The organism is Azohydromonas sp. (genome assembly GCF_035325925.1).
GTDB lineage: Bacteria > Pseudomonadota > Gammaproteobacteria > Burkholderiales > Burkholderiaceae_C > Calidifontimicrobium.
Map to the genome: position 1 here is coordinate 1 of NZ_DAOKZA010000007.1, position 104,441 is coordinate 104,441.

Below are 104,441 nucleotides of genomic sequence, written 5' to 3' on the forward strand. Positions count from 1 at the left end.
ACACCTTGCCGTAGCCGATCAGGCTCTCGACGTGCGGCTCGGCGAAGAAGTCGGCGCTCGGCGTGATCAGCAGCACCTCGGCGCCCTTCACGTCCATCGGGTAGCGCACGTCGACGCCGGTGTCGTCCTTGACGTCCTCCTCGAGGCCGGCGAGCGTGTCCTCGAGCGCCGGCCCCGGCAGGCCGAGGTTGTTGCCGATCTTGTGGACCTTGCCGATGATCTCGTTGCTGTACTTCTGCCCCAGGCCCACCGAGTCCATGATCTCGCGCGCGGCCATCGTGACCTCGGCGGTGTCGATGCCGTAGGGGCAGAACACGCTGCAGCGCCGGCACTCGGAGCACTGGTGGTAGTAGCTGTACCACTCGTCGAGCACTTCGCGCGTCAGGTCGGCCGCGCCCACCAGCTTGGGGAAGTGCTTGCCGGCGAACGTGAAGTAGCGCCGGTAGACCTTGCGCATCAGGTCCTGGCGCGCCACCGGCATGTTCTTCGGGTCGCCGGTGCCCAGGTAGTAGTGGCACTTGTCGGAGCAGGCGCCGCAGTGCACGCAGGCGTCCATGTAGACCTGCAGGCTGCGGTACTTGCCCAGCAGCTCGCCCATCTTCGCGATCGCGCGCTGCTCCCAGCCGTCGGCGAGCTCGCCGGGAAAGCCGATGTTGCCCTGGATCTGCGGCGACGCGACGAACGGCCGGCTGTGCGCCATCGCCCCCTCGGCGACCAGCGGGATCACCGGGTACGGCTTGAGCGCGGGCGTCTCGAACTTGGCGGTGGCCATGTCAGGTGCCGACGCCGCGCAGGCAGCGTCCACGGCGGATGAACCGAGAGGCGTCGAGCAGCCGCCGCGGATCCGGCTGCGCCGGTCCGCTGGCGGCGCCCCCCCGGGGGGGAGGCGACCGAAGGTCGCTTCGTGGCGAGGTCATTTGTCCAGCGCCGCCGCCCACGACGCGACGTGGCGCGCCTCGCGCGGGTTGTCGACCTGGTAGCGCGTCGGGCTGAACAGCAACCCCGGCGCGTGCAGCAGCTTGCTGATCGGGAACACGATCATCAGCAGCGCGACCAGCGTCAGGTGCACGAGCAGCAGCGGGTCGGCCGGCAGCGGCTGGATGTCGAAACGCATCAGCCCGAGCATGAAGGCCTTCAGCGCGACGATGTCGGTGTGCGCGACGAAGCGCATGCCCAGCCCCGAGACGCCGATCGCCGCCAGCAGCGCCAGGTGCAGGTGGTCCGACGGCGTGGAGATGTAGCGCACGCGGTCGACGAGGAAGCGCCGGGCCCACAGCCCGGCCAGCCCGGCGACCATCGCGAAGCCGGCGTAGGTGCCGATCGCCTGCACCCACAGCACCGGCTCCCACACCGGCTGCTGGAAGTAGCGCAGGTGGCGCAGCAGCACCAGCAGCAGCGCGGCGTGGAACAGCCAGCCGAAGGCCCAGGTCCACTTGTTGGACTTGAACAGGCTCTCGAAGAACACCACCTCGCGTGCCATGCGCAGCGCGGCGCCGCCGCCGGTGGTCGGCGCCGGCGTGGTCGGGATCTTCAGCGGCGCCGGCGTCGCCAGGTAACGCCGGATCTTCAGCGCCAGGCCGGCAACGAACAGCGCGGTCGCGACGTAGAACAGCGCGGCATACACCAGCGACAGCGCCGACATGGCCGTGCCTCCGCGGTCCGTGCCGTCGCCCGCCGCCTCAGACGCAGCCGGTGGGCTTGGGCAGGCCGGCGATCTTGCACGCCTGCTTCGCCGGGCCGTAGGGGAACAGCTCGTACAGGTACTTGCTGTTGCCCTTGTCGGGCCCGAGCTGCTTGCCGATGGCCTTGGTCAGCACGCGCACCGCGGGCGCGATCTGGTACTCGTTGTAGTAGTCGCGCAGGAAGTTGACGACCTCCCAGTGGTTGGGCGTCATCTCGACGTTCTCCTGCTGGGCGATGACGTTGGCGATGTCCTCGTTCCAGTCGGACAGGTTGACGAGATAGCCTTCCTCGTCGGTTTCGTAGGACTGTCCGTTGACTTCGATCGGCATCTCGTTCTCCTCGGGCGGGGGTGGGAAGGGGGCGGGCTGAGGTCAGCGGGCCATGGCGCCGCGGACGCGACGGGACTGGGCCATCTCAAAGCCAGGACTGGTTGGTGGGGTGCTCGGCGACCAGGTCGACGAAGCCGGCGTAGTCGACGGCGGTCACGCCGTCGATCAGGCGCGATGCGACGCCACGCGCCTCGAGGTCGGGCTGCAGCACGTAGACCTTCAGCCGTGACGCCGCCGCGGCGACGCCGCTGCTGGCGGCCATCGCGGTGGTCGCGGCATACACGCCGTCCTCGATCAGCAGCAGCGACTGCCCGTCCTTGGCCAGGCGCAGGCAGCTGGCCAGGGCGGTGGTCATCGCGGGCGACTTGTTGACGATGTGCAGCATCTCGGGGTTCCCGGGGTCAGAACGACAGCACCACGTCCTGTTCGGCCATCAGGTCGGCGAGCTCGGCGCTGGACAGCACCTCGACGTCGACGATCAGGTCGTCCTCGGACAGCCCGCGCGCGTCCATCGACTCGCGCTCGACGTACAGCTTCTCGATGTCGTAGCCCTCGAGCGCGCGGTAGGTCTTCGAGTGGTTCTTGATGCCGATGGCCTTGGTGTCCTGGCCCTTCACGAGTTCGTAGACGCCGTCGTCGACGAACACCAGGCTCACGTCCTGGTCGAACGTGGCGGTGATCAGCACGACCTCCAGACTCTCGAGCGCGTAGATCGTGCCGTACGGCGCCTTGCGGTTGACGAACATGAACTTCTTCATGGCTTCATGTTCCCTCAGTCGCCGAAGGTGACCGTGCGGTCGCTCTTGATGCCGCCGTCGACCAGCTGGCCGAGCCCGCTGATGCGGAACCCCGGCGCCAGCACCTCGTCCTTGATGCCGCGGCGCAGCGCCGCGGCGACGCACACGACGAGGTCCACCCCGTGCTGCTCGTTCAGCGCCGACCAGCGGTTGACGATGTGGCGGTCGTCCTGGGGCGGCTCGGTGAGCTTGGTCGCGTTGTAGACGCCGTCGTGGTAGAAGAACACGCGCATCACCTCGTGCCCCTGGCGAACAGCCGCGGCCGCGAACTGGTACGCGGTGTCGCTCGCCTGGTGCGTGTACGGCCCTTCGCTGACCAGCAGGGTGAACTTCATCTCAGAACCTGATGTGCGTCGACGCGTTCAGGTTGTGCCGCGAGCCGCGCCAGTCGTCGATCAGGTACTTCGTGAACGGCAGGTCGCACTTCTCGAAGAAGCGCGGCCAGCCGATGCGCTCGACCCAGTCGCTCAGGCGCTCCCACGGCCGCGCGTCGTGCTTGTAGGTGTAGAGGATCTTCTTGACGATCGCCGAGACCTCCGGCCAGCGCGGCGGGTTGTTCGGCAGCCCCGAGGCGACCATCTTCATGAAGGTCGGCTTGCCGCGTGCGTTGCTGTTCTTGCCGCCGACCCAGATCGCGAACTTCGAGTGCTCCGGGTCGTTGATCTGCATCGGCGGGCACGGCGGGTAGCAGGCGCCGCAGCAGATGCACTTCTTCTCGTCGACCTCGAGCGACGGCTTGCCGTTGACCAGCGCCGGTCGGATCGCCGCCACCGGGCAGCGCGCGACCACCGCCGGGCGCTCGCAGACGTTGGCCACCAGGTCGTGGTTGATCTTCGGCGGCTTGGTGTGCTGGATGACGATCGCGATGTCGGCCTGGCCGCCGCAGTTGATCTCGCAGCAGCTCGTGCTCAGGTGCACGCGGTTGGGCATCTCCTCCTTGACGAACTCCTCGTAGAGCTCGTCCATCAGCGCCTTCACGGCGCCCGAGGCGTCGGTGCCCGGGATGTCGCAGTGCAGCCAGCCCTGGGTGTGCGCGATCATCGACACCGAGTTGCCGGTGCCGCCGACCGGGAAGCCGCTCTCGGTCAGCGCGTTGATGAGCGGCGCGACCTTGTTCGGGTCGGCCACCATGAACTCGATGTTGCTGCGGATCGTGAAGCGCACGTGGCCGTCGGCGTAGGTGTCGGCGATGTCGCACAGCTTGCGCACCGTCCAGACGTCCATCTGCCGCTGCGTGCCGGCGCGCACGGTCCACACCTCGTCGCCGGTGTGCGACACGTGGTGCAGCACGCCGGGGCGCGGGCGGTCGTGGTACTTCCAGTTGCCGTAGTTCTTCAGCAGCGTCGGATGCATGAACTGCTTGTTGTCCGGCGCTCCGCTCTCGATCGGGGTGCGATGGGCCATCGTGGTCTCCTCGTCAGGCCGCCTTCTTCTTCGCGTTGATCTTCGCGACTTCCTCGTCCCAGCCGTCGGTGCGCACGTACGGGTTGGTGCGCGGGCTGGAGACCATGTTCGGGTCGATGTCGACGCCGACGCCCTCGAGGAAGTTCACGAGGCCGATGCGCTCGATCATCTCGCCGGTGCGCTCGTGCTCGAGCGCGTTCTCGGCGAAGAAGTCGATCACGCGCTGCCCCAGGTCGACGAGCGCGTCGTAGTCCTCGTCGGTCTTCAGCGGCATGAACGGCATCACGACGGTGCCCATCAGGTCGCCGATCTTCAGCGTGCGCTTGCCGCCGACGAGGATCGTCGCGCCGGTGTCGGTGCCGTGCGCCAGCGCGCCGGTCATCACGTTGATGCAGTGCATGCAGCGCACGCAGTCGCCGTTGTCGATCTCGAGCGCGTGCGTGTCGCTGACCTTGACGCTGGAGATCTTGTCGCCGCTGCGCAGGTCCTTGACTTCCTTGAGCTGGATCGCCTTGGTCGGGCAGCGCGCGACGACGTCGTTGACCAGCTCGTTCATGCCGTGCTTGTCGAACCACTTGCGCGCCAGCGCCTCGTCGGTGCGCATGTTGTCGCGCCAGGTGCCGATGACCGCCATGTCGGCGCGCTGGATCGAGTTCATGCAGTCGTTCGGGCAGCCGCTGAACTTGAACTTGAACTTGTACGGCAGCGCCGGGCGGTGGATGTCGTCGGTGAAGGTGTTGATCACCTGCCGGTGCGCGCGGCCCTCGTCGTAGCAGCTCTGCTCGCAGCGCGCCGCGCCGACGCAGCTCATCGAGGTGCGCACCGCCGGGCCGGCGCCGCCGAGGTCGAAGCCCAGCTCGTTGAGCTCGTCGAACGCCTCCTGCACCTTCGGCGTGGTGGCGCCCTGGAACATGATGTCGCCGGACTGGCCGTGGAACGCGATCAGCCCGGTGCCGTGCTTCTCCCAGATGTCGCACATCTTGCGCAGGATGTCGGTCGTGTAGTGCATGCCCGGCGGCGGCTGCACGCGCAGCGTGTGCAGCTCGGCCGCGTCGGGGAACACCGGCGTGCCGTCCTCGTTCTTCAGCTCGGTGAAGCGCGGGATCACGCCGCCGCCGTAGCCGAACACGCCGACCGTGCCGCCCTTCCAGTAGCCCTTCTTGGTGCGGTACGAGGTCTCGAGCGTGCCGAGCAGGTCGACGACGTAGTCCTTGTCCTGGGCCAGGCGCTTCAGTCCGCTGACGAAGCTGGGCCAGGGGCCGGTCTCGAGCTCGTCGAGCATCGGCGTGTCGTGCATCTTCTTGGCCATGCGTGGTCTCCTTGGGTGGCCAGCGTCGGTAGCTTGCGCGCCGCGGCGGCTGCGCGGCCGCCTCTGCGAGCGGCTCGTGGCGCGACGTCCGGGCATTCTGCGGGCGACCCGACGCGCGGCGCTATCACCCGCGTCGGGTAGCCAACGATAGACCGGATAGGGGGTGAGGACACTACCCGGATGGGTTATGCGCCGATCCCCCGTGCCGGGTATGGACGGCGACACGCGCGGCCGCGCTCAATGCCGCCTTCGGCCCCCTGTCCCGGGCCGCGCCGTCATGCCCCGCGTCACTCCCGTCACCCAGCTGCGCGTGCCCTTGGGCGGCCAGCACATCGAGCTGCAGCAGGTCGACCACGACGCCGGCGGCATGAGCCTGCTGCGCACGCGCATCCGCGAGGGCAGCCGTTTCACCGTGTTCGACGTCGACCCGCTGACCGCGCGCGCCTGGGGCGAGGCGCTGCTGGCGTGGGCGCGCAGCCAGCCCGGGCCCGCGCCGTGAACGGCACCTTCGACGACCCCGACGACGACACGCCGCCGACCGCGACGATGGTCGACGTCGCGTTCCCGCTCGAGGGGCGCAGCCTGCCGCGCGACCACCGGCTGGCGCTGGCCGACGCGCTCGACGCCGCGGCGCCGTGGCTGCGCGAGCTGCCCGGCGCCGGGCTGCACCCGGTGAACCTGGTGCACGGCAGCGGCGACCCGGCGCTGCTGTCGGGCCGTGCGCGGCTGCTGCTGCGCGTTGCGCGCCCGCACGCCGAGGCGCTGCAGCGCGCGCTGGCCGGGCGCGAGCTCGACGTCGGCGGCCACCGCGTGCGCCTGGGCGAGCCGCACCTGCGCGAACTGCTGCCGCACAATACGCTGTACGCGCACTTCGTGGCCAGCGACGCGGCCGACGGCCACGACGAGCGCGCGTTCCTCGCGGCGGTCGACGCCGAGCTCGACGCGCTGGGCGCCGCGTGCCGCCGCGTGTGCGGGCGGCGCCAGCTGATCCGCGGCGGCGTCGCGCCGCTCGGCGGGTTCAGCCTGATGCTGCACGGGCTGGCCGTCGCGGCGTCGCTGCGCGTGCTCGAGGCCGGCGTCGGCGGCCACCGCCGCCTCGGCTGCGGGCTGTTCGTGCCGCACCGCTCCGCTGCCGCGGTCGGCGGCTGAACGACTGCGTGCCGGTGCGACCGACCTTCACCCCCGCCACCAGGAGACCACCGACATGGGATACGTCGTCGACGGCCAGGAACTCGACACCGACGACCAGGGCTACCTGCTCGAGCCCGACTACGGCGAGGAGATCGTGCGCGTGATCGCCGCCGCCGAGGGCATCACGCTGACCGACGCGCACTGGAAGGTGATCGCGTTCCTGCGCGACGAGTACCGCGAGCACGGCCACACGCCGAACTTCCGCAACATGCTCAAGGGGGTGGCCGATGGCGTGCTGCCCGGCTGCGACAGCAAGACGCTGTACGACCTGTTCCCGCTGGGCCCGGCCAAGCAGGGCGCGAAGGTGGCCGGGCTGCCGCAGCCGTACGGCAAGGGGGGGTATTGATGGCCTCCCCCCGAAGCGCCTTCGGCGCGCCCCCCCAGGGGGACGCCGCCGGCGCACCGGCGAGGCCGGATCCGCGGCGGCCGCTGGCAGGGGGCTTCGCTGCGCTCGCGCAGGGCAGCCGGGCGACCCCGGCCGGAGGACGTGCCGCATGGCGATGCGCCTGAAGACGCACTGGTTCAAGCCGGAGCAACCGAAGACGCCCGAGCAGAACGCCGGGGCGATCGGATTCATCGTCTGGCGCGTCGCGCGCAACATGCTCGACCGCATGCGCAAGGCCGGCTTCGACATCGACGTCGGCGTGCCGTACTTCGCGTTCATGCGCGAGGTGCTGGCGTTCCTCGTGCAGGTCGCCGACCGCCTCGCCTACGCGCGGCTGGACGCCGCGTCGCGCGCCGCGTTCACCACCGCGCTGGTGCTGCGCTGCGCCGACTACCTCGAGGAGAACGAGGGCGACCTGCTCGGCCCGGTCGAGGCCGGCGCACCGTCGTACCGCGAGCGTTTCATCGACCTCTGCAACGAGCTGTCGGCCCACTACGCCGAGTTCGGCTTCGGCGACGACGGCCCCGACTTCGGCTTTCGCCGCTACCTGGGCAGCCGCGTCGAGCCGCTGCTGCCCGAGAAGGACCGGCGCTGGGTGCTCGACCAGGTGATGGACATCGAGGTGCCCGAGGCGGTGACGCTGGTCACGCGCGGCATGGACGGCGTGTTCTCGACCGAGCCGCGGCCGCGCCGCGCCTCGGCGCTCGGCGCGGACTGACCCCGACCGGCATGGACACGCTCGCCGCCCGCCAGCGCCCGACCGCCTCGGACGGTCCGTTCGACCTCGGCAACGCCAGCGCGTACCGCCGCTGGCGCGACTGGAAGCTCGCGGTGCACCCGCGCAGCGCCGACGACCTCGTCGTCGAGGTCGCCGACCCGTTCGCGCTGACGACGTCGGAGCGCGACGCGCTGCTCGAGCGCATCGCGCGCGCCAACATGGCGGTGTACCGCGCGCCCCCGGCCGCGGTCGACGCGTCGCTGCCGCGCGCGCTCGGCCGCCAGCTGGGGCTGCTGCGGCTGGACGCGAACTGGCTCGCCGAGGACGACGGCGTGTCGCACATCACCGTCTCGGAGCACGGCGGCACCCGCGGTGAGTTCATCCCCTACACCGACCGCGCGATCGGCTGGCACACCGACGGCTATTACCACCCGGCCGGCCGGCGCATCCACGGCATGCTGCTGCACTGCGTGCGCCCGGCGGCCGAGGGCGGCATCAACTCGCTGCTCGACCCCGAGATCGCCTACATCGCGCTGCGCGACGCCGACGCGCGTCACGTCGCGGCGCTGATGGCCGACGACGCGATGACGATCCCGGCACGCGAGGCCGACGACGGCGGCGTCGCGCGCCCGGCGCAGCCGGGGCCGGTGTTCTCCTTCGACGACGCCGGCGCGCTGCACATGCGCTACACGGCGCGCACGCGCAGCATCGCGTGGAAGGACGACGCCGCGACGCGCGCCGCGCTGGCCTGCCTCGAGGCGCTGCTGGCCGGTGGCGCGCCGCAGGTGCTGCGGCTGCGGCTCGACGCCGGCATGGGCATCGTCGGCCACAACGTGCTGCACGCGCGCAGCGCCTTCGTCGACGACCCGCGACGCCCGCGCCTGCTGTACCGCGCGCGTTTTCTCGACCGCGTGCACGCCGCCGGAGCCGACGCATGGCGCAGTGGGTGACGGTGTGGCGCGCCGCGCAGCTGGTGGGCGTGTCGCGCGGGGCGCTGCAGCAGCGCATCCGCGACGGCGAGCTGCAGGTCAGCGACGACGGCCGCGTGCCCACCGAGGCGTTGCTGCGCCTGTACCCGCAGGCCCAGCTCGAGGAGACCGGCATGCTCGAGCGGGTCGCGCGCATCAAGGAGGAGGCCTTCGGACGCCGCGTGCGCGAGCGCCTGCTGCCCAGCCAGGAGGTGCTGGCGCAGCGGCTGTTCGCGCAGACGCAGGAACTGGCCGACGTGCGGCGCCACCTCGAGCGTTACCACGCGCTGCTGATGGACTTGCGCGGGCGCATCCGCACCGAGGCCGAGGCGGCGCGCGATGATGTGCGCTGGCAGGCGCTGCAGCGCGAGGCCGACCGCGGCCTGGCGCGCGTGCTGGCCACCGAATCGGTCGACGTGCTCGACGTGATGGACGACATGCTCAAGGTGATGACCGCGCAGGTCACGCTGCGCCCCAGCGGACACGAGTTCAGCGTCGAGGGCCACGACACGCTGCTGCAGGCCGGGCTGCGCGCCGGGCTGAAGCTGAACTACGGCTGCGGCAACGGCAGCTGCGGCATGTGCAAGGTGCGCGTGATCAGTGGCGAGGTGGCCAAGGTCCAGCACTTCGACTACCCGCTGTCCGAGGCCGAGCGGCTCGCCGGCTACACGCTGATGTGCGCGCACACCGTGGCCAGCAGCGAGCTGGTGCTCGAGACGCTCGAGGCGCGCGGGCCGCAGGACATCGCGCCGCAGCAGATCACGACCACCGTGCGCGCGGTCACCGAGCTGGCGCCCGACACGCGGCTGCTGCACCTGCAGACGCCGCGCACGCACCGGCTGCGCTTCCTCGCCGGACAGTCGGTGACGCTCGGGATCGCCGCCGGCGGCGACGACGTGCACGCCACCTACCCGGTCGCGAGCTGCCCCTGCGACGACCGCAACCTGCACTTCTACGTCGCGCGCGACGACGACGACGCGTTCGCCCGCCACCTGTTCGCCGGCGCGCTGCGCCAGGGGCAGGCGGTGACCGTGTGGGGCCCGCTGGGCGAGTTCGTGCTCGCCGACAGCCCGCGCGCGCTGGTGTTCGCCGCCTGCGACACCGGCTTCGCGCCGGTGAAGAGCCTGATCGAGCACGCGCTGGCGCTCGACGCCGCGCCGTCGCTGGCGCTGTTTTGGCTGGCCACGCGGCCCGACGGGCACTTCCTGGCCAACCAGTGCCGCGCCTGGTCGGAGGCGCTCGACGCCTTCGAGGTCACGCTCAGCCGCCACGACGACCCCGCCGAGGGCGCTCGCCAGATGGCGCAGGCGATGCGCGCCGACCTGTTCGACATCGACTGCGACTTCTACGTCGCCGGCCCCGAGGCCTTCGTGGCCACGCTCGACGCGCAGCTCGCCGCCGCCGGGGTGCCGAAGATCCAGCGCTTCGCCGAGGTGGTGTGAACGCGCCGACGCCCCCGCGGTCCCTCGAGGCCGACTGCAGCGGCGGCGAGTCGTTCGCGCTGCGCGTGATCGGCCACAGCATGGCGCCCGAGTTCAACGACGGCGAGATCATCGTCGTCGAACCCGACGGCGCGGTGCGCGACGGGTCGTTCGTCCTCGCGCTGCACGACGGCGAGTGGATCTTCCGCCAGCTGTGCGACGACGGCGATGGCCGCTGGCGGCTGCACGCGCTCGACCCGGCCTGGCCGGACCTGCCGCTGGCCGACCTGTCGGCGGTGCGCGGCGTGGTCATCCAGAAGGCGCTGCCGGGGCGGCGGCGCGCGTCCAAACGTTACGTCTGACCCACGAGAGGCGCCTCGCGATGCCCTACTACGTCTACCGCGTCGGCACGCTCGGCGTGCTGACCAAGCTGGCCGAGTTCGCGTCGTTCCGCGACGCGTCGGCGCACGCCAAGGCGCTGCGCGCCGCCGACGCGCCGGGCACGCCCGGGCGCGTGAAGGTGATGTTCGCCGACAACGAGCTCGCGGCCGAGGACCTGCTCGGCCAGGCGCGCGAGCCCCGCCCGACGATCGGCGAGGACGACTGAGCGCGCACGGCGCGACCGCGGGCATGGGCGACACCGACGTCGGCGACGGCGCAGCACCCCCGGGCGGAGGGTGCTGCGGCGGGCCGGCGTCGTGCGTGTTCGCGAAGGCCGTCGTCGCGCGCAGCGTCGGCTGCGAGCTGGCGCGGCGCGGCACGGTGGGCGAGAGCGAGCTCGTGCGCTGCGCGTCGCCGGTGGCGCACACCAACTGCGGCACGCTGGCCGCGCTGCTGCGCGAGCGCGCCACCTTCGCGCTGAGACTGCCGCGCCACGGCACGCCGCTGGTGCACGCCAAGGCGCTGCAGCTGCAGTGCGGCGGGCTGCTCGCGCTGCAGCGCGTGCTCGACGCCGACGTGCCCGACGTGCACCGCATGGTGGCGCTGGCGCAGCAGCGCTGGGGCAGCCTGGTCGACGCGCCGTGGGGCGAGATCGTGCCCGCGCTCGCCGCGTGGCAGCCGCGGCGGCGCCACCGCCCGCAGCCGCGATGACGTCGACCGACCTCGCCGCGCTGGCCGCCGCGGTGCAGACCAACTGCCACATCGCCGACGCGCGCCACGCCGCCGACCTGACGCTGTGCACCTACCTGCTGCAGATGCGCGAGTTCTACCGCTGGGAGCAAGGCCTGCCGCTGGGCGCGCCGCTGCCGCGCGAGGCGGTGGGCGCGTGGATCGCGCAGCGCGAGCGCGAGTGGGAGCGGCTCGAGGGCAGCGACTTCGTCGCGCTGCCGCCGCCGGCACGGGACGACGCCGATGCGCCGGCGGCGCTCGACGCCTTCGACGTCGATGCGATCGGCCCGCCGCTGGCCGCCCGCGGGCTGGCCTACGGCGCCGCGCTGGCCGCACGCGAGCGGCCCGGCTTCTTCCTCGCCGAGCTCGAGACGCTGCAGCGCCTCGACGACGGGCTGACGCTGCAGGTGTGCGGCCGCGAGCTGGCGCGCGGGCTGTTCGCGCCGCCGGCGGCGCTGATCGGCAACACCGTCGTGCTGCGCCGCGAGTCGCTGGCACGCTGGGTGTGGGAGAAGTTCGAGGCCTTCGCGGTGCGCCGCGGCGACGGCGCGTTCAAGGCCGTCGTCGACGCCTACGGCCTCGAGCGCGACTTCCACGCCGCGCTGCCGCGCCTGCTCGACGAGCAGGGCGCCACGCTGGTGCTGCACGAGGTCGGCGAGCACCGCGCCGGCCGGCGGCTCGACCCGGGCTGGGCCGCGCTGCGCCTGGCCCCGGGCATCGACCGCCGCACCGACCTGCTGCTGCGCGCGGTGCGCGACCTGGTCGCCGACCTCGAGACGACGCTGCCGACGCTGCTCGAACGCGGCGAAGACCGCGCGCTGCACTTCTGGTTCGCCACCTTCGACGGGCTGCGCGCCGCGCTGTGCCCGGCGCTGCACGGCGCGTACGCCGCGTGGCGCGACGGCGACGCCGGGCGCGCGCTGACGCGTGTGTGCCGCGCAGGCGGCGCGCACTTCGCCGCGCTGGCCGACGACCTGGTCGCGCTGCACGCGCGCCACGGCGACGACGCCGCGGCCCCGGTGGCCGCGCGGCTGGGCGAAGCCGCCTCGGTGTTCACGCGCTGAGTGCCGGCGCGCATCGCCGCGCCCCGGGCCACGACATCGCCGCGAAGCGGCGACCCCGATCACGGGAAATTGCCCATACCGGGTCGGTGCCGCTCCGCCTTATGGTGCTCGGCACCCGGGCCTTCGAGATGACCGACGCTTCGCACCCTCCCGCGCGACGGCCCGCCGCGGCTGCGCTGCAGGTGCTGATCGTCGACGACCATGCGCTGTTCGCCGACGGGCTCGCGCTGCTGCTCGAGCAGCTGGCCGGCGACGTGCACGTGACGCGTTCGTCGAGCTGCGAGGCGGCGCTCGACGGGCCGCTGGCCGACGGCGCGCCCGACCTGCTGCTGTTCGACCTGATGCTGCCCGGCGTGCGCCACCTGCAGGCCCTGGCGATGCTGGCGGCACGCGCGCGCGGCGCGCCCATCGTCGCCGTCTCGGCGGACGAACGGCCGCAGGTGATCGCCGACGTGCTGCGCGCCGGCGCCAGCGGCTTCATCCCCAAGTCGACCGGCGCGCAGGTGATGCTGGGCGCGCTGCGCCTGGTGCTGGCCGGCGGCGTCTACGTGCCCGACGTCGTGCTGCACGACAGCGCACTGCGCCGCGGCCCCGAAGGGCTGACGCAGCGCGAGCGGCAGGTGCTCGACCTGGTCGTCGCCGGCCACGGCAACCAGGCCATCGCCGACCTGCTCGACATCGCCGAGTCGACGGTGCGCGTGCACGTCACGTCGATCTTCCGGCGCTACGGCGTGCGCTCGCGCGCGGCGCTGCTGGCCCGGCCGGACGTCGCCGGGCGCCCGCGCGGCGACGCCGCGTGAACGCCACGCCGCACGACGCGGTGCCCGATCCGGCGCTGCGTCGTGCGATCGACGGCGAGTGCATGCGCCTGTCGTTCGCGCACCTGCTGTACGTGACCGGGGCCACGACGCTGATGGTCGTCGTGCTGGCGGCCCTCATGACGCGGCACGTGCCGCCCGGGGCGCTGGCCTGGTGGGTGGCGGGCTACGTGCTCGTCTCGCTGGTGCGCCTGCACGTGGCCCTGTGGTATCGCCGGCGCCCGCGGTCGCACGACGAACTCCGGCGCCGGCTGCCGCTGCTGGCGCTGGGGCTGGTGCTGGCGCCGCTGGCCTGGTCGGTGCTGCCGCTGCTCACGCCGCGCGACGACACCGCGGCGCTGCTGATCCAGCTGCTGTTCGCCGGCGGCCTGATCGCCGGGGGCGCGCAGACGCTGATCGGCACGCCGCGCATCCTGCTCGTCAACACGGTGCTGACGATGGGGCCGCTGGTCGGCCTGCTGCTCGCGTCGGGCATCGACGAGCAGGTGACGATGGGCGGGCTGGCGGTCTTCTACTACCTGTCCACGCTGCACTTCGGCCGGCGCAACCTGGCGGTGATCCGCGAGTCGGTCGCGCTGCGCCTGAGCAACCAGCAGCTGGTCGAAGCGCTGACGCACGCGCGCGACCAGGCCGAGCGCGCGCGCGAAGCGGCCGAGCGCGCCCACGAGGCCAAGAACCGCTTCCTCGCCGCCGCGAGCCACGACATCCGCCAGCCCATGCACGCCGCGCTGCTGCTGCTCGGCGCGATCGGGCCGGGCACGCGCGCGCGCACCGAGCTGCCCCTCGATCGGCTGAAGGCCGCGCTCGGCGCGGCGCGACAGATGCTCGACACGCTGCTCGACGTCTCGCTGCTCGACGCCGGCGCCGTGCAGCGCGCCGACACGACGTTCCCGGCGCAGGCCGCCGGCCAGCCGCTGATCGAGATGTTCGAGCCGGTGGCGGCGCGCAAGGGCCTGGCGCTGGGGCTGCGCTGCCCGCCCGAGCTGTGGCTGCACTCGGATCCTGCGCTGGTGCAGCGCGTGCTGGTCAACCTCGTGGGCAACGCGGTCAAGTACACCGAGCGAGGCGCCGTGCTGATCGGCTTCCGCCGGCGCGGCGACGCCTGCCTGGTGCAGGTGTGGGACACCGGCATCGGCATCGCGCCCGAGCATCTGGCGTCGGTGTTCGACGAGTTCACGCAACTGGACAACGCCGAACGCGACCGCCTGCGCGGCACCGGCCTCGGGCTGGCCATCGTGCGCCGCCTGTGCCGCCTGCTCGGCACCGAGGTCACGGTGCGCTCGACGCCCGGGCGCGGCAGCGTGTTCGCCTTCTCGCTGCCGCTGGGTCAGCCGTCGCCGCGGCTCGCGCAGCGCGCCGGCGCGGTGCCGGCCGCGCCGCGCCGCGCGACGCTGCTGGTCGTCGACGACGACGCGCTGGTGCGCGACGCGCTGGCGCAGCTGCTGTGTGCGCACGGCCACGCGGTGCGGCTGGCCGGCGGCGTCGAAGAGGCCCGGCGCGTCGCCGGTGCGGGCCCGCCACCCGACCTGGCGCTGATCGACTACCGCCTGCCCGGGCAGAAGACGGCCCTCGATGCGATCGAGGCGATCGACGCCGCGACGCGGCGCCGCGTGCCGGCGATCGTCATCACCGGCGACACGCATCCGCATCGCATCCGCGAGGCGCAGGCGCTCGGTCTGCCGCTGCTGTTCAAGCCCGTGCCGGCACACCGGCTGCTCGAGGCGGTCGACGAGGCGCTTAGTCGCATTGCTTAGCCGCTCTCGTATTGGCAAGCGGCGCGCAGCGGCCGCAGACTGCAGCAGCCCCTCGCGCCGGAGAGCATCATGCACAGCCCACTGGCCCGCCGCCTCGCCGCCGGCACCGCGCTCACGACGCTGCTCGTCACCACGCCGGCGGCGTCGCAACTGCTGCTGCAGCCCGGCCAGGTGCACGAGAACGTCGCCGCGACGGGACGCGTGATCGCGCAGTCGCCACGGCCCGGCACCCAGGCGGGCCTCGAAGCGCGGGTCGACTTCGGCCGCGCGGATGCGCTGACACAGAACATGCACCTGTTCGCGCAGAGCGGGGGAGCACTGCTCCGCCTGAATGCGACCGCCACGGCGAGGGGCGCCCTCCACGTCGACCTCTGCGTGCCGCGACCCGGCGCCGGCCAATGCGATGCGGCCTCGGACCCGACCGCGCCCGACATCCTGGTGAACCTCACGTTCAAGTACGGCATGGTCGGTCAGGTCACGTCGACCCTGGGCAAGAAGGCCAGCTTCTCCGCCAGCGCCTCGCTGATCGACCTCGAGCGCAACAGCTATGTCGCGTACCAGGACCTGGGCGGCATCTCGGCCAGCGGCGCCAACATCAAGTCGATTGCCAGCGTGCCGGTCCCGATCCCCAACTTCGCCGCAGACAACGTCACGCAGCCGATCACCTTCAGCACGTTTCTTCGTCGAGGCAAGGTCTATCGCTTCCAGCTCGCCGGTGCGGCCACGGCGACCTCGACATCCACGGGGCAGCTGACCGATGCGATGCCGGCTTCGGCCAACTTCTACGACCTCGTTCCGCGCCATCCGACGCAGCACGGCCGCATCCAGCTGCACAACCTGACGATCCGCGTCGAGCACGAGCAACCCGACCACGCCGCACAGATCGCGGCGCTGCAGGCGGCTCTCGACTCCTTGTCGGGGCAGGTGGGCGCGCTCGGCGAGCGTGTCGACGCGCTCGGGCAGCAGTTCGACGAGGAGTTCGCCGCCTTCAGCCAGATGCACGCGGACCTCGCGCAGCGCACCGCCGGCCCCGGTGCCCTGCTGATGCGCGAGCAAGGCGCGCCGCCGCCCGAAGGCGCGGTCTTCGTCGGCACCATGCGTTTCCTGCCGGGAGCAGGACCTGGCCCCGCGCGAGGCCCGGCGAACACGACGGTGGACGTCTACCTGGTGCCCGCCGCCACGTCGACCGCAGCGCCCGCCGCGCGCCGCTGACGCGGACCGACGCGGCGCGCGCGCCCGGGGCTCAGGGCTGCGGCTTGCGGATCGTCATCGCGCCGCGGATCTGCCCCACCGAGTAGCCGACCGCGAGGTCGTTCGGGTAGCGCGACTGCAGCTGCGCGCGCACCGCGGCGCTGAGCTTGTCGGCCGGGCCGTGGCAGTTCAGGCACAGCTCCTGCGTCGGCAGCGCACGCATGTAGCGCCACACCGTCTGCCCGTCCACCGACACCGCCTCGGCGCGTTCCAGCGTCGCCGGGTTCTCGCCGGCGGCGGCGCGGCGGTCGAAGTCCTGCAGCGTCGCGCGCTCCCAGTCGTCGGGCACCGCCTTCGGGTTGCGCTGGCGCAGGCTGACGCGGCGGATCGCCCAACCGCTGGCCTGCGACGCCTCGCGCGCCAGCTGCGGCGCGACCTCGCTGCAAGTGGCGATCGCGCCTTCGGGGCCGCCCTTGTCGATCTCGGCGCGCAGCACCGCCAGCAGCTTCGGCGGCACCGACGTGGCCACCGTGCGTGCCTCGCCGATCCACGCGGGGTCGGCGGCCGAGGCCGCCAGCGGCAGGAGCATCAGCGCGACCGCCGTGCGCAGGTTTCGTCCGTCCATCGTCAGCCTCCTCGTCGTCCCGGGATCCGTCGCGCGGCAAGGCGCGGGCGCGTCACGCATCGCGTTCGGCGCGCCAGGTGATGTACTTCAGCGTCGCCGCCGACCCGGCGACGATGCCGGCCAGCGCGATGAACGAGCCGATCGCCAGCGTGGACACGCCGGTCAGCCCCTGGCCGACGGTGCAGCCCATCGCGGTGACGCCGCCGAAACCCATCAGCACCGCGCCGATCAGCTGGTTGCGCAGGTCGGCGAACGACGCGAAACCCTCCCAGCGGAAGGTCTTCGACCGCATCGCCCACGCGAACGAGCCGGCGATCACGCCCAGCGCGGTGGCGATGCCGAAGGTCACGCGCAGCGACTTGTCGGTCCACAGCATCAGCAGCTCGAGCGTGAACGCGGTCGGTGCGACGAAGCTCATCGACTCGAGCGTGCGCGTGTTCGTCGCGAAGTAGGTCATCTCGAGCGTGTCGGGGTTCTCGCCGAAGCCCAGGTGACCGGTGAGGTACCAGCCGGCGACGACGATCGCGCCGATCACCAGCCCGGCGACCCACTGCGTCGCGGTGGCGCGGAAGCGCCGGTCCTTGAACACGAAGGCCAGCAGCGCCAGGCCGACGACCCACAGCGTGACCATCAGCGCGGTCTTCGGCGCCATCCCGGTGGCGCCGGCGACGACGCTGGCCAGGCTCTGGTCGGCCAGGCCCATCGCCGCGAGGTCGACCGACACCGGGTCGAGCCAGCTGGCGCGCCACTGGCCGAACAGGCCCTTGAGCGTCATGTACGCCGAGATGCCGAGGAAGGTCAGCACCACCAGCGAGCGCAGGCTGCCGCCGCCGACGCGGATCAGGTTCTTGTTCGCGCAGCCGCCGGCCATCGACATGCCCACGCCGAACAGCACGCCGCCGAGCAGCAGCGACAGCCAGTTCAGCGTCGGGCGCTGGTAGATGCTCTTCGGCAGGTCGATCAGGCCGGCGTGGAACAGCAGGTTGGTGCCGACCACGGCCACGGCGATCGCCAGCAGCCACATGCGCATGCGGCCCCAGTGGCCCATGTTGACGATGTCCGACACCGCGCCCATGGTGCAGAAGTTGGCGCGGTTGGCGATGGCGCCGAACACGAACGCCAGCACGAAGCCGCCCCACACGACGACTCGGCCGGGGTCTGCCGCCGCTTGCTCCATGGCCTCGGCCTCCTCCTCGCGCGACGCCGCGCGCTCAGATGAACAGGCACACGTCGGTGTCGCCGGCGAACTTCAGGAAGGTCGCCGCGCCGCCGTACTCGATGCCGTCGATGAACTCGCTCTTGTCGAACTCGAACAGGTCGACGGTCATCTGGCAGGCGATGAACTTGACGTCGGACTCGAGGCAGATCGTGCGCAGTTCCTCGAGCGACGCGACGCCCTTGTCCTTCATCTTCTTCTTCATCATCATCGTCGCCATCGCCTCCATGCCGGGCAGCACCGAGACGATCACCGGCATCGGCACCGGCATCGGCATCGCCGGGTTCGCCAGCGGGCTGATCGCGATGCCGCTCAAGTCCTTGCGCAGCAACTGCAGGCCGTAGAAGGTGAAGAAGACCTGCACGTCCCAGCCCAGCGAGGCCGCCGTCGACCCGAGGATCAAAGGCGGGTAGGCCATGTCGAGCGTGCCCTTGGTGGCGATGATCGCCATTTTCTTGCCAGCCATCGTTGCTCCGGGTCAAGCTGAAAGGGGTGTGCGCACACGCGCGCCACCGCGCCGCGGCGGTCTCGACCGCGCGGCGTCACGGCACGTCACGGCGCTCGGCCGGCTCAGGCCTTGCGCAGGAAGAAGACGTACTTGCCGCCCTCTTCGCTGGACGACAGCAGCGCGTTGCCGGTCGACTCGGCGAACGCCGCCATGTCGCACACCGAACCGGGGTCGGTGGCGACGACGCGCAGCACCTGGCCCGAGGCCATGTCGGCGAGCGACTTCTTCGTCTTGACGATCGGCAGCGGGCACGACAGGCCCGATGCGTCGAATTCCTTGTCGAAGTTCATGCAGAGATCTCCATGCGTGAGCGTGCCGATCGCTTCGTTCGAGAGCCGACCGTGCACGTGGCCGCGGCGCCGGCGCGGCCGCGCCACACTGCGGCTATTACGGGCGATGGTCGCTGCCGCGTCTATTACCGCGATGGGTGACCGCTCATAGCCCACATGGGTAGGAGGGGCAAACGCCGATGCGGAGCCGTCGCCGGTGTCCTCAGAACGGGATGTCGTCGTCCATGTCGTCGAAGCCGGTCGACGACTTCGGCGCCGGCTTCGGCGTCGGGCGCGCGGCCGGCGCGCTGCGCGGCGCGGCGGCCGCAGCGCCGCCGGCGTCGTCGCCGCCCATGCCCTCGCGACCGCCGAGCAGCTGCATCGTCTCGGCGACGATCTCGGTGGTGTAGCGGTCGTTGCCGTCCTTGTCCTGCCACTTGCGCGTCTTCAAGCGGCCCTCGATGTACACCGGGCGGCCCTTGCGCAGGTACTCGCCGGCCACCTCGGCCTGGCGGTCGTACAGCACCACCGAGTGCCACTCGGTCTCCTCCTGGCGCTCGCCGCTGTCGCGGTTCTTCCAGTTGCGCGTGGTCGCGATGCGCAGGTTGCACACCGCCGCGCCGCTGGGCGTGTAGCGCACCTCGGGGTCCTTGCCGAGGTTGCCGATGAGGATCACTTTGTTGACGCTGGCCATGGGCGCCTCCGGCGCTGCTGAACGGGGAGCGCAGCATTGTGCCGCAGCGGCCCCCGCGCCCCCGGGCCGCGGCGGGCGCTGCTGCTATCGTCGCGCCATGCAGGAGCGCCCCCCCGGCGACGAGCACCCCGACTTCTGGCGCAACCTGCGCCAGGAGCTGGTCGGCGGCCACCAGTGGATCGACCGCGCGGTGGTGCTGGCGTACGCGGTGGCCACCGGACTGGTGGTGGTCGGCTGCACGCTGCTGTCCGAGTGGGCCTACGCGCTGTACATGCACGGCCGCGGCCTGCAGCCCGCCGGGCCCTGGCTGGCGCTGCTGTGGACGCCGGCGCTGACGGTGGCGATCCTGTGGGCGACGCGGCGCTTCGCGCCGGCGGCGACCGGCTCGGGCATCCCGCAGGTGATCGCCGCGCTCGACGCACGCAGCGACGACGCACGCGTGGGCTGGCTGGTGTCGATGAAGGTGTCGCTGCACAAGACCTGGCTGGTCGCCGCCGGCATGCTCGCCGGGCTGTCGATCGGGCGCGAGGGCCCGACGGTGCAGATCGGCGCCGGCGTGATGCTGCACGCCCGGCGCTGGCTGTCGCCGGGCGCCGGCGTCGACGCGCACGACCTGATGGTCGCCGGTGCGGCCGCCGGCATCGCCGCGGCGTTCAACACGCCGCTGGGCGGTGTGATGTTCGCGCTCGAGGAGCTGTCGCGCCGGCGCGGGCTGTCGCATAGCGCGCTGGTCATCGTGAGCATCGTCACCGCCGGTCTGGTCGCGGTCTCGGTGTTCGGCAACATCACCTACTTCGGGCGGCTGGCGGTGCAGCGCCTCGACTGGGGGCTGTTCGGCCCCGGGCTGCTGGTGGCGCTGATCGCCGGGCTGGCCGGCGGGCTGTTCTCGCGCCTGATCGTGGTGTCGATGCAGGGGCAGGGCGACCGCTTCAGCCGCTGGCGGCGCGAGCACCCGCTGCGCTTCGCCGCCGGCTGCGCCTTCGGCGTGGCGCTGATCGGGCTGGTCACGCACGGCGCCACCGCCGGCGCCGGCGCCACGGCGACGCGCGAACTGCTCGAGGGCGACGCGCAGTGGCCGGCGCTGTACACGGTGCTCAAGTTCTGCGCCACCTGGCTGTCGGCGTGGACCGGCGTGCCCGCCGGCGTGTTCGCGCCGTCGCTGTCGATCGGCGCGGGCATCGGGCACGACGTCGCGCTGTGGGCCGGCGTCGGCGCCGAACGCGCGATTCCGCTGATCGCGCTGGGCATGGTCGGCTTCCTCGCCGCGACCACGCAGGCACCGATCACCGCCTTCATCATCGTGATGGAGATGGTCGCCGGCCACGCGATGGTGCTCAGCCTGATGGCCACCGCGCTGCTGTCCAGCGGCGTGTCGCGCATGGTCGCGCGGCCGATGTACGGCGAGCTGGCGTCGTTGCTGATGCCGCGGCCGGCCCCCGCGGCCGAACCGGCACGCGGCGGCCCGTCGTCGTAGCGTCGCGACGTCGGCGCGCGGTCGCCCGCGACCGGCGGCGGCGCACCGCCCCGTAACATGGCGGCCGCCGCGCCTCGCCCCACCGTCTTGCCGCCCACCCCCGCCCCCGTCGCCGATGCCGCACTGCAGGTGCTGCACGAGGTTTTCGGGTACGCGGCGTTCCGCGGCGAGCAGGCGGCGATCGTCGCACACGTGGCCGGCGGTGGCGACGCGCTGGTGCTGATGCCCACCGGCGGCGGCAAGAGCCTGTGCTACCAGGTGCCGGCGATCGTTCGCCACCGCGCCGGCCACGGGGTCACGGTGGTCGTCAGCCCGCTGATCGCGCTGATGCACGACCAGGTCGGCGCGCTCGAGGAGGCCGGCGTGCACGCGGCGTTCCTCAACTCGACGCTCGGCGCCGACGAGGCGCTGGCCACCGAGCGCGAGTTGCGCAGCGGCGCGCTGGTGCTGCTGTACGCCGCGCCCGAGCGCGTGCTCACGCCGCGTTTCCTGGCCATGCTCGACGCGCTGCACGAACGCGGCCGGCTGTCGCTTTTCGCGATCGACGAAGCGCACTGCGTCAGCCAGTGGGGGCACGACTTCCGCGAGGAGTACCTTGGGCTGTCGATGCTGCCCGAGCGCTACCCCGCCGTGCCGCGCGTCGCGCTGACCGCCACCGCCGACGCGGTGACGCGCGCCGACATCGTCGCGCGGCTGCAGCTCGGCGGCGCGCGCACCTTCGTCGCCAGCTTCGATCGCCCGAACATCCGCTACACCATCGTCGAGAAGGACGACCCGCGCCGCCAGCTGCTGCGCTTCCTGCGCGACGAGCACGACGGCGACGCCGGCATCGTCTACTGCGCGAGCCGCAGGAAGGTCGACGACACCGCCGAGTGGCTGCGCGCCGAGGGCATCGACGCGCTGCCGTACCACGCCGGGCTAGACGCCGAGACGCGCCGCGCGCACCAGGACCGCTTCCTGCGCGAGGACGCGCTGGTGATGGTGGCGACGATCGCCTTCGGCATGGGCATCGACAAGCCCGACGTGCGTTTCGTCGCGCACCTCGACCTGCCGAAGAACATCGAGGCCTACTACCAGGAGACCGGCCGCGCCGGCCGCGACGGGCTGCCCGCCGACGCGTGGATGACCTACGGGCTGGCCGACGTCGTGAACCAGCGCCGCATGATCGACGACAGTGCCGCCGACGAGGAGTTCAAGCGGCTGCAGCGCGACAAGCTCGACGCGCTGCTTGCGCTGGCCGAAGCCACCGACTGCCGGCGCGTTCGACTGCTGGCCTACTTCGGCGAGGACTACCGCGGGCCCGACGCGGATCCGGGTCTTCCGGTGCACGGCGAACCCCCTCGTGGGGTGGCGAGCGAAGCGAGCCTGGGGGCCCGTTGCGGCAACTGCGACAACTGCCTGCAGCCGCCGCAGACCTGGGACGCGACCGACGCGGCGCGCAAGGCGCTGAGCTGCGTCTACCGCTTCGCCCGGCACGGCGGCGACTTCGCGCCCGGCGCGTTCGGCGCCGGCCACCTGATCGACGTGCTGCGCGGCAAGGCCACCGACAAGGTGCGCCAGCACGGCCACGAGGGGCTGTCGACGTTCGGCGTCGGCGCCGACCTGAGCGAAGCGCAGTGGCGCGCCGTGCTGCGCCAGCTGATCGCACTGGGCCACCTGCGCGCTGCGGGCGAGTACCACACGCTGGCGCTGACCGACAGCAGCCGCGCGGTGCTGCGCGGCGAGGTCGCGCTGCAGCTGCGCCGCGCCAGCGACGGCGCGCCGCGTGCCCGCGCCGCCCGACGTGGCGCGACGCGCAAGGACGCCGCGCCGCCGCTGCCGCTGGACGCCGACGCGCTGCAGCGCTTCGCGGCGCTGAAGGCCTGGCGCGCCGAGGTGGCGCGCGAGCACGGCCTGCCGGCCTACGTGATCTTCCACGACGCGACGCTGGCCGAGATGGCGCGCGAGGCCCCCGGCTCGCTCGACGCGCTGGCGGGCATCAGCGGCGTCGGCGCGAAGAAGCTCGACGCCTACGGGCGCGAGATCCTGCGCGTGCTCGGGCACTGACGCGTCGCGGCGCCCGCGTGTTCGCCCGCGTGCCACGACGGCCGGCTCGCGAGCGTCGGGCTCGCCACGGCCGGCGCCGCCCCGAGAAACCGGCAACCCCTGCGGGGTGCCCGGCGGGCGGCCGGACGCGACGGCGCGTCAGCCGACCACCAGCCGCGCGCCGTCGCCCGTGCCCGCCCGCACCTCGCCGACCGCCGCCGCCGCGTCGAAGCCGTGACGGCGGAACACCGCGATCACTTCGTCGAGCACCGACGGCGCGCACGACACCAGCAACCCGCCGCTGGTCTGCGGGTCGGTGAGCAGTGCGCGGTCGGCGGCGTCGAAGCCTTCGGGCAGCGCGACGTCGGCGTCGTAGCCGGCCCAGTTGCGTCCCGACGCGCCGGTCACGAGGCCCTGCAGCGCCAGGTCGCGCACGCCCGGCAGCAGCGGCACGCGCGCCCAGTCCAGCCTCACCTGCCCGCCCGAACCGCGCGCGACCTCGAGCGCGTGGCCGGCCAGGCCGAAGCCGGTGACGTCGGTGATCGCGTGCACGCCGTCGATTGCCGCCAGGTCGGGCCCCGGCGTGTTGAGCTGGGTCGTCGACGCGATCATCTGCGCGTAGCCGCCGTCGCCGAGCCGGTCCTTCTTCAGCGCCGCGCTCATCACGCCGACACCCAACGGCTTGCCGAGTACCAGCACGTCGCCGGGTCTGGCGTCGGCGTTGCGGCGCACGCGCTTCGGGTGCACCAGGCCGAGCGCGACCAGGCCGTAGATGGCCTCGACCGAGTCGATCGTGTGCCCGCCGGCGATCGGGATGCCGGCGGCGCGCGCGACGCTGGCGCCGCCCTCGAGGATGCGCCCGATCGTCGCCGTCGACAGCACGTCGATCGGCATGCCCACCAGCGCCAGCGCCATGATCGGCCGCCCGCCCATCGCGTAGACGTCGCTGATCGCGTTGGTGGCGGCGATGCGGCCGAAGTCGTACGGGTCGTCGACGATCGGCATGAAGAAGTCGGTGGTCGCCACCAGCGCCTGCTCGTCGTTGAGCCGGTAGACGGCGGCGTCGTCGGCGGTCTCGACGCCCACCAGCAATTCCGCGGGCACCGGCGTGGCCGCCGCGCCCTTCAGGATCTGCGCCAACACACCGGGCGCGATCTTGCAGCCGCAGCCGCCGCCGTGCGACAGCGTGGTCAGCCGGGGCTCGCCGGCGGGTCGTTCGGGGGCCTTCATGCGGGGTTCTCTCCGTTCAGCGGCGGCCGGCGAGCAAGTCGGCCACCAGCGCCAGCAGCGCCTCGCGTTCGCGCGCCGGCGCGAAACGCGGCGCGAGCGCGGCGCACTGCGCCTGCAGGGCCGGCAGCATAGCCGCGTCGTCGCGCGCGCGCTCGACGAGCGCCGCGAGCCCCGTCGCGTCGCCGGGCTCGAACAGGCCGCCGTAGCCGGCGCCGAGCAGGCCGACGTTGCCGTCGATGCGCGACGCGAGCACCGGCGTGCCGCTGGTGACCGCCTCGATGACGACCTGCGCGCCGCCCTCCATGCGGCTCGGGTGCACCAGCAGGTGCGCCGCGGCGATGCGCGCGCGGGCGGCGGCGTGCGGCAACGCGCCGAGCCAGCGGTAGGTCGGCAGCGTCGCGGCGAGCGCGCGCGCCTCGGAAGCCAGCGCCGCGTCGAGCGCGCCGCCGACGTGGTCGAACACGATGTCGCGCCGGTGCGCGAGGCGCCGCGCCGCGTCGAAGAAGGTGCGCGGCGACTTCTCGTCACGCAGGTGGCCGACCATCAGCGCGCGCAGCCGCCGCGCCGTCTTCGCCCGCGGCCGCCGCGACGGCGCCGACTGCACGATCACCGTCGTGCGCCCGCGCAGCGCCGCGGGCAGGCGCCGCGCGCCGAGGTCGTTGAGCACGACGAGGCGGTCGCCGAGTTGCAGCGAGCGCTGCGCCTGCGCGTCGGTGTCGACGTCTCGGTAAAGGTCGGTGCCGGTCAGCACGACGACCAGCGCGCGTGCCGGGTGCGCGGCGCGCCACGCGGCGATCGACGGCGCCGAGCGCCGCGCGTGCAGCGCGATCATCAGCGCCTCGTCGCCGCCGCGCCAGTCGTCGGTCAGGCGCACCCGATAATCGTCGCCGAGGAACCGCGCCCAGCGCCGCGCCGTCTGCCAGTTGCCGTTGTTGGCGGCGGCCAGGTAGGGCGTCACGACGACGACGGCGGGCTTCACCCGCACAGGTTACCGCGCATGGCCACGCCCCCTTCCGCCTGCGGCGAGTGCGCCCGCCGCGCCGGCCGCACGACGCTGGCCGCCGCGCTGCGCGCCAGCCGCGCCGACACACTGGCCACGTTCGACGCGTTCAGGCGCGCGCTGCCCGGCCTGACGGTGCCGATGCGCGCCGAGCTGAACCCGCCGCTGTGGGAGCTGGGCCACGTCGGCTGGTTCCAGGCGTACTGGATCGCGCGCAACCCGCAGCGCCGCCTCGGCGCCGCCGCCGACCCCGACGTGCCGCGCCCCGTCGGCGAGCGCGCCGACGCCGACGCGCTGTACGACTCGAGCCGCGTCGCGCACGACGCGCGCTGGTCGCTGCCGCTGCCCGACGCCGACGCGACGCTCGCCGACCTGGCCGAGCAGCTCGAGTCGACGCTCGCGCTGCTCGCCGACACGCCCGAGCACGACCAGGCGCTGTACTTCTTCCGCCTCGCGCTGTGCCACGAGGACATGCACCACGAGGCGGCGCTGTACATGGCGCAGGGGCTCGGCGTGCCGATCGACGACGCGCGCTGGCAGCCGGCGCCGCTGCCGGCGCCTGCGGATGCGCTCGAGTTCGACGCGGGCACGTGGCGGCTGGGCCACGACGGCGACGGCTTCGCGTTCGACAACGAACTCGGCGCGCACGACGTGGCGCTGGCGCCGTTCGCGATCGACGTGCAGGTCCTGCGCTGGGCCGAGTTCCTGCCCTTCGTCGACGCCGGCGGCTACGCGCAGCCGCGCTGGTGGAGCGACGCCGGCGCGCGCTGGCTGCGCGACAGCGGCGTGCAGGCACCACGCTTCCTGCGTCGCGCCGGCGCGGGCTGGCAGCGGTGGCGCCACGGCCGCTGGGTCGACCTGGACGTTGCGCTGCCGGCGTGCCACCTGACCTTGCACGAGGCGCAGGCCTGGTGCGCGTGGGCCGGCCGGCGGCTGCCGACCGAAGCCGAGTGGGAGCGCGCCGCGCTCGAGCGCCCCGAGGCGTTGCGCTGGGGCGACGTGTGGGAGTGGACCGCCAGCGCCTTCGCGCCCTACCCCGGCTTCGCGCCGCACCCGTACCGCGACTACTCGGCGCCGTGGTTCGACGGCCGGCCGGTGCTGCGCGGCGCCTCGTTCGCCACGCAGCCGCGCATGCGCCACCCGCGCTACCGCAACTACTTCACCGCCGAGCGCAACGACGTCTTTGCCGGATTGCGCACCTGCCCCGCCTGAGGCGACGTCAACCCGCGGCCAGCAGCAGCGCGAACCAGCGGCGTGCGTCGGTCCACGCCTGCACGCGGGCGAATCCGGCCTCGCGCAGCAGCGCCTCGAACCCCGCGAGCGTCCACTTGTACGAGTCCTCGGTGTGGATGCGTTCGCCGGCGTCGAAGCCGCGCCCGCCGCCCGGCCAGCGCACCGCCAGCGCACGGCGCGCCTGCAGGTGCATCTCGATGCGCGACGCGGCGGCGTCGAAGAAGGCGACGTGGCGCCAGTCGCGCACGTCGAAGTCGGTGCCCAGCAGCCGGTTCAGGTGGCGCAGCAGGTTCAGGTTGAACGCCGCGGTGACACCCAGCGCGTCGTCGTACGCGGACTCGAGCACGTCGGCCGGCTTGACGAGGTCCACGCCGATCAGCAGTGCGCCGCCACGCGCGGCCTCGCGCGCCTCGCGCAGCAGCCGCAGCGCGTCGGTGGGCGCGAAGTTGCCGATGCTCGAGCCGGGGTAGAACAGCAGCGCCGGCGCGTCGACCAGGCCGGCCGGCAGCGCCAGCCGCGCCGAGAAGTCGATCCCGACGCCGACGACGTCCAGCGCCGGATGGCGCTGCTGCAGCCGCTCGAGCGTCGTGCGCAGGTAGCCGGCCGAGATGTCGACCGCGACGTAGCGCCCGGGCGCGAACGCGCCGAACACCCGCTCGGCCTTCTCGCAGTTGCCGGCACCCAGGTCGACCAGCGTCGCGCCGCGGCCCAGCGCGGCGTGCACCGCGGCGGCGATCGCGTCACCGTGATCCGCGAAGATCGCGGCTTCGGTGCGCGTCGGGTAGTACTCGGGCAGCTCGGTGATCGCGTCGAACAGCCGCGATCCGAGCGCGTCGTAGAAGAACTTCGGCGGCAGCCGCGCCGGGCGCCGCGCGAGACCGGCGGCGGCTTCGGCGGCGGGCGGCAGGCCCGCGGGCGCGGGGCATTCGATGAAGCGCGGGGCGCGCAAGGTGGCGGTCCTTCGGGCGGGCGGCCAATGTACCAGCGCGGGCGCAGGGTTGCGGCGCTTGGGTTCCAATCGGCACCGCAGCCAGCATGCGCCGGCTCGCGCGTTGCCCTTCTTCCGTCGACCTTCGAGGAGCCCCGCCATGTTGAGCCTGTCCCCGTCGCGCACCTTCAAGTCGCTGCTGACCTGCGCGCTGCTCGCCTTCGGCGCCATGGCGCACGCGCAGCAGGTGTTTCGCGTCACGACGATCCCCGAGGAAGCCGCCACCGAGCAGGTGCGCAAGTTCACGCCGCTGGCGGCCTACCTCGAGAAGCAGCTGGGCATGAAGGTCGAGTTCACGCCGGTCAGCGACTACCCGGCCGCCGTCGAGGCACTGGTCAACAAGAAGGTCGACCTCGTCTGGTTCGGCGGCTTCACGTTCGTGCAGGCCAACCTGCGCTCGGGGGGCAAGGTGATCCCGATCGCGCAGCGCGAGGAGGACACCAGGTTCCAGTCGGTGTTCATCGCCAAGACCGACTCGGGGATCAAGAGCCTGGCCGCGATGAAGGGCAAGCAGGTCAGCTTCGGTTCGCAGAGCAGCACGTCGGGCCACCTGATGCCGCGCAGCTTCCTGCTGGCCGCCGGCATCGATCCCGACAAGGACTTCAAGCGCGTCGCCTACAGCGGCGCGCACGACGCGACGATCGCCTCGGTGGTCAGCGGCAAGGTCGACGCCGCCGCACTCGACATCACGGTGTGGCGCAAGTTCGTCGGCGAGAACAGGGTCGACACGAAGGCCGTCGACGTCTTCTACACCACGCCGCCGTACTTCAACTACAACTGGTCGGTGCACGCCGACATGCCCGCGGCGCTGCGCGAGAAGGTCAAGACCGCGCTGCTCGCGCTCGACCCCGCCCACCCCGAGCACGCCGAGATCCTGCGCCTGAACCGCGCGACGCGTTACATCGCGACGACGCCCGAGAACTACAAGGGCCTCGAGGCCGCCGCGCGCAGCGCCGGGCTGCTGTGACGACGCACCGCGCGTGAAGGTCGAGCTTCGAGGCGTCGCTGCGCGTCATCCGGCGGCGCGGGCTGGCGCGGCGCCGGCGCTGAAGGCGCTGGACCTCGTCGTGGCCGCGGGCGAGCAGGTCGCCGTGATCGGCCCGTCGGGCGCTGGCAAGACGACGCTGCTGCAGGTGCTCGCGTGCGCGCTGCCGCCGGCGGCTGGCCGGGTCGCGCTCGACGGCGTCGAGCCGTGGTCGCTGCCGCGGCGCGCGCTGCAGCGGCTGCGCGGGCGGCTGGTCCTCGCGCCGCAGGTGCCGCCGCTGCCGCCGCGCCAGCGTGTGGTCACCGCCGTGCTCGCCGGCCGGTTGCCGGCACTCGGCCTCGCGGCCAGCGTGCGCTCGCTGTTCTACCCGAACGACATCCCCGCCGCGCACGCGGCGCTCGAGCGCTTCGACCTTGCCGAGAAGCTGTTCGAGCGCGTCGACCGCCTGTCGGGCGGCGAGCGCCAGCGTGTCGGGCTGGCGCGCGCGCTGCTGGCGCCGGCGTCGCTGTGGCTCGTCGACGAACCCCTGTCGGCGCTCGACCCGGCGCGTTCGGCGCAGGCCATCGCCACGCTGGTCGACGCGGCGCGCGAGCGCGACGTGACGCTGGTGGCCACGCTGCACCAGGTCGACGTCGCGCTGGCGCAGTTCCCGCGCATCGTCGGCCTGCGCGACGGCGCGCTCGCCTTCGACCTGCCCGCCGCCGAGGTCTCGCGCGAACAGCTGGCGCGCCTGTACGCGCAGCACGAGCACGAGCTGCGCGGCGACGCACCACCGGCTGCGGCCGACGAGACACCGGCCGCTGCGCAGCCGGTGGTGATGCACTGCCGCTGAATCGCATGGCGGTCGCCGTTGCGTCCCGCACCACGCCGCCCGCGCGCGACCCGGCGTGGTCCGGTCGCGTGTTCTGGGCGGGCGCCGCGCTGGTGCTGCTGTGGCCGCTGCTCGTGGCCACCGAGTTCAGGCCCTGGGTGCTGCTCGAACCCGACAACCTCGAGGTCAGCGCGCGGTTCGTCGGCGGCTTCTTCCCGCCGGCGCACGACGCCGAGTTCCTCTCCCTGGTTGCGCGCGAGACCTGGCGCACGGTGGCCATCGCCACCGCCGGCATCACGCTCGCGCTCGTCGTCGCGGTGCCGCTGACGCTGCTGTCGACGCGCGCGCTGTCGGTGTCGGCGCTGTCAGGGCGCATGGCGCGCGCGCCGTTCTGGCTGCGCCAGGGCGTGCGCGGGGTGCTGATCGTGTTGCGCAGCGTCCCCGAGCTGGTGTGGGCGCTGGTGTTCGTTCGCGTCGTCGGCCTCGGGCCGACGGCCGGCGTGCTCGCCATCGCGCTGACCTACGGCGGCATGCTCGGCAAGGTCTACGGCGAGATCCTCGAGAGCGGCGAGACGCACGCCACCGAGACGCTGCTGCGCAACGGCGCGGGCCGGCTGCAGGCGTTCTTCTACGGCCTGCTGCCGACCAACGCCGCCGAGCTGACGTCGTACACCGTCTACCGCTGGGAGTGCGCGATCCGCTCGTCAGTGGTGCTGGGCTTCGTCGGCGCCGGCGGACTCGGCCAGCAGCTCGACAATTCGATGAAGATGTTCCAAGGCGGCGAGGTGGCGACGATGCTGCTGGTGTTCATCGCGCTGGTCGCACTCGCCGACCACGCCAGCGCGTGGCTGCGGCGCACGCTCGGATGAACACGCCCCCCAGGCCCGTCGCGGCCAACGCCCCGTACAAGCTGCCGCCGTCGCTGTTCGACGCGCGCTGCAGGGCCTGCTGGTTCGTGCTCGGCCTCGCGTGGCTCGTCGTCGCCAGCTTCTGGACGCTGGACCTGCAGTGGGGCCAGTTCCTGTCGGTCGAGGCGGCGCGCAGCATGGGCCGCTTCGTCGGCGAGTTCTTCCCGCCCGACCTGTCGGTGCCGTTCCTGCGCAAGGTCGCGGTCGGCGCCTGGGAGACGCTGGCGATGTCGCTGCTGGGCACCGTGCTCGCCGCGGCGGCCGGGCTGGCGCTCGCGCTGCCGGCCAGCCGGCTGCACGAGGGCGACGCCGCCTGGGGCCGCACGCCGACGCGCCTCGTGCTCAACGCGCTGCGCTCGATCCCCGAGCTGGTGTGGGCCGCGCTGCTGCTGATCTCGGCCGGGCTCGGGCCGTTCGCCGGCACGCTGGCGCTGGCCGCGCACACCAGCGGCGTGCTCGGCCGCCTGTTCGCCGAGGCGGTCGAGAACGCGCCCCCCGGCCCCGCCGCGGCGCTGCGCGCACAGGGCGTCGGCAACGCCCGCGTGTTCCTCTACGCGACGCTGCCGCAGGTGCTGCCGCAGCTGCTGAGCTACACGCTGTACCGCTGGGAGAACAACATCCGCGCCGCCGCGGTGCTCGGCGTCGTCGGCGCCGGCGGGCTGGGCCAGCTGCTGGCGTTCCACATGGGCCTGTTCCACATGGGCAAGACGGCCACCATCCTCGGCGCGATGCTGGCGATGGTGGTGCTCGTCGACGCGCTGAGCTACGGCACCCGGCGGCTGTTGACGCGTTGAGCCGTGCGCGCTCGCGCGCCGCGAGCCGCGAGCCGCTCTCAGAACGACTCCCTCTCCGCCTCGAGGTAGGCCAGGCTGGTGTACTTGCCGATGTTCGACTCGAAGCCCTGGGTCGTCGCAGCGTACTTGCGCACCCGCGGGTCGGCCAGCACGAGCGCCTTGGCCTGCTCGAGCGGCACGCCGTCCTTCACCGCCTGTTCGCACGGGCGGTAGATGCCCTCGAACAGTTCGCGGTTCTCGCGCAGCAGGTCGGCGCCGGCGTCGCCGTGCCCCGGGATCCACACCCGGGTGCGCGTGTTCGCCTCGAGCGCGTCGAAGGTCCTGAACGTGCCGACGTAGCTGCCGTCGTCCATGTTGGCGATGCGCCGGTGCATCGCGACGTCGCCGACGTGGGTCACGCGGTCCTCGACGACCTCGACGCACAGGTCGCACGGCGTGTGCGCGGCGCCGTAGTGGTGCAGGCGCAGCGTGACGTCGCCGAAGCGCATCGTCGCGCCGGGCTCGACCGGCCGGTTCGGCGCGACGATCTGCGTGCCCAGTGTCGCGCCGTTCGTCCAGCGCTCGAGCAGCGAGCGCCACAGGTTGCCCTGCACGCCGGCGATCTCGCGCATGCACTCGGGCAGCGCGTAGATCGGCAGCTGCTCGCCGTAAGCCTCGCGAAACGCTTGGTTGCCCAGCCAGTGGTCGCCGTGGTAGTGCGAGTTGAACACCGCCACCACCGGCCGGTCGGTGACCGTCCTGATGCGCCGGATCGCCATGCGGCCGATCTGCAGCGAGCCGCCGCTGTCGAGCACGACCACACCGTCGCGCGTGACGACGAACACGACGTTGGCCATCATCCCCTGGTTCTCGGGGGTCGGGAAACCGTCGGGCGTCCACACCATCCACACGTGGTCGCTGATGCGGCGCAACGGGTAGTCCTTGACCGGCGGGCCCTCGAAGAAGTCCTGGAAGCCGTCGGCGGCGCGCGCCAGCGTGGCCAGCGGCGCGCCCGGCAGCAGGTCGGCGGCGGCCGTCGCGCCGACGGCGGCGGCACCGAGCAGCCAGCGGCGGCGCGAAGGATGGAACGGTGTCATGCCGGGCTCCTCATGCATGGCTTCATGCGCATGGATGGATATTGTCGGCGTTTTGCGGGCCCCCTGCCGGCGCCGGCGCGGCGTCGTGGGACCTCGCGGTCCCGCGCCGCGCCGCCACGTCCGGCGCCGCGGGCCCACGCGGCTTGGCGCAGCGCGCTCGCTATCATGGCCGGTTCCCCTGCCCGTGCGCATGGCCCAGCCGCCCCTCGATCCACCGTCGCCCGCGCCAGCGCTGATCCGCGTGCGCGGCGCGCGCACGCACAACCTGAAGAACGTCGACCTCGACATCCCGAAACACGCGCTGGTGGTGATCACCGGGCTGTCGGGCTCGGGCAAGTCCAGCCTGGCGTTCGACACGCTGTACGCCGAGGGGCAGCGGCGCTACGTCGAGAGCCTGAGCGCCTACGCGCGCCAGTTCCTGCAGCTGATGGACAAGCCCGACGTCGACGTGATCGAGGGCTTGTCGCCGGCGATCAGCATCGAGCAGAAGGCCACCAGCCACAACCCGCGCTCCACCGTCGGCACGATCACCGAGATCCACGACTACCTGCGCCTGCTGTACGCGCGCGCCGGCACGCCGTACTGCCCCGACCACGACCTGCCGCTGGCCGCGCAGAGCGTCTCGCAGATGGTCGACGCGGTGCTCGCGCTGCCCGAGGGCACGCGGCTGGCGGTGCTGGCGCCGGTGGTGCGCGACCGCAAGGGCGAGTTCGCCGAGCTGTTCGCCGACCTGCAGGCGCGCGGCTACGTGCGCTTGCGCGTCGACGGCGTCGTCGTCGAGGTCGACGCGCTGCCGACCCTGAAGAAGAACGAGAAGCACGACGTCGACGTCGTCGTCGACCGCGTGAAGACCCGCGGCGGCGACGCGGCGCTGCGCCAACGCCTCGCCGAGAGCTTCGAGGCGGCACTGGCGATCGCCGACGGCCGCGCGCTGGCGCTGGAGATCGACCACGGGCGCGAACAGGTGTTCAGCAGCCGCTTCGGCTGCCCGCGGTGCAGCTACGCGCTGCCCGAACTCGAGCCGCGGCTGTTCAGCTTCAACTCGCCGGTGGGCGCGTGCCCGCAGTGCGACGGGCTGGGCCAGGTGACGGTGTTCGATCCCGAGCGGGTCGTCGCCTTCCCGAGCCTGTCGCTGGCCGCCGGCGCCGTCAAGGGCTGGGACCGGCGCAACGCGTACACGCACTCGCTGCTCGACAGCGTCGCGCGCCACTACGGCTTCGACATCGACACGCCGTTCGAGGACCTCGCGCCCGCGCACCGCCGCGTGCTGCTGTACGGCTCGGGCGACGACGACATCGAGTTCGTCTACCGCGCCGACGCGCCGCGCGGCAAGGCGCGCGTGGTCAGGCGCCGCCACCCCTTCGAAGGGATCATCCCGAACTTCGAGCGGCGCCTGCGCGAGACCGACTCGGCGATGGTGCGCGAGGAGCTCGCGCGCTACCAGGCCGCGCGGCCCTGCCCGGCCTGCGCCGGCACGCGCCTGCGCCGCGAGGCGCGACACGTGTTCCTGCAGGGCGGCGACGGCGCGCGGCGGCCGATCTACGAGGTCGAGCGCGCGACGCTGGCCGACGCGCACGCGTACTTCGGGCGCCTGCAGCTGATCGGCGCGAAGGCCGAGATCGCCGACAAGGTGGTGCGCGAGATCGGCACGCGCCTGCGTTTCCTCGTCGACGTCGGGCTGGGCTACCTCAGCCTCGAGCGCAGCGCCGACACGCTGTCGGGCGGCGAGGCGCAGCGCATCCGCCTGGCCAGCCAGATCGGCTCGGGGCTGACCGGCGTGATGTACGTGCTCGACGAACCCAGCATCGGGCTGCACCAGCGCGACAACGAGCGCCTGATCGGCACGCTGCGCCGGCTGCGCGACCTCGACAACTCGGTGCTCGTCGTCGAGCACGACGAGGACATGATCCGCGCCGCCGACCACGTCATCGACATGGGCCCGGGCGCCGGCGTGCACGGCGGGCGCGTGATCGCGCAGGGCACGCCCGACGAGGTGGCCGCGAACCCGGCGTCGCTGACCGGGCGCTACCTGGCGCACGCGCTGCGCATCGCGGTGCCGTCGCGCCGCGCGGCACCCGCGGCGCCGACCGACGCGCCGACCGACGCGCTGAAGCTGCGCATCGTCGGCGCGCGCGGCAACAACCTGCAGCGCGTCACGGTCGCGATCCCGGTGGGGCTGTTCACCTGCGTCACCGGCGTGTCGGGGTCGGGCAAGAGCACGCTGGTCAACGACACGCTGTACGCCGCGGTGGCCAGGAAGCTCTACCAGAGCCAGCTCGAGCCGGCGCCGCACGACGACATCGAGGGCCTGGACGCGTTCGACAAGGTGATCAACGTCGATCAGAGCCCGATCGGGCGCACGCCGCGCAGCAACCCGGCCACCTACACCGGCCTGTTCACGCCGATCCGCGAGCTGTTCGCCGAGGTGCCCGCGGCGCGCGAACGCGGCTACGGGCCCGGGCGCTTCAGCTTCAACGTGGCCGGCGGGCGCTGCGAGGCCTGCCAGGGCGACGGCGTGATCAAGGTCGAGATGCACTTCCTGCCCGACGTCTACGTCCCCTGCGACACCTGCGGCGGCGCGCGCTACAACCGCGAGACGCTGGAGATCGTCTACAAGGGCCGCAGCATCCGCGACGTGCTCGAGATGACGGTCGAGGACGCGCACGCGTTCTTCGGCGCGGTGCCGGCCATCGCGCGCAAGCTGCGCACGCTGCTCGACGTCGGGCTGGGCTACATCCAGCTCGGGCAGAGCGCGACCACGCTGTCGGGTGGCGAGGCGCAGCGCGTCAAGCTGGCGCTGGAGCTGAGCAAGCGTGACACCGGGCGCACGCTGTACATCCTCGACGAGCCGACCACCGGGCTGCACTTCGCCGACATCGAGCTGCTGCTGCGCGTGCTGCACCAGCTGCGCGACGCCGGCAACACCATCGTCGTCATCGAGCACAACCTGGACGTCGTCAAGACCGCCGACTGGGTCGTCGACATGGGCCCCGAGGGCGGCGCAGGCGGCGGGCAGGTGGTGGCCACGGGCACGCCCGAGCAGGTGGCCGCGTGCGCCGACAGCCACACCGGCCGCTTCCTCGCCGCCAAGCTGAGGCCGGCCCGGTGACGACCGCCGGCGGCGGCGCAGATCCTGCGCCGAACCGACGGACCGGTCGGTGCTCGGGGCGCGGCCACGCCGGCAGCGGGCGCCCTGGCGGCGCCTCGGCGCGGATCGTGTCGATGCCGATGGCTGCGGCGTCGTCGCGCAGACGGTCGAGGCGCAGCGTGCGGCCAACGCCGCGGCGTGACATCGGGTAAGGTGCGGTGGCGCGCCCAGGCCGGACACGCGACAGGAGCCCCCGATGCCCGCTTCGATCACGCTGCAGGCCGCCGACGGTCACCGGCTGTCGGCCCATGTCGCCGAACCCGCGGGAACGCCGCGCGGCGGCCTCGTCGTCGTGCAGGAGATCTTCGGCGTCAACGACCACGTCCGCCGCGTCGTCGAGGGCTACGCCGCCGACGGCTACCTGACCGTCGCGCCGGCGCTGTTCGACCGCGTCGAGCCCGGCGTCGAGCTCGGCTACGACGACGCCGGCGTGCAGCGCGGCCGCGCGCTGAAGGCCGCCAGCGACGCTCAGCGCGCGCTGCTCGACCTCGCCGCCGCGGTGACGCACGCGGCACGCGCCGGCAGGGTCGGCATGGTCGGCTACTGCTGGGGCGGTCTGCTGACCTGGCTCGCCGCGGCGAACGTCGACGGCCTGGCCGCCGCGGTGCCGTACTACGGCGGCGGCATCCCCGACCACGCGGCGCTCGCGCCGCGCTGCCCGGTGCTCGCGCACTTCGGCGCGCGCGACGCGCTGATCCCGCTCGCCGGCGTCGAGGCGCTGCGGCGCGCGCAGCCCGGCGTCGACGTGCAGGTGTACGACGCCGGCCACGGCTTCAACTGCGAGCAGCGCGCGAGCTTCGACGCCGCGGCCGCGGCGCTCGCGCGCGAGCGCACGCTGGCGTTCCTGCGCCGCCACGTCGGCTGAACGCCGGCCCGCCGAGGAGCCCCGCATGCATGATGCCCCCCGCCGGTCGCCGTGGCGCGGGCCCGGCGCCTGGCTCGCCGCCGTCGCGATCGCCGGCGCCGCGGTCGCCGCCGAGCCGGTGCCGTACGACGGTCCGCTGTTCGACGCGCACCTGCACTACAACGACGACGCGCAGCAGCCGCACCCGCTGTCCGACGTGCTCGCGCGCATGCAGCGCAGCGGCGTGCGCGCGATCGTCGCCAACAGCCGGCCGAACGACGGCACGAAGGCGCTTGCCGCCGCCACCGAGGCGACACGCGCGGCCGGCGTCACCGTGGTGCCGATGGTGCGCCTGTACCGCGACCGCGCCGACTACCAGTCGTGGTTCCGCGACCCGTCGATCGCGCGCATGGTCGACGCCGAGCTGGCTGCCGGCACCGCCGCCGGGCCGTACCGCGGGCTCGGCGAGTTCCACCTGTACGACAGCGCCGACGCCGACGGCCCCGTCGCGCGGCAGCTGATGCAGCTCGCCCGGCAGCGCGGGCTGGCGGTGCTCGCGCACTGCGACGACGTCGCGGTCGACAAGCTGATGGCGCACGCGCCGGGCGCGACGCTGATCTGGGCGCACACCGGCATCGGCGGCGTGCCGGTCGAACGCGTGCGCGAACTGCTGCGCCGCCACCCGACGCTGATGGGCGAGCTGTCGTACCGCCCCGGCCTGGTCGTCGACGGCCGGCTGAGCCCCGAGTGGCGCGCGCTGTTCGTCGAGTTCCCGCAGCGTTTCCTCGTCGGCTCCGACACCTGGGTCAACGCCCGCTGGCAGTACTACGAGGCGCTGATGGCCGAGGCGCGGCGCTGGCTCGGCGAGCTGCCGCCCGAGGTCGCGCGGCGCATCGCCTGGGGCAACGGCGCGGCGCTGTTCGGGCTGGGCACGCCGTGAGCCCCCGGCGCCGACGACACACCGGAGCCACGCACCGATGAACACCGACTACGCCGAGTCGCGCCACCACGAGGTGCGCAAGACGCGGCTGCTGATGGTCGACGGCCGGCTGGTGAACAACCAGCGCAGCGTCGACGCCGCGGCCAGCGCGCGCGTGCACGAAGGCGGCTACTGGGGCTTCGCGTCAAGCGCCGACGCGCCCGGCGACGGCACGCTGCTCGACCAGGCGCGGCGCAACGCGCGCTCGATGTCGCGTTTCGGCGCACGCGGCGCCGCGCCGCTGCCGGCCGACTCCCACGTCGGCGAGCACGAGCTGCAAGGCGCCCCGCCGCTGACCGGCGCGCAGGCGATTGAGCGCCTGCGCGCGCTCGACGCCTGGTGCCGCACGCGCCACCCCGGCCTGACGAGCGTGCGCCTGCTCGCGCAGGAGGAGCGCCACGACAAGCGGCTGCTCACCAGCACCGGCAGTCGCTGCCGCAGCGTGATCGCGCGCGGCACGCTGCAAGTGACGATGACCGCCGGCGCCCGCGACGGCGCGCCGGTCGAGCTGACCGACACCTGGTCGTGCGCCGGCAGCCTCGCCGACCTCGCGCTCGACGCCGAGACGCTGGCGCCGCAGCTCGACCGCCTGCACGCGCACCTGCGGGCCAAGTGCGACCCGGTGCCGGCGCGCGGCGGCGAGCACGTGGTCGTGCTCGCGCCGCGGCTCGCCGGCATGCTGGCACACGAGGCCATGGGCCACCCCTGCGAGGCCGACATCGTGATCGGCGGCGCGGTCACGCGCGAGCTCGTCGGCCAGCGCGTGGCCAGCGAGCTGGTGACGATGGTCGACTTCGCGCACAGCTGGAACGGCCGGCGCGTGCTGATGCCGGTGTACGTCGACGACGAGGGCGTGCCCGCGCGCGACGCCGTGCTGATCGAGCGCGGCGTGCTGAAGGACTTCATGACAAGCCGCGAGACCGCGGCGCGGCTCGGCCGGCCCGTCACCGGCAGCGCGCGCGCCTACGGCCCGCACGACGAGCCGCTGGTGCGCATGCGCAACACGGCGATCCTGCCGGGGACCTCGCGGCTCGACGAGATGATCGCCGGCGTCGACGACGGCTACCTGCTGCTGGCCACCGGCAACGGCCAGGCCGACTCGACCACCGAGTTCATGTTCGGCGTCACGCTGGCCTACGAGATCCGCGGCGGCCGCCTCGGGCGCGCGGTGCGCGACACCACCGTCTCCGGCTCGGCGCTGCACATGCTGCAGACGGTCGACGCGGTGTCCGACGACATGCACTGGGAGGCGGCGGGCTACTGCGGCAAGAAGCAGCCGATGGTCGTCTCGATGGGCGGGCCGGCGCTGCGCGCGCGTGCACACCTCGGCGGCGAATGAGGGCCGCGGCGATGGACTCCCGCCCCGACCTGGACGCCGTCGCCGGGCGCGCGCTGCAGCGCCTGCGCGCAGCCGGCTTCGAGCACGCGCAGGCCACCGCGAGCGTCACGCGACGCGACGAGCTGAACATCGCGCACGACGAACCCAGCCTGCTGCGCAGCACGACGACGCCGCGCCTCGGCCTGGTGGGCATCGTCGGCGCACGCCGCGCCGCCACCGAGCTGACGAGCTTCGACGACGCCGCGCTGCGCGAAGCCTGCGCGGCGCTCGCCGCCGACGCCGCCGGCGCCCCGATCGACGAGGCGCACGCCGTGTCGGCCGGCGAACACGCGCGCATCGTGCAGGGGCCGCAGCGCGGCTCGCTCGACCTGCTCGCCGAGAAGGTCGCCGAACTGCTCGACTTCCGGCGCCGCGAGGCGCCGGCGTTCCAGCTGCAGGAGGGCTTCGCCGCGCACCGGCACGTGCACACGCGGGTGCTGACCACCGGCGGCAGCGCGCTCGAGGCCGCGGTCGGCTGCTACGAGATCGAGGCGGTGGGCACCGCGCGCGACGGCGCGCGCGCGAGCTCGTTCAACTTCGCCGGCGGCAGCGTCGACGATCCGTCGGCCGCGCGCGCCGAATCGCACTTCGGCATCGCGACGATGATGCGCGACGCACTGCGGCAGACGCACACGCAGGCACTGCCGGCGCGCTTCACCGGCACGGTGGTGCTCACGCCGCCGGCCGTCGGCGACCTGCTCGAGTGGCTGCTCGAACAGGTCGGCGACCAGCGCCTGCTCGGCGGCAGCTCGCTGTACCGCGAACGCGTCGGCGACGCGGTCGCCTCGCCGCGGCTCGACGTGCGCAGCCGCTTCGACGCACCGGGCGTCGCCGCGCTGTCGGCTGACGCCTTCGTCGCGCGACCGCTGCAGCTGCTGCGCCGAGGCGTGCTGGCGACGCTGCTGCCCAGCCTGTACGCCAGCCGCCGCACCGGGCTGCCGCACGTGCCCACCGCGGCGGCGGGCTGGGACGTCGGTGCCGGTGACACGCCGCTGGCGTCGCTGGTCGCCGGGGTCGGGCGCGGGGCGCTGGTCGGCCGGCTGTCGATGGGGCGGCCAGCCCCCAACGGCGACTTCTCGGGGCTGGTGAAGAACAGCTTCCTGATCGACGGCGGGCAGGTCGGGCCGGCGCTGTCGCAGGTGATGATCGCCGGCAACGTCGCGCGCATGCTGCTCGACGTCGACGGCGTCAGCGCCGAGCGCATCGACTACGGCACGCTGCGCGCGCCGTGGCTGCGCGTCGGCGGGCTGCACTTCTCTTAAGCCGGCGCGAAAAAAAAAGGCCGGTGCAGGGCACCGGCGTCGTCGCGGTCGGGGCGGGCCGCGGCGGCCCGCCGCGCCCCCTTCACTTCAGGTGGGCGTTGATCATCTTGGTCATCTCGAACATCGACGCCTGCGCCTTCTTGAAGATCTCCTTCAGCTTGGCGTCGGCGTTGATCATCCGCTTGTTGACCTCGTCCTGCAGCTTGTTCTTCTTGATGTAGTCCCACACGCGCTTGGTCACCTCGGTGCGCGGGAAGGGGCCCTTGCCGATGATCGCGGCCAGCGCCTCACTCGGCGTCATCGCCTTCATGAACGCGGCGTTCGGCGTGCGCTTCTTCGCCGGGGCCTTCTTCGCGGCGACCTTCTTCGCCGGCGCCTTCTTCGCGGCGACCTTCTTCGCCGCAGCGGCCTTCTTTGCCGGCGCCTTCTTTGCCGGGGCCTTCTTCGCCGCCGCCTTCTTCGCGGGGGCCTTCTTCGCAGTTGCCATTTGAATGCTCTCCATCAAGTGAGTGACTGATGTGCCTGGTGCGGGCGAGGACCGCATGAGCCCTCGTTTCTCTCGGCCACCCTGCGGCGCGAATGGTAATGCCCGCGTCACACGTTGAGAAGCCGTTTTCCCTCTGAAAACCCGCGTTCGCGCCCTGCGGCGCATGCTTTGTCGCAACCAGGCGTCAGATCGTGCGCGGCGCGTCGCCGCGCGGGCTTGCGCCGCGCGCGCAGGTCGACGACGATCGGCGGCGCCATCCACACGACGCATGACCGACATCCCCCCCGCCGCGATCCGCGGCATGCCCGAGACCGGAGAAGTGCTGCGGTGAGTGCCGGCGTCGCGCTGCTGCTCGCGTCGGCGCTGCTGGCGCTGGGGCTGCTGACGTCGCGCGACGAGCCACCGGCCGACCCGCCCGCCACCGCCGCGACCCCCGCTGCGCCGATGCGACCCACGCCTGCGACACCGCCCGTCGACGAGACGGCGCGCACGCTGCTCGACGCGGTGCTCGCCGACGCGGCGCGTCGCGGGGGCGCGGCCGCGCAGCTCGTCGCGTTCGAGGCGCTCACCTGGCCCGACGGATCGCTCGGCTGCCCGCAACCCGACCGCGTCTACACGCAGGCGCTGGTGCCCGGCTATCGCATCGTCGCGCGCGCCGGCGACACCGAACACCACTACCACGCGAGCCGACGCGGCCAGTGGGTGTGGTGCCCGCAGGCACGCCGCGGCAAGCCGGCGGGCAGCGCGACCTGACGACGGCCGCGGCAGGGCCGGTGCGGCACGCCGTGGCGCGAAGTCGCGGTGGTATCCTGCCCCGATGCTTCTGCTGCTGCGCTGGTTCCTGCTCGCCTGTGCCCTGCTGCTCGTCGCCTACCTGTACCCCGGCGTGCAGGTCACGAGCTACGCGTCCGCGCTGTGGGCGGCGCTGGTGCTGGGGCTGCTCAACGCGCTGGTGCGCCCGGTGCTGGTGCTGCTGACCCTGCCGATCACGCTGGTCACGCTCGGCCTGTTCCTGTTCGTCGTCAACGCGCTGATGTTCTGGGCCGCCGCGTCGCTGCTGTCGAACTTCAACGTCGCCGGCTTCGGCGCGGCGCTGATTGGCTCGATCCTGTACAGCGTGCTCGCGATGGTCATCGACAGCGCGCTGCAGCAGTTGTCGTCGCGGCGCTGACCGGTTCAGCCCCCGTTGCCGCGCATCTCGGCCATGCGCGCGCGGTGCTCGGCCTGCAGGTCGCGCAGCCGCGCGTCGATCACCGACAGCTCGACGAAGTCGCTGGTCGCCCCCTCGCGGGCGAGGCGCTGGCCGGCGCGCAGGCGGTCGATCGCGCCGGGCAGGTCGCCGAGCGCGGCGCGCGCCTCGGCTTCGGCGCGCACCGCGCGCAGCGGCTGGCCGAGCAGCGCCGCGCCCTGCGACAGCAGCGACCACGCCAGCGCGTCGCCGCGCCGCTCGGCGGTCCAGGCCTGCAGGGCCTCGACGCTGCGGCGCAGCGTCGCCGCCGTCGGCGCCCCGGCGCGCGCGGCCGCCAGTGCCGCCTGCGCGCGCTGCAGCAGCCACGCGCGCGCCGCCTGGGGTTCGGCGTCGAGCAGCGCGAGCGCGCCGGCGGCATCGCCGCGCGCGACGCGCACCTCGGCGTCGAGCAGCGCGATCGCGTGCGCGGCACGCCGGTCCTCCTGCGCGTCGCGCAGCGGGCTGTGGCGCAGCAGTGCGCGCGCGTCGGCCAGTGCCGGCACCGCCGCGTCGGCCTCGCCCAGGCGCAGCGACGCCAGCGCGTTGCCGTACAGCGCGCCCAGCCGCTGCGCCGGCGACGCGTCGGGCGCGGCGCTCGCCTGCTGCGCGCGGCGCAGCGCCTGCACGCCGGTGGCCATCAGCACGCGCGCGCGCGCCTGCATCAGCGCGTGTTCGAACACGCCCGTCGTCGCCGGGCGCACCGTCGTCAGCGACTCGAGCCGCGTGCGCGCCTCGCCGATGCGCTCGATCGTCAGCGGGTGCGTGCGCAGGTACGGGAAGCTGTTGTCGTCGACCAGCCGCGCCGACTGCGCCATGCGCTCGAACATGAAGGCCATGCCCTGCGGCGCGTACCCGGCGTCGACGAACAGGCCCCAGCCGATGCGGTCGGCCTCGCGTTCCATGTCGCGCGAATAGTTGAGCTGCCCCTGGATCAGCGCGGCCTGGCTGCCGACCACGGCGGCCTGCGCGGCGTCGGCGCTGCCCGCACGGCTGGCGGCCAGCAGCCCGAGCATCATCGCCGCCAGCCCGACCAGGCTCTGACGCTGCGCGCTGGCGATGCGCCGCGCGATGTGCCGCTGCGTCACGTGCGACAGCTCGTGCGCGAGCACCGACGCCAGTTCGTCGCGCGTGTGCGTCATCGCGATCAGCCCCAGGTGCACGCCGACGAAACCGCCGGGCAGCGCGAACGCGTTGACGCTGCGGTCGCCGACGAGGAACACCTCCCACGCGAACGCGGTGTCGATGTCGACGCCGATGTCGCCGCGCGAGCGCGCCGCCGCGGCCAGCGGCTGCCACAGCGACTGCACGTAGTCGAGCAGCAGCGGGTCGTCGAGGTAGCTCGCGTCGCGCCGCACCTCGCGCATGATCTGCTCGCCCAGGCGGCGCTCGTCGCTGACCGACAGGTCCTCGGAGACCGCGTCGCCGAGCGTGGGCAGGCGCACCTGCGCCAGCGGCGCGTGGGCCGGCCAGCCGGCGCCGATCAGCGCGGCGGCCACGAGGTGGACGAGGGGTTTCTTCATCAGCATGGGCGCGCCGCCACGGCGCGCCGGCGGTTGGAGCCGACACCCGCGCCGAGGTTCAGCGGCGGGCCGGCACTATGATCGCACCGCCACGTTGCCACTTCGTTGCCATGAGTCCGACGCTGACCCACTTCGACGCGCAAGGCCAGGCGCACATGGTCGACGTCGCGTCGAAGGACGCAACGCACCGCGTGGCGCGCGCCAGCGGCCTGATCCGCATGCAGCCGGCGACCTTCGAGCTGGTGCGCAGCGGCGGCGCGAAGAAGGGCGACGTGATCGGCGTCGCGCGCGTCGCCGCGATCCAGGGCGCCAAGCGCACCGCCGACCTGGTCCCGCTATGCCACCCGCTGGCGCTGACGCGGGTGGCGGTCGACTTCGAGCTCGACGCCGCGCTGCCCGGCGTGCGCTGCACCGCGCAGGTCGAGACGCTGGGACGCACCGGCGTCGAGATGGAGGCGCTGACCGCGGTGCAGGTGGGCCTGCTGACGGTGTACGACATGTGCAAGGCGGTCGACCGCGGCATGGTGATCGGCGACATCCGCGTGCTCGAGAAGAAGGGCGGCAAGTCGGGCGACTGGTCGGCGCCGCCGCCGGCGTAGGCGCCGCACGCCGCGCGGCGTTCAGCCGGTGATGATCGGTCGCAGCCGGGCGACGTCCTCGGTCAGGAAGTCGAAGAACGCCTCGACCGCCGGCGTGTGGCGCAGCTCGCGCGTGGTCAGCACGCGCCAGATGCGCGTCAGCGCGGCCACCGGGCCGAGCACGCGCACGAGCTCGGGCTCCGCGTCGCCGAGTGCGGTGGGCAGCGGCGCGATGCCGATGCCGGCCTTCGCCGAGTACAGCAGCCCGAGCACGCTGTCGCTGCGCGCGGCCAGCCGGGCGTCGGGGGCGACGTCGCGCAACCACGCCGACGCGCGGTGGTCGCGCAGGCTGTCGTCGAAGCCGACCAGCGCGTGGGCCGGCAGGTCCTCGACCCGCTGCGGCCGCCCGTGGCGCGCGATGTACGCTTGGCTCGCGTAGACGGCCCACAGCGAGTCGCCGATCTTGCGCCCGACCAGCGCGCCGTCGTCGGTGTCGCCCGAGCGCAGCGCCACGTCCGCCTCGCCCTTGCCGAGGTCGACGTAGCGGTCGCTCATCACGAACTCGACGCGCACGTCGGGGTGGCGCGCGTGAAACTCGTCGAGCAGCCGGGCGTTCGTGATGCGGTGGACGAGCGGCTGCGGGCACGTCACGCGCAACACCCGCGCCGCGTCGCGCCGTGCGCGTTCGACCCGCTGCTCGAAGGCGTGCACCGCCTGCTCGACGGCATTCGCGGCGGGCAGCAATGCCTGCGCGAAGTCGGTCAGCCGATACCCGCGGGTCTGCCGCTGCACCAGCGGCGCGCCGACGCGGCGCTCGAGCTCGGCCAAGCGCCGCTGCACCGTCGACGCGTCGACGCCCAGGGCGCGCCCGGCCGCCAGCGTGCCGCCGTGGGCGGCCACCGCCAGCAGGTACCTGAGATCGTTCCAGTCGAAGGCACGAGGCAGGGGTCGCGCCTGCGCGACCCCGTTGTGCGAACTTGCGCCTGTTGCTTCGCGTGCGCGGTGCCTACGCTTGAGGTGCATCTGGACCGAACCCGAGGAGCCGCGATGTCCACCGTTGCCGACGACCGAGTATCCGCCACCACCGACGTGAAGGCCACCGCACGCGACGCCTGGGACCGCTGCGCCCAGGGCTGGAACGACCACTCGCCGGCCATCCGCCGCTGGCTGGCCACGGCCACCGGGGCGATGCTGGACATGGCCGGCATCCGGCCCGGCGACCGCGTGCTCGACGTGGCCGCCGGCGCCGGCGACCAGACGCTGGACATCGCGCGCCGCGTCGGCACGCAGGGCCGGGTGCTGGCCACCGACCTGTCGCACGAGATCCTGCGCCACGCGAAGCGCAACGCCGAAGCCGAAGGGCTGACGCAGGTCGACACGCTCGTCGGCGACGGCGAGCAGCTGCCGGTGCCGTCGGGCGGCTTCGACGCCGTTGTCTGCCGGCTCGGGCTGATGCTGTTTCCCGACCCGCGGCAGGGCCTGCGCGAGATGCACCGCGCGCTGCGCCCGGGCGGCGGCGTGTGCACGCTGGTGTTCTCGGCGCCGCAGGCCAACCCCTGCATCGGCATCCTGCTGCGCACGGCGCTGCGCCACGCCGGCCTGCCGCCGCCCGACCCGTGGCAGCCGGGGGGCCTGCTCAGCCTGGGCCAGCCCGGGCGCCTCGACGCGTTGTTCCGCAGCGCCGGCTTTCGCGACGTCGCCACCACCGCGGTCGACGCGCCGTTCCGACTGCCGACGGTCGAGGACTACCTGCGCTTCGTGCGCGCGTCGGCCAGCCCGATCCAGCGCCTGCTCGGCCGGCTCGACCCCGCCGCCGAGCAGGCGGCGTGGGACGACATCGAGGCGCAGCTGGCCGGCTTCGCCACCGCCGACGGCTGGATCGGCCCGAACGAGCTGCTGCTCACGGCCGCGCGCAAGCCCTGAGCGGCGCGGCGCGCGTTCAGCGCAAGAAGTCCCGCCATCCCAGCACCGTGCCCGGTGGCTCGCACTGGAACGGCGTCGCCGCCGGCGCGTCGGTGCCGGCCGGGGCCGCGCCGGGTTCGCAGGGCGCGAAGAACGCACGCGACTCGGGACGGCGGAACTCGCGCAACCGCGCCGCGATGTGGCGCGCACGGTCAAGGTCGCCGGCGTCGGCCCAGGCGCGCGCCCAGGTCTGCAGCAACCGCGTGTCGAGCAGGTGGAACGCGGCGCGCCCGCAGGCGTCCATCGCCTGTGCCGGCTCGGCGGCGACCGTGGCGGCGGCGTAGTCGGCGTGGTGGCCGAACAGCACGCTGCCCTGGCCTTCGGCGATGCGCTGCGCCAACGGCGCCGCGTCCGGCGGCGGCGCGAAGATGCGCGCGATGCGCAGGTAGTCGCCCATCGCGACCACCGCGCCGAGCAGCATCGCCAGCCCGCACCACACCAGCGGCGAACGGCCCCGGCGCGGCGCGCCCCGCGCCGCGCCGCCACCGCCCAGGCAGGCACCCCAGGCCCAGGCCGCAGGCAGCAGGAAGTGCGCGTACCACAGCGGGTACTCGAGCAGGCTGTGCACGCCGACCAGCAGCAGCATCACGAACAGCGCGCGGCGCGGCGCACCGGCGCCCCACGCGCTGCGGCCGGCGCGCCACAGCGCGAACAGCATCAGCGCCAGCATCGACAGCCCCAGCGGCAGCCCGAACTCGACGGCGAACTGCAGCGGCAGGTTGTGCGTGTGGTCGAAGAACGCCACCGGCCGCGACGGCAGCGGCGTCAGCGTCCACGCGAAGTTGAAGCGCCCGAAGCCGACGCCGGTCCATGGCTGCTGCGCGATCAGCGTCAGCGTGTCGGACCAGATCGCGAAACGCGAGCTCGACAGGTCGGCCTCGGCGGCGCGTGTCGCCGCACCGACCGCGAGTCCGCCGAGCCACGATGCGGCCCAGGCCAGCGCGTAGACCAGCGGCGCGCCGAGCAGCAGCGTGCGCGCGAAGCGGCCCAGCCGCCGGTCGGCCAGCCCCCACAGCGCGAGCAGCGCGACGCCCAGCGCGCCGGTGCGCGATCCGGTCAGCTCGAGCGCGGTCAGCAGCAGCAGCCAGGTCGCGGCCGCGGCGACGCGCGCGCGCCGCGGCGCCGCGTCGGCCAGCGGCACCAGCGCGATCGCACCCCACAGCAGCAGCGTCGCCAGGTGGTTCGGCTGGCGCAGGTTGCCCACCGCGCGACCGGGCAGCGTCGAGCGCGCCACCCAGGTGCCGTCGGCCCACGCCGGCGCGAACACCTGCACCACGGCGATGGCGGCGCTGGCCACACCCGCGAGCACCCAGGCCCACAGGAACGCCCGCACCGCGGTGCGGCCGGCGCCCGCCGCCGCGAGCAGCATCGTCGCGGCGCCCGCGATCACCGCCAGCGGCGGCAGCACCAGGCTGGCCGGCAGCGGGCCGGCGACGCCGCCGGCCAGCGCCAGCACGACGACAGCGGCGAGCACCGCGAGCAGCGGCCAGGTGGCGCGCGCCGCGCTGCCGAGCGCCGCCGCGCCCGGCGACGCGGGCCAGGCGAGCAAGGCGACGAAGCCGCCCCACAGCCCGAAGGCCGCGGCCTGGTTGAAGAAGGTCGACGACGGCGGCAGGTTCCACGCCAGCAGTGCCGGCAGCAGCGCTGCCGCGGCGGCGCTCGGCGCGAGCCACCTCGACGGGTCGTGCGGGGTTCGAGGCACCGGGGATTCGCGGCGAGGCGATCGCCGCGCACCGCGGCGGTCGCCGTCGCTCAGGATTTGCGCGTGTCGAACGCGTCGCGCAGCGCGTCGCCGATGAAAGTCAGCAGCAGCATCGTCAGCACCAGCAGCGCGAAGGTGGGCACGATGATCCACCAGGCGTCGAGGTTGTTCTTGCCCTGGCGCAGCAAGTCGCCCAGCGAAGGCGTCGCCGCCGGCACGCCCAGGCCGAGAAAGTCGAGCGAGGTCAGCGCGACGATCGCGCCGCTCATGCGAAACGGCAGGAACGTGATCACCGGCGTCATCGAGTTCGGCAGCACGTGGCGCCAGATGATCTGGCCGTTGCTCAGCCCGAGCGCACGCGCGGCCTTGACGAACTCGAGGCCGCGGTTGCGCAGGAACTCGGCGCGCACGTAGTCCGACAGTCCCATCCAGCCCCACAGGCTGAGCAGCACCAGCAGCAGCAGCAGCGACGGTTCGAAGATGCTGGCGAAGATGATCAGCAGGTACAACTCGGGCACCGCGGCCCAGATCTCGATCAGCCGCTGCAGCGTCAGGTCGAGCCGCCCGCCGAAATAGCCCATCAGCGCGCCGGCGGCCACGCCGATCACTGTGCCGGTGATCGTCAGCGCCAGCGCGAACCAGATGCTGACGCGAAACCCGTACAGCAGGCGCGCGATCATGTCGCGCCCGTTGCCGTCGGTGCCGAGCCAGTTGTCGGCCGACGGCGGCGCGGGGTCGCTCTTCTTCGTGAAGTAGTCGCTGCTGTCGGCGCCGTGGCGGTTCAGCGTGAACAGCATCCAGCGGCCCGGCCGCGCGAACTGCTCGGCGATGAACGGGTCGGTCCAGTCGGTGGGCGTGCCGAAGTCGCCGCCGAAGGTCGTCTCGGGATGGTTGCGAAACGCCGGGAAGTAGGTCTGCCCGTCGTAATGCGCGACCAGCGGGCGGTCGTTGCTGATCAGCTCGGCGAAGGTGGCCAGCACCAGCATCGTGACGAACACCCACAGCGACACGACGCCCACGCGGTTGCGCCGGAATCGCGCCCAGGCACGCTGGTTCGGCGACATCGGCACCACCGTCGGCAGCGCCGGCGCGCCGGCGCTCGCGCCGACGGCGGGGGGCAGCACGGCGCTCATGCCCGGATGTCCCCGGTCGCTGGCGCGCGGGTGGGCGTCGCCGCCACGCCCCGCGGGACCGGCGGGTCGAGCGGCCGCCGCGGACCCGGCTTGGGCTTCGGCATCACACCGCTCGCCCGGCGTGGGCCTGCGCCCGCGCGCCGGCGTCCTGCCGGCCCTCCGGCGGCGCCCCCTGGAGGCAGACGCCGAAGGCGCTTCGGGGAGGTCGTCATCGCCCCACCGCGCCGAACTGCACGCGCGGGTCGATCACGACGTACAGGACGTCCGACACCAGCTTGACCACCAGCGCGATCAGCGTGAACAGGTACAGCGAGCCGAGCACCACCGGGTAGTCGCGCCGCACCACCGACTCGTAGCCGAGCAGCCCGAGCCCGTCGAGCGAGAACAGCGTCTCGATCAGCACCGAGCCGGCGAAGAACGCGCCGACGAACGCCGCCGGGAAGCCGGTGACCAGCGGGATCAGCGCGTTGCGGAACACGTGCTTCCACAGCACGCGCCGCTCGTCGAGCCCCTTGGCGCGCGCGACCAGCACGTACTGCTTGCGCATCTCCTCGACGAAGGTGTTCTTCGTCAGCAGCGTCGTCACCGCAAAACTGCCGACGACGAAGCAGGTCAGCGGCAGCGCGAGGTGCCAGAAGTAGTCGACGATGCGCGCCGGCCAGCTCAGCTCGTCCCAGTTGTCCGACGTGAGCCCGCGCAGCGGGAACCAGTCGAGGTAGGTGCCGCCGGCGAACAGCACGATCAGCAGCACGCCGAGCACGAAGCCGGGGATCGCGAAGCCCACCAGCACCAGCAGCGAGGTCAGCAGGTCGAATCGCGAGCCCTCGCGCACCGCCTTGGCGATGCCCAGCGGCAGCGAGATCAGGTACGAGATGACGAAGGTCCACAGGCCCAGCGAGATCGACACCGGCAGCTTGTCCTTGATCAGTTCCCACACCGGCTTGTTGTGCAGGAAGCTGGTGCCCAGGTCGAAGCGCAGGAAGGCGCCGAGCATCTCGACGTAGCGCACGTGCGCCGGCTTGTCGAAGCCGTACAGCTTCTTCAGCTCCTCGATCTGCTGCGCGTCGCTGTCGCGCCCGGCCTTGTACAGGCCGCCGTCGCCGCCGCCGGCGGTGCGCGCCTCGGCCATGATCTGCTCGATCGGTCCGCCGGGCACGAACTGGATCACGACGAAGGTGATGGTCAGCGCGCCGAGCAGCGTCGGGATCATCAGCAGCAGGCGCTTGGCGACGTAGCTCAGCATCGCGGCCTCATCTGCGCCTGGCGCCGGGCAGCGTGTCGTCGGCCCACCAGGCGGTCACCGCCCAGGCCGGGTTGTCCGACAGCGCGCTCTCGATCGTGTAGTACTTCGGCCTCACCTTCGGCAGTCCGAAGCGGTTCCAGTAGCTGGCCTTCTCCTCGGCGGCGTAGAGGTCGGGCACCTGCCACGCGCTCCACATCACGACGCGGTCGAACGCGTGCGCCGCGGTGCGCAGCTCGTCGAGCGTGCGTGCCTGGCCCATGCGCTCGAGCAGGTGGTCGGCGGCGCGGCTCTTCACGCCGCGGAAGTTGTTGCTGCCGGGCTCGTCGGCGGCGGCGCTGCCGTACAGCGTGACCAGCGTGGCGACGTTGGGCAGCTGGAAGTCGCCCTCGACGATGGTGATCATGTCGAAGTCGAAGGTCTCGAGCCGGCGCCGGTACAGCGCGAAGTCGACGTTGCGCACCGTCAGCTCGATGCCGAGCTTGCGCAGGTTCAGCTCCCAGTCGGGCAGGCGGCTGCCTTCGCCGGGCGCGAGGTACTCGATGGCGAACGCCTCGCCGGCGGCGTTGCGCAGCTTGCCGTCGGCGGCCAGCGTCCAGCCGGCCTGCTCGAGCAGCGCGCGCGCCTGCAGCAGGTTGGCGCGCAGGCGCTTCGGGTCGGCGCCGGTGGTCGGCGCGCGGTAGGCCGGACCGAACACCTCGGGTGGCAGCTCGGCGCGGAACGGCTCGAGCAGCGCCAGCTCGGCCGGGGTCGGCAGGCCCGCGGCGGCGAACTCGCTGTTGTTGAACACGCTCTCGGTGCGCTTGAACTGGCCCAGGCGGTTGAGCGTGTCGAAGTCGTACGTGTAGTCGAGCGCACGGCGCACCCGCAGGTCCTGGAACTTGGCGCGGCGCAGGTTCAGGTGGTAGGACTGCAGTCCCTGGCCGACCTGGGTCGGGAACGGGTCCTTGACGATGCGCCCGTCGTCCCACTTCGGACCCTTGTGCTGGCGCACCCAGCTGCGCGCGCCGTACTCCTTGTAGATGTCGAACTCGCCGGCCTTGAAGGCCTCGCGGGCCACCGCGGCGTCGCGGTAGTAGCGGTAGACGACGCGGTCGAAGTTGAAGAAGCCGCGGCGCACGCCGAGGTCGCGGGCCCAGTAGTTCGCGTCGCGCACGAACTCGATGCGCCGCCCACCGCCGGCGCGAGCGATCGTGTACGGACCGCTGGTGACCGGGTACTCGGTGACGATCTCGTCGAAGCGCCGCGCCGTGCCGTCGGTGCCGGCGCCCCAGCGGCGCGAGAACACCCGCATGGTGCCGACCGCGAACACCGCGTCGGCGGTGCGCTCCTTCAGGTCGAAGCGGATGGTGCGCGCGTCGAGCACGGTCGCGCGCTCGACCACCGCGTAGGCGGAGCGATACGCCGGCGCCGCGTGCGGCCCGGAGAGCATGTCGAAGCTGTGCTTGACGTCGGCCGCGGTCACCGCGTCGCCGTTCGTGAACCGCGCCTTCGGGTGCAACCTGAAGGCCACCGCGCTGCGGTCGGGGGCGACGCGGATCGCCTCGGCGAGCAGGCCGTACATCGTCGCCGGCTCGTCGCCCGACATCACCGCCAGCGGCTCGAACATGAAGATCATCATCCCGGCCGGCGAGTTGCCTCGCGTCGTGAACGGGTTGAACTTGTCGAAGCTGCTGCGGCGGTCGGGGTTGCGCAGGTACAGCGTGCCGCCCTTGGGCGCGTCGGGGTTGACGTACTCGAAGTGCGTGAAGCCGGCCGGGTACTTCGGTGCGCCGAAGGCGGCGTAGCCGTGCGCCCAGCCGGCTTCGGGGTCGTCGGCATGCGCCACCAGCGCCCACAGCGCGGCCGCCAGCGCCAGCGCCACGCGCTGCAGCCAGGCGCGCCGCGGCGACCGGGCAGGAGATGCGGGGGCGAGGGGCATGCGCGGCAGTCGGCGAACGCGCGCATTGTGCGCGACCGCGTCGGCGTCGCGCGAGCGTCAGCTTTCGCCGCCGCCGGCTGCGCGGCGCGAAGCCTGCAGCAGGCCGCGGCAGCCTTCGCGCTGGCCGTCGGCGTCGGGCAGCTTCGCGCACACCGGCGCCAGCTGCGCGCGCAGGCGCGCGATGGCCGCGTCGTGACGGCCGTCGAGGTTCCACGCCAGCAACTGACCGCCGGCGCGCTGCAGCGAGCGCAGGCTGCGGCCGTAGAACGCCGACGCGTCCTGCGCCGCCTCGCCGAACAGCCGCGACGCCGCGGCCTCGACGCGCGACGCGTCGTCGGGCGCGAGCTCGACGAGTTGCGCGAGGTGACTGGCGCCCCACTGCAGCCGCGTCGCCGGGCCGACGCTGGCCGTCCACGCCTGCTCCGACCAGCGCAACGCCTCGGCCTTGTCGCCGCGGCGCTTCGCGTTGCCGGCCAGCTGGCTCATCAGGTAGTACGGCGAGTGGCTGCGCTGCAGGTTGGCCACGAGCAGTGCGTCGGCGTCCGCGGCGAGGCCGGCGCGCCCCAGCAGGTAGGCGGCGGTGGTGATCACGGCCTGGCGCTCGTAGCCGTCGACGATCTCGCGGTCGTCGCGCTCGACGTGCCGGCGCACCTCTTCGCGCAGCGCCGCGGGCAGCCGGACGGTGCCGCCGTCGTGCTCGGGCGGCAGCGCCAGCCGTGCCAGTTCGACGCGCGCGAGCAGCGCGAGCACGCGGTCGGCGCGCGACAGCGTCGCGTCGGCCACCAGCCGGCGCAGCGCCGCGTCGTAGCGCTGCACCAGGGCGTCGCGCTCGGTGCTGCCTTCGTCGGCGAGGGCGCGCACGATCTCGCGCGCGTGCTGCACCAGCAGGTCGGCCTGCGCGCGTGCGGCCGCCGGGTCGGCCAGCAGCGCGCCGACGCGCGCGCGCAGCGCGTCGTCGGCGCGCAACCCCTTGCCGTCGTCGCTGTCCGCCACCGCGCGCAGCCACAGCCGCTGCGCGAGCCGCGCGTCGGGCGCGGCCGCCGCCAGCCGCGCGGCCAGCGCGGCGCGTTCGGCGTCGGGCACCAGCGATCCGCCGTCGGCCTCCCAGGGGTCGAACGCGACGAGTTGCCACTCCGACGGCGAGAGTGGCCTGCCGGCACGCGCGTCGGCGATCACGTCGCGTGCGGCGCGCCCGCCGGCCAGCCCCTGGCGCAGCAGCGCGACCACCTGCTCGGGCTCGGCCTCGCCGGGCAGGCGGGCGATCTCGCGCCCGTCGGCGGCGAGCAGCACCAGCGTCGGGTACCCGCGCACCTTGAATCGCGCGCCGAGCCTCTGCGCGCCGGGACGGTCGCCGTCGACGTGCACCGCCACCAGTGCGCGCGACTGCTCGATGAAGTCGTGGCGGTTGAACAGTGTCGCCTTCAGCCGGTTGCATGGCGGGCACCAGCTCGCGCCCCAGTACAGCAGCACCGGCTTGCGTTCGGCGGCGGCGCGCGCGAAGACGCGCTCGATGTCGGCATCGGCCGCCGCGACCGCCCAGTGGCCCGGCAACGACGAGCCCTGTGCCAGCGCGTTGGCGCAGACCAGCGCGGCGGCCAGGGCGGCGACGCGCAACAGGATGGCGGGACGCGGCATGCGTGACTCTTCGGGAGTGGATCGGCCGATTCTGCGCCCGGTGCGGCCCCGTGGCACGCCTGCGGTGACGCGGGCGCCGCCGGCGGGAGAATGCCCCCATGTGCCAGTTGCTGGGCATGAACGCCAACACGCCGACCGACGCGATGTTCAGCTTCGCCGGCCTGGCCGCGCGCGCCGACGAGCACAAGGACGGCTTCGGCATCGCGTTCTTCGAGGACCGCGGCGTGCGCCTGTTCGTCGATCCGGCCGGCGCGCGCGCGTCGCCGGTGGCCGAGATGGTCAAGCGCTACCCGATCCGCAGCGAGAACGTGATCGCGCACATCCGCAAGGCCACGCAGGGCCGCGTCGCGCTGGAGAACACGCACCCGTTCATGCGCGAGCTGTGGGGCCGCTACTGGGTGTTCGCGCACAACGGCGACCTCAAGGGTTTCCGCCCGCGGCTGCACGCGGCGTTCCGCCCCGTGGGCGACACCGACAGCGAGCTCGCCTTCTGCTGGCTGATGCAGGAGCTGGCGAAGTCGCACGCCGGCGTTCCGGGCGTGGCCGAGCTCACGCGCACGCTGTCCGAGCTGCTGCCGCGGGCGGCGGCGCACGGCACCTTCAACGTGCTGCTGTCCAACGGCCAGGCGCTGTGGGCGCATGCGTCGACGGCGCTGAGCTGGGTGCAGCGACGCCACCCGTTCGGCGCGGCGACGCTGGCCGACGAGGACTTGCGCGTCGACTTCGCCGCGCTGACCACGCCAAACGACCGCGTCGCCGTGGTCGCCACCGAGGCGCTGACTCGCGACGAGGCCTGGCACGCCCTGCGCCCTGGCGAACTGGCGGTGTTCGTCGGCGGCGAGCGCGTGACTCCTTGACAGGGGCGCCGCGTTGCCACCGGTCACATCCGAAACGCCGGCTTGCGGCGGTGCGCGCGACACTCGGCGGTATCGCCGCTCCTGTCCGCCGGCCGGACCGCTGCCATGACGACTTTCGACACACCCCTGCTGCGCCAACTGGCGCGAGGCCTTCTGCTCGGCGCGGTGGCGCTGCTCGCCGCCTGCGGCGGCGGCGGCGACGACGAGGCCGGCGCCGCCGCTGGCACGCTGCGGCTGGCGCTGGCCGACGCACCGTCGTGCGGCTTCGACCACGTGCACGTCACGGTGCTTGGCGTGCGTGTGCACCGCAGCGCCGGCGCCGAGCCCGGCGACACGGGCTGGGTCGACCTGATGCTGCCGGCGCCGCGCCGGCTGGACTTGCTGACGCTGGTCAACGGCACGCTCGAGGAACTCGGACAGACGCCGCTGGCCGCCGGCCGCTACACGCAGATGCGGCTGCTGCTGGCGCCCAACACCGCCGGCTCGCCACTGGCCAACGCGGTGACGCCCAGCGGCGGCGCCGAGGTCGCGCTGACCACGCCGAGCGCGGTGCAGAGCGGTCTGAAGACGAGCGTCGACATCGAGGTGCGGCCGTTCGAGGTGGCCGACTTCGTGATCGACTTCGACGCCTGCCGCTCGGTGGTGCGCGCCGGTCGCTCCGGGCAGTACCTGCTCAAGCCGGTGCTGCGCGTGCTGCCACGGCTCGCCGGCGCCGGTGCACGCGTCGTCGGCCACGTGGCCGGCGCCGGCGCCACGGTGTCGCTGCAGGTCGACGGCGAGCCGGTGCGTGCGACCACGCCCGACCCGACCAGCGGACGCTACGAGCTGTACCCGGCGGCGCCGGGCAGCTACACGCTGGTCGTGGCCGGAGGCGGACGCGCCACCGGCGTGGTCACCGGCGTGCCGGTGCACGCCGACCGCGCGACGGTGGTCGGCACGGCCACGGCGCCGATCGTGCTGCCGCCCGCGGTGCCGCGCGAGGTCGGCGGCGAGCTGACGGTCGCAGCGTCGGTGAGCGGCGCCGACCATGCGACGGTGCGCGCGACGCAGGCCTTCGGCAGCGTGGCGCCGCTTGTGGTCGAGGTGGCGCAGGTGCCGGTGGCGGTCGGCGACGCCTACACGCTGACGCTGGACGCCGCGGCGCCGCGCATCGCGGCCTACGACCCGGGCACGGCGGCGCCGTCGTTCGCCGCCGCCGGCGCGGTGGCCGGCCGCTACACGCTGCAGGCGCGACTGCTGCCGCTGGGCCTGTCGCGCGCCGCGGCGCTGGACATCGGCGCGGGCGTGCCCGACCCGCTGCCCGCCGTCGACTTCGCGTTCCCGTGACGCGCGGCGGTGGGGTCGCCACAATCGTGGCCCGACCCCACCACCGCCCGTCGCCGATGCCGCCGCTGCCCGTCCCCCGCTTCGACACGTTCTATCGCCACGCCGAGCTGACGCGGCTGCTGCACGACTACGCCGCCGCTCGCCCCGACCTGGTGTCGCTGCGGTCGATCGGCCGCAGCCACGAGGGGCGCGACATCTGGGTCGCGGTGCTGACCCACCATCCCAGCGGCGACGACCTCGACCGCCCGGCGTTCTGGGTCGACGGCAACATCCACGCCGCCGAGCTGACGGCGTCGACCGCCTGCCTGTATTGGTTGCACCGGCTGGTGACCGGCTACGGCGAGGATGCGCAGGTCACGCAGCTGCTCGACACGCGCGCGGTCTACATCTGCCCGCGGCTGAACCCCGACGGCGCCGAGCTGGCGCTGTTGCCGAGGCCGCGCCACATCCGCAGCTCGACGCGGCCGTACCCCTACGACGAGGAGCCGGTCGACGGCCTGACGATCGAGGACGTCGACGGCGACGGGCGCATCCTGAGCATGCGCATCCGCGACCCGCATGGGTCGTACAAGTGCCACCCCGACGACCCGCGACTCATGATCCCGCGCGAGCCCGGCGAGTTCGGCGGCACCTACTACCGCATCGTGCCCGAAGGCTTCGTGCGCGACTTCGACGGGCTGACGATCACCGTCAACAAGGACCGCGAGGGCCTGGACCTGAACCGCAACTTCCCCGCCTACTGGCGCCAGGAGTTCGAGCAGCCCGGCGCCGGCCCGTACCCGACCAGCGAGCCCGAGGTGCGCGCCATGGTCGACTTCTTCTTCGCGCACCGCAACATCGGCGCGGCGGTCAGCTTCCACACGCACAGCGGCGTGATCCTGCGGCCGATGGGCACGCAAAGCGACGACGACATGACGCCCGAGGACCTGTGGATCTACAAGCGCCTGTCCGACATCGGCGCCAAGCTCACCGGCTACCCGGCGATCAGCATCTTCCACGAGTTCAAGTACCACCCGAAGGAGATCATCACCGGCACGCAGGACTGGGTCTACGAGCACCTCGGCGCGCTGTTCTGGACGGTCGAGATCTGGGCGCCGAACAAGGAGGCCGGCATCACCGACTACAAGTGGATCGAGTGGTACCGCGACCACCCGGTGGCCGACGACCTGAAACTGCTGAAGTGGAGCGACGAGCACTGCGGCGGGCAGGCGCACGTCGACTGGAAGCCGTTCCACCACCCGCAGCTCGGCGAGGTCGAGATCGGCGGCTGGGACAAGATGAACTTCTGGCGCAACCCGCCGCCGGGGCTGCGCGAGCGCGAGGCCGCGCGCTTCCCGGCGTGGCTGGCGCAGCTCGCGCTGTCGCTGCCGCGGCTCGAGTTGCTGCGCACCGAGGTGCGCCGGCTCGGCGAGGACAGCTGGCGCGTGCGCTTCGCGGTCGGCAACGCCGGCTATCTGCCGAGCCACGTCACGCAGCGTGCACTCGACCGCAAGACCGCACGCGGCGTGGTCTTCGAGATCCACCTGCCCGACGCGAGCGAGGCGCCGGCGGTGTCGCTGGTCGGCGGCAAGCCGCGCATCGAGGGACCGCACCTGGCCGGCCACGCGCCGAAGACCTCGCTGCAGGCGTTCCTGCCGCCACGCGAGCTGACCGCCGACCGCGCGGTCGCCGAGTGGGTCGTGCGTGCGCCGGCCGGCACGCGGCTGGGGCTGACCGCGCGCTGCGAGCGCGCCGGCACGGTGCGCACCGAAGTGATGCTCGACTGACGCGCCCGCGCGGCGTACGATCCTCGCCTGGGCGACGCGCGACGCCGCCGAGGATCTTGCGATGCTGCCACGCCCCCTGTGCGGCCTGTTGGCCGCCCTGCTCGCGCTGCTCGTCGGCGCCTGCGCTCACGGTCCAGCCGACCCGCGGCTCGACGACTTCTTCGACGACGCCCGCTTCGCCCCGCCGCCGACGCCGGTCGACGGCAGCGCCTTGTTCGCGCTCAGCGACGAAATGCGTCGCTTCGTGGCCCGCGAACTGGTGCTCGGCACCGCGGACCCACGCCGGGTGCTCGTCGACGCGCTGTACGGGCGCAAACTGCGCATCGAGTACGACTCGACGCTGACGCGCACCGCGGCGCAGGCGTTCGACGAGCGTGCGGGCAACTGCCTGTCGCTGGTCGCGATGACCGCCGCGCTGGCCAAGTCGATGGGCCTGCCGGTGCGCTACCAGAGCGTGGTCGTCGACAGCAGCTGGAGCCGCAGCGGCGACCTGGTGCTGGCCAACGGCCACATCAACGTCAGCCTCGGGCGCAAGCTGGGCCGCGGCCCGTCGGTCGACGACCGCGACGAGCTGCTGGTCGACTTCCTGCCGCCGGAGGACCTGCGCGGCGCACGTACGCGCGCGATCGGCGAGGCCACCGTGGTCGCGATGTACCTGAACAACCGCGCCGCCGAGCTGATGGTCGACGGCGCGCTCGACCTGGCGTACTGGCACGCCCGCGAGGCGATGCGCCGTGACGCGGGGTTCCTCGCCGCCTACAACACGCTGGCGGTGATCTACCTGCGGCGCGACCGACCGGCCTCGGCCGAGCGCGTGCTGCGCGCGGTGCTCGAACGCGACCCGCGGCACACGGTGGCGATGGCCAACCTGGTGCCGGCACTGCAGCGCCAGGGCCGGCACGAGGAGGCGGCGGCGTGGACCGAACGGCTGGCGCGCGCCGAGTCGCACCCGCCGCTGCACTTCCTCGCACTGGGCCGCGCCGCGATGCGCGACGGCGACTACCGCCAGGCCAAGCGCTGGTTCGAGCGCGAGCTGGCGCGCGACGCGAGCTACCACGAGGTGCACTTCTGGCTCGCGGCGGCGCACCAGGCGCTGGGCGAGCACGAGCACGCGCGCCGTCAGCTGGCGCTGGCGCTGGAGAACAGCCACACGCGCACGACGCGCGCGATGTACGAGTCCAAGCTCGCGCGGCTGAAGAGCGCCGCCCGCCCCGCGGCCGCACCCGCGCCGGGCGGCTGAGCGCGCCGGGGCCCGCCTCGGCGGGCTGGCTTCAGGCGCCGTGCCAGATGACCGGCTTGCCGCTGCTCTCCCATCGCGCGTACTGCGCGGCGAAGGCGTCCTCGATGCGGTTGCGCTTGACCTTGAAGGTCGGCGTGATCAGGTCGTTGTCGACGGTCCAGGCCTCGGTCATCACGACGATGCAGTCCATCTGCTCGTGCGGGTCGAGCGTCGCGTTGACCGCCTTCAGGTGCTCGGCCAGCGACGCCTCGAGCTCGGCCTTGCCCTCCGTGGTGGCCGCCTGCTGCGCCGCCTCGGCGCTGAGCATCACCAGGCCCAGCGGCTGGCCCAGGTTCGCGCCGGTGACGCAGCAGGCCTCCACGGCGGCGTGCATCACCAGCTTGTCCTCGATCGGCGCCGGTGCGACGTACTTGCCCTTGCTGGTCTTGAACAGATCCTTCACACGGCCGGTGATGCGCAGCCGCCCCTGCGCGTCGATCGTCCCCTTGTCGCCGGTCTTCAGCCAGCCGTCGTCGGTGACGGTCTCGCGCGACAGCTCGGGCTGCCGGTAGTAGCCGGTCATCGTCCACGGCGAGCGCACCTGGATCTCGCCGTTGTCGGGCGCGATGCGGCACTCGACGTCTTCGTAGACGCGTCCGACGGTGCCGAACTCGGCCGGGTCGCCGGTGGAGATATGGCTGGCGCCGAGGTTTTCGGTCATGCCGTAGCCCTCGGCGACCTGCAGGCCGAGGCGCTCGTACCAGCGCAGCAGCTCCAGCGGCATCGGCGCGGCGCCGCCGACGGCGAAGATGCACTGGTCGAGGCCCAGCGCCGAGAGGATCTTCTTCTTGACGATCCCGTTCAGGATCGGGATCTTCAGGAACAGCCCGAGCTTCTTCTCCGGCATCTTGTGCAGCACGCCGCGCTGGAACTTGACCCACAGCCGCGGCACGCTGAAGAACACGGTCGGGCGCGCGCGCTGCAGGTCCTGCGCGAAGGTGTCCAGGCTCTCGGCGAAGTACACGTGCATGCCGGTGTACAGCTGCCCATGCTCGACCAGCGCGCGCTCGACCACGTGCGACAGCGGCAGGTAGCTGAGCATGCGCGACTGCTCGTTCAGCGGGATGCGCTTGAGCCCCTGCACCAGCACCCGCGCGAAATTGCCGAAGGTGTGCATCACGCCCTTGGGCGTTCCGGTGGTGCCGGACGTGTACATGATCGTCGACAGGTCGTTCTCGGGCCGCGTCGGCTTGCCCTTGAGCGCCGGCGTCTTCGCGACGATGTCGTCCCAGCGCGGGTAGCTGCGCTTCGCGTCGTCGGGTGACAGCGGGTGGCTGATGCACGGCAGCGCGGCCGGCACGCCGGGCTTCATGTGCTCCCAGCCGTCGAGCTTGCCGACGAACAGCACCTTCGACCCCGAGTGCGCGAGGATCTGCGTGATCGTCGCCGGTGCCAGCGTCGGGTACAGCGGCACCGACACGCCGCCGGCGAGCCAGATCGCGAAGTCGCTCATCATCCAGTGCGCGGTGTTCTTCGACAGGATCGCCACGCGGTCGCCCGGCCCGACGCCCAGGCTTTGCAGGTGCGTGGCCATGCGCCGCGCCTGGTCGCACACCTCGCGCCAGGTGTAGTCGCGCACGACCCCGGCGCCCATCGGCTGCGTGAACGCGACCTTGTCCGGCGCGGTCGATTCCCAGTGGTACAGGCGCTGCAGCGCCAGGGCGTCGTCGGTGGTGGCGGTGGTCATCGATGGGCTCACTGCCGCGCGGCAGCGCGGTGGGTTGGAGGAAGATCGGGCGGGGCGCGCCGGCGCAAGGTTAGCCGACGCGGCGCGGGCGCGGCCGCCGGGCGGCCTGGCCGTGGCGCGAGGGCTTGCGTTTGGTCAAGGCCACTCACGGCCACACGACGGCCGTGCCGGCCTCGGTCCAGCGCTCGTAGTGCGCAGCATAGGCCTGCTCGATGCGGCCGCGCCGAACCTTGAAGGTCGGCGTGACGAAGCCGTTGTCGACCGTCCACGCGGTGGTCATGACGACGGCGCAGCCCAGCCGCTCGTGCGGGTCGAGCGCCGCGTTGACGGCGCCCAGGTGCGCGGCCAGCGACGCCGTGATCGCGGCGCGCCCCGGCCCGTGCGCCGCGCGCGACAGCGCGTCGGCGTTGAGCATCAGCAGCGCCAGCGGCTGCGCCAGGCTGGCGCCGGCGACGACGCAGGCCTCGACGTCGGGGTGCATCACCAGCCGGTCCTCGATCGGCGCGGGCGCCACGTACTTGCCCTTGCTCGTCTTGAACAGGTCATTGACGCGGCCGGTGATGCTCAGCCAGCCCTCACCGTCGAGTCGTCCCTGGTCGCCGGTTTTCAGCCAGCCGTCGGCGGTGAAGGTCTTGCGCGTCAACTCGCCCTCGCGGTAGTACCCGAGCATCACGCCGGGGCTGCGCATCTGGATCTCGCCGCTGTCCGGGTCGATGCGGCACTGCACCCCCTCGTAGGGCAGGCCGACGCTGCCAGGTTTCGTGCGCCCCGGCAGCGTCGAGTGCGACACGCCGCAGTTCTCGGTCATGCCGTAGACCTCGATCAGCGGCAGGCCGAGCGCGGCGTACCAGCGCAGCAGTTCGGGCGGCATCGGCGCCGCGCCGCCGGCGGCGAAGCGGCACCGGTCGAGGCCGAGCGCGGCCAGCACGCGGCGGCGCACCAGGCCGCCGAGCAGTGGCACCGCGAGCAGCCGCCGCAGGCGCGCCGGTGGCAGCTTCGCGTGCACGCCCTGCTGGAACTTCAGCCACAGGCGCGGCACGCTGAAGAACATGGTCGGCCGTGCGCGCTGCAGGTCGGCGGTGAAGGTGTCCAGGCTCTCGGCGAAGTACACGTGCATGCCGGTGGCGAGCTGGCCGTGCTCGACCAGCGTGCGCTCGGCCACGTGCGCCAGCGGCAGGTAGCTGAGCATGCGCGCGTCGGCATCGATCGGCACGCGCTTCAGGCCGGCGTCGACCGCCCAGGCGAAGTTCGCGAAGCTGTGCATCACGCCCTTCGGCTGCCCGGTGGTGCCCGAGGTGTACATGATCGTCGCCAGGTCGCCACCGTCGCGCACCGGCTCGTCGGCCAGCGGTGCGGTGACCGCGACGATCTCGTCCCAGCGCGGCAGGCCCGCGCGCGCCTCGGGCGGCGCCAGCGGCAGCGCGATGCACGGCAGCGCGTCGGGCACGCCCGCGCGCATCGCCGGCCAGCCGTCGAGTTTGCCGACGAACAGCAACCGCGCGTCGCTGTGCTCGAGGATCTGGCGCACCGTCGCCGCGGCGAGCGTCGGGTACAGCGGCACCGAGACGTGGCCGGCGATCCAGATCGCGAAGTCGGCGATCAGCCAGTGGGCGCAGTTCTTCGACAGGATCGCGATGCGGCTGCCCGCCGGCAGCTCGTGAGAGCGCAGGTGCGCCGCCATGCGGCGCGCCTCGTCGGCCACCTCGGCCCAGGTGTGAACGACCACCACGCCGGCGCCGACCGGCTGCGTCAGCGCAACCCGCCGCGGCGCACTGCGCTCCCAGTCGTACAGGCGCTGCAGCGCGAGCGACTCGCGCGGCACGGTGGGCATCGGTGGGGCGGCGACGGACACGACCGCGCAGCCTAGCCGCGACGCGGCGAGCGACCTAGCGGGTTTGCCTGCACGCAATGGCGCCGCCGGCGCGGCGACGCAAGTTCAGCGCCCGTGGGCGCGCGCCTCCTCGAGATGCTCGTGCACCTTGCGCGCGGCACGCAACACCAGCGTCTCGTCCAGCGGCACCTGCGGCGCGACACGCTGCACCACCGCCTCGAGCTGGTCGGCGTCGCGCATCAGCACGGCGGCGACCGCCGACAGCGCCAGCACCGCGGTGCGCTGCATGCCGGCGGGCAGGTCAGCGCCGGCCTGCACCTCGACGTGGTGGCGCACGCTCGCCACCGCCGGAGCCGCCAGGCCCCAGCTCTCACAGAGCGCCGCACCGAGCGCCTCGTGGCTGACGCCGAAGCCGGCGCGCTCGAGCGAGATCAGCTCGAGGTCGTTGGCCGCAGCACGCAGCATCGAGCGATAGTGATCGCTCGCATGGCGGAACAGCACCGCCTTGCCGCACTCCTCGAACAGCCCCGCCGAATGGGCGGCCCAGCCGTCGACGCCGAGCTGCTGGCCCATGCGGCCCATGACCATCCCGCGCACCGCGGCGCGCTGCCAGATCGGCTCGAGCTCGGGCGCCGGCGGGAACGCGGCACGCAAGCCCATCTCGAAGGTGATCGCCGCGACCTCGCGCATGCCCAGGTAGGTGATCGCCTGCTGCACCGTCTGCACCCGGCCCTTGAGACCGTACAGCGACGAGTTGACCGCCTTCATCACCGACGCCGCGAGCGCCATGTCGGACTCGATCAGCGCCGACACCGCCTGCAGGTTGATCTCGTCCTCGGCGAGCAGCAGCGACAGTTTGACCAGGGCCTCGGGCTGGGCGGGGATGTCGATGTCGAGGCTGCGCAGTTCGGGGTCGACGGGCATGGCGGGTCGGCGTGGCGGGATCGGCGAACCATGCTAGGGCGGCGCGATGGCCGCGGTCGGACGAAAAGCCCGCGCTATCCGGCGTTCCAGCGCGGCACGGCAGCGCAAAAAGAAAGCGCCGGCAACGCCGGCGCTTCGGTCCGCATCGACTCGGCGTCGTCCATGCGGCGACGCCCTTGCGGCGGATGCATCGTTGTCGGGCGATCGGTGTTGTGCAGTCTCCTCGGGCCTCCGTCCAGCCGACCGCGGCGTGACCGGCCGTGGCGCTGCGAGAGCGCGCAGTCTAGGCAGCACCGCCGCGCACCGAAATCCGGGCTTACCCCCGTCGCAGCAACGCCGCCTCGCGCCGGTCGACGTCCCGACGAGAGCGGGCGCTCACGAACCGGCGGACTCCTTGTCGATCAGCCACTGTGCGGCGCGCTCTGCGATCATCAGCGTCGGCGAATTGGTGTTGCCGCTGGTGATCGTGGGCATCACGCCGGCGTCGACCACACGCAGCGCGTCCACGCCGCGCACGCGCAGCCGGCTGTCGACCACCGCCATCGCGTCGTCGATGCGGCCCATGCGCGTGGTGCCCACCGGGTGGAAGATGGTCGTGCCGATGTCACCGGCGAGCCGGACGAGTTCCTCGTCGCTGCGGTACTCGACGCCGGGCTTGATTTCTCGCGGGCGGTAGCGCGCCAGCGCCGGCATCGCGGCAATGCGCCGCGTCAGTCGCAGCGAGTCGGCGGCGACCTGGCGGTCTTCGGGCGTGCAGAGGTAGTTCGGCTCGATGCGTGGCGCGTCGTCGGCGCGCGGCGAGCGGATGCGCACCCGTCCGCGCGACGTCGGGTTCAGGTTGCACACGCTGGCAGTGAACGCGTTGAAACGGTGCAGCGGCTGGCCGAAGGCGTCGAGCGACAGCGGCTGCACGTGGTACTCGACGTTCGGCCAGCGCTGCCCGGGCGACGAACGGGTGAACGCGCCGAGCTGCGACGGCGCCATGCTCATCGGCCCGCTGCGGCGCAGCAGGTACTCGAGCGCGATGCCCGCCTTGCCCCACGGCGTGCCGGCGATGGTGTTCAGCGTGCGCACGCCCTCGACGCCGAACACGGCGCGGATCTGCAGGTGGTCCTGCAGGTTCTCGCCGACGCCGGGGAGGTCGTGCCGCGGCTCGATGCCCAGGCCCCGCAGCAGCGCCGCCGCACCGATGCCCGAGCGCTGCAGCAGCGCCGGCGTGCCCACCGCGCCGGCGGCCAGCAGCACCTCGGCGCGCGCGCGCGCCGCCGCCGGCAGCCCGGGGCCCCGCAGCTCGACGCCGCAGGCGCGCCAGCGGCCGTCCGCGCCGCGCTCGAGCTGCACGCGCTCGACGGTGGCGCCGGTCCACACCGTGAGGTTCGGCCGCGCGCGCACCGGGTGCAGGAAGGCCTTGCTGGCGTTCCAGCGCACGCCGCGCCGCTGGTTGACCTCGAAGTACCCGACGCCCTCGTTGTCGCCGCGGTTGAAGTCGTCGGTGGCCGGGATGCCGGCCTCGCGCGCCGCCTGCGCGAACGCGTCGAGCACGTCCCAGCGCAGGCGCTGGCGCTCGACGCGCCACTCGCCGCCGTGGCCGTGGTGGGCGCGGAAGTCGTCGTCGCCGCCGGCGTCGCCGCGCCAGTGGTCCTCGTGGCGACGGAAGAACGGCAGGCATTCGTCCCACCGCCAGGCGGCATCGCCGGTGAGCTCGGCCCAGCCGTCGTAGTCGCGACTCTGGCCGCGCATGTAGATCATGCCGTTGATGCTCGAGCTGCCGCCGAGCACCCTGCCGCGCGGGTAGCGCAGGCTGCGCCCGTTCAGGCCCGCATCGGGCTCGGTCTGGTATAGCCAGTCGGTGCGCGGGTTGCCGATGCAGTACAGGTAACCGACCGGGATGTGGATCCACAGGTAGTCGTCGCGCCCGCCGGCCTCGAGCAGCAGCACGCGGCGCCGCGGGTCGGCGCTCAGCCGGTTCGCCAGCAGGCAGCCGGCGGTGCCGGCGCCGACGATCACGTGGTCGAACTCGGGCGCGGGAGGCATCGATCGCGATGCTAGCGCCCGTCGCGTGCACCAACCCGGGGCCGGCGGCGCGCCGACCCGGGGGAAACCCGCAATGACACAAAACAACAAATCGGCACCGCAAGATTGCGGCGCGGCACCGAAGCTTGATAATCAGCAGGCCTGTGTCTGGATGCGGCGCCTTCGGTTGAATGTCTCACGATGGGTTGAAGCTCCACCTGGTTATCCGTGATTGAACAAAGGGCTTCCCCATGGGAAACAAGTTGTACGTAGGCAACCTCGCCTATAGCGTGCGCGACGAATCGCTCCAGCAGGCGTTCTCGCAGTTCGGCACCGTCACCTCGGCGAAGGTCATGATGGACCGAGAGACGGGACGCTCTAAGGGTTTCGGTTTCGTCGAGATGGGCAGCGACGCCGAGGCGCAGGCCGCCATCAACGGCATGAACGGCCAGTCGCTCGAAGGGCGCGCGGTCGTCGTCAACGAAGCTCGCCCGCGTGAGGACCGCCCCGGCGGTGGCTACGGCGGCGGCGGTGGTCGCGGCGGCTACGGCGGTGGTGGTGGCGCGGGCGGCGGCTACGGCGGTGGTGGCGGCGGTGGCCGCAGCCCCTACGGTCGCGGGGGCGGTGGCGGTGGCGGCGGTTACGGTGGTGGCGGCGGCGGTGGGCGCGGCGGCTACGGCAGCGGCAGCGGCGGCGGTGGTCGCGGCGGCTACGGCGGCGACCGCGGCGACCGCGGCGGCTACTGAGCTCCCGCCCGGCCGGGCTGCGCCCCGGCGGGACCCAGTCGCATCAAGAGGGCACCGGCGGCGACGCCGGTGCCCTTTGTCATCGGCGCGCGCCCGCGGCCGACATCAGTAGCGCTGCGGACGCAGCACGCGCACGTCGCTGAGGTACATCGCCACCGCGTAATGCGGCGCGTACGTGGCGAGCACGTGGTCGGCAATCGCGTCGGCGACTGCCGCCTCGCAGATCAGCTTCAACTCGATCGTGCGGTCGGCCTCCCAGGCGCCTTCGCGCACCCCCTCGGCGCCGGCGCCGCGCACCTCGCCGACGGTCCACCCCTGAGCGCCGAGGCGGCACGCGTCGCGCACCAGCGCCCTTTCGATCACCGCCTCGGCGACAATCACCAGCAAGGTCTTCGGATGGCGTGCGCTGCTCGTCATGTCCAGGCCCGGGCGAGTTCGATGTACAGCGGAATCCCGATCACGATGTTGAACGGGAACGTGATGCCCAGCGCCGCGGTGATCGACAGCGCGGCGTTGGCCTGCGGCACGGCGACACGCATCGCGGTCGGCGCCGCGATGTAGCTCGCGCTGGCCGCCAGCGTCGCGACGATCGCCACGCCGCCGGTCGTCAGCCCGAGCAGCACCGCGGTGAATCCCCCGAGCAGCGCCAGCAGCGGCGGCGCCACGAGACCGACCGCCAGCACTGCGGCGCCGAAGCGCCGCACCTCGGCGAGGCGCGCGCCGGCGACCAGACCGAGTTCGAGCAGGAACAGCGCGAGCACGCCCTTGAACGGGGTCACGAACACCGCCTCGATCGGCGCGACGCCGGCGTCGCCGGCCACCGCGCCGATCAGCAGCCCGCCGGCGAGCAGCAGCACGCTCTTGCCGAACAACACGTCGTGCGCCAGCGCGCCCCAGCCGCCGGCCGCCGGCGCCGCGGCGGTCGCCGACCGGCGCTGCACCCAGCGCGCGATCAGGATGCCGGCGACGATGCCCGGCGCCTCCATCACCGCCACCCACAGCGCCGCGTGGCTCTCGTGCTCGATGCCCGCACGCGCCAGCGCCGCGATGGCCACCGCGAAGGTGACCACGCTGACCGAGCCGTAGTGCGCCGCCACCGCGGCGGCGTCGAGTGCGCCCAGCCGCAGCGCGCGCAGCGCCGGGTACAGCAGGAACGGGATCGCGAAGCCCAGCGCCATGCACGCCGCGATCTGCGGTGCCAGCGCGCCCAGCGGCTGGCGGCTGAGTTCGAGCCCGCCCTTCAGCCCGATCGCCAGCAGCAGGTAGATCGACAGCGTCTCGTACAGCGCCTCGGGCAGGCGCAGGTCGCTGCCCACCAGGCGCGCGAACACGCCCAGCAGGAAGAACAGCACGACAACGTCGATCACCTCACACCGGATTGAGCACGCCGCCCTCGAGCTTGACCAGCGTCGCCGCGCGGTCGCCGTTCAGGCACACGCCGTAGCGAAACGGCGCCTCGTCGCGGCCGGGGAAGGCGAAACGCAGGTCGCCGAACACCGCGCAGCGCTCGACGCCGCCGTCGGCGCCGCGGCGTTCGCTGGCCTGCACCAACACCGGCGCGGCGGCGAACCATCGGTAGGTCGCCAGCGCCTCGTGCTGCCAGGCCTCGCGCGCCCAGGCCGCGTCGCCGTCGTCGCCGAAACGCGGCAGCGTGCGCCACGTGGCCTGCGCCACCGGCGCGTAAGGCGCCGACAACCGGCGCACGAAGTGATCGTCGGGCCTCGCGACGAGCGGCTCGCGGCGGCGCGTGTTCAGGTCGGTGACGTGGTAACGATCGCCGTCGTACACCGTCACCGTCCAGTTGAAGGGCGACGCCGGCCGCGGCATCGCGTCGACCTCGACCGCGGCGATGCCGGCGCGCTGCGCGTGCTGCCGGCCGGCGTCGAGCGCGTCCTGGCGCGCGTCCCAGGCCAGCGCGACCCAGGCCGCGGCCAGCGCCAGCCCGGCCCACGCCGGCCAGCGCCGCCGCGGCCAGACCGCGGCGAGCAGCAGCGCGACGATCAGCACACCGCTGAACACCAGGTCGATGATGAACATCGCGCCCAGCCCGAAGCGCGCGTTGGACAGCGGCGACAGCAGCATCGTGCCGAACTGCGTGATCCAGTCGCCGGCGATGTGCACGACGATCGCCGCCAGCACGATCACGTACAGGCCTTTCCAGCCGCCGGGCTGCGCGCGCGTGGTGGCGAACCAGCGGCTCATCAGCAGCGCCAGCAGCCAGGCCCACAGCGGCGCGAGCAGAAGCGAGTGCGTGGCGCCGCGGTGATGGCGCAGGTAGGCCATCTCGCCGGCCCAGCCGACGACGAAGTCGAGGTCGGGAAACGCCGCCGCCAGCGTGCCGGCGGCCACCGCCTGCCACGGCGCCAGCGCGCCGGCGCGACCGTCCCACGCGGCGGCGAAGCGCCCGACCGGTGGCGCGGCGGGCGGCGCCACCGGGGCCACGGCCGGCGCGCGCACGCAGATCGCGCGCGCCAGCAGCGCCCCCGACAGCGCATGCGTCAAGGTGTCCATGGGTCGCGAGCATGCCGCGCGTCGCGCCGCCGCGCAGGCGACGGGTCATTCGTTGCGCGGCGTCACTCGTGGCGACGGCGCTTGCGGCCGCGGCGCTGCGTCAGGCGGTCGAACCACGCGTTCGGCAGCGCACGCATCAGCTTGGCGACGACCGCCATCTGCCACGGGATCACGCGGTAGCTCGCCCCCGCCTCGATGGCGCGGAACGCGCGCTCGGCGAACGCCTCGGGCGACAGCAGGAACGGCATCGCGTAGCGGTTGCGCGCGGTCAGCGGCGTGGCCACGTAGCCCGGCAGCAGCGTGACGACGCGCACGCCGTGGCGTCGGCACTCGCCGCGCAGGCTCTCGCAGTAGGCGACCACCCCCGCCTTGCTCGCGCAGTACGCGCCGTGGCCGGGCAGCCCGCGGATCGCCGCGACGCTGGCGATGCCCACCAGCGTGCCGGCGCCGCGCTCGCGCATCGGCGCGAGGAACGGGTGGAAGGTGGCGGCGACCCCGAGCAGGTTGATCTCGAGCGTGTCGCGCATCACCTCCAGGTCTTCGCGCTCGGCGGTGTCGATGCCGACGCTGATGCCGGCGTTGGCGATGACCACTTCGGGCAGCCCCTGGCGCGCGATGCACTCGCGCCCGGCCGCGTCGATCGCGTCGATCTGCCGCACGTCGGCGGCGTACACGGCGCACCGCCCGGCGTCGAAGCCCTGCGCGCGCGCCCACGCCTCGGTATCGGCGCCGCGGCGCGCGACCAGCGCCATCCGCCAGCCGGCGCGGCCGTAGCGCAGCGCCAGCGCCTGGCCGATGCCGCTCGACGCGCCGGTGATGAACACCAGCGGTTCGCCGCTCACGGCCGCCCCCGCAGCGGCTCGAGCGTCGCGCGCAGCGGCCCGTCGAGCCGTGCGGTGCCCGCGCGGTGGTCGACCACCATGCCGGCGGCGCGGATCTCGTTGCGCCCCTGCGTCAGCGTCACCGGCTGGTCGGAGCGCAGCACCTGCGTCTCGACGAAGGCGTGCAGGAACTCGCCGCGGAACTCGGCGGGCGTGCCACCGTCGACCGGCACGTAGCGCACCTGCGCGCCGCCGCGCAGCTGCACCTCGGTGGAGGCGTCGTTGGTCAGCGCGTGCCGCGCGCTGGCCAGCGTCACGGCACCCCGGGCATCGATCGCACGCAGACGCACCTGGTCGATCTCGATCGTCTGGTCGGCCGGGTAGTGGCGCAGCACGTCGCCCTCGACCTGCAGACGCAGTGCGCCGTCGGCGGCGAAGCGCTGCAACAGAACACCGTGCATCGTGTAGTCGGGCTCGCCGGCGAGCACCGGCGCGTCGACGCGCTCCTCGGGCACCGGCGTGTTGCGCACCAGCCACCAGGTGGCCAGCGCCAGCAGCGCCATCACCAGCAGCGGCAGGTACGCGCCCACCAGCTCGCGCGCGCGCCAGTGCCATGGCTGGCGCGGGGCCGCCGGCGCGGGGCGGGGGGCGGCCGGGCTCAGGATCACCGCGCGTCGAGGGTCGCGAGCTGGCCGTGCAGCAGGCGCGCGTAGTGACCGCCGGCCATCAGCAGCAGGTCGCAGAACTCGCGCGCCGCGCCGTGACCGGCGCGCGCGGCCGTCACGTGGTGCACCGCGGCGAGCACTTCGGCGTGTGCGCCGGGCGGGGCGCAGGCAAAGCCCACGCGCGCGAGCAGCGGCAGGTCGGGCCAGTCGTCGCCGATCGCCGCCACCTCGGCCCAGTCGAGGCCGAGCTGCGCACGCACGCCGTCGGCGGCGGCGAGCTTGTCGCCAACGCCGAACGACGCGTGCACGATCCCGAGGTCGCTGACGCGCCGGCGCACCGCCGCCGAGTCGCGCCCGGTGATGACCACCGGTGCGATGCCGACCTGCGCAAGCAGCTTCAGCCCGTGGCCGTCGAGCACGTGGAACGCCTTCAGCGTCTCGCCTTGCTCGCCGATGTACAGCGTGCCGTCGGTGAGCACGCCGTCGACGTCGAACAACGCGGCGCGCATTCCCAGCTGCGGGCCCTGCGCCTTCAGCAACAGCGCCGGGGGGAACTGCAGCGCGACCATCGTCAGATCACCTTCGCGCGCATCAAGTCGTTGGTGTTCAGCGCGCCGACGAAACGCCCGTCGGCATCGACGACGATCACGCTGGTGATGCGGTGCCGCTCCATCAGCGTCGCCGCGTCGACCGCCAGCGCGGTGTCAGCGATGGTGCGCGGGTTCGGGTGCATCACCTCGCCGGCGGTGAGCCCGCGCAGCTCGCCGCCCTTCTCGATCAGCCGGCGCAGGTCGCCGTCGGTGAAGATGCCGATGGCGCGCCCGGCCGCGTCGACCACCGCCGTGAAGCCGAGCCCCTTGCCGGTCATCTCGCGCAGCATCTCGCCGAAGCTCGCACCCGGGTCGACGCGCGGCAACGCGTCGCCGCTGCGCATCAGGTCGGCCACGTGCACCAGCAGGCGCCGCCCGAGCGCCCCGCCTGGGTGCGAGCGCGCGAAGTCGTCCTCCTTGAAGCCGCGCGCGTCGAGCAGCGCCACCGCCAGCGCGTCGCCGAGCGCGATCTGCGCCGTGGTGCTCGCGGTGGGCGCCAGGTTCAGCGGGCAGGCCTCCTGCTCGACCGCGCTGGACAGCACCAGGTCGGCATGGCGCGCCAGCGTCGAGTCGGCACGCCCGGTCATCGCCAGCAGCGGCACGCCCTGGCGGCGCAGCAGCGGCACGATGGCGTTGAGCTCGTCGCTCTCGCCCGAGTTGGAGATCGCCAGCACCACGTCGTCCGGCGTGACCATGCCCAGGTCGCCGTGGCTGGCCTCGGCGGGGTGCACGAACATCGCCGGCGTGCCGGTCGACGCGAGCGTGGCGGCGATCTTGCGCCCGACGTGCCCGCTCTTGCCCATGCCCATGACGACCACGCGGCCGCGGCAGGCCAGCATCGTGTACGTTGCCTGCGCGAACGCGTCGTCGAGCCGCGCCTTGACGCCGGCGAGCGCGGCGGCCTCGATGTCGAGCGTGCGCGCGGCCAACTGCAGCGCGCGCGCGGCGTCGAAGGCGGGAGCGGCAGTCATCGAACGGGAGGCGGCGGCAGGCTCACTTACGATCATGGGATTCTAGGTGCCGCCCCGGCTCACGCGCCCCGCCCGCTCCATGGCCACCACGCTCGACATCGCCTTGCTGTACCTCGTCGCTGCCGTGGCCGGGGTGGTTGTCTGCCGCTCGCTCAAGCTGCCGCCGATGCTCGGCTACCTGGTGGTCGGCGTGCTGATCGGCCCGAACGCGCTGGCGCTGGCGGCCGACTCGGCGAGCGTGCGCTACCTCGCCGAGTTCGGCGTGGTGTTCCTGATGTTCGTCATCGGGCTGGAGTTCAACCTGCCGAAACTGCGCAGCATGCGCACGCTGGTGTTCGGGCTGGGTCTGAGCCAGGTGCTGCTGACCATCGCCGGCACGCTCGTCGGCCACCTGCTGCTGCGCTGGATCTACTCGCACACCGACACGCCGTGGCAGCTCGGCTGGCAGGGCGCGGTGGTGCTGGGCGGCGCGATCGCGATGTCGAGCACCGCGATCGTCGCCAAGCTGCTCGCCGAGCGCCTCGAGCTGGAGAGCGAGCACGGCCGCCGCGTGATGGGGGTGCTGCTGTTCCAGGACCTCGCGGTGGTGCCCCTGCTGGTGCTGATCCCGGCGCTCAACGCCGAGCCCGAGCAGCTGGCCATCGCGATCGGGCTGGCGACGCTCAAGGCCGGCGCTTTGCTGGCCCTGCTGCTCACCGGCGGGCAGCGGTTGATGCGCTGGTGGCTGACGCTGGTGGCGCGGCGCAAGAGCGCGGAGCTGTTCGTCCTGAACCTGCTGCTGATCACGCTGGGGCTGGCCTGGCTGACTGAGCACGCCGGGCTGTCGCTGGCGCTCGGGGCGTTCGTCGCCGGCATGCTGGTCGCCGAGACCGAGTACAAGCACCAGGTCGAGGCCGACATCCGCCCGTTCCACGACGTGCTGCTCGGGCTGTTCTTCATCACCATCGGCATGAAGCTCGACTGGCGGCCGGTGCTCGACCAGTGGGGGCTGGTGCTGCTGCTGACCACGCTGCCGCTGGTCGTCAAGGCGGCGCTGGTGACCGTGCTGGCCTGGGTGTTCCGCGCCGCGCCCGGCGTGGCGCTGCGCACCGGGCTGTACCTGGCGCAGGCCGGCGAGTTCGGCTTCGTGCTGCTGACGTTGGGCGCGCAGCAGCAGCTGATCGAGCCGCAGTGGGTCAGCCCGGTGCTGGCGAGCATGGTGCTGTCGATGCTGGCCACGCCGTTCGTCGTGATGAACGCCAACCGCATCGTCGGGCGCGCGTTCGCCAGCGACTGGATGGCGCAGTCGGTGCAGCTGACGTCGATCGCAACCAAGGCGATCCGCACCAGCGCGCACGTGATCATCTGCGGCTACGGGCGCAGCGGGCAGAACCTGGCGCGACTGCTCGAGAAGGAGAAGATCCCGTACATGGCGCTCGACCTGGACCCCGACCGCGTGCGCCAGGCCGCCGCCGCCGGCCACAGCGTGGTGTTCGGCGACGCGGCCAAGCTGCGCAGCCTGATGGCCGCCGGGCTCGCGCGCGCCAGCGCGGTGGTCGTCAGTTACCACGACACGCCGTCGGCGCTGAAGATCCTGCACCAGGTGCGCGAGCACGCCCCGCAGGTGCCGGTGCTGGTGCGCACGATCGACGACGCCGACCTCGAAACGTTGCGCGCCGCCGGCGCCACCGAGGTGGTTCCCGAGGCGATCGAGGGGTCGCTGATGCTGGCCAGCCACACGCTGGCACTGGTCGGGGTGCCGATGCGCCGCGTGATCCGCATCGCACGCGACGCGCGCGATGCGCGCTATAGCCTGCTGCGCGGCTACTTCCTCGGCGCCGACGACGACACCGTCGACGAACTGAGCCAGCCGCGGCTGCACACGCTGAGCCTGCCCGCCGCGGCGCCCAGCCTCGGTCAGCGCCTGGGCGCACTGGCGCTGGGCGCGATGGGCGTGCAGGTCGTGTCGGTGCGACTGGGCTCGGGCCATATCGTCGAGGCCGGCGACGACCACGTGCTCGGCGCCGGCGACACGCTGGTGCTGTCGGGCGTGCCCGAGACGCTGGCGCTGGCCGAGGACAAGCTGCTGCGCGGCTGAACCCCGGCCGCGCCGGTACAATCGCGAACCCACGCGCCCGTAGCTCAGCTGGATAGAGTACTGCCCTCCGAAGGCAGGGGTCGGACGTTCGAACCGTCTCGGGCGCGCCAAGAATTCCTGGCAAGACAAGCACTTAGCGGCGCTCATGGGCGCCGCTTTGCGCTTGTGGGGAGAAAGTGGGGAAAGGCACCCCGCGAACCCACTGGGGAAACAAGCTGCTCGACCGGCCGACAGCGCCATCGAGGGGTAGGGGGGATGGGGCACCGGGGAAGGGTCACCCCCACCCCCTTGGTGTCGTGCGCTCAGTGCGCCGGCCGCCTCGCGCGTGGACCCAAGAGGACCAACCCAAGCGAGTGGCGTCGATCGCAACGCAGCAGGCACCGGTACCCTGACAGCAGCAGGTCGCGCCTTGACCAGCGACGACGAACGGCCTTAACTTCGCGACGAACGACGTGGAAGGTCTAGGGATGGTCTGAACAAAGCCCATCCAGCATGAGCATCACGCCGAACGAGCTGAATTGACGGTGCTGTCCTGCAATGGGTGCGATGACTGCTCGATTCATCTCGTCCGAGGCCTCCAATGGCCTGTTTTCATGCCGTCTTCGGTTGTTGCGGACGGACTTGCCCATCCAGTGCCAACAACGTGCGCCGGACCATCCACAGGTTGGACAGCGCGAACAACGTGACCAGCTGCGCCGTGTTCTTCTTCAGTCCGCGGTAGCGCACCTTGACGTGACCGAACTGACGCTTGACCACGCGGAACGGGTGCTCGACCTTGGCACGCACGCTGGCCTTGATGCGCTCGACCTGATCGATGAGCTGATCGACGACGCGGCTCTTGTCCAGCGCGCGGCGCTTGCCCGGGCGCATGGCCACGTGCCAGCGGACATCGTCGTTGGCGTCGGCTCGCTTGTGAGCCCCCTGGTAGCCGGCGTCGGCAAAGACATCGGTCTCTTGCCCATGCAGCAGGCTGTTGCCTTCGACGACGTCGCTGACGTTGGCGGCCGTGCCGCGCACGGTGTGGACCAGTCCCGAGTCGGCGTCCACCCCGATGTGCGCCTTCATCCCGAAGTACCACTGGTTGCCCTTCTTGGCCTGGTGCATCTCGGGGTCGCGTTCGCCGCCGGCGTTCTTGGTCGAACTCGGCGCGGCGATCAGCGTGGCGTCGACCACGGTGCCGGCCTTGAGCATCAGGCCCTTGCCCAGCAGCACACCGTTGACCGTGGCCAGGATCTGCTCGGCCAGCTTGTGGCGCTCCAGCAGGTGGCGAAACCGCAGGATCGTGCTCTCGTCGGGCAGACGCGTATCCCAGCCCAGGCCGGCGAACTCGCGGAACAGCGGCACGTCGTGCAGCGCCTCTTCCATCGCCGGGTCGCTCAGCGTGAACCACTGCTGCATGAAGTGGATGCGCAGCATGGTCTCCACCGGAAACGGCGGCCGGCCCTTCTTGCCCTCGGGAGCGTTCGGCGCCACCAACTCCACCAGCGCCGCCCACGGCACCACTCGCTCCATCTGCGCCAGGAACTCGCGTTTGCGCGTTCGCTTGGTCGTCAGGTTCAGACCCAGGTCGGCTTGCTTCATGGATCAGATCGTCGCGGCGTCAGCGCAGTGCGGCAAGCAGAGTTGCCCGGGGTTTATGCAGACCATCCCTAGCGAGGCATCCCATGAGAGGCATTATTGCGATTCTGTCTTTGAGTATTTTGGTTACAGGGTGCTCAAGTCCCACAAAATATCAGCCAGAAGGAATGACTGGCGGCTTTACTGATACGCAGCTAGACAAGAACATTTTCAGAGTTACCTTTAAGGGTAACGGTTTTACAAGCCCAGAAAGGGCGCAAGACCTCGCGCTACTCCGCAGCGCGGAGCTTGCACTGAAGAATGGATTTAATTACTTCGCCATTATTGATGAACGAGCTAGGGTAAGTACAGGCGTAGTAACCACGCCGACTCAGTCGAACACCACCGGCTCAGCGACAGTGATTGGTAGTAGTGTGTACGGTCAATCAAGAACCACAACCACGGGCGGTATTCCTATTGTAATTAGCAGACCGTCTACAACAAACACGATATATTGCTTCGTAGATCGCCCCTCTGACAGTATTTATGTCTACGACGCTCGCTTCTTGTGGGAATCACTATCGAAGAAGTACGGCGCCGCGCCGAGTCGCTGAGGTGGAGCACTTGACTTCGCGACATCCCGTCTCCCAAGTGGCAGTAGGGTAGCGTAGAGGTATCGCGAATTGCTAGAAATTGGGTTGTAAGTCAGCCAAAGGCGCTGAGTGTGGGAAGTCCAGCGCACCGAGAAGCGCGTCCAATATCTGCATCGCGATCTCGGCGTCGGTCACGTCAGGCTGGCCAATACGCAGCGCTGTTAGGGCGCGCGCAGCTTGCAGGAGTTCGACTTGTAGCCTAGGCATCGTCGCGTCGAGGCTGTCGCCGCAGTAGTCGCGGTGGTGTTCGAGCAGGTGCTTCGGCCCGGCCGAGCGTCCATATCGGCTAGCGCGGTCGATCATGCACACCGTCTCCTTGTGGTGGTTATAGATGGCGACCGCAGCGCGCTCGGCGTAAACATGGCGCCATTTCGGTTCTGTGTGCTCGTGGGCGTCACTCGCGAACCTTGCTCGGATTGCGTCGGCCGCGGCAGCGGAGTACGGGTACGGGTCGCTCGCAGTGAATTCGATCAGACTACCCAGCAGGTCGGCGAAGGCGTCCAGGACGGTGGCAGAGGTGCCCTTTGGGCACTCGGTGTGTCGATGGAGCATTACGCCGTGGCCAGGATCTCGCACGGTTACTGTGACGGGGATGCGGGACGAGGCGAAGTAGTCATCCCAGGACGTAATCATCGTAGGTCTCCTTGGGCGGGTTGAAAACCCGCAGTGCTTCAGGAAGGGATAAGGCCGAGCGCGGGCGCCCGCGCGGGGTTCTTGGGGCTTGCGTGCCTGGCGGTAGCCACCACAGCGTGAGGCGGCGCCGGCCGTCAGGTCGACGATCCCACACACGCTCGCGATGCCAGCCAGCGATGAGTAGGTGCGCAGCGAGTGCTCGCGGCGTCAGGCCCGTGCGGCGTGCCAACTCCGTCGCGGTGCAGGGGGTGCGGGGTAGCTGCGCGACTACCTCGGCGCGGCGAAGCAGGGCGAGGCACCAGGGTGGCAATGTGGGCAGGTTAGGGGGTGATTTGTCCATGTTCATCGCGGACCGTGCAGGGGGGGTTGGGATTTACGGGGTCGCTCGGCGACCCCGTAACGACCCCGTATGAAAAAATCTTTGTAAATCAACGGGTTACGGAGATTTACGGGGTCTACGGGGTCGGCAGGCTCGCTTTTTCTCTTTCTTCCTTCTTCTCTACCCCTTTTCCTTTTTTCTAAGAAAAGAAGGATGACGACCCCGTAGACCCCGTAAAACGCGCGCAAGTGCTTGATTCATAAGAATTTTTTGGCTACGGGGTCGTTACGGGGTCGGTAGCCGACCCCGTAATAGCGAGCGGGCTGCCCGTCACCGACGCGCGCGCCGCTTGCCGGCAGCTGAAAAATGCCGCGCTGCGGTTGTTCGCACTCGTGAACGCCAGACTCCAGCCGAGGGCGGCAAGCGTGGGAAGGCGGTGCTCAAGCGCGCCGCGCAGCGCTCGCTCGTTGGCGGGCGGGCGGTCCCATACATGACCCGATCCCGCCCACGCGCGCAAGACTTGAACCTCGCTGAGCAACTGCCCAAGCGTCATCGCGACCGACACGCCGCCCTGAGCGTCGAGGCTGGCGGCCCACCCTGGCGACGTGGCCCACTTCGATGCCGGGGGCATGGCGCCTGCCTTCGCGCTCGCGGCGCGCTTGTTGACAACCTCAAGTACCGTGGAAAGCAGCGGGTCGTCCTCCGCGGCGGCAACAGCGTCGGTTCGGCGCCGGCCGTCCATCAACTCGCCGAACCACCCCGGTGCCCGCCCTAAGGACTGGTGGATCGCCTCGCCTAACTGCTCGAAGTCGACGAGACGATGGCCGTATTGCCGTTGTCCTTGAACGACGCGCAACCTCGCTAGCCCGGCAGCCAGCAGCGTGCACACCGCGCCCAGCAGCCTGGGGTGTGCTTGTTGGAACTCTGTGCGAACGTCTTGCGCCGACTGGTATCCGCCGCTAACCACATCCAGGCGCAGCGAGATCGTGCGCGACCGCGCATCCGACCGCGTGACCACGCGCGAGATCGACGTTATGAGTACCGGTGCGAGCACATCCACGCAAGCCACGTCGTGCTGCTCGTACAAGCGCCTATGGCTGATCTGGCCGCCCGTGGCGACTCGACACAGCAGGTCTTGCTCGTCCGGTGTGAGACGGCTGGCGTTGTCCAGATGGAGCGTGTAGCGTTGCGATGCGGCCGCCATTACGTCTGCCTCCGTAAGCCGCACGGTGGGCAGTTCGCCGCTGACGGTCGGGTCAACGATGCTCGCCAGATTCCGCGCCAGTGTCGACTTGCCAGCCCCAGCGGGTCCGAGGATTTCCAGGATGGGCTTCGGTGTCTTCGGACGCAGGCACTCGACCAGCCACACGAGCACCAGATGCTGGTCGTCGCCGTTCACGCCCCAGTGGCTCAACTGCTTGCAAAGCACCCGTGCCGCCTCGTTTGCATCGGATATCTGGGTTGGCTCAGGCAGCGTGCCCACGCCCGCGCCACGATGAAACAGCGACTCGCTTTGCGCTTCGACTTGATATCCCTCACTCGCGACGCGTACCAAGCGCCCCACATCGTCGGCCATGTCGAGCAAGACCGACTCTTGGGCGTCCCCAGCGATGCGCAGATGAACGCGCCGCACGTCCCGGCGTCCGCGGGCCTCGTCGCGCTTGATAGCCAACAGGCCCTCTGCAACTTCCTTGGACGCCCGCTTGCCCGTGGCTTGCGCCAGCTTTGCGCGCACGTGATCGAGTGATTCCGACGCCTGCGCGTGCAGAACGTCGACCCGGCCGCCCGCACGCCGGAGCGCCAGCCTGGCGCTGCCGTGCTGGTCGATGAATACATCCAGCCCGGCCGCGACAGCGTTGCCCTGGTTCGTCTCGTGATATCGGGCGCCTAGCTTGGCTTGGCGCTGAGCCTCACGCTCGGCGGCCGGCGTCGGGGCTTCATCGTCCGGGTGGCTTACAGGCGCGGCGGCGAGTGCAACCACAGTCGCCCTGGCCGCATCTACCTGCGTGGTGTCGTCGCCTTCCCGCACTTCGCGCCGGGGTGCGCGCGCTTCGGCCAACCGTGCTTTTAACAGGCTCATGCAGCGACCCCCATCACTTCGCGCACCCCCTCCCATGTCTTCGGGTGATACGCAACGAGGTACGTCCATGCGCCCTTCGTGCCATGCCATCGCCCACTGCGTACTGCATCGAGGCAAGCTGCCAGCGCGCGGTCCCGCGCCGTCTTGAACAGTGCACCTGCCGCGGCGTCCAGCCCGATATGCGACTTCCAGCGGTCAAACCTGAGCCGCGGGTCGTACTGGGGCTTGTCGTTGCCCGCACGCCTTTCCGGGTCGGCTCTGTCCGAGAAGGTGACCGCCATCTCGCGAAGCTCGTCATGCAGGTCGCCTGCGTCGCGCGCAATTGCCGCAAGAAGGGAGATGGCGCGGTTCCAGTCTTCGTAGTCGTTCGGGTCGAACATGCGCAACGCGTGCTCAACCTGGGCGATACATACGGACGCGACAGGCCAGATGCAAACGTTTCTCGCCGGCACCGCCCTCCGCTGCCTGCTGGATGCAACACCCCCGACAGCAATCGCAAGCGCGTGAGCACTGGCGACACCGCCCTCGACGACCCAGCGGCGCGCAAGGCGCGACCGAGACGGCGCAGCGCACCACGCGCCTTGTTGCTGGTAAAGCCGTGACCCCGTGCCGTCGGCGCCACCTTCAAACAGCAGGGCATTCGCACCGCGCCATGCGCGTGCATACCGGCTCGAATCCAGCGCGGAGTCCACAGGAAGGGCCAGTCGCGCCCGCAAGCCCGGCTTGAGCCCGATGCTCCAACTCGTCCACGCGACGAAGGCCACGCCGCCTTGTTTGAGTGCTCGCCCGGCCGCCTCGAACGCGTTGGGCGACAGCCCATCAAGGTCGAAGACAAGCCACGTGGCGTCGCTGACGTGTGCAGCGCTTCGCTGTCGTCCTTCGAGCGGGCGGCCCTCTCGCTCGGCTCTCTCGCGCGTTCTGCCCACGAGTGGGGCTTCCTTCAGCGAGCACGGCACGAAGTACGGTGCGGCTTCTTTGTTCTCGACGATGGCCGGCCCGCTGGCAGGCGCCACTGCGTCGACAAGTTCACCCCACCGCGCGTCGCGCAACTCGCGAAGGGGCGCAGTGTCGAAGAAGCCCCTAAAGATCGTCACATCACCGCGCCAGGCGTCGAGCGTCATTTCGGACGCGAGATCACGCACCGCTGACCTCCTCGATCACCACGGCAGGCGCCGTGCCGCTCAGAACGATATTTACGCTGAACGTCGACCGCGTGGGCGCCTCAGTGCGCGCGGACACCACTCCAGCGATGCGGCTCAGCACATCGGCGACACGCACACACGTGCCCGCGGGCAGGTCGGGGCGTTGCGCGTGTTCGTGCAGTCTGTCGATTACGCAGATCAGCGCCTCGTGGGCCTTCGCCCGCGCCAGCGTGCCATCGCCGCGCATCATCACTGCCCTGGCCTCGACCTCGGCGGCTGTATCCGGGTGCTCAAGACGCGCGCGCGCAGCCTCACTGTCGAGCCCGTGCAGCGTGGCCAGTTCTTCGAGCGTGATGACGCCGTTGGCGAATAGCGCGGCGTCCGCAACAAAGGCTGCGTTTGCCTCGGGCTGCGCAGGGAACGACAGCGGCAAGAGGTTCACGGCGCCGCCCTCCACGCCGCCCCAGGGCTCCACGAAGATGGGTCGCGCAGCCATGACAGCACGTCGCTGCGGCGCCAGCGGGCAAATCGTCGACCGAGCTTCACCGGCGCCGGTGCTCGCTGCTCGGCGATGGCCTTGTATAGCCCCGACTTGCTGATTCGTGCCATCGCTTGCACCTGGCGTCGGTCAAGCCACGCTTCGGTAAGTTCGTCGGACATTCGAGCCCTCCCGTCTTCACGAATCGCGCTCGGCGACGCGAGCGGCGATCCACGCGTCGACCTCGGACGCGACGAAGCGAATTGAGCGCCCCAGCTTTACCGGCTTCGGAAACTCGCCCCGCGACATCAGTTCATACGCGCGCGAGCGGCTCAAGCCGGCGCGTGACCATGCGACCTCGCCGGGCTCCAGCCTCGGCACCGCTGCTGCTTCGGGCTGCACTTCGATCATTACGGTCCCCCAGTAAGCCCGCGGATCCCGCGGTACGCCGCAAGTCTTTTGCAGCACCCCCCCTGGGGGCGAATTCCGCCCGTAATGTCGCTACGTTGCGTCCTTGACCTCGTGAAGCAAGGGCACACGCCGCTCTTCACCCCGACCCACGGGCGCCCATGATGGCCCCAGCGGCGCGCTGCGCTTGATCGTCACCATAGGCCCGCGCAGCAGCTTGCGCGCGTACTGCCTCACTGTGTCCGGGTCGTTCAGGCCGTAGGCCACAGCCGCGCGTCGTGCCGCCTCGGCAAGCGACATCGCCCCGTTTCGGCGGTAGTCGTTCGCCAGCTCGGCCGCCTGCCGCGTACGGCAGTTCGAGGACGCCCTTCGCCCCGCTTTGCGACGCATGATCTCGCCCTCGAACGCGTTACGCGGCTTCTTGGGCAGCGTGCCCGCGTAGAACGCTTCCCGTGCTTCGTCGAGCGTCGTCGCAGGCGGCGCGTACTTGAACGGCCTGCCACGCTTTGGCGCGGCCTTCCGCTGGCCGGTGCTCGTGCCGCTCATACCGCCAGCGTGGCCAAAGCCGCCGCTGCGTGGTCGGCGCGCAAGTGCCCGTAGTGGCGCTCGATCATCGCCACGCTCGTGCCGCTCAACTGGGCAACGGTGAGCAGGTCGAGCCCCTGCGTGACGAGGTCGGTGATGACGCTATGGCGCAGCGTGTACGCGGTGACTTGTTCCCCAAGCCTGGCCGCCGCCGCTGCCTCCTTGATGGGCCACTTCCAGGCGTCCTTGCCCCACGCCTTACCGTCCGCGCGCGAGAACAGCGGCGCCGCGGGTAGCTTGTCAACCGTCTGCGCCTCGAAGAACGCTGCCGTCGACGCAGGGAGCTTGATCCTTCGATCGCGCCCGGCCTTGTCCTTGCCGATGCTCAGCACGCCGAGGCGTTTGTCGTAGCTGGCCACCGTCAGGCTTGCAAGGGCGCCCGGGCGCAGCGGGACCAGCGCCAGACCACGCAGGAACGCCCCGACGTCGGCCGGGGCCTTGTCGATCAGCGAGCGCCGCTGCCCGGCATCGAGATACGTCTCACGTCGTCCGTCGGCGTTTCTGATCGGCCGCAGTGCCACGCGCCAAGCCATGTCGCTGGTGACGTAGCCTGCATCGTGCGCGTGGTTCAACGCAGCGCGCAGCGCGACCATGTCGCGGTTGACGCTGGCCGGTGCGCGGGGCCGCACCCGGCGCTCGCCTTCCTTGCTTCGATCAACGCGCGCAGGCGTGCTTGCGAGTCTGGTGCGCCAAGCCTCAATGCGGGGCCGGGTCAACTTTTCGAGCGGCGTATCGGCCAGGGCGGCGTCCGCGTACACCCAGCGCTCGTATCGCTTCTTGATGTCCTTGGCCGCATCCTCGCCCTTGCGCGTGCGCACGTGCTTGAGGTAGTTCTCGCAGGCAGTTCGAACGGAAATCGGCGTCGCGCTGCCCCCTCGGCCGAGGTGCGCGAACCACTCCGAAGCGGCCTTCACAGCAGCGTCGAACCTGTCCGACGCGGGCAGATGCGCGAAGTCGCCCAAGCTGCGCTTGGTCTGCTTGCCGGTGTCAGGGTCGCGGCTGCGCGCGATCCACGTGCCGACGCTCGCGGGGCTCAGGCGCTGGAACCCGAGGTACAGCCCCTTTTGCAGCTTGGTGAAGTACGGCTCGTGACGTGGCTTGAGCTTGCTGCGGGCGGCAACCGTGCTGATCGTGGCGGGCATGGCGGTGGGTGGTGGGAAAAAAGTGGGAAAAGTTTACCCACATCCACCCGCTTCCCTGTGAATCCTCTTCAGAGGGAAAAGCGGTCCATCCGCGTCCGTAGACATCCATCTTCTCTGCCCTCCGAAGGCAGGGGTCGGACGTTCGAACCGTCTCGGGCGCGCCAGCTTTGCCCGCGCTCGCGCGAATCGCTCAGCCGCCCGTCTTGCGCAGCGTCGCGAGTTCGGCGTCGCTGACGATCTCGAACACCCGCACCACCTTCAGCACCCCGCCGACGCCGCGCGCGAGTTCGGTCGCGCGCGTGGCCTCGCGCTCGCTGACGCGGCCCATCAGGTACACCACGCCGCGCTCGGTCAGCACCTTCACGGCGTTGGCCTCGAGGTCCCGGGCGTCGATGAAGGTGGCCTTGACCTTGCTGGTCAGCACGGCGTCGTTCGAGCGCGCCGTCAGCGAGCTGCTGCCCATCACCGCCAGCTCGTTGACGACCGAGCGCAGGTTCTCTACGCCGGCCACTGCGCGTTCGACCGCACTGCGGTCGGCCTCGGTGGGCACCTCGCCGGTGAGCAGCAGCACGCGGTTGTAGCTGGTGAAGTTGACGTGACCGCGGTCGCCGATCGCGTCGCGCGCGCGGTTGCGCGCCTTCAGCTCGATCGACTGGTCCTCGAGCTGCGTGCCGGCGGTGCGGCGGTCGGTCACGACCAGCGCCGTGCCGACGGCCGCGCCGCCGACGACCAGCGGCGCGCAAGCGCCGAGCAGCAGCGTGCCTGCCAGCGCGGCGGCGGCCACCGTGATGCCGCGTGCGCGGCGGGATTGGCGTGCGTACTCGTCGACTCTCATGCGCGATCCTGTTCACCCATCAACTGCAGGTCGAGCACGTCGCACAGCGCGTGCGCGACGAGCAGGTGCACTTCCAGCACCCGCGCCGCGCGCTCGTGCGGCACGCTGACCAGCACATCGGTTTCACCCAGTGCGGCGATCAGCGGGCTGTCGGGCCCTGCGAACGCCACCACGGTCATGTCCTTGCCCTGCGCCGCCGCCGCCACCTCGGCCAGCGACGCCGCGTCTTCGCCCGCGCCGAACAGCACGAGCACGTCGCCTGGCGCGCCCAGCGCCTGCACCTGCAGCGCCAGCCGGCGTGCCGCCGGCAACGCGCTGGCGTTCAGGCTTGCGTCGGTGCCCAGCGCGAGCGCGGCGAGCGACGGGCGTTCACGCTCGAAGCGTTCGACAAGCTGCGCGGCCATCGCCTGCGCGACGGCCTGCGACGGACCGGACCCCGCCAGCAGCAGCTTGCCGCCCCCGGTGATGCCCCCCAGCAACGCCTGCGCCGCATCGGCCACCGGCCGCGACAGCGCTTCGGCGGACTGGTACAGCAGGTCGGCGGCGTCGAAGAAGTGCTGCTGGATGCGCTGCTCGACCATGGACATGGATCATATGACAGCGCCCCGCGGCGCCGGTTCCGACGCCGGGGGTGCACCCGCGCCCTCACGGACCTTGCGCCGCCTCAATCGATGTTCACCTGACCCCACCGAAACGTGCGGCACGGTGTGCACGAGCGGCCTCGCCGGGTCGCGTTGCGTTGCGTTGCCGAAGGTCCCGGCCTGTCCCGACCAGGCCATCGGCGACGTCGGCGAGGCGAACGATGAGGGCTGATCCGCCACGCATGGCGTCGGCACCACACGCCATTGCCGTTCGCAGCGACTGGACGACCCTGTCGAGCCGCCGCGTCGCGCCCATCGGCCACTTAGCCGGCTTGCGCTGGCGGCCGCAGTGGCGCTCGCTGCGTGCTGCGGCCCGGCGCACGGCGCCGACCTCCCCGCCTGTCGTGCGGGCGCCGTCGACCCACCGACCCCGGCGTGTCGTCACGCGACCGCCGGCGCCAGCGTGGGCGAAGCGCTGGCGCTGATCGCACCCTGGGCCAGCGACGGGCGGTACGCCGGGGCGCTGCGCGTGGTCGAGGAAGCGCGCCCCCTCCACCCCTCGAACGCGCTGCTGCGGATGCGCGAGCACGAAGTGCAGGGCCTGGCGGACGAGGCGGCCTGGCTCGCGCGCAGGCCAGGCGACGCCGCTGCACGGCCTGCCCCCGACCTCGCGCTGGCCGAGACGCAGTGCCTGCGGTTGGCCGGCGAGGCCGCCCTGTCCGCCTGCGACCGGGCCTCGCCGCAGCGGCCCGACGACCCACGGCTCCTCGTCGCGCCCGGCGACCTGCTGCTGACCCTCGGACGCCACGCCCAGGCCGAGGCGTCGTATCGCGCCGCGGCGGCGCGCGAGCCGAGCCCGACGCTCGACCAGAAGATCGCGCTGGCTGCTGGACGCCACCGCGCTCGGGCGCTACCACGCGCTGGCGAACGGCATCAAGGCCGACCGCCACCGCGAGCGGCTGGACACGGCCATCCACGACGCGAGAGCGGTCGGCGAGGTCCTCGCCAACCACCACGGCTTCGACGTCACGCTGCTCACCGTCGCCACGCGAGGCGACATCGTCGAGGTGCCCGGCGAGTACCGCAACCGGCTGCGCGGCAGCGACAGCCTGCTCGTCTACTGCGCCGGTCACGGCTGGCTCGACGACGAGGCCGACAAGGGTTGAATCGCCGCACGCATTGGGTCTCGAACGACACCGTGCGCGACACGCTGCGCGCCTTGAAGGCCCGGCACGTGCCGATGGTCGCCGACAACTGCTTCTCCGGCTCGCTGGCGCGCGGCGCCGACATCGGGATGGGCCGAGGTCAGGAGCACCTCGAACGCGTGGCGCGACTGAGGTCCCGGCAGGTCCACACGCCGGGCGGCCGCGAGCCGGTGGCCGACTCGAGCGGCAGCGGCCACTCGCCGTTCGCTGCCGCGCTGCTCGAGGTGCTGCGCGGCAATCGCGGCGTGCTCGACGCCACGTCGCTGTTCGCCGAACTGCGCCGCCCGGTGGCGCTCAGCTCCGAACAGCTGCCGCAGTTCGCCGACATCCGCATGGCCGGCCACGAGGGCGGCGACCCCGACGTGCGCGGCCGGCCGTCGGTCAACGCGCCACGAGCATCCACTGCCGAGCCCGCTCGACCGCCGTGCCGTCGTGCTCGAGCTTGAGCAGGTGCGCCTTCAGCGAGCGCATCGCCATCGCGTGCAGCCGCGGCGGCACGTCGTCGTAGACGCGGGCGAGCAGCGCATCGGCCCCGGCCGCGCCGAGGGCGCGCAGCGCGTCGACCACCTTGGCCTCGCGCCTGAGCCGGTGTGCGATCACCGCCTCGATGGCCTCGCGCGGGCGTGCCATCAGGAAGCCGTGGCCGGGTGCGAGCCACTCGAGGTCTTCGGCGAGCAGTTCGCGCAGTGACGCCAGGTAGGCGGCCATGTCGCCGTCGGGCGGGTTGATGACCACCGTCGACAGCTGCATCAGGTGGTCACCGGTGAACAGCAGCCTCTCCTGCTCGAGCAGGTAGCACAGGTGGTTCGACGCGTGGCCGGGAGTGTGCATCGCGCGCAGCGTGCAGTCGGGGGTCAACGCGAAGCGCTCGCCGCCGGCGAGTTCGACGTCGGGCGCGAAGTCCGCGTCCTGCCACTCGGGGTGCGCGGCGCGGCGCCCGTGCACGGTGGCGCCGGTGGCGGCCACCAGGGCCGCCGTCGCCGGCGAGTGGTCCAGATGGGTGTGCGTCACGAAGACCCAGCGGATCGGCCCCGGCGCGCCCGCCAGCACGGCCCGCACGTGCGCCGTGTCGTCGGGGCCGGGGTCGATCACCGCCCACAGGTTGTCGGAGCCACCACCGACCAGGTAGGTGTTGGTGCCGGGACCGGTCATCACGCTGCCGTTGTTCGCCGTGACGCGCACCAGCCGCGGCGACAGGCGCACCGCGCGGCCGGGCTCGATCTCGTAGCTGTGGCTGCCGCGGCACTGCGGGTCGACGCGCGCGAGCTCGGCGTACGCCGGCTCGTCCGGCGTGACCGGACGCTGGCCCTGGCGTCCGCGGCCGATCATCGGCATCGTCAGCGGCACGGTGCGCGGCGCGCGCGCGAAGGACAGCAGTGCGTCGACGCGGTCGAAGCGTGCGATCGCCTCCAGCGTCTTGAGGGTCGGCGTCATCAGCTTGAGCTCGCCCGCGCGCGACAGCGCGTCGGCCGGGCGCAGCCAGCGCTGCTCGACCACCTCGGTGGCGTCGTGCGCCGAGATCTGCACCGGCGGCGCCTCGGCGACGAAGAACCGGGTATCGAAGCGCTTGACGCGCACCGGTGGCGTGAGCCAGTGGCTGAAGTAGACAAGCCGGTCGAGCGCGAGCTCCCAGCCGGCAGCCGCGCACAACTGCGCGAGCGTGCGCTCCCCGCGGTGCATCGGCTCGCGCCAGGCGGCCACGCGTGCCGCCTCGTCGCCGTGCAGTTCGACCAGCGAGGCCTGGCCGGGCGCGCGCGCGTACAACAGCCCCGCCTCCTCGAAGCACTCGCGCACCGCGGCGACGTAGTAGCCCAGCCCGCCTCGCTCGAGCCCCAGTCGTGCGCAGGCCTGCGCGTCGTCGACGCCGGCACAGCAGCGGTGCGCGTCGGCGTCGGACGCGTCGACGATGCCGCCGGGAAACACCCACGCACCGCTGTTGTGGTCACCGCGCTCGGCGCGCCGCAGCAGCAGCACCTCGATGCCGACCGCGGCGTCGCGCACGACGACCAGCGTCGCGGCGGGGCGTGGGGGAGGCGGCGTCGCGGTGGCGGAAGCGGTGTGGACGGTCGATTCGCTCATGGCGGGGCAGGGGCTCGAAGGCTGCGAGTCTGGCATGGCCGGCGAGTGGCCGCCACGCCGTCAGCCCGGTGTTTGCCGGGAGCGCTATCGTCGGGGGGTCTTCCCCCCATGAGGAGCCTGCCATGAGCATTCCCCGCGACGTGTACGTCGTTGCCGCAGCCCGAACCGCGATCGGCACCTTCGGCGGCAGCTTGAAGGACGTCCCGCTGGCCGACCTGGCCACTACCGCGGTGAAGGCCGCACTCGAGCGCAGCGGCGCGCCGGCCGACGCGATCGGTCACCTGGCGATGGGCAACGTGATCCCGACCGAGCCGCGCGACGCCTATCTCAGCCGGGTCGCCGCGATCCAGGCCGGGCTGCCCAAGGAGACGCCGGCGTTCAACGTCAACCGGCTGTGTGGCTCGGGGCTGCAGGCCATCGTCTCGGCGGCGCAGGCGATCACGCTGGGCGACTGCGAACTCGCGGTCGGCGCCGGCGCCGAGTCGATGAGCCGCGGCGCCTACCTGCTGCCCGGCGCACGCTGGGGCACTCGCATGGGCGACGCGCAGATGCTCGACTACATGGTCGGCGCGCTGCACGACCCGTTCCACAAGATCCACATGGGCATCACCGCCGAGAACGTGGCCGAGCAGTTCGGCATCAGCCGCGCCCAGATGGACGAACTGGCGGCGGAGAGCCACCGCCGCGCCGCCGCGGCGATCGCAGAGGGCCGCTTCAAGTCGCAGATCGTGCCGATGGTCAGCAAGGGCCGCAAGGGCGACGTCGTGTTCGACACCGACGAGCACGTGAAACCCGGCACCACGGTGGAGACGCTGGCGGCGATGCGCGCCGCGTTCAAGAAGGACGGCGCGGTGACCGCCGGCAACGCCTCGGGCATCAACGACGGCGCCGGCGCCGTGGTGCTGGCCAGCGCCGCCGCGGTGAAGGCCCACGGCCTGAAGCCGCTGGCGCGGCTGGTGGCCTACGCCCACGCCGGCGTCGAGCCGACGATCATGGGCATCGGCCCGGTGCCGGCCACGCGCAGGGCGCTCGAGCGGGCCGGGTTGAAGGTCGCCGACCTCGACGTGATCGAGTCGAACGAGGCGTTCGCCGCCCAGGCTTGCGCGGTGGTCAAGGAGCTCAGCCTGGACCCTGCGAAGACCAACCCGAACGGCTCGGGCATCTCGCTGGGCCACCCGGTGGGCGCCACCGGCGCGATCATCACCACCAAGGCGCTGTACGAACTGCAGCGCGTCGGCGGGCGCCACGCGCTGGTGACGATGTGCATCGGTGGCGGGCAGGGCATCGCGGCGATCTTCGAACGCGCCTGACCGCGGCGGCCGGGCGCCGATCGTCGGCGCCCGCAGTCATCACACGGGGGAGACGAGACGATGCCTGGACCGCTGGCCGGCCTGAAGGTGATCGAGATGGTCGGGCTCGGGCCCGCGCCGTTCTGCGCGATGCTGCTCGCCGACCAGGGTGCCGAGGTGATCCGCATCGACCGCCCGGGCGCCGCCGGCGCGCTGGGGCTGCCGCCGACCTACGACGTGCCCGCACGCGGGAGGCGCTCGCTGGCCATCGACCTGCGCAAGCCGGGGGCGGTCGCCGCGGTGCTCGACCTCGTCGCGCAGGCCGACATCCTGATCGAGGGCTTCCGCCCCGGTGTGATGGAGCGCCTCGGGCTGGGCCCCGATGCGTGCCTAGCGCGCCGGCCGGCGCTGGTCTACGGCCGCATGACCGGCTGGGGTCAGACCGGCCCGCTGGCGCACGCTGCCGGGCACGACATCAACTACATCGCGCTGTCGGGCGCGCTGCAGGCCATCGGTCGTGAGGGCCAGGCGCCGGTGCCGCCGCTGAACTACGTCGGCGACTACGGCGGCGGTGCGATGCTGTTGGCGTTCGGTGTGCTCGCGGCGCTGTTCGAGGCGCACCGCAGCGGCCGCGGGCAGGTCGTCGACGCGGCGATGACCGACGGCGCGGCGCTGCTGTCGGCGATGTTCTACGGCCTCAAGGCAGCCGGCGTCTGGCGCAACGGGCGCGGCGTCAACATGCTCGACTCGGGTGCGCACTTCTACGACACCTACCGCTGCGCCGACGGCAAGTACGTGGCGATCGGCGCGATCGAGCCCCAGTTCCACGCTGAGCTGCTGCAGCGCCTGGGGCTCGACGCGGCGGAGTTCCAGCGGCCGCTCGACCCGCAGCGCTGGCCGGCGCGCAAGGCCAGGCTGGCCGAGGTGTTCGCGACGCGCACGCGTGACGACTGGTGCACCGTGCTCGAAGGCAGCGACGCCTGCTTCGCGCCGGTGCTCGACTGGGACGAGGCGCCGCGCCACCCGCACAATGTCGCGCGCGGCGCCTTCGTCGATGTCGGCGGCGTGACCCAGCCGGCCCCGGCGCCGCGCTTCAGTCGCAGCCACGCCGACGCGCCCACCGCGCCGGCCACCCCCGGCGAGCACACCGAGACGGTGCTTCGCGACTGGGGGGTGGATCCGTCGCGCATCGCCGCGCTGCGCGACGCCGGCGCGATCTGATCGCCCCCCGGGTCGGGCCACGCCCGACCGGCGCCACGCGGGAGTCCGGTGGTCTCGGGCGGCCCGGCCACGACCCGCGCGGGCCAGACCGAAAAGAGTTGAACCGCCGCGCCGGCAGGCGCAACAAATCATGGACACGAAGGTGCGACCTGCCGGGCCGTGCCGACGTGCATTCGTCCGGTGGCTGCCCAACGGCGGCGGCGGCGGCCACGCGCTATATTGCGACGTCGCCACCACCGCCGCCGTCATGGACAACGACCGGGTCATGGACCTGCTCGCACGGATCGGGAAGGAAGACCAGGCAGCGTTCCGCGAGCTGTACAAGGCGTTCAGCCGAAAGGTCTACGCCTACGTGCTGAACATGCTCAACGACCACGCGCGGGCCGAGGAAGTATTGGTGGATGCGATGTACGAGGTTTGGCGGCACCCCGCCCGCTTTCGCGGGGACTCGCAGTTCAGCACCTGGCTGATCGGGATCGCGCGCAACAAGGCGCTGATGGTCTATCGCGCGCGGCGCCCCGACGAGGCGCACGACGACCTCGACGACGTCGCGGACACGCTCGCCGCAGACACGCCAGACGGCTTCGCACAGCTGGCGGCCAAGCAGCGCAGCGAAGGTGTGCAGCGCTGCATGGGGCGGCTGTCCGACGAGCACCGCGAGTGCATGCACTTGGTGTTCTTCGAGGGCCTGTCGCTGGCCGAAGTGGCGCAGGTCCAGCGCTGCCCCGAGGGCACCGTGAAGACGCGACTGTTCCACGCGCGCCAGAAGATCAAGCAGTGCCTGCAACTGCTGCTCGGGCGCGAAGGCGGGATCGCCGGGGTGGCGGCATGAACGAGCGCTTCGAGGAACTGCTGCCGTGGTACGTGAACGGCACGCTCGGCGACGAGGATCGCGCCTGGGTCGAGGACTACCTGGCGCGGCATCCGCAAGCCCGCGCCGAGCTCGAGTGGCACCAGTCGCTGCGCGAGCGCATGCTCGAGACCGCGCCTACGGTGCCCGTCACCATCGGTCTCGCGAAGACGATGCAGCTGATCCGCGGCGACCAGCCGACCTGGGCCGAACGCATCAACGCCTTCTTCGCGGGGTTCGGCATGCGCCCGGCGACCGCGCTGGCCGCACTCGCGATCGTCGCGGTCCAGGGCGGCGTGATCTTCAACCTGCTCGGCGACGCGCGCGAAGACGCTGCCGAGATTCGCTCGCTGCGCGCGGTGCAGACCGACGAGGGACCGCTGCTCAAGCTCAACTTCGCGCCCGACGCGAAGGAGGCCGACATCCGGTTGCTGCTCGTCGAGGTCGGCGGACATTTGGTCGGCGGCCCCGGCCAGCTCGGCGACTACTACGTGCGCGTCGCGCCCGGAGCCGAGGCGCAAGCCCTGGCGCGTCTGCAGGGCCGTCCGATCGTGCAGGCAGCGTCCCTGGCGCCGGGCCTGCCCCCGCGCGAGTAAGCGATGGAAGTCACGGCGATGAGAAGGCTGCGACCTGCCGCATCGGGTGAGCCCCGCCTGCCGCGCCGTCGCCTGCTCGGCGCCGCGGCCGCCGTGCTCGCCGGCGCCGCGACAGGTGCCGTGCCGCTGCACGCTCTGGCATCGAAGGGCGACGAGCGCATCGCCGTCGTGATCGGCAACGCGGCGTACAAGGTGGCGCCGCTGAAGAACCCGGTCAACGACGCCAAGGCGGTGGCGGCACGCCTGCGTGGCCTGGGCTACTCGGTCGGGCTGCACGAGAACACCTCGCTGCGCGAGCTGATCGAAAGCCTGCGCGACTTCTCGCTGCGCGCCGCACGCGCGCAGGTGCGCCTGTTGTTCTATGCCGGCCACGGCGTGCAGCTGCGCGGACGCAACTACCTGCTGCCGGTCGACGCCGACCCGCAGACCGAAGAGGAGATCGTCCGCCAGGGGGCCGACGTCGCCGCCTTCGTCGACCGGCTCAGCGCGATCCCGCACGGCATCAACATCGTCGTGCTCGACGCCTGCCGCGTGAACCCGTTCGCCGGCGGCGTGATCGTCGGGCCCGACGGTCGCCGACTCAAGTTCCGCGGCTCGACGCCGGCCGGCCTGGCCCCGCTCGACGCCCCGGTCGGGACGATGGTCGCGTTCTCGACGTCGCCGAACGGCGTGGCGCTGGACAACCCGGCCGGGCCCCACAGCGTGTACACCAAGCACCTGCTCGCGCACCTCGACACACCGGGGCTGCCGATCGAGCAGGTGTTCAAGCGCGTGCGCATCGGCGTCGCCGAGGACACTGCACGCGTGCAGGTCCCGTGGGAGTCGTCGAGCCTGACGGCCGACTTCTGCTTCCGGCCGTCGGCGCAGGGCCGCTGCGGCTGAGCTGCGCCTCGCGGCGACCCGCACTCAGGCGTGGTCGGCGATGAACTGCACCAGGTCGTCGGCGAACCGCCAGGGCTCGCTGTAGTGCGGCGAGTGGCCGGCCTGCGGGTAAACCCGCACCTGGGCGTGCGGTACCGCCTGCCGGTACCAGGCACCCAGAGGCAACCCGCCGTAGTGCGAGCTGCGCCCGCCGAGCACCACCATCAGCGGCGCGTCCAGCCGCGACAGCGAGTGCCGGAAGTCGGCCGCCACCAGCGACTCGGCGAGGTCGAGCAGCGGCGCCGCCTCGACGCGACCCAGCCAGCGACGCAGCCACCGCCCGAGGGTCGCTTCGGGTCGAAGGTACGGCTTCAGACGCTCGCCCGCCACCGCCTCGATCTCGGCGGCGACCGTCTCGGCCAGGTTGAGCCGGGCGCCGGCGATCAGGCTGTGCAGCATCGGCGCGCTGCAGCTGCCGAACAGCCCCAGCCCCCAGTGCTCGTCGGTCACGATGCGCGGGGACTGGTCGACGAGCACCACCGCGGCCACGCGCGCGGTGCCGTGGTCGTGCAGATACTGCATCACCGTCAGCGCCCCCATCGAGTGGCCGACCAGCACGGCGCGACCGAGGTCGAAGTGGTCGATCAGGTCGCGCAGATCGTGCGCCAGGCGCGCCAACGTGATCACCCCCTCGACCGGTCGGCAGCGGCCGTGGCCGCGGCCGTCCCACGCGTACGCGCGATGCCTGCGCGACAGCCGGCGCGCCACCGGCATCCACTGGCGGTGCGAGCAGCCGAGCCCGTGCACCAGCACCACCGGGCTGCCCTGCCCGATGACGCGCACAGGAATCGGCTGTCCGTCGCCGGCGGGGTAGGCGACGAACTCGCCCCCGCGCAGTCGCGCGGTGCCGAGCCAACCGAGGTTGTGCAGCGCCCCCAGCAGGTCGACGAACCCGGTCAGCCGCCGCGTTCGGTGGCCTGACCCGGCGGGCTCGGTGGGGGGCATGGACGGTGCGACGGTGGCCGAGGCGGCATCGCAGCCAATCCTAGCCCGTGGAAGACGCAAAAAGCTTGAACCACCGGCGCGGGGGCCGCAACCCATGGAGCGGATGGCAAGCAATTCAGCAACGCCACCAAACCCGAAACCTCAACCCCTGATCACTGGAGACCCATCATGCAAACCTTCCGCAAGACCGCCCTGTTCCTGGCCCTCGGTGTCGTCGTCGCCGGCGCGATGGCCGGCGAGATCCGCGACTCCGCCGTGTCGGCCAGCGGCGTCGTCAACAGCTCCGTCGGCCTGGCATCGAGCGCGCTGCAGAACATCGGCGTGGCCGAGGGCAACGGCAAGATCCGCAACTCGGCGGTGATCGTCAACGGTGCGTCGAACACGTCGATCGGCCTGGCGTCGAGCGCGCGGCAGAACATCGGCCACGTGAGCGGCAACGGCCAGATCAACCGCAGCACGGTGATGGTCACCGGTGCGAGCAACACGTCGGTCGGGCTGGCCAGCACGGCGCGTCAGGACATCGGCTTCGCCCGCGACAACGGCCGCGTCCAGGACTCGTTCGTCAGCGTCGCCGGCGCGGTGAACACCGCGGCGGGGCTGGCCTCGACGGCGCGGCAGGAGATCGGCGGCGCGTCGGGCAACGGCGAACTGCGCAACTCCTTCGTCCTCGCCAACGGCGCGTTCAACTCGGCGGGCGGCCTGGCCTCGACGGCGACGCAACGCATCGGCGTGGCACGCTGAGTCCTTCGACCCGTCGGTGGGGTCTGCGACGCACGACGCCGCGGACCCCATCGTCACATCAGTCCGTCGTCCGACTGAAGGAGCACCCGATGAACAAGCGCCTGTTCGGCAGTCTCGTCCTGGTCGCGATCGCGGCGCACGTCTCGCCGGCCTTCGCGTCCGAGGAGGAGTTCGACATCGACACCCGCTTCAGGGCGAAGATCGTCAAGGAGAAGGTGCGCCAGGCCGCGCTCGAGCGCAAGCTCGGCGCCCTGGGCAAGGGGCTTGACAGCCCCACCTGCGGCAGCCAAAACATCGGCAACATCGACACGGGTGGCCGCCCCGGAACCGCACCGCGCGAGGTGTTCGTCTTCGCACCGAACGCGATCAACATCGTCTCCGGCCGCGGCTGCAACTGACTTCACGACCGCGGGAGCGCCACAGCCATGAACGCCTGCCACCGCCCGATGCGCCCCAAGCGCTGGATGGTCACCCTGGCCGCCGCCACCGCCGTGCTCGCCGGTTGCGCGAGCGTCGACGTCAAGCAGCGCACGGTCGAGCAGACCCAGCCGATGCGCCAGGGGCCCGAGCAGGCCCCGTTCCGCACGATCACCGGCTTCGCGCCGGCGCTGCGCTGCATGGACGGCATGCTCATCGACTACGGCGTGCGCGATGTCTCGATGCTGGTCGAGGAACTCGTCGACCAGACGAAGAAGGTCAACGTCGGGGCGCGCGACATGCTGATCTCGGCGGTGTCGGACATGACGCGACGCAGTCGTGCGATCCGCCTCGTCGCCTTCGGCAAGGATGCGGGCAACGTCATCAGCTTCCTTGCTGCGGCGCAGCGCCAGAGCGCCTACGACGTGATCCCGACCTACGACATCAAGGGCTCGATCTCGCAGCTCGACGAGAACCTGATCCGCAACCAGAAGGACCTGGGCATCGGCTTCCAGCCGTTCATCAACCTGGGCATCTCGCGCGACGCCGCGTCGACCATCCTCGGGCTCGACCTCAGCGTGCTGACCACCGAGGACATGTCGATCCTGCCTGGCGTGACTTCGCGCAACTCGGTGGTCATCCTCAAGCAGGGCAAGGGCTTCGACGGCGACGCTGCGTACCACAAGTTCGGCATCAGCTACAGCATGAACCTCAGCCGCGCGGAGGGCCAGGCGCAGGCGCTGCGCGGACTGGTGGAGCTGGCGGTGATCGAACTGGTCGGCAAGCTGACGAAGACGCCGTACTGGCGCTGCCTCGGCGCCGACGCCGGCGCCAACGAAGAGATCAAGCTCGAGATGTCCGACTGGTACTACGCGATGGCCGCCAGCCGGCTCGAGCTGATCGCCTACTTCCAGAACCAGCTTCGCCGCCGCGGCTTCTACGACGGCCCGATCGACGGCGAGTTCAACCCGGCGATCGACGAAGCGATCGCCAGCTACCGCGGCGCGCTCGGGCTCAGCCGCGAGGCGGTGCTCGACGAGGCGTTCTTCGTCGCGTTCCTGAACGCCGACCACACGAAGATCGAGCGTCCCCCGACGCCGGCGCGGCTCGCCGTGGCCCCGCCGACGCCGTCGCCCGCCCCGCAACCTGCGCCTCAACCTGCGCCCCAACCCGCGCCGCAGCCGGCCGCGCCACCCGCTGCGTCGCCCGCCGCGCCTGCGGCGGTCGCCGAGGCGCCACCCGCGGTGCCGTTGGCGCTCACCCTGTCGACGCCGACTCGGCAGACGCGCTTCGCGCTCGGCGAGCCGATCGGGCTGCAGGTCAGGCTGACGCGCGACGCCTACGTGTACTGCTATCTTCAGGACGAAAACGCCCGGATCTCGCGCTTCTTCCCGAACCGCTTCGCGAAGGACGCGCTGGTATCGGCGTCCCGCCCGTTGGCGCTGCCCGGCGCGATGCGGTTCCAGCTGGCGATGACCAAACCGGGCGCGCAGGAGACGTTCGCCTGCTTCGCCACCGAGCGCGACGTGAGCGCCGAACTGCCCCCACAGGTCGTCGGCACCGACTTCGAGCCGCTCGCCGTGGGCTCGATGTCGCAGGTGCGCAGCGCGTTCGTCGCTGCAAGTCGCGGCGCGCTCGCCCAGGAGGTGATCCATGTTCAAGCCAAGTGACCTGGCGCGGCGCCTGCTCGCCGCCGGGGGCATCGTCGCCGCAGCGGCAGGCGGCCCGGCCAGCGCCCTCGCCGCCGTCTCGACGACGCCGCCGCGCGATGCCGCCGCCCCCGCCCGCGTCGACGGCGGCTACCAGATCCGCTGCTGGCAGCACGGGCGGCTGCTGTTCGAGGAAAACCACGTGACGTTGCCGCCCGACGGTACACGATATGCCCTGCGCATCGCCGCGACCGACCGCACGGGCCGTCCGCTGTACGTGGCGCAGACGGACAGCGCCACCTGCTTGATCCGCGCCGCGGCCGACGCGCCGACCCCGGCGACGCCCGGCGGCGCCGCGCGTCGCTGATCGACCCTCGGGCGCGGTGGCCGATGCGCTGCGCCCCGGTCTCGGGTCCGCGGCCGCGCCGCGCCGGCGCAACACATGGGCATCGAAGCTGGCAACCCACGGAGCCCACGATGCCCACCATCACCCCCCAAGGCGCCTACGAACTGCGCTTCCGGTCGATCTTCGACACGGGCCGCGGCCTGGCCTTCCGCTGCGACGCGAACGGCCACGTCGACCTCGACGCGCTCAGCGAGACGGCGCGAGCCAACTACCTGTTCGCCCGCGCGATGGTCGGGCGCGACTACGCGGCGCCCGTCGTGCTGCCCACCGTGCATTGACCGCGGCGGAAATCCACCGACGATTTGAACCGCCGCGCCAGATGCCGCAACCCATGCACGAGTCCACCCGCTGCCACCAGGAGAAGCCCATGTTCCGCACGCTGTCCGCTCTGACGCTCGCGACCGCCCTGCTGTCGGCATCCGCCTGGGCCGGCGACGTCGTCCATTACCGCGAAGGGCAGCAGCTGAACCCGGTCGACGTCGCGACGATCCTCGGCGGCTCGCCGCCGGCGCGCATCAAGACGCGCTCGATCCGGCTGCTCGACGACGCCCCCCCCGCGCAGGCCGAGCCTGCGGCGCAGGCGCTGTCGCTGCAGGTGCGGTTCAACTTCGACTCGGCCGAGATCGCACCCGCCGCCCGCCCGCAGCTCGACGCGCTCGCCGACGGCATCAAGATGCTGCCCGCCGGCCGCTCGGTGCTGGTCGAAGGCCACACCGATGCGATCGGCAGCGAAGAGTACAACCGCATCCTGTCGCAGCGGCGCGCGCAGGCGGTCAAGCGCTACCTGGCCGTCGAGCACGGCATCGACCCGGCGCGCCTGCACACCGTCGGCTTCGGCGAAGACCGCACGATCGCCGGGGTCGACCCGACGGCACCCGACAACCGCAGGGTGCAGTTCCGCGGCCTCTGATGCCGACACCGGGCGCGGGTGTGCAGCAGCGCCCCCAGCCCGGCCGCACTCAGGCCGGACAGTCCTTCACCGCGAAGTCGACGCGCCGGTCCAACGCATCGCGGGCGTCGTCGGTGCCCAGGCCCGACAGGTTCTGGCTGGACCCCTTGCCGATCGCCGTCGTGCGCTTGCCCAATGGCGGCGCGGCTGTGCTGATGCGCTGCTTGATGTACTGCGCGCGCATCAGCGACAGCCTCTCGTTCAACGGCTCGGGGCCGGTGCGGCTCGTGTGGCCGCTGATCTCGAGGCACGCCGTGCGCTGCGCCGTCTGGCGCGACAGCTGGGCGATCCACATGTGGTACGGCCCGCTGATCTGGGGATCGGGCAGAAACTGCGTGGAGCCCGGACGGAACAGGAACTTCAGCCCGAGCTGGTTCTGTGCCAGGCCGAAGTCGACGATGCGTGCGAAGGCCTGCGCCGCTTCGTCGCGGCGGTTGAGCTTGCTGGCCGTCAGGTAGATGCCGTTGTGCACCCGCAGCTGGTCTCCGCCCGGCAGCCGCAGCACACCGCGGTAGATGTCCAGCGCCTCCTCGTAGAAGCCCTTCTCGTAGGCAATGATCGCGTCGTTGATCATCGCCGCGGCCATGATCCGGTCGTAGTAGGCCGGGTTGATCGGGTCGCCCGCCTTCGTCCCCTGGCAGGTGCGCACGTAGCCCTGCGTCGCCGGGTCGGGCGCCCAGGCCGGGCTGTCGAGAAAGAACGCCGTGGGCGTCATGTCCACACCGTCCATCGCGGCGCGCGCGAACCCCTTCGAGACGATCAGGCCGGTGCGCAGGTCGACGAGTGCCAGGCAGACGCGATGCCAGTCCTTGCCGGGCTTGTTGCTGCCGTCGGCGTGCACCGCCGTGAAGGTGCCGACGAACAGCATCGGCCCCTTGGCCAGCGTCGCCGTCGTGAACGGCTGCAGGTCGAACTGCGGATAGCGGGCCTTGACCAGCTCGGTGATGCGCGCCTCGATGCCTTCGGTGGCGATCGTCTGGTAGCCGGACACGCCGTCGACCAGCGGGTCGATGACCAGCGGCACCTTGGGTGCGTTGCCGCGCCCGGTCGCGGCAGGGTCGATCTTGGCGTTGCCGAACAGGTTGTTGGCGGCGAACATCACCGCGTCGGCGAGCGGCATGATCGGCGGCAACGCAGGGGGCGCCGGCGGCGCGGCTGGGGCCGTGGCCGGCGCCGCCGCGGCGGGTGGCGCTGCCGCGACCGCCGCGGCCGGTGCCGGTGCCGCCGCCGGTGCAGGCGGTGTCGCGGCGACCGCCGGCGCAGGCGGCGCCGGTCGCGGCGCAGCGGCCGCCGGGCTGGCAGCCATCGGCGGCCGCGACGGCTCAGCGGGTGGCTGCCACGCCGCGCACCCCGCGAGGGCGATCGCGGCGCCGGCCACGATGCAGCGTCTGACTTGCGTGATCGACGTGCGGGCTTGAAGCGGGTCCATGTTCAGCACTCCTTTCGCAGGTAGTCCATGTCGGCGGGAGACAGCGGTTCACCGAGCTGCGCCCGGATCAGCAATGCGACGCAACGCTCCGAGCCCGCCGCCGGGCGGGCGCCGCCGGCCACCGCCTTCGCCGGCGAGGCCGCTGGTGGTGACTCGGTCGATGCCGGCTTCGGTCGACTGCGTTCGACACGCGCAGCCACCGTGGGCGTCGGCCCCTCGGGCTTGGCAGGCGTCGGCTTCGCGTCGACCCGTGGCTTGGGCTTCGTCCCGGCGTCCTCGCGCGGCACCGCGGCCACCGCAGGCGGGCTGGTCGGCGACGCACTCGCCGGTGCCGCCGTCGGGCGTGTCGGCGGCGGCGTCGGCTCCACGGCCGCGGCCTTCGCCGGCTCGTTCGCTTCGGCAGGCGCGGGCGACGGCGCGGGGGTTTCGGCACGCGTGGGTGCCGTGGCAGGCGTCGTGGCGGGTGCCGAGACAGCCACGCCCGACGCCTGTTCGAGCCGCCGCGACAGCTGGCGCAGCTGTTCCTCGAGCTGCTTCTGTTCGCGCTCGCGCTGGTCGAGCAAGTCCTGCAGGCGCGCCAGGTCCAGGCGGCGGCCGACTTCGTCGTCGGCGCGCGGCCGGGGATTGAAGCTGAAGTTGGCGGTCAGCGACGTGTTGACCCACGGCACCTGGCGCTGGTTGGTGTCACGCAGCACCTTGACGCGCACCTGCTTGAACATCTGCTCGACCTCGATGCCCTCGACGAGCATCTCCTTGACGAGGTGCCGCGTGTACACGCTATTCGTTCCCGGCGGGCCGTCCTCGGCCGTCGCGCCGGGAGCCGACGAGTACGCGATCAGCGCGCCTCGTGCGGCCATCTCGGCCAGCCCGGTGGAGGCGCGCACCGTGCGGGTCTTGCCGCCGAAGGGGTTGTCGCGGCAGGCGTCGAGGATGACGATGCGCACCTGCGCGCGCGCGCGCTCCAGCCGGCTGACGAGCAGTTCGTCGATGTCGACACCCTCGTCCTTGACCTCGTCCTCGTCCCGCAGGTTCAGGTCCACCGGCAGCAGGAAGTTGCGGCCGTCGATCTGCACGCCATGTCCCGCGTAATAGAACACCGCCACCGCGCCTTCGGACTGCAGGCGGCGCGAGAAGTCGCGCAGCACGCGCCGGAACTCCTTCATCGGCAGGTTCACGTGCTCGGTGACCTCGAACCCGAGGCGCCGCAGCGTCGACGCGACGACGCGCGCGTCGTTCTCGGGGTTGTTCAGCGGCGACGCGGGGTAGCGCGCATTGCCGACAACCAGCGCGAGCTTCTTCTCCGCCGCCGGCGCCGCCTGCGCGGCCAGTGCGGGCAGTGCCGCGGCCAGCCAGACGCAGCAGGCGCCGAGCAACGCGAGCCAGCGCCACGTCCGCTGCAGGACGATGCGCCGCGGGCTCGCAGGCCATGACCCATTCATCGATGCATCGATCGCGCGCGACGACCCCACGCTGACGAGACTTGCCCAATGCTAAACCCGCGCCCGCGCGAGGTCGATAGACAACGCCGCCGCGGCGGTGCGCCGCGGTCGGCTCGGCGCAGGGCGCTCCTATAATCGCGCGCTTTGACCACGCCCGAACGTCGGGAATCGCCTGCGGCGCGTCACCGCGCACGTCCACCAGACGACTGAGGTTTCATGAGCCACGCCAACGACCACGACGACAGCGCCCACGAGGGCCCGATCAAGACCCCGCGGCAGCTGATCTGGGCGGTGGTGTTCGCGTTCCTGGTGCCGATCCTGCTGATCGTGCTGCTCGTCAACTTCGTCGCCAGCGACGACAAGCCCGCCGCGGGCACCGACGCGCTGGGCGCCGAGGCGGTCGCGCGTCGCATCCAGCCGGTCGGCGCGATCGAACTGCGCGACGCCTCTGGCCCGGCCGTCGTGCGCACCGGCGAGCAGGTCTACAACGCCGCGTGCGCCGCGTGCCACGCCGCCGGCGTCGCCGGGGCACCGAAGCTCGGCGACAACGGCGCGTGGGCGCCGCGTATCGCCACCGGCTTCGACGCACTGCTCAACTCGGCGCTCAAGGGCAAGGGCGCGATGGGCCCCCAGGGCGGCGGCGAGTACAGCGACTACGAAGTCGGCCGCGCGGTGGTCTACATGGCCAACGGTGCCGGCGGCAAGCTGCCCGAGCCGCCCGCGCCGGCGGGCGACGCCGATAAGGCGGCGCAGTGACTCCCAGGCGCAGACGGCGCTGACGCTGCCACCGCCGTCGACTCAAACCCGCGCGTCGGCCTGCGGACTCTGGCGGTAGCCGAAGCGCGCCGGCATCGCGTCGAACGGCATCGTCTGCGGCGCCGGCCACCGACCGGCCTCGATCGCCTGCGCCGCCAGCGCCACGTCCAGCGTGTGCACGATGCCGAAACCCGCCGCGGCGACGGCGAACAGCCGACCCTGCTCGTCGAGCCAGGTCGCGCTCACTTTGCCCGCCGGCGCGCCGGTGTGCGACTCGGCGGCGATGCGGCCGCCGCAATCGACCAGGCGCCACACCCAGGGCGCCGCCTCGAGTTCGACGTAGACGCGCTGCGGGCCGTTCTGGAAGTACCAGGCGCCGTCGGCGTCGGCGGCGTAGTTGCGTGCGATGAACGCGGCAAGGCGTTCGTGCTCGACGCGGCTGCCGCGTGAGGCCGGGAACGGCCCCGCGGCCTGCGTCGCCGCGTCGCGCAGCCACCAGTGCCCGCGCGCGTCGAGTCCGAGCCAGCCGCGCACGTGCGGCACGTTCGGCCACTTGCGCAGCGCCGCTTCGACGATCGCGTCCATGCCCCGAGTGTGCGTCAACCTTGCCGGCACATCCACGCCATCACCGCCGCGGGCAGCGCCAACACGTGGCCGGGCGGTGCGCCCGCCGGGAACCCGACGTGGCCGCCGTGCGCCGGCTGCCACAGCGTCACCCGGGGGCCGACCTCGTGCGCGCGCGGCAGGCTGGCCGCCGGCACGAACGGGTCGTTGCGCGCGTTGAGCACCAGCGCGGGGATGCGGATGCGCCGCAGGTGCGGCTTGGCCGATGCGCGCGCCCAGTAGTCGTCGGCGTCGCGGAAGCCGTGCACCGGCGCCGTGAACGCATCGTCGAACGCGTACAGCGTGCGCGCGGCGAGCATCCGCTCGCGGTCGAACAGGCCCGGGTGCTGCGCCCACTTGGCCAACGCCTTGGGTTTCATCGTGCGCAGGAAGTGCGGCGTGTAGCTCAGGCGGTTGAAGCCGCGGCCGATCGCGTGGCCGCCGGCGGTCAGGTCGACCGGCGACGACACCGCGGCCACCGCGCGCACGGTCGCTGCCGCGCTGTCGCCGGCCTCCTCGGCCCAGCGCAACAGCGCGTTGCCGCCCAGCGAGACCCCCACTGCATACAGCGCCCGGCCGTGGCACTCGCGCAGTCGCGCGACGATCCAGCCGACTTCCTCGAAGTCGCCCGAGTGGTAGGCGCGCGGCGACAGGTTGATCTCGCCCGAGCAGCCGCGAAAGTGCGGCACCGCGTAGTGCCACCCTGCGGCGCGCGCCCAGTCGGCGAAGGCCAGCGCGTAGGCGCTGCGCGACGAGCCCTCGAGGCCGTGGAACAGCACGAGCAGCGGCGCGCCCGGATCGGCGGCGTCCTGGAAGTCGACGTCGACGAAGTCACCGTCGGGTGCGGTCCAGCGTTCGCGCCGGTAGGCCGGCGGCGTGCCGCGGTGGCGGCGTGCGAACAGCGCCGGCCAGATCGTCTGCAAGTGGCCGCCGGGCAGCCAGCGCGGTGCGCGGTACTGCATCGCACGCCCGCTCAGTGCAGGATCGACGGCGTCTCGGCGATCTCGGGCGGCTCGCGCGGCGAGCCGGGACTGGCGTGGTGCGCGACCAGCCGCCAGCCCTGCGCCGAGTGCACGTAGACGTTGGTCGCCAGCACCCACGCCGTCTGCGCGCCCTCGGGCCCGGGCACCTCGATGCGCTCGACGACGCTGTGCACCGCGCCGCCGGCGGCGTGCACGCGGCGGACCTTGTCGGCGTGAACGGCGATCGCACCGTTGGCGAAAATCGCCTCGAACGTGGCTCGGATCGCGTCGGCGCCGACCACGCGCGGGCCCCCCGGGTGCACACAGAAGATCTCCTCGTCGTCGGCCCACAGCGCCATCAGCCGCTCCAGGTCGGCCTCGCGCAGCGCCTCGTAGAACTGCGCCTCGATGTCGTCGGGCGACGCCATCAGCGCGGCGGTCTCGGCCTTCGAGCGCGGCATCGGGCGGGGTCAGCGGAACACGACCGTCTTGTGGCCGTTCATCAGCACGCGGCGCTCGACGTGCCAGCGCACCGCGCGCGCCAGCACGACACACTCGACGTCGCGCCCGACGGCGGTCAGGTCCTCGGCCGACAGCGAGTGGTCCACGCGCGCGACGTCCTGCTCGATGATCGGCCCCTCGTCGAGGTCGGCAGTGACGTAGTGCGCGGTCGCGCCGATCAGCTTGACGCCCCTCGCGTGCGCCTGCGCGTACGGCCTGGCGCCCTTGAAGCTGGGCAGGAAGCTGTGGTGGATGTTGATCGCGCGACCCTTCAGCGCGTCGCAGAACGCGGGGCTGAGGATCTGCATGTAGCGCGCGAGCACGACCAGGTCGACGCCCGCGGCCTCGATCAGCGCACGCACCTGCGCCTCCTGCGCCGCCTTGACCCGCACCGCGTCGCCGTCCCCTGCGATCGGCAGGTGGTGGAACGCGATGCCGTAGCTGTCGGCGAGTGCGGCGAAGGTCGTGTGGTTGCTGACGATCGCCGGGACGTCGACCGCGAGCTGGCCGCTCCTCCAGCGGAACAGCAGGTCGTTCAGGCAGTGGCCGTGCTGGCTGACCATCAGCAGCACGCGCGGGCGATGCGCCACGGCGTGGAAGCGCGCGTCCATCGCGTACTGCTGGCGCACGTGCGCGAAAAGGCGCTCGAGCGTCGGCGCGTCGGCCAGGTGCGGCGGCGCCTCGAAGTGCACGCGCATGAAGAACAGGCCGGTGGCGTCGTCGCCGTCCAGGTCGCCGAACTGCTGCGAGTCGAGGATGTTGCAGCCGGCCTGGTACAGCAGGCCCGACACCGCGTAGACCACGCCCTTCGTGTCGGGGCAGGACAGGGTGAGGATGAACTCGTGCTCGCGCGCCATCGGGGGCTTCGGGGGTCGGGCCGGCCGGCGGCGGCCAGCGGCGTCAGTGGTGCGCCGCGAGCTTCTCGCCCGCCTTCAAGCGGTACACCGTGCCGCAGTAGGGGCAGCGCCCCTCGCCGGTGGCGGCGACGTCGATGAACACGCGCGGGTGCCCGCTCCACAGCGGCATCTTCGGGTGCGGGCAGTGCGTCACGCCCGGGCCCATCAGTTCCTTGGCGGCCAGCTCGACGACGGCCTTCGGTTCGCTGCTCATGCTCAGACCCTGGTCAGCCACTCGGCGTACTTCGGATTGCGGCCGTTGACGATGTCGAAGAACGCCGACTGGACCTTCTCGGTGATCGGCCCGCGCTCGCCGGCACCGATCTGCACGCGGTCGAGCTCGCGGATCGGCGTGACCTCGGCCGCGGTGCCGGTGAAGAAGGCCTCGTCGGCGATGTACACCTCGTCGCGCGTGATGCGCTTCTCGACGAGCTTCAGCCCCAGGTCCTGGCAGATCGCGAAGATGGTGTCGCGGGTGATGCCGTTGAGCGCGCCTGCCGACAGGTCGGGGGTGTAGACCACGCCCTTCTTCACGACGAACAGGTTCTCGCCGGCGCCTTCGCTGACGAAGCCGGCGCTATCGAGCAGCATCGCCTCGTCGTAACCCTCGTCGGTGGCTTCCATGTTGGCCAGGATCGAGTTGGTGTAGTTGCTCACCGCCTTGGCCTGGGTCATCGTGATGTTGACGTGGTGACGCGTGTAGCTGCTGGTCTTCACGCGGATGCCGCGCCTGAGCCCCTCCTCGCCGAGGTACGCGCCCCAGGCCCAGGCGGCGATCATCAGGTGGATCGTGTTGCCCTTCGGGCTGACGCCGAGCTTCTCGGAGCCGATCCAGGTCAGCGGGCGGATGTAGCAGCTCTCCAGCTTGTTGGCGCGCACCACCGCGCACTGCGCGTCCATCACCTGCTCGACCGTGTACGGGATCTTCATGCGCAGGATCTTGGCGCTGTTGAACAGCCGCTCGGTGTGCTCGCGCAGGCGGAAGACCGCGGTGCCGCCGACGGTGTTGTACGCGCGCACGCCCTCGAAGGCGCCGCAGCCGTAGTGCAGCGTGTGCGTGAGCACGTGGATCTTGGCGTCGCGCCAGTCCACCAGCTCGCCGTCCATCCAGATCT

General features: G+C 72.2%; 107 protein-coding genes and 2 tRNA genes. 51 read left to right on the forward strand and 58 right to left on the reverse strand.

Going from position 1 to position 104,441, the window contains the following annotated elements:
• From PKC53_RS03875 to dsrA, 8 genes are all read right to left on the reverse strand, one after another.
• Window positions 1-772, reverse strand: a 772-nt coding sequence (locus PKC53_RS03875; protein ID WP_324426512.1) for a (Fe-S)-binding protein, incomplete at its 3' end; no start/stop codon positions are given.
• A 141-nt stretch (window positions 773-913) separates the two neighbouring features.
• On the reverse strand, window positions 914-1,642 hold the full coding sequence (locus tag PKC53_RS03880) for a respiratory nitrate reductase subunit gamma (RefSeq protein ID WP_324426514.1): 729 nt from the start codon (window positions 1,640-1,642) through the stop codon (window positions 914-916).
• 37 nt (window positions 1,643-1,679) lie between these two features.
• Entirely contained in the window at window positions 1,680-2,012 is a 333-nt protein-coding gene (locus PKC53_RS03885; protein WP_324426515.1) for a TusE/DsrC/DsvC family sulfur relay protein, read from the reverse strand.
• Between the two features lie 85 nt (window positions 2,013-2,097).
• On the reverse strand, window positions 2,098-2,397 hold the full coding sequence (gene tusB / locus PKC53_RS03890) for a sulfurtransferase complex subunit TusB (protein ID WP_324426516.1): 300 nt from the start codon (window positions 2,395-2,397) through the stop codon (window positions 2,098-2,100).
• Window positions 2,398-2,413: 16 nt separating this feature from the next.
• A complete protein-coding gene (gene tusC, locus PKC53_RS03895) occupies window positions 2,414-2,770 on the reverse strand; it encodes a sulfurtransferase complex subunit TusC (protein WP_324426517.1) in 357 nt (118 codons plus the stop codon).
• Window positions 2,771-2,784: 14 nt separating this feature from the next.
• On the reverse strand, window positions 2,785-3,144 hold the full coding sequence (gene tusD, locus PKC53_RS03900) for a sulfurtransferase complex subunit TusD (RefSeq protein ID WP_324426518.1): 360 nt from the start codon (window positions 3,142-3,144) through the stop codon (window positions 2,785-2,787).
• 1 nt (window position 3,145) lies between these two features.
• Complete coding sequence (gene dsrB, locus PKC53_RS03905; RefSeq protein ID WP_324426519.1) at window positions 3,146-4,213, reverse strand: dissimilatory-type sulfite reductase subunit beta; 1,068 nt, start codon at window positions 4,211-4,213, stop codon at window positions 3,146-3,148.
• A gap of 13 nt (window positions 4,214-4,226) precedes the next feature.
• Window positions 4,227-5,522 (reverse strand): dissimilatory-type sulfite reductase subunit alpha, encoded by a 1,296-nt coding sequence (dsrA, locus tag PKC53_RS03910; RefSeq protein ID WP_324426520.1) that lies wholly within the window; start codon window positions 5,520-5,522, stop codon window positions 4,227-4,229.
• Window positions 5,523-5,799: 277 nt separating this feature from the next.
• On the opposite strand from dsrA, the gene PKC53_RS03915 reads away from it, so the two are divergent.
• From PKC53_RS03915 to PKC53_RS03975, 13 genes are all read left to right on the forward strand, one after another.
• Window positions 5,800-6,021, forward strand: coding sequence for a hypothetical protein (locus PKC53_RS03915; protein ID WP_324426521.1), 222 nt, complete (start codon window positions 5,800-5,802; stop codon window positions 6,019-6,021).
• Entirely contained in the window at window positions 6,018-6,671 is a 654-nt protein-coding gene (cas6, locus tag PKC53_RS03920; RefSeq protein ID WP_324426523.1) for a type I-MYXAN CRISPR-associated protein Cas6/Cmx6, read from the forward strand. Before PKC53_RS03915 ends, cas6 begins: the two co-directional genes overlap by 4 nt.
• 55 nt (window positions 6,672-6,726) lie before the next feature.
• Window positions 6,727-7,059 carry a TusE/DsrC/DsvC family sulfur relay protein gene (locus tag PKC53_RS03925; protein WP_324426525.1) on the forward strand — a complete coding sequence of 111 codons (333 nt, stop codon included), beginning with the start codon at window positions 6,727-6,729 and terminating at the stop codon, window positions 7,057-7,059.
• A 148-nt stretch (window positions 7,060-7,207) separates the two neighbouring features.
• Entirely contained in the window at window positions 7,208-7,816 is a 609-nt protein-coding gene (locus tag PKC53_RS03930; RefSeq protein WP_324426527.1) for a hypothetical protein, read from the forward strand.
• Window positions 7,817-7,827: 11 nt separating this feature from the next.
• The gene (locus tag PKC53_RS03935) at window positions 7,828-8,766 is read left to right on the forward strand and encodes a TauD/TfdA family dioxygenase (RefSeq protein ID WP_324426529.1); all 939 of its coding nucleotides are present in this window, start codon (window positions 7,828-7,830) and stop codon (window positions 8,764-8,766) included.
• A complete protein-coding gene (locus PKC53_RS03940) occupies window positions 8,751-10,226 on the forward strand; it encodes a 2Fe-2S iron-sulfur cluster-binding protein (RefSeq protein ID WP_324426530.1) in 1,476 nt (491 codons plus the stop codon). The genes PKC53_RS03935 and PKC53_RS03940 overlap by 16 nt, the downstream gene beginning before the upstream one ends.
• Window positions 10,223-10,567 (forward strand): S24 family peptidase, encoded by a 345-nt coding sequence (locus tag PKC53_RS03945; RefSeq protein WP_324426531.1) that lies wholly within the window; start codon window positions 10,223-10,225, stop codon window positions 10,565-10,567. Before PKC53_RS03940 ends, PKC53_RS03945 begins: the two co-directional genes overlap by 4 nt.
• A 20-nt stretch (window positions 10,568-10,587) precedes the next feature.
• Complete coding sequence (locus PKC53_RS03950; RefSeq protein ID WP_324426533.1) at window positions 10,588-10,812, forward strand: hypothetical protein; 225 nt, start codon at window positions 10,588-10,590, stop codon at window positions 10,810-10,812.
• Window positions 10,813-10,907: 95 nt separating this feature from the next.
• A complete protein-coding gene (locus PKC53_RS03955) occupies window positions 10,908-11,297 on the forward strand; it encodes a hypothetical protein (protein ID WP_324426535.1) in 390 nt (129 codons plus the stop codon).
• A complete protein-coding gene (locus PKC53_RS03960) occupies window positions 11,294-12,379 on the forward strand; it encodes an Sfum_1244 family protein (protein ID WP_324426537.1) in 1,086 nt (361 codons plus the stop codon). Before PKC53_RS03955 ends, PKC53_RS03960 begins: the two co-directional genes overlap by 4 nt.
• A 128-nt stretch (window positions 12,380-12,507) precedes the next feature.
• Window positions 12,508-13,179: a response regulator transcription factor gene (locus tag PKC53_RS03965; RefSeq protein ID WP_324426539.1), complete on the forward strand. Its 672-nt coding sequence runs from the start codon at window positions 12,508-12,510 to the stop codon at window positions 13,177-13,179.
• Window positions 13,176-14,951, forward strand: coding sequence for an ATP-binding protein (locus PKC53_RS03970; protein ID WP_324426541.1), 1,776 nt, complete (start codon window positions 13,176-13,178; stop codon window positions 14,949-14,951). Before PKC53_RS03965 ends, PKC53_RS03970 begins: the two co-directional genes overlap by 4 nt.
• 69 nt (window positions 14,952-15,020) lie before the next feature.
• Window positions 15,021-16,163 (forward strand): hypothetical protein, encoded by a 1,143-nt coding sequence (locus tag PKC53_RS03975; protein ID WP_324426543.1) that lies wholly within the window; start codon window positions 15,021-15,023, stop codon window positions 16,161-16,163.
• Window positions 16,164-16,194: 31 nt separating this feature from the next.
• Here the strand turns inward: PKC53_RS03975 and PKC53_RS03980 are convergent, their stop codons facing one another.
• The 5 genes from PKC53_RS03980 to ssb form a co-directional block, all read right to left on the reverse strand.
• Complete coding sequence (locus PKC53_RS03980) at window positions 16,195-16,767, reverse strand: DUF3365 domain-containing protein (protein WP_324426545.1); 573 nt, start codon at window positions 16,765-16,767, stop codon at window positions 16,195-16,197.
• Between the two features lie 52 nt (window positions 16,768-16,819).
• Window positions 16,820-17,944: a YeeE/YedE family protein gene (locus tag PKC53_RS03985; RefSeq protein ID WP_324426547.1), complete on the reverse strand. Its 1,125-nt coding sequence runs from the start codon at window positions 17,942-17,944 to the stop codon at window positions 16,820-16,822.
• 34 nt (window positions 17,945-17,978) lie between these two features.
• The gene (locus tag PKC53_RS03990; RefSeq protein WP_324426548.1) at window positions 17,979-18,449 is read right to left on the reverse strand and encodes a DsrE/DsrF/DrsH-like family protein; all 471 of its coding nucleotides are present in this window, start codon (window positions 18,447-18,449) and stop codon (window positions 17,979-17,981) included.
• A gap of 104 nt (window positions 18,450-18,553) precedes the next feature.
• Window positions 18,554-18,781, reverse strand: coding sequence for a sulfurtransferase TusA family protein (locus PKC53_RS03995; protein ID WP_324426550.1), 228 nt, complete (start codon window positions 18,779-18,781; stop codon window positions 18,554-18,556).
• Window positions 18,782-18,983: 202 nt separating this feature from the next.
• On the reverse strand, window positions 18,984-19,454 hold the full coding sequence (gene ssb, locus PKC53_RS04000; protein WP_324426552.1) for a single-stranded DNA-binding protein: 471 nt from the start codon (window positions 19,452-19,454) through the stop codon (window positions 18,984-18,986).
• Between the two features lie 97 nt (window positions 19,455-19,551).
• On the opposite strand from ssb, the gene PKC53_RS04005 reads away from it, so the two are divergent.
• Window positions 19,552-20,928 carry a chloride channel protein gene (locus PKC53_RS04005; RefSeq protein WP_324426554.1) on the forward strand — a complete coding sequence of 459 codons (1,377 nt, stop codon included), beginning with the start codon at window positions 19,552-19,554 and terminating at the stop codon, window positions 20,926-20,928.
• Between the two features lie 57 nt (window positions 20,929-20,985).
• Window positions 20,986-22,974: a RecQ family ATP-dependent DNA helicase gene (locus PKC53_RS04010; protein ID WP_324426556.1), complete on the forward strand. Its 1,989-nt coding sequence runs from the start codon at window positions 20,986-20,988 to the stop codon at window positions 22,972-22,974.
• 138 nt (window positions 22,975-23,112) lie between these two features.
• Here the strand turns inward: PKC53_RS04010 and selD are convergent, their stop codons facing one another.
• Together selD and senB are read right to left on the reverse strand one after the other, a co-directional pair.
• A complete protein-coding gene (gene selD / locus PKC53_RS04015; protein ID WP_324426559.1) occupies window positions 23,113-24,183 on the reverse strand; it encodes a selenide, water dikinase SelD in 1,071 nt (356 codons plus the stop codon).
• 16 nt (window positions 24,184-24,199) lie between these two features.
• Window positions 24,200-25,141 carry a selenoneine biosynthesis selenosugar synthase SenB gene (senB, locus tag PKC53_RS04020; RefSeq protein WP_324426561.1) on the reverse strand — a complete coding sequence of 314 codons (942 nt, stop codon included), beginning with the start codon at window positions 25,139-25,141 and terminating at the stop codon, window positions 24,200-24,202.
• A gap of 39 nt (window positions 25,142-25,180) precedes the next feature.
• Here senB and senA point away from each other — a divergent pair, with 39 nt between their 5' ends.
• Complete coding sequence (gene senA, locus PKC53_RS04025) at window positions 25,181-26,395, forward strand: selenoneine synthase SenA (protein ID WP_324426563.1); 1,215 nt, start codon at window positions 25,181-25,183, stop codon at window positions 26,393-26,395.
• A gap of 7 nt (window positions 26,396-26,402) precedes the next feature.
• Here the strand turns inward: senA and egtD are convergent, their stop codons facing one another.
• Window positions 26,403-27,365, reverse strand: coding sequence for an L-histidine N(alpha)-methyltransferase (gene egtD, locus PKC53_RS04030; protein WP_324426565.1), 963 nt, complete (start codon window positions 27,363-27,365; stop codon window positions 26,403-26,405).
• 139 nt (window positions 27,366-27,504) lie between these two features.
• On the opposite strand from egtD, the gene PKC53_RS04035 reads away from it, so the two are divergent.
• The 4 genes from PKC53_RS04035 to phnE are packed head-to-tail and all read left to right on the forward strand — an operon-like array spanning window position 27,505 to window position 30,902.
• Window positions 27,505-28,371, forward strand: coding sequence for a putative selenate ABC transporter substrate-binding protein (locus PKC53_RS04035; protein ID WP_324426567.1), 867 nt, complete (start codon window positions 27,505-27,507; stop codon window positions 28,369-28,371).
• A gap of 13 nt (window positions 28,372-28,384) precedes the next feature.
• Window positions 28,385-29,221: an ATP-binding cassette domain-containing protein gene (locus tag PKC53_RS04040; protein WP_324426569.1), complete on the forward strand. Its 837-nt coding sequence runs from the start codon at window positions 28,385-28,387 to the stop codon at window positions 29,219-29,221.
• A gap of 5 nt (window positions 29,222-29,226) precedes the next feature.
• Window positions 29,227-30,069, forward strand: a complete 843-nt coding sequence (locus PKC53_RS04045; protein ID WP_324426571.1) for an ABC transporter permease — start codon at window positions 29,227-29,229, stop codon at window positions 30,067-30,069.
• Window positions 30,066-30,902, forward strand: coding sequence for a phosphonate ABC transporter, permease protein PhnE (gene phnE, locus PKC53_RS04050; RefSeq protein WP_324426573.1), 837 nt, complete (start codon window positions 30,066-30,068; stop codon window positions 30,900-30,902). Before PKC53_RS04045 ends, phnE begins: the two co-directional genes overlap by 4 nt.
• A gap of 38 nt (window positions 30,903-30,940) precedes the next feature.
• Here the strand turns inward: phnE and PKC53_RS04055 are convergent, their stop codons facing one another.
• The gene (locus tag PKC53_RS04055) at window positions 30,941-31,978 is read right to left on the reverse strand and encodes an MBL fold metallo-hydrolase (protein ID WP_324426575.1); all 1,038 of its coding nucleotides are present in this window, start codon (window positions 31,976-31,978) and stop codon (window positions 30,941-30,943) included.
• A gap of 190 nt (window positions 31,979-32,168) precedes the next feature.
• Between PKC53_RS04055 and uvrA the strand changes: the two genes are divergently transcribed.
• From uvrA to PKC53_RS04080, 5 genes are all read left to right on the forward strand, one after another.
• Window positions 32,169-35,087, forward strand: a complete 2,919-nt coding sequence (gene uvrA, locus PKC53_RS04060) for an excinuclease ABC subunit UvrA (RefSeq protein ID WP_324426578.1) — start codon at window positions 32,169-32,171, stop codon at window positions 35,085-35,087.
• 235 nt (window positions 35,088-35,322) lie between these two features.
• Window positions 35,323-35,991 carry a dienelactone hydrolase family protein gene (locus tag PKC53_RS04065; RefSeq protein ID WP_324426579.1) on the forward strand — a complete coding sequence of 223 codons (669 nt, stop codon included), beginning with the start codon at window positions 35,323-35,325 and terminating at the stop codon, window positions 35,989-35,991.
• 25 nt (window positions 35,992-36,016) lie between these two features.
• Complete coding sequence (locus tag PKC53_RS04070; RefSeq protein ID WP_324426581.1) at window positions 36,017-36,910, forward strand: amidohydrolase family protein; 894 nt, start codon at window positions 36,017-36,019, stop codon at window positions 36,908-36,910.
• 37 nt (window positions 36,911-36,947) lie between these two features.
• Complete coding sequence (locus PKC53_RS04075; RefSeq protein ID WP_324426583.1) at window positions 36,948-38,288, forward strand: TldD/PmbA family protein; 1,341 nt, start codon at window positions 36,948-36,950, stop codon at window positions 38,286-38,288.
• Between the two features lie 11 nt (window positions 38,289-38,299).
• Entirely contained in the window at window positions 38,300-39,589 is a 1,290-nt protein-coding gene (locus PKC53_RS04080) for a metallopeptidase TldD-related protein (RefSeq protein WP_324426585.1), read from the forward strand.
• An 82-nt stretch (window positions 39,590-39,671) separates the two neighbouring features.
• On the opposite strand, the gene PKC53_RS04085 is transcribed toward PKC53_RS04080, so the two are convergent.
• A complete protein-coding gene (locus PKC53_RS04085; RefSeq protein WP_324426587.1) occupies window positions 39,672-40,076 on the reverse strand; it encodes an SWIB/MDM2 domain-containing protein in 405 nt (134 codons plus the stop codon).
• A 107-nt stretch (window positions 40,077-40,183) separates the two neighbouring features.
• Window positions 40,184-40,333 carry a hypothetical protein gene (locus PKC53_RS04090; protein ID WP_324426589.1) on the reverse strand — a complete coding sequence of 50 codons (150 nt, stop codon included), beginning with the start codon at window positions 40,331-40,333 and terminating at the stop codon, window positions 40,184-40,186.
• Between the two features lie 70 nt (window positions 40,334-40,403).
• On the opposite strand from PKC53_RS04090, the gene PKC53_RS04095 reads away from it, so the two are divergent.
• Complete coding sequence (locus PKC53_RS04095; RefSeq protein ID WP_324426591.1) at window positions 40,404-40,829, forward strand: hypothetical protein; 426 nt, start codon at window positions 40,404-40,406, stop codon at window positions 40,827-40,829.
• Window positions 40,830-40,893: 64 nt separating this feature from the next.
• Window positions 40,894-41,247: a phage holin family protein gene (locus PKC53_RS04100; RefSeq protein ID WP_324426593.1), complete on the forward strand. Its 354-nt coding sequence runs from the start codon at window positions 40,894-40,896 to the stop codon at window positions 41,245-41,247.
• Window positions 41,248-41,252: 5 nt separating this feature from the next.
• Here the strand turns inward: PKC53_RS04100 and PKC53_RS04105 are convergent, their stop codons facing one another.
• Window positions 41,253-42,824 (reverse strand): M48 family metalloprotease, encoded by a 1,572-nt coding sequence (locus PKC53_RS04105; protein WP_324426595.1) that lies wholly within the window; start codon window positions 42,822-42,824, stop codon window positions 41,253-41,255.
• 110 nt (window positions 42,825-42,934) lie between these two features.
• On the opposite strand from PKC53_RS04105, the gene moaC reads away from it, so the two are divergent.
• The gene (gene moaC, locus PKC53_RS04110; RefSeq protein WP_324426597.1) at window positions 42,935-43,423 is read left to right on the forward strand and encodes a cyclic pyranopterin monophosphate synthase MoaC; all 489 of its coding nucleotides are present in this window, start codon (window positions 42,935-42,937) and stop codon (window positions 43,421-43,423) included.
• Window positions 43,424-43,444: 21 nt separating this feature from the next.
• On the opposite strand, the gene PKC53_RS04115 is transcribed toward moaC, so the two are convergent.
• Complete coding sequence (locus PKC53_RS04115) at window positions 43,445-44,425, reverse strand: LysR family transcriptional regulator (RefSeq protein ID WP_324426599.1); 981 nt, start codon at window positions 44,423-44,425, stop codon at window positions 43,445-43,447.
• Window positions 44,426-44,449: 24 nt separating this feature from the next.
• Here PKC53_RS04115 and PKC53_RS04120 point away from each other — a divergent pair, with 24 nt between their 5' ends.
• Entirely contained in the window at window positions 44,450-45,325 is an 876-nt protein-coding gene (locus PKC53_RS04120) for a class I SAM-dependent methyltransferase (RefSeq protein ID WP_324426601.1), read from the forward strand.
• Window positions 45,326-45,341: 16 nt separating this feature from the next.
• Here PKC53_RS04120 and PKC53_RS04125 read toward each other — a convergent pair whose 3' ends face one another.
• From PKC53_RS04125 to PKC53_RS04145, 5 genes are all read right to left on the reverse strand, one after another.
• On the reverse strand, window positions 45,342-47,066 hold the full coding sequence (locus PKC53_RS04125) for a Wzy polymerase domain-containing protein (RefSeq protein ID WP_324426603.1): 1,725 nt from the start codon (window positions 47,064-47,066) through the stop codon (window positions 45,342-45,344).
• Between the two features lie 50 nt (window positions 47,067-47,116).
• Window positions 47,117-48,130: an ABC transporter permease gene (locus PKC53_RS04130; protein WP_324426710.1), complete on the reverse strand. Its 1,014-nt coding sequence runs from the start codon at window positions 48,128-48,130 to the stop codon at window positions 47,117-47,119.
• Window positions 48,131-48,407: 277 nt separating this feature from the next.
• Window positions 48,408-49,442: an ABC transporter permease subunit gene (locus PKC53_RS04135; protein ID WP_324426605.1), complete on the reverse strand. Its 1,035-nt coding sequence runs from the start codon at window positions 49,440-49,442 to the stop codon at window positions 48,408-48,410.
• Window positions 49,443-49,449: 7 nt separating this feature from the next.
• Window positions 49,450-51,360, reverse strand: a complete 1,911-nt coding sequence (locus PKC53_RS04140) for an extracellular solute-binding protein (protein ID WP_324426607.1) — start codon at window positions 51,358-51,360, stop codon at window positions 49,450-49,452.
• Between the two features lie 57 nt (window positions 51,361-51,417).
• Window positions 51,418-52,995, reverse strand: coding sequence for a thioredoxin family protein (locus PKC53_RS04145; RefSeq protein WP_324426609.1), 1,578 nt, complete (start codon window positions 52,993-52,995; stop codon window positions 51,418-51,420).
• Between the two features lie 98 nt (window positions 52,996-53,093).
• On the opposite strand from PKC53_RS04145, the gene PKC53_RS04150 reads away from it, so the two are divergent.
• The 4 genes from PKC53_RS04150 (at window position 53,094) to PKC53_RS04165 (ending at window position 58,184) form a co-directional block, all read left to right on the forward strand.
• Window positions 53,094-53,852 carry a class II glutamine amidotransferase gene (locus tag PKC53_RS04150; protein WP_324426611.1) on the forward strand — a complete coding sequence of 253 codons (759 nt, stop codon included), beginning with the start codon at window positions 53,094-53,096 and terminating at the stop codon, window positions 53,850-53,852.
• Between the two features lie 105 nt (window positions 53,853-53,957).
• A complete protein-coding gene (locus PKC53_RS04155; protein ID WP_324426613.1) occupies window positions 53,958-55,178 on the forward strand; it encodes a DUF4382 domain-containing protein in 1,221 nt (406 codons plus the stop codon).
• A 56-nt stretch (window positions 55,179-55,234) separates the two neighbouring features.
• The gene (locus tag PKC53_RS04160) at window positions 55,235-56,944 is read left to right on the forward strand and encodes a M14 family metallopeptidase (protein ID WP_324426615.1); all 1,710 of its coding nucleotides are present in this window, start codon (window positions 55,235-55,237) and stop codon (window positions 56,942-56,944) included.
• Between the two features lie 61 nt (window positions 56,945-57,005).
• Entirely contained in the window at window positions 57,006-58,184 is a 1,179-nt protein-coding gene (locus PKC53_RS04165; protein ID WP_324426617.1) for a tetratricopeptide repeat protein, read from the forward strand.
• Window positions 58,185-58,215: 31 nt separating this feature from the next.
• Here PKC53_RS04165 and PKC53_RS04170 read toward each other — a convergent pair whose 3' ends face one another.
• The 4 genes from PKC53_RS04170 to PKC53_RS04185 all read right to left on the reverse strand — a co-directional run bounded on the left by PKC53_RS04170 (window position 58,216) and on the right by PKC53_RS04185 (window position 64,699).
• Window positions 58,216-59,910 (reverse strand): AMP-binding protein, encoded by a 1,695-nt coding sequence (locus PKC53_RS04170; RefSeq protein ID WP_324426619.1) that lies wholly within the window; start codon window positions 59,908-59,910, stop codon window positions 58,216-58,218.
• Window positions 59,911-60,055: 145 nt separating this feature from the next.
• On the reverse strand, window positions 60,056-61,741 hold the full coding sequence (locus PKC53_RS04175; protein ID WP_324426621.1) for an AMP-binding protein: 1,686 nt from the start codon (window positions 61,739-61,741) through the stop codon (window positions 60,056-60,058).
• A 105-nt stretch (window positions 61,742-61,846) separates the two neighbouring features.
• On the reverse strand, window positions 61,847-62,665 hold the full coding sequence (locus tag PKC53_RS04180) for an HDOD domain-containing protein (protein WP_324426623.1): 819 nt from the start codon (window positions 62,663-62,665) through the stop codon (window positions 61,847-61,849).
• Window positions 62,666-63,040: 375 nt separating this feature from the next.
• A complete protein-coding gene (locus tag PKC53_RS04185; protein WP_324426625.1) occupies window positions 63,041-64,699 on the reverse strand; it encodes a GMC family oxidoreductase N-terminal domain-containing protein in 1,659 nt (552 codons plus the stop codon).
• 230 nt (window positions 64,700-64,929) lie between these two features.
• On the opposite strand from PKC53_RS04185, the gene PKC53_RS04190 reads away from it, so the two are divergent.
• Complete coding sequence (locus PKC53_RS04190) at window positions 64,930-65,424, forward strand: RNA-binding protein (RefSeq protein WP_324426627.1); 495 nt, start codon at window positions 64,930-64,932, stop codon at window positions 65,422-65,424.
• Window positions 65,425-65,529: 105 nt separating this feature from the next.
• On the opposite strand, the gene PKC53_RS04195 is transcribed toward PKC53_RS04190, so the two are convergent.
• The 7 genes from PKC53_RS04195 to PKC53_RS04225 form a co-directional block, all read right to left on the reverse strand.
• Entirely contained in the window at window positions 65,530-65,841 is a 312-nt protein-coding gene (locus PKC53_RS04195) for a transcriptional regulator (RefSeq protein ID WP_324426629.1), read from the reverse strand.
• A complete protein-coding gene (locus PKC53_RS04200) occupies window positions 65,838-66,791 on the reverse strand; it encodes a sodium-dependent bicarbonate transport family permease (RefSeq protein WP_324426631.1) in 954 nt (317 codons plus the stop codon). Before PKC53_RS04200 ends, PKC53_RS04195 begins: the two co-directional genes overlap by 4 nt.
• Window position 66,792: 1 nt before the next feature.
• Window positions 66,793-67,935, reverse strand: coding sequence for a metal-dependent hydrolase (locus tag PKC53_RS04205; protein WP_324426633.1), 1,143 nt, complete (start codon window positions 67,933-67,935; stop codon window positions 66,793-66,795).
• Between the two features lie 62 nt (window positions 67,936-67,997).
• Window positions 67,998-68,777, reverse strand: coding sequence for an SDR family oxidoreductase (locus PKC53_RS04210; protein WP_324426635.1), 780 nt, complete (start codon window positions 68,775-68,777; stop codon window positions 67,998-68,000).
• Window positions 68,774-69,424, reverse strand: a complete 651-nt coding sequence (gene lptC, locus PKC53_RS04215) for an LPS export ABC transporter periplasmic protein LptC (RefSeq protein ID WP_324426637.1) — start codon at window positions 69,422-69,424, stop codon at window positions 68,774-68,776. The genes PKC53_RS04210 and lptC overlap by 4 nt, the downstream gene beginning before the upstream one ends.
• Window positions 69,421-69,990 (reverse strand): HAD hydrolase family protein, encoded by a 570-nt coding sequence (locus PKC53_RS04220; RefSeq protein WP_324426639.1) that lies wholly within the window; start codon window positions 69,988-69,990, stop codon window positions 69,421-69,423. The genes lptC and PKC53_RS04220 overlap by 4 nt, the downstream gene beginning before the upstream one ends.
• A 2-nt stretch (window positions 69,991-69,992) precedes the next feature.
• Window positions 69,993-70,982 carry a KpsF/GutQ family sugar-phosphate isomerase gene (locus tag PKC53_RS04225; RefSeq protein ID WP_324426641.1) on the reverse strand — a complete coding sequence of 330 codons (990 nt, stop codon included), beginning with the start codon at window positions 70,980-70,982 and terminating at the stop codon, window positions 69,993-69,995.
• Between the two features lie 79 nt (window positions 70,983-71,061).
• Between PKC53_RS04225 and PKC53_RS04230 the strand changes: the two genes are divergently transcribed.
• On the forward strand, window positions 71,062-73,059 hold the full coding sequence (locus tag PKC53_RS04230; protein ID WP_324426643.1) for a cation:proton antiporter: 1,998 nt from the start codon (window positions 71,062-71,064) through the stop codon (window positions 73,057-73,059).
• A gap of 33 nt (window positions 73,060-73,092) precedes the next feature.
• Window positions 73,093-73,169: transfer RNA gene (locus PKC53_RS04235), tRNA-Arg, on the forward strand.
• A 481-nt stretch (window positions 73,170-73,650) separates the two neighbouring features.
• Here PKC53_RS04235 and PKC53_RS04240 read toward each other — a convergent pair.
• The 8 genes from PKC53_RS04240 to PKC53_RS04275 form a co-directional block, all read right to left on the reverse strand.
• A complete protein-coding gene (locus tag PKC53_RS04240; RefSeq protein ID WP_324426645.1) occupies window positions 73,651-74,640 on the reverse strand; it encodes an IS5 family transposase in 990 nt (329 codons plus the stop codon).
• 662 nt (window positions 74,641-75,302) lie between these two features.
• A complete protein-coding gene (locus tag PKC53_RS04245; protein ID WP_324426647.1) occupies window positions 75,303-75,902 on the reverse strand; it encodes a hypothetical protein in 600 nt (199 codons plus the stop codon).
• 593 nt (window positions 75,903-76,495) lie between these two features.
• Complete coding sequence (locus PKC53_RS04250; protein ID WP_324426649.1) at window positions 76,496-78,301, reverse strand: hypothetical protein; 1,806 nt, start codon at window positions 78,299-78,301, stop codon at window positions 76,496-76,498.
• A complete protein-coding gene (locus tag PKC53_RS04255; RefSeq protein ID WP_324426651.1) occupies window positions 78,298-79,443 on the reverse strand; it encodes a hypothetical protein in 1,146 nt (381 codons plus the stop codon). Before PKC53_RS04255 ends, PKC53_RS04250 begins: the two co-directional genes overlap by 4 nt.
• Window positions 79,436-79,939 (reverse strand): hypothetical protein, encoded by a 504-nt coding sequence (locus tag PKC53_RS04260; protein ID WP_324426653.1) that lies wholly within the window; start codon window positions 79,937-79,939, stop codon window positions 79,436-79,438. The genes PKC53_RS04255 and PKC53_RS04260 overlap by 8 nt, the downstream gene beginning before the upstream one ends.
• 180 nt (window positions 79,940-80,119) lie before the next feature.
• A complete protein-coding gene (locus PKC53_RS04265) occupies window positions 80,120-80,332 on the reverse strand; it encodes an AlpA family phage regulatory protein (RefSeq protein ID WP_324426655.1) in 213 nt (70 codons plus the stop codon).
• Window positions 80,333-80,422: 90 nt separating this feature from the next.
• Window positions 80,423-80,875 (reverse strand): hypothetical protein, encoded by a 453-nt coding sequence (locus PKC53_RS04270; protein ID WP_324426657.1) that lies wholly within the window; start codon window positions 80,873-80,875, stop codon window positions 80,423-80,425.
• Entirely contained in the window at window positions 80,872-82,056 is a 1,185-nt protein-coding gene (locus tag PKC53_RS04275) for a tyrosine-type recombinase/integrase (RefSeq protein ID WP_324426659.1), read from the reverse strand. The genes PKC53_RS04270 and PKC53_RS04275 overlap by 4 nt, the downstream gene beginning before the upstream one ends.
• Before the next feature lie 91 nt (window positions 82,057-82,147).
• Between PKC53_RS04275 and PKC53_RS04280 the strand changes: the two genes are divergently transcribed.
• Window positions 82,148-82,220: transfer RNA gene (locus PKC53_RS04280), tRNA-Arg, on the forward strand.
• 26 nt (window positions 82,221-82,246) lie between these two features.
• On the opposite strand, the gene PKC53_RS04285 is transcribed toward PKC53_RS04280, so the two are convergent.
• The 3 genes from PKC53_RS04285 to PKC53_RS04295 form a co-directional block, all read right to left on the reverse strand.
• Entirely contained in the window at window positions 82,247-82,891 is a 645-nt protein-coding gene (locus PKC53_RS04285; RefSeq protein WP_324426661.1) for a BON domain-containing protein, read from the reverse strand.
• Window positions 82,888-83,472 (reverse strand): SIS domain-containing protein, encoded by a 585-nt coding sequence (locus tag PKC53_RS04290; RefSeq protein WP_324426712.1) that lies wholly within the window; start codon window positions 83,470-83,472, stop codon window positions 82,888-82,890. Before PKC53_RS04290 ends, PKC53_RS04285 begins: the two co-directional genes overlap by 4 nt.
• Before the next feature lie 94 nt (window positions 83,473-83,566).
• Entirely contained in the window at window positions 83,567-84,370 is an 804-nt protein-coding gene (locus tag PKC53_RS04295) for a hypothetical protein (RefSeq protein WP_324426663.1), read from the reverse strand.
• A 264-nt stretch (window positions 84,371-84,634) separates the two neighbouring features.
• Here PKC53_RS04295 and PKC53_RS04300 point away from each other — a divergent pair, with 264 nt between their 5' ends.
• Complete coding sequence (locus PKC53_RS04300; RefSeq protein WP_324426665.1) at window positions 84,635-85,123, forward strand: hypothetical protein; 489 nt, start codon at window positions 84,635-84,637, stop codon at window positions 85,121-85,123.
• Here the strand turns inward: PKC53_RS04300 and PKC53_RS04305 are convergent.
• Window positions 85,059-86,756, reverse strand: a complete 1,698-nt coding sequence (locus PKC53_RS04305; protein WP_324426667.1) for an MBL fold metallo-hydrolase — start codon at window positions 86,754-86,756, stop codon at window positions 85,059-85,061. The two genes, PKC53_RS04300 and PKC53_RS04305, sit on opposite strands and share 65 nt — an antisense overlap.
• A gap of 122 nt (window positions 86,757-86,878) precedes the next feature.
• On the opposite strand from PKC53_RS04305, the gene PKC53_RS04310 reads away from it, so the two are divergent.
• The 5 genes from PKC53_RS04310 (at window position 86,879) to PKC53_RS04330 (ending at window position 91,594) form a co-directional block, all read left to right on the forward strand.
• The gene (locus tag PKC53_RS04310; RefSeq protein WP_324426669.1) at window positions 86,879-88,066 is read left to right on the forward strand and encodes an acetyl-CoA C-acyltransferase family protein; all 1,188 of its coding nucleotides are present in this window, start codon (window positions 86,879-86,881) and stop codon (window positions 88,064-88,066) included.
• Between the two features lie 60 nt (window positions 88,067-88,126).
• Window positions 88,127-89,266 (forward strand): CaiB/BaiF CoA-transferase family protein, encoded by a 1,140-nt coding sequence (locus PKC53_RS04315; protein ID WP_324426671.1) that lies wholly within the window; start codon window positions 88,127-88,129, stop codon window positions 89,264-89,266.
• Between the two features lie 247 nt (window positions 89,267-89,513).
• Window positions 89,514-90,098 (forward strand): sigma-70 family RNA polymerase sigma factor, encoded by a 585-nt coding sequence (locus PKC53_RS04320; protein ID WP_324426672.1) that lies wholly within the window; start codon window positions 89,514-89,516, stop codon window positions 90,096-90,098.
• Window positions 90,095-90,712 (forward strand): hypothetical protein, encoded by a 618-nt coding sequence (locus PKC53_RS04325; RefSeq protein ID WP_324426674.1) that lies wholly within the window; start codon window positions 90,095-90,097, stop codon window positions 90,710-90,712. Before PKC53_RS04320 ends, PKC53_RS04325 begins: the two co-directional genes overlap by 4 nt.
• 18 nt (window positions 90,713-90,730) lie before the next feature.
• Entirely contained in the window at window positions 90,731-91,594 is an 864-nt protein-coding gene (locus PKC53_RS04330; protein WP_324426676.1) for a caspase family protein, read from the forward strand.
• A gap of 24 nt (window positions 91,595-91,618) precedes the next feature.
• Here the strand turns inward: PKC53_RS04330 and PKC53_RS04335 are convergent, their stop codons facing one another.
• The gene (locus PKC53_RS04335; protein WP_324426678.1) at window positions 91,619-92,578 is read right to left on the reverse strand and encodes an alpha/beta hydrolase; all 960 of its coding nucleotides are present in this window, start codon (window positions 92,576-92,578) and stop codon (window positions 91,619-91,621) included.
• Between the two features lie 168 nt (window positions 92,579-92,746).
• Between PKC53_RS04335 and PKC53_RS04340 the strand changes: the two genes are divergently transcribed.
• The 6 genes from PKC53_RS04340 to PKC53_RS04365 all read left to right on the forward strand — a co-directional run bounded on the left by PKC53_RS04340 (window position 92,747) and on the right by PKC53_RS04365 (window position 96,701).
• Entirely contained in the window at window positions 92,747-93,319 is a 573-nt protein-coding gene (locus PKC53_RS04340) for a hypothetical protein (protein WP_324426680.1), read from the forward strand.
• An 89-nt stretch (window positions 93,320-93,408) separates the two neighbouring features.
• The gene (locus PKC53_RS04345) at window positions 93,409-93,717 is read left to right on the forward strand and encodes a hypothetical protein (protein WP_324426682.1); all 309 of its coding nucleotides are present in this window, start codon (window positions 93,409-93,411) and stop codon (window positions 93,715-93,717) included.
• Between the two features lie 27 nt (window positions 93,718-93,744).
• Window positions 93,745-95,406 carry a DUF4384 domain-containing protein gene (locus tag PKC53_RS04350; RefSeq protein ID WP_324426683.1) on the forward strand — a complete coding sequence of 554 codons (1,662 nt, stop codon included), beginning with the start codon at window positions 93,745-93,747 and terminating at the stop codon, window positions 95,404-95,406.
• Window positions 95,390-95,752 carry a hypothetical protein gene (locus PKC53_RS04355; RefSeq protein ID WP_324426685.1) on the forward strand — a complete coding sequence of 121 codons (363 nt, stop codon included), beginning with the start codon at window positions 95,390-95,392 and terminating at the stop codon, window positions 95,750-95,752. The genes PKC53_RS04350 and PKC53_RS04355 overlap by 17 nt, the downstream gene beginning before the upstream one ends.
• A gap of 110 nt (window positions 95,753-95,862) precedes the next feature.
• Window positions 95,863-96,069: a hypothetical protein gene (locus PKC53_RS04360; protein WP_324426687.1), complete on the forward strand. Its 207-nt coding sequence runs from the start codon at window positions 95,863-95,865 to the stop codon at window positions 96,067-96,069.
• 89 nt (window positions 96,070-96,158) lie between these two features.
• The gene (locus tag PKC53_RS04365; protein WP_324426689.1) at window positions 96,159-96,701 is read left to right on the forward strand and encodes an OmpA family protein; all 543 of its coding nucleotides are present in this window, start codon (window positions 96,159-96,161) and stop codon (window positions 96,699-96,701) included.
• A gap of 49 nt (window positions 96,702-96,750) precedes the next feature.
• Here the strand turns inward: PKC53_RS04365 and PKC53_RS04370 are convergent, their stop codons facing one another.
• On the reverse strand, window positions 96,751-97,860 hold the full coding sequence (locus tag PKC53_RS04370; protein WP_324426691.1) for an OmpA family protein: 1,110 nt from the start codon (window positions 97,858-97,860) through the stop codon (window positions 96,751-96,753).
• Here PKC53_RS04370 and PKC53_RS04375 point away from each other — a divergent pair.
• On the forward strand, window positions 97,859-98,158 hold the full coding sequence (locus PKC53_RS04375; protein ID WP_324426693.1) for a hypothetical protein: 300 nt from the start codon (window positions 97,859-97,861) through the stop codon (window positions 98,156-98,158). The two genes, PKC53_RS04370 and PKC53_RS04375, sit on opposite strands and share 2 nt — an antisense overlap.
• A 13-nt stretch (window positions 98,159-98,171) precedes the next feature.
• Here the strand turns inward: PKC53_RS04375 and PKC53_RS04380 are convergent, their stop codons facing one another.
• Window positions 98,172-99,608, reverse strand: a complete 1,437-nt coding sequence (locus PKC53_RS04380; RefSeq protein ID WP_324426695.1) for a caspase family protein — start codon at window positions 99,606-99,608, stop codon at window positions 98,172-98,174.
• A 216-nt stretch (window positions 99,609-99,824) separates the two neighbouring features.
• Between PKC53_RS04380 and PKC53_RS04385 the strand changes: the two genes are divergently transcribed.
• Window positions 99,825-100,364 (forward strand): c-type cytochrome, encoded by a 540-nt coding sequence (locus PKC53_RS04385; protein ID WP_324426696.1) that lies wholly within the window; start codon window positions 99,825-99,827, stop codon window positions 100,362-100,364.
• A gap of 42 nt (window positions 100,365-100,406) precedes the next feature.
• On the opposite strand, the gene PKC53_RS04390 is transcribed toward PKC53_RS04385, so the two are convergent.
• Genes PKC53_RS04390 through PKC53_RS04415 form a run of 6 tightly spaced genes read right to left on the reverse strand, consistent with a single transcriptional unit; the run spans window position 100,407 to window position 104,439 of the window.
• Window positions 100,407-100,949, reverse strand: coding sequence for a DUF2946 family protein (locus PKC53_RS04390; RefSeq protein WP_324426698.1), 543 nt, complete (start codon window positions 100,947-100,949; stop codon window positions 100,407-100,409).
• Window positions 100,950-100,963: 14 nt separating this feature from the next.
• On the reverse strand, window positions 100,964-101,929 hold the full coding sequence (locus PKC53_RS04395) for an alpha/beta fold hydrolase (protein WP_324426700.1): 966 nt from the start codon (window positions 101,927-101,929) through the stop codon (window positions 100,964-100,966).
• Window positions 101,930-101,940: 11 nt separating this feature from the next.
• Complete coding sequence (locus PKC53_RS04400) at window positions 101,941-102,390, reverse strand: nuclear transport factor 2 family protein (RefSeq protein WP_324426702.1); 450 nt, start codon at window positions 102,388-102,390, stop codon at window positions 101,941-101,943.
• Between the two features lie 9 nt (window positions 102,391-102,399).
• Complete coding sequence (gene purU, locus PKC53_RS04405) at window positions 102,400-103,287, reverse strand: formyltetrahydrofolate deformylase (RefSeq protein ID WP_324426704.1); 888 nt, start codon at window positions 103,285-103,287, stop codon at window positions 102,400-102,402.
• Window positions 103,288-103,330: 43 nt separating this feature from the next.
• Window positions 103,331-103,540 carry a zinc-finger domain-containing protein gene (locus PKC53_RS04410; protein WP_324426706.1) on the reverse strand — a complete coding sequence of 70 codons (210 nt, stop codon included), beginning with the start codon at window positions 103,538-103,540 and terminating at the stop codon, window positions 103,331-103,333.
• A 2-nt stretch (window positions 103,541-103,542) separates the two neighbouring features.
• Window positions 103,543-104,439 carry a branched-chain amino acid transaminase gene (locus PKC53_RS04415; protein ID WP_324426708.1) on the reverse strand — a complete coding sequence of 299 codons (897 nt, stop codon included), beginning with the start codon at window positions 104,437-104,439 and terminating at the stop codon, window positions 103,543-103,545.
• Window positions 104,440-104,441 lie beyond the last annotated feature (2 nt).

What these genes read in the sequence shown, in the direction of transcription:
- PKC53_RS04380 (WP_324426695.1), bottom strand. Translation starts at nt 99,608, where the DNA reads ATGAATGGGTCATGGCCTGCGAGCCCGCGGCGCATCGTCCTGCAGCGG.
- PKC53_RS04085 (WP_324426587.1), bottom strand. Translation starts at nt 40,076, where the DNA reads ATGGCAACTGCGAAGAAGGCCCCCGCGAAGAAGGCGGCGGCGAAGAAG.
- PKC53_RS04375 (WP_324426693.1), top strand. Translation starts at nt 97,859, where the DNA reads ATGATCGGCGGCAACGCAGGGGGCGCCGGCGGCGCGGCTGGGGCCGTG.
- ssb (WP_324426552.1), bottom strand. Translation starts at nt 19,454, where the DNA reads ATGGCCAGCGTCAACAAAGTGATCCTCATCGGCAACCTCGGCAAGGAC.
- PKC53_RS04090 (WP_324426589.1), bottom strand. Translation starts at nt 40,333, where the DNA reads ATGGCGCCGCCGATCGTCGTCGACCTGCGCGCGCGGCGCAAGCCCGCG.
- PKC53_RS04195 (WP_324426629.1), bottom strand. Translation starts at nt 65,841, where the DNA reads ATGACGAGCAGCGCACGCCATCCGAAGACCTTGCTGGTGATTGTCGCC.
- tusC (WP_324426517.1), bottom strand. Translation starts at nt 2,770, where the DNA reads ATGAAGAAGTTCATGTTCGTCAACCGCAAGGCGCCGTACGGCACGATC.
- PKC53_RS04330 (WP_324426676.1), top strand. Translation starts at nt 90,731, where the DNA reads ATGAGAAGGCTGCGACCTGCCGCATCGGGTGAGCCCCGCCTGCCGCGC.
- PKC53_RS03975 (WP_324426543.1), top strand. Translation starts at nt 15,021, where the DNA reads ATGCACAGCCCACTGGCCCGCCGCCTCGCCGCCGGCACCGCGCTCACG.
- PKC53_RS04175 (WP_324426621.1), bottom strand. Translation starts at nt 61,741, where the DNA reads ATGCCCACCGTGCCGCGCGAGTCGCTCGCGCTGCAGCGCCTGTACGAC.
- PKC53_RS04350 (WP_324426683.1), top strand. Translation starts at nt 93,745, where the DNA reads ATGAACGCCTGCCACCGCCCGATGCGCCCCAAGCGCTGGATGGTCACC.
- PKC53_RS04135 (WP_324426605.1), bottom strand. Translation starts at nt 49,442, where the DNA reads ATGCTGAGCTACGTCGCCAAGCGCCTGCTGCTGATGATCCCGACGCTG.
- PKC53_RS04325 (WP_324426674.1), top strand. Translation starts at nt 90,095, where the DNA reads ATGAACGAGCGCTTCGAGGAACTGCTGCCGTGGTACGTGAACGGCACG.
- PKC53_RS04010 (WP_324426556.1), top strand. Translation starts at nt 20,986, where the DNA reads ATGGCGGCCGCCGCGCCTCGCCCCACCGTCTTGCCGCCCACCCCCGCC.
- PKC53_RS04265 (WP_324426655.1), bottom strand. Translation starts at nt 80,332, where the DNA reads ATGATCGAAGTGCAGCCCGAAGCAGCAGCGGTGCCGAGGCTGGAGCCC.
- PKC53_RS03990 (WP_324426548.1), bottom strand. Translation starts at nt 18,449, where the DNA reads ATGGCTGGCAAGAAAATGGCGATCATCGCCACCAAGGGCACGCTCGAC.
- PKC53_RS04190 (WP_324426627.1), top strand. Translation starts at nt 64,930, where the DNA reads ATGGGAAACAAGTTGTACGTAGGCAACCTCGCCTATAGCGTGCGCGAC.
- PKC53_RS04065 (WP_324426579.1), top strand. Translation starts at nt 35,323, where the DNA reads ATGCCCGCTTCGATCACGCTGCAGGCCGCCGACGGTCACCGGCTGTCG.
- PKC53_RS04130 (WP_324426710.1), bottom strand. Translation starts at nt 48,130, where the DNA reads ATGTCGCCGAACCAGCGTGCCTGGGCGCGATTCCGGCGCAACCGCGTG.
- PKC53_RS04365 (WP_324426689.1), top strand. Translation starts at nt 96,159, where the DNA reads ATGTTCCGCACGCTGTCCGCTCTGACGCTCGCGACCGCCCTGCTGTCG.
- PKC53_RS03985 (WP_324426547.1), bottom strand. Translation starts at nt 17,944, where the DNA reads ATGGAGCAAGCGGCGGCAGACCCCGGCCGAGTCGTCGTGTGGGGCGGC.
- PKC53_RS04410 (WP_324426706.1), bottom strand. Translation starts at nt 103,540, where the DNA reads ATGAGCAGCGAACCGAAGGCCGTCGTCGAGCTGGCCGCCAAGGAACTG.
- PKC53_RS04315 (WP_324426671.1), top strand. Translation starts at nt 88,127, where the DNA reads ATGCCTGGACCGCTGGCCGGCCTGAAGGTGATCGAGATGGTCGGGCTC.
- PKC53_RS04245 (WP_324426647.1), bottom strand. Translation starts at nt 75,902, where the DNA reads ATGATTACGTCCTGGGATGACTACTTCGCCTCGTCCCGCATCCCCGTC.
- PKC53_RS03880 (WP_324426514.1), bottom strand. Translation starts at nt 1,642, where the DNA reads ATGTCGGCGCTGTCGCTGGTGTATGCCGCGCTGTTCTACGTCGCGACC.
- PKC53_RS04305 (WP_324426667.1), bottom strand. Translation starts at nt 86,756, where the DNA reads ATGAGCGAATCGACCGTCCACACCGCTTCCGCCACCGCGACGCCGCCT.
- PKC53_RS04205 (WP_324426633.1), bottom strand. Translation starts at nt 67,935, where the DNA reads ATGGACACCTTGACGCATGCGCTGTCGGGGGCGCTGCTGGCGCGCGCG.
- PKC53_RS04230 (WP_324426643.1), top strand. Translation starts at nt 71,062, where the DNA reads ATGGCCACCACGCTCGACATCGCCTTGCTGTACCTCGTCGCTGCCGTG.
- uvrA (WP_324426578.1), top strand. Translation starts at nt 32,169, where the DNA reads ATGGCCCAGCCGCCCCTCGATCCACCGTCGCCCGCGCCAGCGCTGATC.
- PKC53_RS04070 (WP_324426581.1), top strand. Translation starts at nt 36,017, where the DNA reads ATGCATGATGCCCCCCGCCGGTCGCCGTGGCGCGGGCCCGGCGCCTGG.
- tusB (WP_324426516.1), bottom strand. Translation starts at nt 2,397, where the DNA reads ATGCTGCACATCGTCAACAAGTCGCCCGCGATGACCACCGCCCTGGCC.
- PKC53_RS04290 (WP_324426712.1), bottom strand. Translation starts at nt 83,472, where the DNA reads ATGGTCGAGCAGCGCATCCAGCAGCACTTCTTCGACGCCGCCGACCTG.
- moaC (WP_324426597.1), top strand. Translation starts at nt 42,935, where the DNA reads ATGAGTCCGACGCTGACCCACTTCGACGCGCAAGGCCAGGCGCACATG.
- dsrA (WP_324426520.1), bottom strand. Translation starts at nt 5,522, where the DNA reads ATGGCCAAGAAGATGCACGACACGCCGATGCTCGACGAGCTCGAGACC.
- PKC53_RS04390 (WP_324426698.1), bottom strand. Translation starts at nt 100,949, where the DNA reads ATGGACGCGATCGTCGAAGCGGCGCTGCGCAAGTGGCCGAACGTGCCG.
- PKC53_RS03925 (WP_324426525.1), top strand. Translation starts at nt 6,727, where the DNA reads ATGGGATACGTCGTCGACGGCCAGGAACTCGACACCGACGACCAGGGC.
- PKC53_RS04270 (WP_324426657.1), bottom strand. Translation starts at nt 80,875, where the DNA reads ATGAGCGGCACGAGCACCGGCCAGCGGAAGGCCGCGCCAAAGCGTGGC.
- PKC53_RS04075 (WP_324426583.1), top strand. Translation starts at nt 36,948, where the DNA reads ATGAACACCGACTACGCCGAGTCGCGCCACCACGAGGTGCGCAAGACG.
- PKC53_RS04185 (WP_324426625.1), bottom strand. Translation starts at nt 64,699, where the DNA reads ATGCCTCCCGCGCCCGAGTTCGACCACGTGATCGTCGGCGCCGGCACC.
- PKC53_RS04395 (WP_324426700.1), bottom strand. Translation starts at nt 101,929, where the DNA reads ATGCAGTACCGCGCACCGCGCTGGCTGCCCGGCGGCCACTTGCAGACG.
- PKC53_RS04105 (WP_324426595.1), bottom strand. Translation starts at nt 42,824, where the DNA reads ATGAAGAAACCCCTCGTCCACCTCGTGGCCGCCGCGCTGATCGGCGCC.
- PKC53_RS04310 (WP_324426669.1), top strand. Translation starts at nt 86,879, where the DNA reads ATGAGCATTCCCCGCGACGTGTACGTCGTTGCCGCAGCCCGAACCGCG.
- PKC53_RS04345 (WP_324426682.1), top strand. Translation starts at nt 93,409, where the DNA reads ATGAACAAGCGCCTGTTCGGCAGTCTCGTCCTGGTCGCGATCGCGGCG.
- PKC53_RS04100 (WP_324426593.1), top strand. Translation starts at nt 40,894, where the DNA reads ATGCTTCTGCTGCTGCGCTGGTTCCTGCTCGCCTGTGCCCTGCTGCTC.
- PKC53_RS04160 (WP_324426615.1), top strand. Translation starts at nt 55,235, where the DNA reads ATGCCGCCGCTGCCCGTCCCCCGCTTCGACACGTTCTATCGCCACGCC.
- PKC53_RS03930 (WP_324426527.1), top strand. Translation starts at nt 7,208, where the DNA reads ATGGCGATGCGCCTGAAGACGCACTGGTTCAAGCCGGAGCAACCGAAG.
- PKC53_RS04220 (WP_324426639.1), bottom strand. Translation starts at nt 69,990, where the DNA reads ATGGTCGCGCTGCAGTTCCCCCCGGCGCTGTTGCTGAAGGCGCAGGGC.
- PKC53_RS04115 (WP_324426599.1), bottom strand. Translation starts at nt 44,425, where the DNA reads ATGCACCTCAAGCGTAGGCACCGCGCACGCGAAGCAACAGGCGCAAGT.
- PKC53_RS04035 (WP_324426567.1), top strand. Translation starts at nt 27,505, where the DNA reads ATGTTGAGCCTGTCCCCGTCGCGCACCTTCAAGTCGCTGCTGACCTGC.
- PKC53_RS03885 (WP_324426515.1), bottom strand. Translation starts at nt 2,012, where the DNA reads ATGCCGATCGAAGTCAACGGACAGTCCTACGAAACCGACGAGGAAGGC.
- phnE (WP_324426573.1), top strand. Translation starts at nt 30,066, where the DNA reads ATGAACACGCCCCCCAGGCCCGTCGCGGCCAACGCCCCGTACAAGCTG.
- PKC53_RS03935 (WP_324426529.1), top strand. Translation starts at nt 7,828, where the DNA reads ATGGACACGCTCGCCGCCCGCCAGCGCCCGACCGCCTCGGACGGTCCG.
- PKC53_RS04385 (WP_324426696.1), top strand. Translation starts at nt 99,825, where the DNA reads ATGAGCCACGCCAACGACCACGACGACAGCGCCCACGAGGGCCCGATC.
- PKC53_RS04250 (WP_324426649.1), bottom strand. Translation starts at nt 78,301, where the DNA reads ATGAGCCTGTTAAAAGCACGGTTGGCCGAAGCGCGCGCACCCCGGCGC.
- PKC53_RS04140 (WP_324426607.1), bottom strand. Translation starts at nt 51,360, where the DNA reads ATGCCCCTCGCCCCCGCATCTCCTGCCCGGTCGCCGCGGCGCGCCTGG.
- PKC53_RS04360 (WP_324426687.1), top strand. Translation starts at nt 95,863, where the DNA reads ATGCCCACCATCACCCCCCAAGGCGCCTACGAACTGCGCTTCCGGTCG.
- PKC53_RS04165 (WP_324426617.1), top strand. Translation starts at nt 57,006, where the DNA reads ATGCTGCCACGCCCCCTGTGCGGCCTGTTGGCCGCCCTGCTCGCGCTG.
- PKC53_RS04155 (WP_324426613.1), top strand. Translation starts at nt 53,958, where the DNA reads ATGACGACTTTCGACACACCCCTGCTGCGCCAACTGGCGCGAGGCCTT.
- PKC53_RS03915 (WP_324426521.1), top strand. Translation starts at nt 5,800, where the DNA reads ATGCCCCGCGTCACTCCCGTCACCCAGCTGCGCGTGCCCTTGGGCGGC.
- PKC53_RS03960 (WP_324426537.1), top strand. Translation starts at nt 11,294, where the DNA reads ATGACGTCGACCGACCTCGCCGCGCTGGCCGCCGCGGTGCAGACCAAC.
- PKC53_RS04335 (WP_324426678.1), bottom strand. Translation starts at nt 92,578, where the DNA reads ATGCCCCCCACCGAGCCCGCCGGGTCAGGCCACCGAACGCGGCGGCTG.
- PKC53_RS04150 (WP_324426611.1), top strand. Translation starts at nt 53,094, where the DNA reads ATGTGCCAGTTGCTGGGCATGAACGCCAACACGCCGACCGACGCGATG.
- PKC53_RS04320 (WP_324426672.1), top strand. Translation starts at nt 89,514, where the DNA reads ATGGACAACGACCGGGTCATGGACCTGCTCGCACGGATCGGGAAGGAA.
- tusD (WP_324426518.1), bottom strand. Translation starts at nt 3,144, where the DNA reads ATGAAGTTCACCCTGCTGGTCAGCGAAGGGCCGTACACGCACCAGGCG.
- dsrB (WP_324426519.1), bottom strand. Translation starts at nt 4,213, where the DNA reads ATGGCCCATCGCACCCCGATCGAGAGCGGAGCGCCGGACAACAAGCAG.
- PKC53_RS04045 (WP_324426571.1), top strand. Translation starts at nt 29,227, where the DNA reads ATGGCGGTCGCCGTTGCGTCCCGCACCACGCCGCCCGCGCGCGACCCG.
- PKC53_RS03950 (WP_324426533.1), top strand. Translation starts at nt 10,588, where the DNA reads ATGCCCTACTACGTCTACCGCGTCGGCACGCTCGGCGTGCTGACCAAG.
- PKC53_RS04080 (WP_324426585.1), top strand. Translation starts at nt 38,300, where the DNA reads ATGGACTCCCGCCCCGACCTGGACGCCGTCGCCGGGCGCGCGCTGCAG.
- selD (WP_324426559.1), bottom strand. Translation starts at nt 24,183, where the DNA reads ATGAAGGCCCCCGAACGACCCGCCGGCGAGCCCCGGCTGACCACGCTG.
- purU (WP_324426704.1), bottom strand. Translation starts at nt 103,287, where the DNA reads ATGGCGCGCGAGCACGAGTTCATCCTCACCCTGTCCTGCCCCGACACG.
- PKC53_RS03995 (WP_324426550.1), bottom strand. Translation starts at nt 18,781, where the DNA reads ATGAACTTCGACAAGGAATTCGACGCATCGGGCCTGTCGTGCCCGCTG.
- PKC53_RS04120 (WP_324426601.1), top strand. Translation starts at nt 44,450, where the DNA reads ATGTCCACCGTTGCCGACGACCGAGTATCCGCCACCACCGACGTGAAG.
- PKC53_RS04145 (WP_324426609.1), bottom strand. Translation starts at nt 52,995, where the DNA reads ATGCCGCGTCCCGCCATCCTGTTGCGCGTCGCCGCCCTGGCCGCCGCG.
- PKC53_RS04240 (WP_324426645.1), bottom strand. Translation starts at nt 74,640, where the DNA reads ATGAAGCAAGCCGACCTGGGTCTGAACCTGACGACCAAGCGAACGCGC.
- PKC53_RS03980 (WP_324426545.1), bottom strand. Translation starts at nt 16,767, where the DNA reads ATGGACGGACGAAACCTGCGCACGGCGGTCGCGCTGATGCTCCTGCCG.
- PKC53_RS04170 (WP_324426619.1), bottom strand. Translation starts at nt 59,910, where the DNA reads ATGACCACCGCCACCACCGACGACGCCCTGGCGCTGCAGCGCCTGTAC.
- PKC53_RS04340 (WP_324426680.1), top strand. Translation starts at nt 92,747, where the DNA reads ATGCAAACCTTCCGCAAGACCGCCCTGTTCCTGGCCCTCGGTGTCGTC.
- senA (WP_324426563.1), top strand. Translation starts at nt 25,181, where the DNA reads ATGGCCACGCCCCCTTCCGCCTGCGGCGAGTGCGCCCGCCGCGCCGGC.
- PKC53_RS04400 (WP_324426702.1), bottom strand. Translation starts at nt 102,390, where the DNA reads ATGCCGCGCTCGAAGGCCGAGACCGCCGCGCTGATGGCGTCGCCCGAC.
- PKC53_RS04275 (WP_324426659.1), bottom strand. Translation starts at nt 82,056, where the DNA reads ATGCCCGCCACGATCAGCACGGTTGCCGCCCGCAGCAAGCTCAAGCCA.
- PKC53_RS04260 (WP_324426653.1), bottom strand. Translation starts at nt 79,939, where the DNA reads ATGGCTGCGCGACCCATCTTCGTGGAGCCCTGGGGCGGCGTGGAGGGC.
- PKC53_RS04225 (WP_324426641.1), bottom strand. Translation starts at nt 70,982, where the DNA reads ATGACTGCCGCTCCCGCCTTCGACGCCGCGCGCGCGCTGCAGTTGGCC.
- PKC53_RS04005 (WP_324426554.1), top strand. Translation starts at nt 19,552, where the DNA reads ATGCAGGAGCGCCCCCCCGGCGACGAGCACCCCGACTTCTGGCGCAAC.
- PKC53_RS04370 (WP_324426691.1), bottom strand. Translation starts at nt 97,860, where the DNA reads ATGCCGCTCGCCGACGCGGTGATGTTCGCCGCCAACAACCTGTTCGGC.
- PKC53_RS03965 (WP_324426539.1), top strand. Translation starts at nt 12,508, where the DNA reads ATGACCGACGCTTCGCACCCTCCCGCGCGACGGCCCGCCGCGGCTGCG.
- PKC53_RS04285 (WP_324426661.1), bottom strand. Translation starts at nt 82,891, where the DNA reads ATGAGAGTCGACGAGTACGCACGCCAATCCCGCCGCGCACGCGGCATC.
- PKC53_RS04180 (WP_324426623.1), bottom strand. Translation starts at nt 62,665, where the DNA reads ATGCCCGTCGACCCCGAACTGCGCAGCCTCGACATCGACATCCCCGCC.
- PKC53_RS03940 (WP_324426530.1), top strand. Translation starts at nt 8,751, where the DNA reads ATGGCGCAGTGGGTGACGGTGTGGCGCGCCGCGCAGCTGGTGGGCGTG.
- PKC53_RS04355 (WP_324426685.1), top strand. Translation starts at nt 95,390, where the DNA reads ATGTTCAAGCCAAGTGACCTGGCGCGGCGCCTGCTCGCCGCCGGGGGC.
- PKC53_RS04055 (WP_324426575.1), bottom strand. Translation starts at nt 31,978, where the DNA reads ATGACACCGTTCCATCCTTCGCGCCGCCGCTGGCTGCTCGGTGCCGCC.